Source organism: Georgenia subflava, assembly GCF_009193155.1.
Taxonomy (GTDB): Bacteria; Actinomycetota; Actinomycetes; order Actinomycetales; family Actinomycetaceae; genus Georgenia; species Georgenia subflava.
This window is the reverse complement of record NZ_VUKD01000001.1, coordinates 1,316,003-1,429,868: the sequence shown is the minus strand read 5'-3', so window position 1 is coordinate 1,429,868 and position 113,866 is coordinate 1,316,003. Positions and strand designations below refer to the sequence as shown.

The following is a 113,866-nucleotide window of genomic DNA, read 5'->3' as shown; positions in this document are numbered from 1 at the left end:
CTCCGGCTCGGGCTGCGGCCGGACCCGCTGCTCCTCGCCCAGCGGCACACCGCGGCCGACCCCGAGCAGGCCGGGCGCGGCGGACGGCCGCTGCCGGGGCGCGCCGGGATCGCGTCCGCGCTGCGGCAGGTCCGGTCCGTGCCCGCAGCCGCATTCGCACTGACCGCCCTGGTGCTCGCGCACGTCGCGATGGTCTCGGTGATGACGATGACGCCGGTGCACCTGAGCCACCACGGCCACGGCGTGAGCGTTGTCGGGCTGACGATCAGCCTGCACGTGGTGGGCATGTTCGCGCTCTCCCCGGTGGTTGGCGCCCTCGCCGACCGGCTCGGCCGGGTCCCGGTGATCCTCGCCGGGCAGGCGGTGCTGCTGGTGGCCGCGGCGGTCAACTTCCTCGGGGCGGGCAGCACGGTGGCCGTCGCCGTCGGCCTCTTCGTCCTCGGCCTGGGCTGGTCGGTGGTGACGGTGCCGGCCGCCACCCTGCTCTCGGAGTCCGTGCCGGCCCGCTCGCGCCCGCTCGTCCAGGGGACGGGTGACGCGCTGATGAACGCGGCGGCCGCCGTCGGGGCGATCGTCTCGGGGCCGATGCTGGCCCTGGTCGGCTTCCCCGGCCTTGCCGTCGTGTCCGCGCTGTGCGTGGTTCCGGTGCTCGGGCTCGCGCTCAGGAGGCCAGGTCGGCCGGGTCCACGAGGAACCCGTCGTCGTCGCTGATCTCCCCGCCGACCACCGCGTGGAGGGCGACGGCAGCCTGCTCGATGAGCTCGCCGGCCCGGGTACGTGCGCGGCGCACGGCGAGCGGGGGCCGGACGGCGAAGGCCGACTCGGGGTGCCGCGGTCGCCAGCGCACCTCGTAGGCGACCACACCGTCGGCGGCCCAGTCGGTCCCGCGCAGGACGGTGGGCGGTGTCGGCAGGCCGTTCGCGCTGATCTCCACCAGGTCCTCACCGAGCTCCGCCACGATGCCGTAGCCCTCGAGCACCTGCTCCCGCGCGATCTCCTCGGGGATGTCGTCCAGCAGCGAGCGGACGTGCGGGAGCGCCGAGGTCAGCACCTGCAGGCACGCGTCGTGGTCGAGCCAGACCGGCGAGAAGACGGTCAGGTCGATGGCGGCCTCCGGGTCGGGGACCACGACGGCGCCGGTGCCAGCGAGCCGGAGCGCACCGCCCAGGCGTCGGGCGAAGGCCCGCAGGTGGTCCAGGGCCTCCTGCTCGGCGCCGACGGGCACGCCCTCGACGAACGCGTCCAGCATCGGGTCGATGCCTCGCAGCTCGGGCGGCAGCTCGCCGCCGCGCTGGACCGGGCAGCGCAGCAGGTACGCCTGCGCGGACCACGGTGGCAGGTCGAAGGCGGCGCGCAGCGAGGCGTCGAGGTCCCACGGTCCGGTGAGGTGGACCCCGGTGGACAGCTGGATGACCGCCTGACCGACCCAGCCCGCCTCGGCGCTGCGCGAGACGGCGAGCGCCTCCAGCTCGTCGGCGGCGATCCCGTCGGGCAGCACCAGCAGGTGGTGCGGCTCGGCGAGCCCGCGGTCGAGGATCGTTCGGACCACGGTCACTCGATCGGGGTGCGGTGGAAGTTCAGGTGCGAGCGCGACGCCGTCGGGCCCCGCTGGCCCTGGTAGCGCGAGCCGGTGGCCCCGGAGCCGTAGGGCCGCTCCGCGGCGGAGGACAGCTGGAAGAAGCAGAGCTGGCCGATCTTCATTCCGGGCCAGAGCATGATCGGCATCGTCGCGGTGTTGGACAGCTCCAGGGTCACGTGACCGGTGAAGCCGGGATCGATGAATCCCGCGGTGGAGTGCGTGAGCAGGCCGAGGCGCCCGAGGGAGGACTTCCCCTCAAGGCGGGCGGCGACGTCGTCCGGCAGCGTCACCCGCTCGTAGGTCGCGCCGAGCACGAACTCCCCGGGGTGCAGCACGAGCGGGTCCTCCGTGCCGGCGTCGACCAGGCGCGTCAGCTCGGGCTGGTCCTGCGAGGGGTCGATGACCGGGTACTTGTGGTTGTCGAAGAGCCGGAAGAACCGGTCCAGCCGGACGTCGAGGCTCGCAGGCTGGATCATGGCCGGCTCGTAGGGGTCGAGCTCGACGCGGCCGGTGTCGATCTGGGCGCGGATGTCGCGGTCGGAGAGCAGCACGCGCCCATAGTGCCACCGCGTGCGACAGGCCCGGCACGGGCCTCCGGATGACGGTCGCCGTCGTTGAGCCGCCCACGCCGCCGCAACCTGGCACCGACGCCCGCCCGCCGCCCTGCCGACGCCGCACGTCCACCCGCCGTGCGATCGGTAGACCGTCTGACCGAAGCTTTTGTACCGGATATCGGTACGTAGTCTTCGGCTTGTGCGCGGGCTGGTGCGGGCAGCAGATCCTCCACCCGATTTCGTGATCGGCCGCCCCGGTTGGGTATAGTGGGCGGGCGCCGACACGGCGCGACGCGGGTGTAGTTCAATGGTAGAACTTCAGCTTCCCAAGCTGATAGCGCGGGTTCGATTCCCGTCACCCGCTCTGAACGAGACGTCCCGGCACCGCAAGGTCCGGGACGTCTCGCTGTCTGAGGCCCTGCCGTCCATCCGGCAAGGTCGCGCCCTGTCTGGTCGCCCCTGGCCCCCCGTCCCTGGCCAAAGGGTGGCGGCGGGAGGTCAACCGGGGTTCGACGAGATCAAACGGCGGCTCGGCGGGAGATCAGACGCCGAGGAGCCTGGCCAGCGGCCCGAGGCTGAGCCAGCTCGCGCCGGCGAGCACGACGGCGAAGGAGAGCGTCCAGCACCAGCGCGGCACGATCGTGAGCCGGGCGAGGACCGTCGCGTCCGAGCCCGCAGACGGCCCGGCCAGCAGTGCGCCGAGGTGCCGCCATGCACCGACCAGCAGGAAGAGCCCCAGCCCGAGCAGGACGGCGGCCTGCAGCGACGGGCTGCCCCACCACCACAGCGCAGCGGTGCCCGCGGTGAGGGCGACCATCACCGCCGCGGTGTACAGCGAGCGCACGCGCAGCAACGCACCGAGCAGCACCACGGTGAGCAGCCCGAGCACCGGCGGGGACCAGCCCGAGCCCGCCAGCCGCACCAGCACCGCGCCGACCACCGCGGGCGCGGGGTAGCCCGCCCAGGTGGACAGCACGCGCCCCGCGCCGCCGGCCTTCCCGACGGTCACCGCATGGCCCGACATGTCACCCCGCAGCACCAGTCCGGTGAACCGGCGACCGAAGAGCACGCCCACGAGACCGTGGCCGAGCTCGTGCACCACCGTGACGAGCACGCGCAACCGGCGCCACAGCGGCGGGACGGCCACGGCGGCCAGGACCGCCCCGAGCACCCACCACAGCGCAGCTCCAGGGGCTCCGGGCGGTGCCGTCGGCGTCAGCCGTTCCCACGCCTGGGCCCACCAGGTTCCGACGGCGTCCAGCGTCTCCTCCACCGACCCATCATCGCGCGGCTCGAGGTGCGGTGGCCGCGACGGCCATCGAGGCAACGCACGACGGGCGTCGTGAGGCACGCGGCGCGGGGAGGCGTGCGCGAGCACGCGGCGCCGGCGATCTACGTGAGACGACGGCGGTCGTCCGGGACTGCGGGCGCACGCTCGGGAGGCGAGATCATCGCAGTACCTCTAGACAAGTGGGCGTGACCACCTACGGATTCCACGCCTCGCACGAGCAGATCGGCCCGAGCCGCCTGCTGTCGGACGTCCAGGAGGCCGAGCGGGCCGGTTTCGACATGGCGATGTGCTCCGACCACTTCCTGCCGTGGAGCGAGCGGCAGGGCCACTCCGGCTTCACCTGGTCCTGGCTCGGCGCCGCACTGGCCACGACCGGGCTTCGCCTGGGCTGCGTCAACGCGCCCGGACAGCGCTACCACCCCGCGATCATCGCCCAGGCCATCGCGACCCTCGGCGAGATGTTCCCCGGCCGCTTCTGGACGGCCCTCGGATCGGGCCAGGCGATGAACGAGCACATCACCGGCGACCCGTGGCCGGGCAAGGCCGAGCGGATCGCGCGGCTGGAGGAGTGCGTCGACGTCATCCGCCGCCTCCACGCCGGCGAGGAGGTCACGCACGCGGGGCGGGTGCGGGTCGACCGCGCCCGGCTGTACGACCTGCCCGCCGAGCCGGTGCCGCTGATCGCTGCGGCGATCACACCACCGACCGCGGCCCGCGGCGCCGCCTGGGCGGACGGGCTGGTCACCATCAACCAGCCGCACGAGAAGCTGCGCGCCGTCGTCGACGCCTATCGCGACGCCGGCGGACGCGGCCCGCTCGCCATCCAGGTCCACCTCTCGTGGGCACCCACGGAGGACGAGGCGGTCGCCCTCGCCCACGACCAGTGGCGCTCCAACGTCTTCGCCGAGCCGCTGAGCCTCGACATGCCCACCCCCGAGTACTACGACATCGCGTCCCGGGACGTCACCGCGCACACCGTCGCAGGCGCCGTGCGCATCTCCGCCGACCCCGGCCGGCACGTGGCTTGGATCCGCGAGTACGCCGACCTCGGCTTCGACGAGATCTACCTCCACCACGTCGGCCAGGACCAGCGCGCCTGGCTCGATACCGCCGCCACCACCGTGCTGCCCGCGCTGAGGGAGAGCTGAACCGTGCGAACCACCGACACGACGGACATCGGACCGGCACGAGACGGAGGTCTGGCGCGATGAGGATCACCGACACCTCGGACCTCTGGTACAAGAACGCCGTCGTCTACTGCCTGGACGTGGAGACCTTCTTCGACGCCGACGGCGACGGGACCGGCGACTTCGCCGGTCTGGCCCAGCGGATCGACTACCTCGCCGAGCTCGGCGTCACCTGCCTGTGGCTCATGCCGTTCTACCCCAGCCCGGACAAGGACGACGGCTACGACGTCGCCGACTTCTACGGCATCGACCCGCGCCTGGGCACGCACGGCGAGGTCGTCGAGGTGATCCGCACCGCGAAGGACCGCGGCATGCGCGTGATCATCGACCTGCTGGTCAACCACACCTCCGACCAGCACCACTGGTTCAAGGAGTCACGCAAGAGCGTGGACAACCCGTACCGGGACTTCTACGTCTGGCGCTCGGACCCGCCGCCGGACACCTCCGACCAGGTGGTCTTCCCCGACGAGGAGGACTCGATCTGGGAGCTCGACGAGAGGACCGGCGAGTGGTACCTCCACCACTTCTACAAGCACCAGCCGGACCTGAACATCTCCAACCGGGCGGTCCAGGACGCCATCGCCAAGGTGATGGGGTTCTGGCTGCAGCTGGGCGTCGACGGCTTCCGGGTCGACGCCGTGCCGTTCTTCCTCAACGACCTGGGCATGACGGACCGGGAGAAGGACGACTTCTCCGAGCCGCACAACTACCTGAAGTCGCTGCGTCACTTCCTGCAGCGCCGCAACGGCGAGGCGATCCTGCTCGGCGAGGTGAACGTCCCCTTCGCCGACCAGGTCGAGTTCTTCGGCGGCACCGCCGGGGACGAGCTGACCATGATGTTCGACTTCATGGGGATGCAGAACCTGTACCTCTCGCTGGCCCGCGGGGACGCCCGGCCGCTGGCCGAGACGCTCGCCGCGCGGCCGCTGGACAAGATCTCGCCCGACTCCCAGTTCGCGAACTTCCTGCGCAACCACGACGAGCTGACCCTCGACAAGCTCTCGGCGGAGCAGCGTCAGGAGGTCTTCGACGCCTTCGGCCCCGAGCCCGAGATGCAGCTCTTCGCCCGCGGGCTGCGGCGCCGCCTGCCGCCGATGCTCGACGGTGACCCGCGGCGCATCGCCATGGCCTACTCGCTCCTCTTCGCGCTGCCCGGCACCCCCGTGCTGTTCTACGGCGAGGAGATCGGCATGGGCGAGAACCTGGACGCCCCCGGGCGGATGGCTGTGCGCACACCGATGCAGTGGACCGACGAGCAGAACGCCGGGTTCTCCTCGGCGCCGCCGCGCAGGCTCGTCGCTCCCCTGGTCGAGGGCGGGTTCGCGCCCGAGCACGTCAACGTCGCCGCCGCACGCCGCGAGCCGGACTCGCTGCTGCAGCTGATGACCCGGATGATCCAGCGCTACCGCGAGTGTCCCGAGCTCGGCTGGGGCGACTACACGACCCTGGACCAGCCGCACCACGCCGTCCTCGCCCACCGGTGCACCTGGGACGAGGCCTCGATGGTGCTGCTGCACAACTTCGGCCCCGAGCCGGTGACCGTCCCGCTCACCCTCGACGACGAGCCGGGCACGGTCCTCCTGGACCTGCTCCAGGCCGGCGAGTGCGAGCTGGACGACAGGCGCAGGGTCGAGCTCGCGCTGGACGGCTACGGGTACCGGTGGCTGCGGGTCAAGCGTCCCGGCGACCGGCGCCTGCCCTGACGACGACCCAGCCGACGACGGCGCAGCGACGCCGCCGCGGGCCGCACCTGGAACTCGCCTCTCGGGGTGCGACCCGGCCCTACCTCAGGGGGACCCCCTACGCCCCAGGTGGCAGCGGATCAGGGTTCTTTCATCCTTCCGGCTGATGGTGCGCGCACCCGGCCCGCGACAGGCTGGTGCCTGTCGCGGGTGGAGGGCCTGCGGCACCTGAGGACGGAGGACGGCCATGGCGAGCTCGACGACGATCCGCCTGCCCCTCCGTGTGCGCATCGCACTGTGCACGGGCCACCCCCTCGCCGGAGCAGTGCTCGGCGTGGGGGTCGCCCTCCTGGTGGAGTGGCTCGCCGAGACGAGCGTGACCTTCGACGGCGTCATGGGCGCCGGTGACCGCGTCGGAGAGCCCGTGGCGCTCACGGTCCTCGGCGGTCTCGGGCTGCTGGTCGGGCTCGTCCTGGCGGTGTCGGTGCTCGGGGAGTCGCTGCGGGCACAGGTGAGCGACCGCGCGATCACCCTCGAGTGGGACGACGCACGCGTGAGCGTGCCCCGTCCTCTCATCCGCAGCGTCGTACTCGACGGCGACCTGGTGCTGCTCGGACCGGGCGGCGTGGAGCTGGCACGCGTGCGGTGCGACGTCGACCGCGGCGAGCTGCGTCGCGCGCTGGCAGCCCACGGCTACCCCGAGCCGGTCAGCACCGATCCCCACGCCGACGCCTTCGTCCCGGTCTGCCCGGCCGGCGGGCTGACCGAGCAGGACCTCCGGCTCCTGTCAGCACGAGCACGTGCGGTCGCCGCCGGTGAGCACGGCGACGCGGAGCTGCTCCGCCGCCAGCTCGCGGCCCGCGGGATCATGGTCCGTGACGTGCACCGCCCGGGCCGGCGCAGCGCCGGCCAGCAGTGGCGGGCGGTCGAGAGCATGCTCGCGCCGCACGCGGCCGCCGCCTGACGCTTCGACACGTCGACGCGTCGAAGCGACCACGAGCCTGCCCCTCCCCCGGTCGGGCCGCCGACGAACCCTCGACGGCAGCCGCACCCGGCGGCCGCCTGAGGCGACGACGATCCCGACCTTCCCCCGTCGATGGCAAATCTTCGGTAAAGTGACCTCCAACTGGCAGGGGGCATCGTCACCGAGCGTGCCGGCTCGGCCCGGGGAGGACGCAGTGGTCGACCCGCTCGACCCCTACCGCGCCGACGGTCCGGGGCACGACGAGATGCAGCGCTCGTCCGGGCGCACCCGGGCGGCGTGGGCCGAGCTCACCGGCCTGGGCGTCGCGGACCGGCCGGCCGTCCACGCCGAGGCTGCCGTCGCGCTCCACGACGCGGGCGCCGGACGCCGCCTCGACCCTCTGCCGGTCCTGGTGGACGAGCACGAGTGGGAGCACCTGGAGCGCGCCGTGCGTCAGCGCGCCGAGCTCCTCGACCAGATCCTGACCGACCTCTACGGCGAGCGCCGGCTGCTCACCTCGGGCCTGCTCCCGCCGGAGGTCGTCCTGGGCCATCCCGGGTTCCTGCGCGCCGCCGACGGCATCCGTGTTCCCGGGCGACACCAGCTGTTCCACACTGCGGCCGACCTCGCCCGGAACGCCGACGGCGCCTGGACCGTGCTCGCCGACAGCACCGACGTGCCCGCCGGGCACGGCTCCGCGATGGCCGACCGCCTCGCCGTCGCCCAGGTCCTCACCGATCCTCTCCACCGCTCCGGCGCACGACCGATCGGCCCGTACTTCCACGCCCTGCGCGCCGCCCTCCACGCCGTCGGCCCCGCCACCGGCGGCGCAGAGCCGCGCGTGGCACTGATGACCCCGGGCCGGACCAGCCCGAACGCACCCGACCTCGCTCACCTCGCCACGGCCCTGGACATCCCGCTCGTCGAGGGCGGCGACCTGCTGGTCGAGGAGGGGCGCGTGTGGCGGACCACCCTCGGCCGGCGCGAACCGGTCGACGTGCTCCTGCGCGGCGTGCCCGGCACCGCCTCGGACCCGCTCGAGCTCGAACCGGGCTCCGCCGTCGGCGTCGTGGGCCTCCTGCACGCGGCGCGCGGCGGCGGTGTCGCCGTCGTCAACCCGTTCGGCTCCGCGGTGGTGCAGACGCCCGCCCTGCTCACCTACCTCCCCCGGCTGTCCCGGGCGCTGCGGGGCGAGGAGCTCGCGCTGGCGTCGGTGGCGACGTATTGGTGCGGTGAACGGTCGATGTGCTCGCACGTCATCGCCAACCTCGGCCGGCTGGTGCTGCGGCACGTCGCCGGGGACGAGCGTGCGGTGCCGGGCTGGACGCTGAACCTGGCGGAGCGCGCAGATCTCGCTGCCCGCATCGCCGCCCGGCCCGCCGCCTGGGTGGGGCAGGAACCGGTCGAGGCGTCCACCGTCCCCGTCGTCGCCGGCGGCACCCTGGTGCCCCGGGAGCTCGCGGTGCGGACCTTCGCCGTCAGCCACGGCGACTCCTACCTGGTGATGGCCGGCGGCCTCGGCCAGGCAGGACCGCCGGCGCAGGCGGCCGGCGCCGGCCCGGCGGCAACGGCCAAGGACGTGTGGGTCCTCGGCCCCGAGCGGGCGTCGGTCGCATGAGCCACCGACGCGGCGCACGCCACTACCGGCTCGAGCACCGCAGCACGTACGCCTACCCCGAGCCGGTGACGAGCTCCTACGGCCGCGCGGTGCTGCTGCCGTCGGACGTCGGCGGCCAGCGGGTGCACCGCTCGCGCCTGGCCGTCACGCCGACGCCCGCGGAGGCGGCCGAGCACCGCGACGTCAGCGGGAACCGGTCGAGCTACTTCCACGTCACCGCCGAGCACACGGTCCTGGAGGTCGTGGCGACCTCCGTCGTCACGGTGAGCCGACGGCGGCCCGACCCGGCGACGGTCCCGCAGCTCCCGTGGGAGCAGGTCGTGGCCGCGGTGAGCGGCATCCGCGCCACGGGGCGGGGCGAGCAGGGCGAGGGACCGGGCTCCGTCGTCGCCATCGTGGAGTCGGCCCTACCGTCGCAGCACGTGGCGCCGGACGAGGAGGTGCTGGAGTACGCGCTGCCCTCCTTCAGCCCCGGCACGCCGCTGGTCCGCGTGGTCGCCGACCTGTCCCGAAGGATCCACCACGACATCGCCTACCGGCCTGGCACCACCGCCGTCGGCACCCGGCTGCCGGAGCTGCTGGCGCAGCGGAGCGGCGTGTGCCAGGACCTCACGCACCTGCTGATCGCCTGCCTGCGGGTGATGGGCCTGTCGGCGCGATACGTCTCGGGCTACGTCGAGACGCCGTCGGCCCGGGAGGAGCGGGACGACGCGCCGCACGCGTGGGCGGCGGTGTGGCTGCCGGGTGGGGGCTGGATCCACGTCGACCCGACGAACGACCGGATGGTCGACGACCGGTACGTCCAGGTCGGCTGGGGCCGTGACCACGCCGACGTCTCCCCGCTCCGCGGGATCGTCCGCACCTTCGGCCCCGGTGCCGACCTCTCGGTCGAGATCGACCTCGCAGCGTTGACGACGGCGGAGCTCGATCGCGAGCTGCACGGCTGAGATGCTCGCACCGTGGGCGGGCACAAGGGACCTCGGACGCGGGCGAGGGCCCTGCCTGTGGCAGGGCCCTCGCGCCGGTCGCCGTATGTGACGATCGCCGTATGTGACGATCGCCGGCGTGGTCACGGACGGACGTCGCGGTCCCGATCGATGTCGGTGTCGACCTGCTCCTTGCGCACCTCCTCGGTGACCTGACGGTCCTCGGTCACGGTGTCCTTGTCGAGGCTGACCCGCTCGACGGGAACCGTTTCCTTCTCCGTGACCACCTCGTCCTCGTGGAGGGTGACCTCTGCCTCGTCGTCGCCGAAAGCACCGGTCGTCGTGTCCGCATCGGTGATCGGCTCCCGCTCGATCCGTACCTCCTCGCGGGTCACCGGCACCGTCTTGGTGACGTTCTCGGTCACCGTGAACTTGCGCAGCCGAGCCTTGCCCGTCTCGCGCCGACGGGTCCCCACGTCCACCTTCTCCTCCGACCGGACGACGGACGCGTCCCGATCGGTGTCCGTAGCCCCGACACCGGCGCCCACGCCTGCGGTCGTGTCAGTCCCGTAGCCGGTTCCAGCGGTACCAGCGGTGCCCGTGTCCGCGATGCCGGTCGTGTCGTACCCGCCGGTGCCGGTCTCCAGGCCGTAGTAGGAGTAGAGCTCGTCCTCCTCAGCGACGCTGAGGTGGTGGTCGGCCTCGACGCGCGGCGCGTCCTTGACCATGTCCTTGCTGTACGGGACGTGGATGTCCTCGCCCTGGACGGTTGCCCGGTCCACCGGTACGAAGCTCTCGGAGCTTCCGAAGAGACCCGTCTTGACGGTCACCCAGTTCGGCGTACCCGTCGCGTCGTCCAGGTAGACCTGGACCACGCTGCCGATCTTGTCTCCGTCCTGCGCGTAGACGGTGGCCTTGCTGTCGATGAAGTGCTGAGCCTGCTCGTTCGTGATCATGCGGAAACTGCCCCCTTGAATCGGTGTTCGCGCTCGGTTCGGCACCAGTGGTGCTGCGGCGGTGCGCTCTGTCGGCCTTCGTGATCGACGGTAAGCACGCTCCCTGGCGTGGCGCATTTCGAACCGCGTCACAAACGCTTCAGTATCGATTCAGGGCCTGGTGCGTCCGCTCTTCCGGCGAGGCGGCACGCGTCAGGCAGCACCGGTCGGTCGACCGGGCCGGTCGGCGACGACGGCGCTCACAGCCGGGATCGCCTCTGCCGAGGCCCCCGGCCTCAGGGCTGGCCACGCCGCTACGCTCGAGGCCATGACAGGCACGGGAGCGACCGCCACCGACAGGCGGCTGGTGGTCGCCGCCGCGATCTGGGACTCCCTCGAGCGTCCGAGCGCCATGCTGTGCGCGCAGCGCTCGGCGCCGCCCGAGCTCGCCGGCCGCTGGGAGCTGCCCGGCGGGAAGGTGGAGCCCGACGAGGCGCCCGAGGCGGCCCTGCACCGCGAGCTCGCCGAGGAGCTCGGGATCAAGGTCCGCCTCGGTCCGGTCGTCCCCACGGCAGAGGGCGCCGACTGGCCGATCCTGCACCACCTGCGCATGCGGGTGTGGCTGGCCGAGGTCACGTCCGGCGTCGCCGAGGCCCTCCAGGACCACGCCGAGCTGCGCTGGGTCGCCCGGGACGAGCTCGACGACCTCGACTGGCTCGACCCCGACCGGCCGATCCTTCGCGCGTTGCGGGCCGCGACCCGCTGATCACATCAGCTCGGTGCACCACTGGCCGGTGCCGGGGAACCGGTCGCCGCAGGAGGCGCCGAAGGCCTCGTACTCGGAGTCGATCGCCGAGTCCATGAAGAGGTCGTCGCAGGCCTGGGCGTCACCGGCCTCGCAGGCGTCCCACAGACCGTCCAGGTACGAGTCGTCGCCGTACTCCATCGCCTCCGCGTTCGCCGGCCCGGTGGGTGCACCGTCCGGCCCCGGGGCCGCCGGGACGGGCGCCGTCGCCGTCGGGTCGGCCACCGGGGTCGGATCGTCCTGCCCTCCGGAGAGGACGATGGCGACCACGACGGCGACCGCTGCGATCACCGCGACGGCGCCGGCGATGATCCACTTCACCGCACCGCTGCTGCCCGGCTCGTCGTTGCCGGCGGCCCACGGCGCGGAGGTGCCGTACCCGGCGTCGGCCGGCGCGCCGTAGGGCGCCTGGCCGTAAGGGGTCTGGCCGTAGGGAGCCCCGCCGTAAGGAGTCTGACCGTAAGGAGCCTGGCTGTGGGGAGCTTGACCATGGGGTGCGCCTTGCTCCGCGGTGCCGCCCGCGCCGTTGGGCACGCCGCCCGGCTGCTGGCCCCATGGCGTCGCGCCCTGCTGGCCCCATGGCGTCGCGCCGGGCTGGTCCCACGGCGTCGCGCCGGGCTGCGGACCGCGCGGCGAGCCGTCGGGCTGGCCGAAGCCGGCGTGCGCCGGCGTGCTGCCGCCCGTCGCGTAGGGGTCGACGGGAGCGGCGTACGGGTTGCCGGCGCCCGGTCCGGCCGACGGCGGGCCGCCCACGGGGCGTCCCCACGGCGCCCCGGCAGCCGGCGCGGAGCCGGCCGAGCCGGCCGGCCCCGGGGACCCGGACGGGGCCGCGAAACCACCGGAGTCCCGACGGCGCAGCGCGGAGTCGACCGCCACGTCGCCGAGCGAACCGAGCCACCTGAGCACCTCCGGCGGGGTGCCCGGGTTGCCCGCGACGAGCGCGCGGAGGTCGCCGCGGTGCTCGGCGATCCGCGCCAGGTCCTCCGGCGCGGTCGCGGGGTTGCTGGCGTCGTAGGCGGAGTACTGCTCCGGGCTGGTCATGCGGGCTCCCTGCTGGTTCGTCGTCTCCGACGAATCGTAGGCGAGCCGCGACGGCGCACGGACGGGGAGATCTCCCCAGTGAGTCCGCTCACGATCTTTACGACGATTCATCTTGCTTCGTCAGAAAGTGGCATGATCGTGCCATGCCCAAGATCCTCGGCGGCTCCCTCGCGGAGCACCGGCACCGCACCCGCACCGCGCTGTTCACCGCACTGTCCGAGCTCATGCGCGAACGTGGCTTCGACGCGATCACCCTGGCGGACATCGCCGCCCGCGCCGGGATCGGCCGCACCGCGGTCTACAACCACTTCCCGGACAAGGAGTCGCTGCTCCTCGCCTTCATCGAGAACGAGACCTCCGCCTACGTGGCGGCGCTCGAGGCCTCGCTGGACGAGGTCGACGACCCGGTCGAGCAGCTGCGGGTCTACGTGCGCGAGCAGCTCGAGCTCGAGCACACCTACCACTTCGCGCCTGGTCCGGACCTCCGCGAGGTCATCTCGCAGGACGCCGGACGTCACCTGCGCCGGCACGTCGGTCAGGTCGAGACCCTGCTCCGCCAGATCCTCACCCGGGCCGTCGCCGGCGGGGACATCCCGGACCAGCCCCTGGACGCCGTCGTGCCACTCGTGCACGCCTGCCTGAGCGGGCGGCGCGTGCCGCCGGAGGAGCCCGCCCGCAGCGCGTTCATCGACGCCACGGAGCAGTTCGTGCTGCGCGCGCTTGGCGCCCGGGTCGTCGAGCCGGTCCGCGCGGTCGAGGTCGCCTGACCCTCCGCGCTCAGGCCCGTTCGGCCCCGTGGTGCTCGGCGTGATCGGTGCGGTCATCGCCGTGGACGACGTCGAGGACCTGGTGCAGCTCCGCCAGCGGCACCTGACCGGGTGCGGAGGCCGCACCGACAAAGGCGAAGGTGCACGCGGAACCGAAGACACCACCCGCCAGGCGGGACACCACCCCGGTGGCCCCCATCGCCATGGTGACCAGCGGGCGCTCCGACTCCTGCCGGAACGTCCACGTCACGTCGAGCAGGTTCAGCAGGTCCGCGGGCGAGCGTGGCATCACCGCGATCTTGGGCAGGTCCGCGCCGAGGTCACGCATGCGGCGCAGCCGGTCGAGCAGGGTCGCGCGGTCCGGGGTGCCCTCGAAGTCGTGCGAGGAGACGACGACGGCGACGCCTCGGGCGTGCGCGGCCGAGACCAGGTCGCGCCGGCCGGGCTCGGCGGTCCGCAGCTCGACGTCCAGCAGGTGCGCCGCCCCGGCCTCGACGACGGCGCTGTTGACTGTGAGGTAGTGGTCGCCGTCGATCTCCGTCGCGCCGCCCTCGGCCGCCGTACGGATGGTGAAGAGCAACGGGGTGCCGCCGAGCACCGCACCGATCGACCTGGCGGCAGCAACCACGGCGGCGACGTCGTCGAGCCGGTCGAAGTGGTCCGCGCGCCACTCGACCAGATCCGGTCCGCGGTCGAGCCCGGCGAGGTGCTCCGCCGCAGCGACGAGATCCGCCGGGCCCCGCGCGGTCAGGGGAACGACCACCTTCGGGCGCCCTTCACCGAGGGGGACGCCTTGGACGGTGAGGGTCGCCATCGGGTGCACTCCTGGGGATCGGCGCGGCTGGTCGGGGTCCATCATGCCGACCGGGTGCAGTGCGGGGTGGACTACGCTCGCAAGGACCAGCCCGCAGCCCGGGTCGGACCACAGGAGGACTGGCGTGTCGAGCTCCCCGGCGACCGGGTCGGAACCCGCGCACGGCGCGACCGGGTCGGAACCCGCGCACGGCGCGGCCGCGGCGGACGCTGCGGTGCGTCCGCGTCGGCGCCGGGACCCCGAGGGCACGATGCGGGCGATCATCGCCGCCGCCGAGGAGGAGTTCTCGGAGCGCGGGTACCTGGGTGGTCGGGTGGACGCGATCGCCGAGCGCACCTCGACGACCAAGCGGATGATCTACTACTACTTCGGCGACAAGCTCGGGCTGTACATCGCGACCCTCGAGCACGTCTACCGGGGCATGCGCGAGCGTGAGCACGCCGTCCACCTCGACGACCTCGAGCCGGTCGAGGCCCTGCGCACCCTGGTGCGCACGACGTTCGACGCCCAGGAGCAGCGGACCAGCTTCGTGCGGATGGTGAGCTTCGAGAACACGCTGGGCGCCGTGAACATCGCCGGCATCGACTCCCTGCGCGAGCTCAACCGCGGCGTCATCACCACGATCGAGCGCCTGCTGGAGCGGGGGCGCGCCGCGGGGCTCTTCCGCACCGACGCCGACGCCCCGGACGCCTACGAGCTGCACCAGCTGATCAGCTCCCTGTCGTTCTACCGTGTCTCGAACCGGGCGACCTTCCGGGAGATCTTCGACTACGACATGCTCGCGCCGGAGCACCGCGACGCCGCCCGGCGCCGGGCCGTCGACGTGGTGCTCGGGCAGGTGCTGGAGCCGGGCGCGCAGAGCTGACGGCCAGGTGCCGGAGCCGGGCGCGCAGAGCCGCCGGCCACACCGCGCACGACCCGGGCCTCGTCGTCGACGCCTACCAGTTCTGGCCCCCGCCGAAGCCGCCACCCTCCTGCTGCTCCTGCTCCTGCCGGTCCCGCTCGGCCTCGCGGTTGCGCTCCTCGAGCTCCTGCTGCTGCGGGTCGACCGGCTCCTCGCTCGGACCGTCGGACCCGTCCTGGGGAGCCTCCCCGCCGTCGGCGCCGTCCTGTCCCTGGCCGCCCTGGTCCCGCTCGTCGCCGCCCTGCCCGCCCTGCTGCTGGCGCTCGGCCTCGTCGGCCTTGTCGCGCTGGCGCTGCTCGGTCTCGTCGGGGCTCCCGCCCTCCTGCTGCTCTCCCTGCTCTCCCTGGCCGGGCTCGCCCGACGGCTCCCCGGAAGGCTCACCGGACGGCTGCTCGGAGGGCTCGCCCGACGGCTGGTCCGTGGGCTGCTGCGAGGGGTCGCCGGACGGCTGGTCGCTCGGGTCCTGACCGGAACCGGACTGTTCATCGGACGGGTCCTGGGTGGGCTGCTCGGACGGCTCCTGGCTGGGTTCTCCCGGCGGCTCCTGGGTGGGCTGCTCCTGCGGCTCCTGCTCCTCCTCGGCCGCGGACTCGCCGTCGGAGGTGCACGGCCCGATCGTGTTCATCGCCTCGATGTAGTGGGCGATCGCCATCGCGAGGTCACCGTCCCCGAGGGCGTCGTCCCCCATGGCCTCCAGCGCCAGGGACAGGTTCGTGCGGACGCGGCACTCCGGCGTGGTGGGGTCGGGGTTGCCGTCGGCGTCGGTGGTGCCCTCGGGCACTGCCGCGTGCGCCTCGCGCAGCTCCTCGACCGCCCGGAAGTGCTCGCCGGCCAGCAGCTCGGCGGTGCCGGTGTTGAACGGCGCCTTCCACGGCTCGACGACGACCGGGGTGAAGGTCTTCTGCCGGGCGTAGCGCTCGGCGGCGGTGGCGTGGCGGCCGTCGCCGAAGGCCTGGGCCGCGTAGGCGTTGCCGAGCGTCACACCGAGCAGCAGGGCGGCGGCGAGCAGCAGGGCCAGGACCACCGGCGAGGACCAGCCGAGCATCTGCCGGCGCAGCCGCAGGTGCTCGGGCAGCGGGGCGCGTGGCTCCCGCCGGCCGTACCCGAGACCGGTGTGCTTCTTGGGCGGGTGGGCATCGCTCATGCGGCCACCTCCTGCAGCCGGCGCCACCGCGACGTCAGGCCGAGCGCCTCCCAGGCCACCAGGACTGCGAGCAGGGCGGCGGCAGGCCAGTACACGTCGCGGTAGGTGCTCAGGTCGCGCCGCCCGTCGGAGGCGATCTCCTCGATGTCGATGCCGGCTACGAGGTCGTCCACCGGGGTGGGGGCGATCCGGTGGGAGTACTGCACGCCGAGGCCCTCGGCCACCTGCCGCAGGTTGCGCTCGTCGATCCGCGAGACGGCGGGCGGCGACCCGGGCTGCGTGTCGTCCGTGATGTAGGGCGCGTCGGTGCCCGGACCGGTGGCGTCCGTGCCGTCGTAGCTGCGCATCTGCCCGCCCTGCGCGGTGCCGTAGCCGAGCACGGCTCCGCCGTCGACCAGGGGTGCGAGGTGCCCGTAGCCGACCGTCTCCCCCGTGGCCGAGGAGTCGTCGCCATCGGTGTTCTCCCCGTCGGAGAGGAAGAAGACGAGTCGGACGTTGGCGGGGTTCCGCTCCGCCGCCCCCTCCAGCGCGCCGGTGAGCGCCCGCACCGGACGGTCGATGGTGGACCCGGCCGAGTAGAAGGTGATCTCCTGGCGCAGCGTCTCGGCCCAGGTGCGCACGGCGCGGCCGTCGGTGGTCAGCGGAAGCTGCCGGGTGGCCTGGGAGTCGAAGGCGATGACGGAGTAGCGCGCCCCCGGGACGGCGTTCATGACCGCCACGAGGTCGTGGCGCACGCCGTCGAGCCGGGGCCGCGCGCCGTCGTAGTCCTCGGCGGCCATCGAGCCCGTGCGGTCGACGACGAAGAAGACCTCGGCGTTGGTCTCCACCCGCTGGGTCTCGGCCGGCACGGCCGGGGCGAGCCCGATGACCAGCGTGCACAGCACCATGGCGCCGCGGCGCAGCCAGCTCGTCGACGTGCCGTCCCGGGTGCGGCGCGCCCGCCACCACGCCGCCCCGCACAGCACGAGGAGCGGGCCGAGGACCAGCACGAGCGCCCACACGGGCCAGACGAGTCGCAGGATCATGAGCGCACCCGCCACAGCACCAGCAGCAGCACCGTCAGGCCGCCGACCAGCCATCCGTACCAGCGGTCCGGCCGGTCGGTGATGACGACCTCCGGCTCGGCGTCGAGGTCCACCGCCTGCTGCGCCTCGATGTCCTCGATGATCCCGTCGACGGCGCCCGGGTCGTCCGCCTCGAAGAACAGCCCACCACCGCCGGTCACCACCTGCTCGAGCTCGGCGCGGGCCTCCTCGGAGTCCGCGTCGCTCATGGACGCGTACAGGCCGTGGACGGCGATGTCCCGCTCGGCGGAGAGCTCGGCCGCCTCCGGCAGCGTGTAGATCGGGGTGCCCAGGACGAGGTTGTCCGTGGCCAGGATGATCGAGCGGGACCGCTGCGTGTCCTCGGCGTCGAACGCGAGCGCGCAGGTGGCGAGGCCGTCGCCGACCAGCGAGGAGGACTCGTTGTCCAGCGACACGGTCCCGGTCAGGAACTCCTCGAGGTTCTCGAGCGCCTCCTGGTCGTACACCCAGGCGTCGAGGTCGAAGTCCAGGGCGGTCGCGGCGGCGTCGAGCTCGGCCTTGACCAGGGCGTAGTCGTCGGTGAGCGGGAAGACGGTGCGCGAGGTGTTGTTCCACACGCTCAGCGCGATCCGCTCGCCCTCGAAGGAGTCGACCATCTCGGAGAACTTCTGCACGATCTCGGTGTCGAGCTCGATCATCGAGCCGGAGACGTCCAGGCACAGCACGATGTCGCGGGTGGCGAGGATCTCCGAGCGCACGTCGCGGTCGACGGGCCGGGCGGTCAGCGACGCCACCGCCAGCGACGTCAGCGCCAGCGCGGCCGCCCCCAGGACGAGCCCCCCGCGCAGGACCCGCAGGCGACGCCGGTAGCCGGACAGGCCCCGCAGGTAGGCGGAGTTCGCCACCCAGGTGACGGCCGCACCCGAAGACGGGCGCCCGCGCCAGAACCAGCCGGCGAGCGCGGCCAGGGCGATCACGACCAGCACGAGGGGGACGAGCCAGGGCGTCACCACTGCGCGACCACCTCCTTGGCGTGCGCGGCGGAGGCGGCAGCCTCGGCGTCGGAGCGGACCGCGAAGCTCGGCTCCTCCCAGTGGGAGAGCAGGTCACCGACCCGCCGGGTCGGGTCGTACCCGGCGATGTCGCCGCGGGTCCAGGCGCGCACGTCCGTGCCGATGCGCTCGGAGGCGAACTCGCGCATGGTGCGGGCAAGCTCGAGGTGCAGGGCGCGCAGGTCGTGCTCGCGCTCGTAGCGCTCGAAGTGCTGGTCGACCTCGGCGGCGTAGCGCTGCCGCATCGACGGCGTCATCGGGCCGGGGGCCTCGCGCCGGCTGCGGCGGCGGGCCACCCGGGCGGGGTCGGTCCACCGGTGCACGAAGACGTACCAGGCGGCGACCAGGAGCAGGAGCACGAGGCCGAGCACCGGCACCCACCAGGTGTAGGCCTCGGGAGGCAGGACGTCAGCGTCGGGCACGGCGCTGTCTCCGGAGCAGGTCGATGAGCCGGTCCACCACGTCGTCCTCGCTGGTGACGGTCACCTGCTCGATGCCGCGACGGCGGAGCATCGCACGCACCTCGGACCGCCGGCCCTCGACGGCGGCGAGGGCCTCCGCGTGGAGCGCGTCGTCGTCGCGCAGGAACGCCGGCAGCGGCGCCGCACTGTCGACGTCCGCCGTCGGCCCGATGCCGGCGACGGTGGGCAGGGCGTCGGCGACGGCGATCACCATCACCTCGTGGCGGGTACGCAGCCGGCGCAGGGCGTCCTCGTGCTCGGGCCCGGGCCGGGCCTCGTCGGTGATGAGGACCACGAGCGCCCGGCGGGTGAACCAGGTCAGCACCCGGTCGAGCACGCGCCCGAGGTCCGACGGCGGGGCGTCGAGCACGAGGTCGCGCTCGAGGGTGCGCAGCAGCGTCTCCAGGTGCGCGGTGCCGCCCCGGCCCGGCAGCTGGGTCATGCGCTCGGCGTCACCGGCCACCAGGGCCACCAGGTCGCCGCGGGAGCGAGCCAGGTAGGCGACGACGTCGGCGGCGAACAGGGCCACCTCGGACTTGCGCTGCCCCGACGCCGCGGTGGCCGCCATGTTCCGGCCGGTGTCCACGGCGAGCACCATCGCCAGGTTCGACTCGCGCACGAACCGGCGGATGATGGGGTGCCCCGCCCTGGCGGAGGACTTCCAGTCGATGTCGCCGACGTCGTCGCCCGGCCGGTACTCGACCTGGTCGTCGAAGTCCTGCCCGTGCCCCGAGAAGATCGACCGGTGCCGCCCCTCGAGCAGCCCGGCGGCGCGCCGGACCGTCGGCAGGTCCAGGCGGGCGCGGACCTTGGCGAGGCGGGAGGCGGTGGACATCGTGCCGGGCGCCCTCAGGGGGTGGGGACGGTGGCGAAGACGGCGTCGACGAGCGACTCCGGCGCCACGTTGTTCGCCAGCGCGTCGTAGGTCCGGACCAGGCGGTGGCGCAGGACGGGGTGGCGCAGCTTCTTGACGTCGTCGGGCACCACGTAGGTGCGGCCCTCCTGCAGGGCGACGGCCTGGGCCACGCGCATGAGCGCGATGCCGCCGCGCGGCGAGGCGCCGACGCGCACGTGCTGGTTGAAGTTGGGCAGGGGCCGGGGACCGCCGCCGCGCGTGGTGTTGATCAGCGCCACGATGTACTGCTTGATGGACAGGTCCACGTAGACCCGGTTGACGAGCTGCTGCAGGAACATCACGTCGTCGAGGCCGATGGGCTCGTCCTCGATCGGGTGGGTGAAGGCGCCCGAGGAGGTCAGCTCGAGGATCTCCACCTCCTCGTTGGGGGTGGGGTAGGTGAGCACCTCCTTCATGAGGAAGCGGTCCATCTGGGCCTCGGGGAGGACGTAGGTGCCCTCCTCCTCGATGGGGTTCTGGGTGGCGAGCACCATGAACGGCTTCGGCAGCGCGAAGACCTCACCGCCGATGGAGGTCTGCTTCTCCTGCATCGCCTCGAGCATCGCCGACTGGGTCTTGGCCGACGAGCGGTTGATCTCGTCCAGCAGCACGAAGTTGGCGTGGACCGGGCCGAGCTGGATGGTGAAGTCGTTGGTGGCGTAGTTGAAGATCTGGGTGCCCACGATGTCGTTGGGCATGAGGTCCGGCGTGCACTGGATGCGGTGGAAGGTGCCCGAGACCGCGCCCGCGAGGGTCTGCGCGGCGGTCGTCTTGGCCAGGCCGGGCACGGACTCCAGGAGGACGTGGCCGCCGGAGAGCATGGTCGAGATGAGCGCCACACGCAGGCTGTCCTGACCGACGACGCGCTGGCCGAAGATGTTGCTGATCCGCGCGATGAGCCCGGTGGCGCGGCGCGTGTCGGACTCGGAGATCGTGCCGACCTCGTCCACGCGTTGCCGGTGCTGCTGCTCCGGCTGCGCCAGCCAGACCTCGGAGCGCCCCGGGCGGCTCCTCGAACCCGTTGCCGATGCGTCCATCGTCCCCCACTCTCGGTCAGCCTGACTGCGCCGAGACTATGTCAATCGTCCCGGTCGGCGCTGGCGCCGGTGGGGGGACATCTCCCCCGGCGAGGGGGCCGTGGGCCGGCCCGGCGCTCACCCGGGCTCCGCGCGGGGTCAGCATGCGGGCTGCAGCGAACCACGGGCCGCGCAGAGTCGTCAGAGCGGGGCGAGGCGGGCCTTGAGCAGGCAGAACTCGTTGCCCTCGGGGTCGGCCAGGACGTGCCAGGGCTCCTCGCCGGTCTGCCCGATGTCGGCCGGGACCGCCCCGAGCTTCAGGAGGCGCTCGAGCTCGGCGTCCTGGTCGCGGTCGGTGGCGTTGACGTCGATGTGCAGCCGGGACTTCCCGGGCTCCGGCTCGTCCCGGACGCTGAGGATGATCGTCGGCTGCGGGCCGCCGAACCCTTCGCGCGGACCGATCTCGAGGGTGCCGTCGTCCTCACGATCGAGGACGACGAAGTCCAGGACCTCGCACCAGAACCGCGCCAGCACCTCGGGGTCACGGCAACCCAGGACGAGCTCACTGATACGACATGCCATCTGACGGACCTTCCTCTCACGTGGGGGACCTGCCGGTGCGGCCGCGCGCGGGGCTCTCGAGCTTCCCCACGGTCGGGGACCGCGCTCGGGACCGTACCTGCCGAGGCGAGCAGCTGGGAAGGGGGCGGCGCACGAGCGCCTACCCTGGACGGGTGACCCAGAACGCCCGCCGTGACACCCAGGTCTGGTGGTACGCCGCCGGCGCGCTGCCCCTGGGCGTGCTCGGGCTCGTCGCCGGCCTGCTGCTGACCGGGGCCGCGGCCCCGCCGGCGCTCTTCGACCCCGGACCGCTCGTGCGGTGGGGCCTGCCGCTCGTCACCCTCCTCACCCACGCCGCAGCGGCCACGACCGTCGGGGCGTTCGCCCTGTGCGCCCTCGTGCTGCCCGCGCCGGACCGCAGCCCGCGGCCGGACCACCGCCCGCAGCGCGGGCGCGACGGCGGGACGGACCTGCCCGCGCGCCCCTCCCGGCGGACGGCTGTCGACGGCCGGGCGTGGCCGCTGGCCGCCCGCACCGGCGCGGTCGCCGCCGTCGTGTGGGCCCTGGCCCAGCTGGCCCACCTGCTTCTCACGCACGCCTCGATCGTCGGGACCATCGGCGGGCCCGGCTACGGGGAGCAGCTGCAGCAGTTCGTCACCGACATCGAGCTCGGTCAGATCCTGCTCTGGGCGACGGCGCTGACCGCCGTGGTGTCGCTGGTGGCGGTGGCGGTCGGCGGCTACGTCTCCGCCGCCTGGGCGGGCGTCCTCGCCCTGGTGGCGCTGGTGCCGATCGCCCTCACCGGCCACGCGGCGGGCGCAGCCAGCCACGAGCTGGCGGTCTCCTCCTGGTGGATGCACGTCGGCGGCGTGACCGTCTGGGCCGGCGGGCTCGCCGTCCTCTGCGTCGTGGCGACGCGCACCGGGCGGGACCTGCCGGACGCGGCGGAGCGCTACTCGACCGTCGCGCTGTGGTGCTTCGTCATCGTCGCCCTCTCGGGCATCGCGAACGGCTGGATCCGGCTCGGCTCCCCCGTCGAGCTCGTCACCCACCCCTACGGTCAGCTGCTCGCCCTCAAGATCGTGCTGACCGTCGGCCTCGGCGTCGCGGGCTGGGCCCACCGTCGGGCCACGCTGCCGGCGGTCCGGGCCGACGCCGCCGCGGCGTCGGGGACGGGTGCACGCCGCGTCGGGTGGGCGTTCTGGCGGCTCGCCGGCGTCGAGGTGCTCGTCATGGGCGCGGTGATGGGCGTCGCCGTCGCGCTCGGCTCCTCCGCCCCGCCGGTGCCGCAGGAGCCCGTCCAGGACCCCTCGCCCACGTACTTCCTCACCGGCAACCCGGTGCCGCCCTTCCCGACGGCGCTCACCTACCTCACGCAGTGGCGTCTCGACCCGCTGACGGCGTTCCTGAGCGCCGCCGCCGTCGTCGTCTACCTCCTGTGGGTCCGGCGGCTGCGCAGCCGTGGGGACGCGTGGCCGGTGGGGCGCACGCTCGCCTGGGTCGCCGGCTTTCTGCTCTTCTTCTGGGTCACCAACGGCGGCCCCATCGTGTACGGCTCGATCCTCTTCAGCGCGCACATGCTCCAGCACATGCTGCTGGCCATGGTGGTGCCGATCTTCGTGGTCCTCGGCGCACCCGTGACGCTGGCCGTGCGGGCGCTGCCGCACCGCCGGGACGGCTCGCGCGGGCCGCGCGAGTGGCTGCTGGCTCTGGTCCATTCGCGGGTGGCGCAGTTCTTCGCGCACCCCGTCATCGCGGCGATCAACTTCGCCGGCTCGCTCATCGTCTTCTACTACACCCCGCTCTTCGAGCTGGCCCTGACGACGCACGTGGGCCACATCCTCATGATCGTGCACTTCACCCTCGCCGGGTACCTCTTCGCCAACGCCCTGATCGGCATCGACCCCGGCCCCACCCGCCCGTCGTACCCGCTGCGGCTCCTGCTCCTGCTGGCGACGATGGGCTTCCACGCGTTCTTCGGCGTCTCGATCATCTCCTCCACCACGCTGCTGGCCGCCGACTTCTTCGGACGGCTCGGGCTGCCCTGGTGGCAGGACGCGCTCGCGGACCAGGAGAAGGGCGGCGCGATCACCTGGGGCATCGGCGAGATCCCCACGCTCGCCCTGGCGATCGGCGTGGCCGTCGCCTGGGCCAAGGACGACGCCCGCACGGCCAGGCGCTCCGACCGGCAGGCGGACCGCGACGACGACGCCGAGCTGCGTGCGTACAACGCGATGCTGGCGGCCCGGTCGGCCTCCGACGACGCTGCCGCCGCCGCCGGCGAGCCGAGGACGGCCGCCGAGCCGCACCCACCCGCCGGGCCGGGGCCAGCCGCCGGGCCTAGGCCGCCCGCCGGGGCGGACCGGTCCGCGCACGAAGTCTGACCGCCGTTCGCGCCACAGCTCCGGCGCCCAGGTGGGACGGTGGGGGCGCCCCACCTGTAGGTGCGTCGGCCGCCCCAGGCCGGCCGCCACCGTGCCCGAGGAGGTCTCGATGACGCGCCTGGTCCCCAGCGCAGCGGACCTGCCCACCGGCGTCGCCACGAACGGCCGGCTGGGGACCACGACGGTGGCGCTCGTCGAGGAGTACCCGGTGGTCGCCGTCGGCGTCGCGCAGATGCTTCACCCACGGCCCGAGATCAGCTTCCGCGGTGCTTTCACCGACGTGGCCGAGCTGCTGTCGACGGACGAGCGCGTGGACGTGGTGCTCCTCGCCCTACGGCTCCCCGACGGGTCGGAGCCCGGTGCGAACGTCGGGGCGCTGCAGGAGTCGGGCTCGCGTGTCGTCGTCTTCACGGGAGGTGACAGCCCGTACCTCCTGCGCCTCGCCGCCGACGCCGGGGTCGCCGGGGTCGTGCGGAAGACCGCCGACGGCGACCTGCTCGCCCGAGCCGTGGTCGCCGTCGCCCGCGGCGAGGAGGTGCCCGCCGCCGCCCGGCCGGAGCGACCACCGGTGCTGCTGTCCAGGCGCGAGTGCGAGACGCTGGCGCTCTACGCAGCCGGCGAGAAGTCCGAGCGGGTGGCGGCGCGGCTGGGGATCTCTCGCGAGACGGTCAACGACTACATCGGCCGGGCGCGCGCAAAGTACCGCGGTGCCGGCCGGCAGGCCGACACGAAGATCGACCTCTACAAGCGCGCGGTCGAGGACGGCATCCTGCCGGGCCCAGGGCTGCCCGGGGCGTGAGCGCGAGCGCGCGAGGACAGCGCGACCGGAACCGGCACCGGCACCTCAGCGGCGGCTCACTGGTCGAGGACGACGTCCTGTCCCGAGAAGGTGAGGCGGACGCTGCCGTCCTCGGGCGCCGCGGCGACGAGGTCGAGACCGAGCGGCAGCCGAACGTCCAGGTCCAGGGACAGCAGGTCCTCGTCGACGATCCCGGTGAGCGAGTCGGCGTCGATCTCCGCGCCCCCGAGACTGATCGAGCTCACCGAGATGGTCAGGGTGCCGTTCTCCACAGCGGGCTCGGCGAGGATGGCGAGGTCGGCGCCCAGCACCTCGGTGCCCAGCTCCACCCCGTCCGCGGTGGAACCGACGGTGACGTCGGCCCGCGGCACTCGTCGGTCGACGAGGGACTGCAGGGCGGCGTCGGGGAGTGTGGCGACCACCTCGAGGTCCCCCACGGTGATCGGCTGCTCGACCGCGACCGCCCGGGCGTGAGCCCGCACGTCGACGAGCTCGACACCCTCGACCACGACGGCGCCGGCGCTCGCCCGGACGCTGTCCAGCTCCCCGGTCGCGAGCTGGGTCAGGAACGGGAAGCCCTCGATCGTCACGGTGCGCTCGCCGCTGACGTCGAGGTAGCCGTCGATCTGTTCGGCGACCCGATCCTCCGCCCGGGCGTGCAGCACCCGGTCGGCGACGACGGCGCCCACCGCGAGGAGCACCACGAGGACAACGGCCGTCGTCACGAAGCGTCGCATGTCCTTACGGTAGGTGCGCCGGTGCGCGGGCGCCGATCCGCGCGGCCACGGTCCTCTCGCCGCCGCGGGGCGGCCATGACGTGCCCGTTTGTGTACTGTCGGGGCGCGTGGGAGGTGAGGACATGGCGGACGACGCCGGAGAGCTGGCTCGGCTGGCGGCCGACCCGCGCACCCCGCTGACGACGCTCCAGCAGCTGGCCCAGGAGCACCCCGAGCTGCGCGCGGCGGTCGCGGCGAACCCCTCCACCTACCCGGCGCTCGTCGAGTGGCTCGGGCGCCTCGGCATGCCCGACGTCGATGCGGCGCTGGCCCGGCGGGCCCAGCCGGCCGCGCCCGCCGGCGAGCCGGGACCGGCCGCGCCGGAGGCGGAACCGCAGCCGGAACGGCCGGGCGACGGAGCTCCGGAACCGGGCGAGACGCAGGAGACGGAGGCGGTCGCGCCGCCGGCGCGTGCCGCCGGCGGCGCCGAGCGGGAGGTCGAGATCGACGACCGGCCGACTCTCGTCCGGCCCGCTGCGACCACGCCCGGCACACCTGCCGCGGGCGCGGAGACCACGGCCGGCGAGCACGACGACACGCAGGAACCGTCGGCCGCCGAGGAGCCCACGGCGGCCGCTGAGGGGCCCACGGAGCGGGACGTCCCGGCACGGTCGGTCGATGAGACCGCCACGACGCCGCGGGCCGAGCCGGTGCCCGACGACGGCCAGCCGTTCGACCCCTACGCCACAGCGGTCTTCACCGACCCCGACCTCCTTCGGGCGGACGGCGAGACCGCACCGCCCACCTTCACCCCGTCGGAGCCGGTCGCACGCCCCGTCGAGGCGATGCCGACCGATGCCCCGACCGAGGTCTTCTCGCCCGTGGCTCCCACTCGACCGGCGCGCGCGACCGCCGAGCCGGCGGCCGGTGCCGCAGGCGGCGAACCCGCGGCCGGTGCTGCGGGCGAGCCGGCGGCCGGTGCCGCGGGCGCCGGGCCACGGGTCTTCGGCTTCGACCCACCTGCCTCGACGCCGCCTGGGGGTCTGCGCCGGGTGATCGCCACCTCCGACCCCGGGGGTCGCCGGCCGATGTGGATGCTGCTGGCGCTGGTCGGCCTGCTGATCCTCATCGCCCTGATCGTGTTCCTCGCGACGCGCGGCGATGACGAACCCGTGACCCCGCCGGCCACCACCGGCGCGGCGACGACCGCCACCACGACGGAACCGACCACCGCCGCGACCCAGGAGGCGACGACGGACGTCGACGCCGCCCGCACGGCACTCGTCGCCCTCCCTGATGCCACGACCTGCGACGATGCCGCCGCCGACAGCGCCGTCGTCGACGAGTTCGCCGCTGCCGCCGCGCCGGGAGGCACCTGGCAGGACCCCGCCTCCGGCGAGGTCGTGCTCACGGCCCTGCGCGGCGTCCAGGACGCCTGCGACCCGGCCTACGCCGTCGCCGTCGAGCAGGCCCTGCTCGACGACCCGGAGACGTCGACGGCTGTCGTCACCACGCTCGGCGACGCGACGGAGTGGGTGCGGCTCGCGCGACCAGCCCCACCCGGCGCCCAGGAGCGCACCAGCTTCACCAGCCCGTCGGCGAACATCGCCTGCACCCTCGGCGCCGAGACCGACGCGGCCGCCTGCACGATCACCGACCGGGACTTCCCGGATCCCGAAGGCTGCTCACCAGGCCCGGTCACGCTCGCCGTGAGCCTCGGCGGGGCCGCGGCCCCGAACTGCCCGGCGGGCCCCGTCGCGGGCAACGGCGTGCTCGAGTACGGACAGTCGGCGACCGCCGGCTACTTCGCCTGCACGAGCGAGCGGGACGGCGTGACGTGCTGGAGCACGCTCACCGGACAGGGATTCTCGGTGGCCCGGGCGGCGTTCGAGACGTTCTGAGTCCCGGGCGCGGCCGACCACCGGTGCACGGACCCGTCGGCCGGACGGCCCCCGGCAGCCGGACGGACGCACGGGCAGCCGGACGGGCGCACGGGCAGCCGGGCGGGCGCACGTGTCGTCGGGCGGGCGCACGGGTCGCCGGTCGGGCCTACCCGGCCCATGCCGCCAGGCCGGCCGCGACGGCCTCGGCGTACCGCTGGCGTCCTTCCTCCGTCTGCACCAGCTCCGCCTCCTCCGGGTTGCGCATCTCGGCCAGCTCGAGGATGACGGCGGGCCGCTCGGCCCAGTTGAGCGTCCCCAGGTCGGCGCGCTCGCTCAACGCGCTCGCGTAGGAGCCGGACGGCGGGAAGCCCGCCTCACCGAGCGCGCCGAGAAGAGCTGTGGCGAGGGCGCGGGAGGGCTCGCCCTGCGGCTCGTTCAACGGGGGCGCCGAGACGATCGCGAAGTAGCCCTGGGCGGCCGGGTTCTCCGAGCCGTTGGCGTGGATCGAGACCAGAACGTCGGCGTCGACGTCGCCGGCCGTCCGCCCGCGCACGTCGACGCACGGCCCCACCGAGGTGTCGTCGCTCCTGGTGAGGGTGACCCGGGCGCCGTCGGCCTGCAGGAGGTCGCGGGCGCGCTGGGCGACGTCCCAGGTGAAGGCGTGCTCGGGGTAGCCCGTGAGCGTGGAGGTGCCCACCGTGTTGCAGGACTTCGCCCCGCCGCGCCCGTCCCCCACCTGGGCGTTGATCTGCGCGACGTTCTCGGCGTTACCGCCGTTGTGCCCGGGGTCGAGGACCACGTGGAGCCCGTCGAGCGGAGGTGGCTCGGCACTCGGCGTCGCCTCGCTCGCCTTCGCGGACGGCGTTCCTGCCCCCGCCGCCGGTGACGGCCGGTCGGGGCGGTCCGCCGGCTCGAGCGGGCGCGAGCCGAGCCAGAGCCCGACGACGATGACCGACGCCAAGGCGAGCACACCCAGGACGCGGACCGTGACGGCCCGGCGCCCGACGGACGACGCACCGGCAGGTTCGCTCATCCGGCCATCCTGGCAGCCGGACCGAGCCGGTGCGCCGTGCGAACGACTTGCGCCGCCGTGCTCGACGTACGGGTCCCTGTGCGAACGACTGGCGCCGCCGTGCTCGACGTGCAGTCCGTGTGCGAGCGACGGGCGCCACGCTCCTGACGTGCGGGTCTGTCGCGGACGGGGTGCGTCCCATGGTGGGATGGGCGGGTGACCGACGCCACAGACTCCCGGCCCGACACCCCGTTCCACGACCTCGACGCGTACCTGGCGCTGCCCCGGCTGGGGGCGCTCACGCTCTCGCCCGACGGCACCCGCCTCGTGACGGGCGTGAGCGTGCTCGACGACGACGGCACCAAGTACGTGACGGCGTTGTGGGAGGTCGACCCCTCCGGTGAGCGGCCCGCGCGCCGGCTGACGCGCGGCGCCAAGGGCGAGTCGCAGGCCCGGTTCACCCCGGCCGGCGACCTGCTCTTCATCGCCTCCAGGCCCTCCGGCGGAGACGACGACGAACCCGCCGCGCTCTGGGCGATCCCGGGCGGTGGCGGCGAGGCCCGGGTCCTCGTCACGCACCCCGGCGGGGTCGACGGCGTCCACACCCCGATCTCCGGCGGCACCGCCGTCGTGCAGGCCACGGCGCTCCCACGCGGCACGGACCTGGCCGAGGAGAAGCGCCTGCGGGACGCACGGAAGGACAAGAAGGTCTCCGCGATCCTCCACGCGGGGTACCCGGTGCGCTACTGGGACCACGACCTCGGCCCGTCGGCACCGCGGCTGTACGCCGTCGATCTCGGCGACGGCGGCGCCGTGACGTCGTCCGACGCCGCGGCGGCTCAGGAGCCGGAGCTCGAGCTGCGCGACCTCGCGCCCGACGCCGCCACACACCTGGTGGAGACCAGCCACGACGTCGCACCCGACGGTACGTTCCTCGTCACCGAGTGGCTCGTGCCCGAGGGCCGGGCGTCGCAGCGGTCGGACCTGGTGCGCATCGACGTCGCGTCCGGCGACCGCCTTACCTTGCTCGCCGCCGACGAGGAGCTCGAGTACGGGTCGCCACGGATCAGCCCCGACGGCGGACGCCTCACCTACGTCCAGGACGAGCGGTCCACGGCCGAGAAGGCGCCGGCTCTGACGCTCTGGCTGCTCGACCTGGCGAGCGGTGCCCGGCGACGCCTCGGCGAGGGATGGGACGCCTGGCCGGGCGAGCTGCGCTGGCTGCCGGACGGCACCGGCCTGGTCATGGCCGCCGACCGCGACGGCCGCGCCCCGCTCTTCCACGTCGACGCCACCAGCGGGGCCGTCACCCGCCTCACCGACGACGGTGCCTACTCGGACCTGGTGGTCGCGCCCGACGGTACGTGCGTCTACGCGCTCCGGTCCTCCTACGCCCACCCGACCGAGGTCGTGCGCGTCGAGCTGACGGGCATCACCGCGAGCTTCACCGAGGGCAGCGCGGTCGTGACGTCGCTGCGGGGCCCGGCAGCGCGTCCCGAGCTGCCCGGCACGCTCAGCGAGGTCGAGGCGACGACGGAGGACGGCACCCGCGTGCGGTCGTGGCTCGCGGTCCCGCACGGTGCGGGCAGCGACCGTCCGGCGCCCCTGCTGCTGTGGATCCACGGTGGGCCGCTCGGGTCGTGGAACGCGTGGAGCTGGCGCTGGAACCCCTGGCTCATGGTCGCGCAGGGATACGCGGTGCTGCTGCCGGACCCGGCGCTCTCCACCGGCTACGGCCAGGCCATGGTCCAGCGCGGGTGGGGCCGGTGGGGCGCCGAGCCGTTCACCGACCTGATGGCCGCCACGGATGCTGCCGAGGCCCTGCCCGAGATCGACGCCTCACGCACTGCTGCGATGGGCGGATCGTTCGGTGGGTACATGGCGAACTGGGTGGCCGGGCACACGGACCGCTTCCGGGCGATCGTCACGCACGCCAGCCTCTGGGCGCTGGAGGGCTTCGGTCCGACGACCGACGCCTCGTACTACTGGGCGCGGGAGATGAGCCCGGCGATGCAGGAGGTCAACTCCCCGCACCACCACGTGGGCAACATCCGCACGCCCATGCTCGTCATCCACGGGGACAAGGACTACCGCGTCCCGATCGGCGAGGGTCTGCGGCTCTGGTACGAGCTGCTCTCGGCGTCCGGCCTGCCGCAGGAGGCGGACGGCTCGACGGTCCACCGGTTCTTGTACTTCCCGGACGAGAACCACTGGGTCCTGACACCGCAGCACGCCAAGGTCTGGTACCAGGTGGTGCTGGGCTTCCTCGCCGAGCACGTGCTCGGCGGCGGCACCGCCGAGCTGCCCGAGCTCCTCGGCTGATGGGTCCGGCTGTCCGGCCGACGGATCCGGCTGCCCGGCCGACGGGTTCGGCTGCCCGGTCGGCGGACCCGGCTGCCCGGCCGTCAGATCCGGCTGCCCGGCCGTCCGAGGGGCACACCGAAAAAGCGGGGTGCCACCAGGCTCCCCGCTCCTCGGACCGCTGCGAACTACTTGGCCGCGATCTCCGGCCAGCACACCACGCACATGATGGAGACCGTGCCCCCACCGGGTGCGGCCTTGGCAGGTGCCGCGCTTGCAGGCAGCGCCACCGCCGTCACGGTCATACCCACCGCGAGCACCACACTCGCCACCACTTTGCGAACCATGTCGCTACCTCCTTCGTTGTCGATGCCCCCCGCTTGCTTTCAGCCCCCCGACGATCATCGCCCGTATCCGGCCCGCGAGCCGCACCGAAAAGGTGGTCACTTCCTGCCATGGCAGGTACTCCCCGCCTCCCGCGCGAGGTGACCGACTCTCCTCGCCATGTCTCGGCGATCCGGGAGGGTGACGCCCTGACGTGCGCTTTCGGCATAGCATCGTCCCTGGTCGCGCTAGGACGGGAGTGACATGTTCGAACCGCTGGGTCTTGACGAACGCGCGCTCGCGGCGTACCGCGCGCTCCTGGAGTCCCCCGCGCTCACTCCCGCCCGGCTGGGAGAGATTCTCGAGCTGACCGACGGCGAGCTCAAGCAGTCGTTGGACCTGCTGGAGGAGAAGGGCTTCCTCCGACGGTCGCATGCCGACCCGACGAACCTGCGCACCGAGTCGCCGCAGGTGGCCTTCGAGCGTCTCGTCGGACAGCGCGAGAAGGAGCTCCACCGCGAGCAGGAGCAGCTGAGCAGCATGCGGTCGGACGCCGCCGCCCTCGTGGACGAGTATCACAGGACGCTGCAGAGCGAACGGCACGGTGAGTTCGAGCGCCTCGTCGGCACCGACCAGATCTTCTCGAGGATCGTCGAGCTGGTGCAGAACGTCGAGTTCTCCATGGATTCGATCGTCACCAAGGCCCCGCTGCCTCACGTCCTCGGCCAGGCGAAGGCCGACGAGGAACCGATGCTGTCGCGCGGCGTCAAGCTCCGCACGCTGTATCCGGCGTCCGCCCGGCACGACGACGCCGTGATCGAGTATGCCCAGTGGTTCCGCGATCATGGTGGTGAAGCACGCACCGCAGTAGCCCTACCTGTACGCGTCCTGATCTACGACGAGAAGATCGCCCTAGTCACCTCCGATCCACACAACCTTTCCCAGGGCGCCGTCCTACTCAACACCCCCGGTGCCATCACGGCGTTCCAGGCTCTCTTCGACCTGCTCTGGCAGTCCGGTGCGGAGCTGCCAGAGCGACCGGCGAGCGAGAACGAGGTCCGGGCCGAGGAGAGCGAGCTCCTCCAGCTCCTCTCCCGCGGCATGAAGGACGAGGCCATCGCCCGCTCGCTCGGCATCTCTATCCGCACGGTCCGGCGCATGATCAACGTGCTGAGCACCCGGGTGGAGGCCACGAGCCGGTTCGAGCTCGGCGCCCGGGCGGTCGAACGCGGCTGGCTGTAGCCCGCTCGACCTGCTGCCGACCGACCCCGCTGTCAGGCGAGGAAGGGGTAGGCCGGCCCGCGGTCCTCGCTGCGCACCGCCTCGACGAGCACCGGCCGGTGCCGGGCACCGGCGACCGGCAGCGCCGTGGTGGAGACGACCGTCAAGCCGGCCTGACCGAGCTCAGCCTGGAGCTGGGTCACGTCGACGACGTGCCGGCGCACGGCGCACACCGGCATGATGCCCGTGCTGAGCCTCGCCGGGTAGGCCGTGAGGAACCAGCTGCTCGCGCCCGGCTCCCAGTACTCGTGCACGCGGTACACCTTCCCACCCGGGGTCCGCACAGCGCTCTCGGTCTCCGTGGGCAGCGCGAGCTCGCCATGGTCGACAGTCGAGAGCAGGAACCGTCCACCAGGCGCCAGGTGCTCGCGCACGCACCCGAACAGGCGTGCGCGCCCCTCGACGTCGAGGCCGGCGACCATGGAAGCGCCGAGCACGATCACGGCGAACCGGGTCCCGAGCGCGAAGCCGTCGAGGTCGACGTAGGCGGTAGCGCACCGGGCCCGCATCGCCGCGGGCGCGTCACGGAGGCGACGCCGCAGCCCGGCGAGGCGGTGCGGCGAGCTGTCCGCGGCCGTGACCTCACGACGCAGCGCCAGAAGCGGCATGGTCAGGTGTCCTGAGCCGGCGGCCAGGTCGAGGACGCACCCCGGCACGTCGAGGACCGCACGAAGCACCTCGCGGACCTCGGCGAGGTCACCGTCGAGGAGGTCGCCGTGGATCCGGGCGCCGGCCTCGTCGTCGAAGCCGTGGACGGTCGCCCGGGGGCCGAGCTCGCGCACCATCGCACCGGCAGCGCCGGGGATCTCGCACGCGGTGAGCTGGTTGTGGTCCGGCCCAGCCGTCGTCAGAGCTGCCATCGTTCCCCCCTTCCCCGCCGCCGCAGCGGCGAGCCGTCACCAGAAGAAAGGAAGCCTGCACTCTCCGGTGCCCATCAGGACACCGAGCGCGAGGAGAAGACCGGCCGCACCGGTGAGCCTCTCGGTGCCGGCGCTGGCCGCACCCGTCAGCCGGAGGTGGCGGTCGCCGAGCCCCAGGTCGAGGCGCCCGAGGTGGAGGCGGACCTGGGCGTGCCGCTCGGCGTCGGGTGTCCACGGGCCGGAGCTCAGGTACTGCACCGCCAGCAGGGTGCCGGCGCGGGCGTGGAAGCCGTTGGGCAGGTGCTCGAGACGGTCGCCGCAGACCTGGGCGGCCGAGCGGTACGTCTGGGCGAGCCACGGGGCCGGCACGTGCTGCGCCGCCTCGTGCAGCACCATGGTGATGCCGTCGCTGCCGTGCCAGATCGACGCCTCGTCGGGCGTCTCGCGGCGACGGCGACCGTCCGGGCCCCAGCCGAGGGTGGCGATGTCCCGCTGCAGCGCCTCCTCGATGCCGTCGAGCAGGGCGGGGTCCTCGCTGAGTGCGTACAGGTGCAGGAGGAAGAGGGCAGCACCGGTGCCCCCGTGCAGCAGCCCGGAGCGCTCGACGCCGCTGGACGTCTGCGCGAGCCGCTCGAGGACCAGGGCACCGATCTCCTCGACCCGCGTCATCAGTGCGGCGACGTCGCGGACAGGGGCTCGTTCGAGAAGCGCGAGGCCGATGCCCGCGAGCCCGTCGGCGAGGCTCGTTCCGAGCAGGTCCAGCGGGAACTCCTCGACCGTGCGCCAGAGGCGGTCGGCGTCGTCGAAGCGGCCGAGCCGGTCGAGCGTCAGCGCCACCCCCGCGAGCCCGTCCAGGAACCCCGGAGCGGTCGCGGGCAGCTTCTCGGCCGCACGGACCAGCCAGTCGGTCAGCTCCTCGGGGACCTCGACGCCGGCTCCCACGAGGCTCCAGAGCACACCGGCGGCACCGTGCCCGAAGCACGCACCGCCCTCGGGGCACGCCCCTTCGGCGGGCATGAGAGCGAGCGCCGGCGGAAAGAGACGGTCGGTACGGTCAGGTGTCGCGGCGTCGATGATCCGCCGTCCGACCTCGTCGAGGAACAGCGGGTAGTCGGCCGACTCGAGGGCGTACAGATCCACGTCCCCGCGCACGGCGAGGGCGACGAGGTCGCTCTGCGAGGTGTCCGCCCTAAGGTGGCTCGGCACCGCACGCGGTGCTGCGGTCCGACGCGGCTCGAAGGGGAGCGTCACCAAGAGCTCTGACATGGCCGGCCTCCGTTCCTTGTCGCCGCCGTCACGTGTCCCCTGGTCACGGGGTCACAGTGCGAACTTAACTTCCACGGGACCTCAGGTGTTAGCCGGTGACCGGGCAACTAGATGCCATGGCCGTAAGTTGCCAAGGGCCGCCTGCCCGGTCGGCGACCTGCCGAGATCCCGGGCGGCGACCTGCCGAGATCCCGGGCGGCGGGATCCCTCGCGCCCGCGCGAGGAGCACGAGGGAAGGTGTGGCGGGTCGCCCGCGGCCAGCTCCTCTCAGTCCCGCGCGAGGAGCATGACGACGACGGCGACGGCGATGACCAGTGCCGCGCGGAACGGCGCCCTGCCGCCGCGGGCGAGTGCCGCCGTCGCCACCAGCACCACGCCGGCCAGGACGGCCCACCCCCAGGCCGGCGCGGCCTCGTCCGGACCGAGGACGGCGACCGCCGAACCGGTGGACAGGACGACCACCGCGAGAACCCCCGTGACGCGGGCCCCGAGGCGGTGCGGCAGCCCGCGCACCTCGGTGACCTCGTCGTCGGCGAGGTCGGGCAGCACGTTGACCAGGTGGGCGCCGAGACCCAGCAGGCTCCCGACGGCGACCATCCATGCCGGCGCCGGCTCCGGCGGGTCTAGCGCGAGCCACACGACCGCCGGCAGGGCGCCGAAGGCGACGACGTACGGCAGCCACGACAGGACGGTGCGCTTCAGCACGAGGTTGTACGCCCAGCCCGAGCCCACGAGCAGGACCAGGTGCACGACGCCGGCGCGCACCCCGAGGAGCAGCGACGCCACCAGGCACACGGCGAGCGTCGCCGCGAGCGCGGCACGCACGACGGGCACGGCCAGCTCGCCCGTGGCGATCGGCTTGTCGACGCGGCCCACCTGCCGGTCGCGGTCGACGTCGACGAGGTCGTTCGACCACCCGATGGAGAGCTGGCCCGTGAGGACCGCGACGACCAGGACCGCCAGGACGCCGGGACGGTGGCCCGCGACCACGCCGACGAGCGCCGCGAGCAGGGTGACCGCCACGGTCGGCGCGGGGTGGCACGCACGCGCCAGCGCGACCACGGTGCCCATCGCCCGAGCGTAGAGGAGGCGGCACGCGAGCCGGCGCCGGCCGCGGCAATCGCGCGCGACGGACCGGCCAGCCGCCTACTCTCGGTGGATGACGCACCTCGTGGGCCTGGAGCCCGTGCTGCCGGAGCACCGGTACGGGCAGGCCGAGATCACCGAGGCGCTGGTGGACGTCATCGGCGGCGGCGACCGCACGGCCGCGCTGATGCGGCGGCTGCACGCGAGCTCCGGCGTCGAGCAGCGACACCTCGCCCTGCCGCTGGAGCGCTACGCGGAGCTGCGCGACTTCGGCGACGCCAACGACATCTTCATCGCCCACGCCGTCGAACTCGGCGCCCGCGCGGTGGCCGGGGCCCTGGAGCGGTCCGGGATCTCCCCGCAGGAGGTGGACCTGTTCATCTCCACCACGATCACGGGCATCGCGGTCCCCTCCCTCGAGGCCCGGATCGCCGCCCGGCTCGGGATGCGCGACGACATCATCCGCCTGCCCCTGCTGGGGCTCGGCTGCATGGCCGGCGCGGCCGGCACCGCCCGGCTCGACGACTTCCTGTGCTCACGGCCGGGCGGGGTCGCGGTCCTGGTCTCGGTCGAGCTCTGCTCGCTGACCGTCCAGCACGGCGACACCTCCACCGCGAACCTCGTGGCCAGCGGTCTCTTCGGCGACGGCGCCGCGGCCCTGGCCGCCGTCGGCACCCGGCACCGGGCGGTGCGTGGGCCCTCCACCAGGACGCCGGCGGTCGTGGCGAGCCGGAGCCGGACGTTTCCCGGCACCGCGGAGGCGATGGGGTGGGACGTGCGCTCCACCGGCCTGCACATCGTGCTGGGCGCGGAGGTGCCCGACCTGGTGCGCGAGCACGTCGGCCCGGACGTCGCGCGGTTCCTCGCCGAGCACGGCCTCACCACGGCGGACATCGGGTGGTGGGTGTGCCACCCGGGCGGCCCGAAGGTCATCGACGCCCTCGTCGAGACGCTCGGGGTCGACGCCGACGCGCTGGCGCTGACGACCGACTCCCTCCGGCGGGTGGGCAACCTCTCGTCGGCGTCGGTGCTGCACATCCTGCGGGACACCTACGACCGGCGTCCGCCGGCGGTGGGGACCTACGGCCTCATGATGGCGATGGGCCCCGGCTTCAGCCTCGAGCTGGTGCTGCTGCGCGCATGACGAGCCTGGTCCTGTTCACGGCCCTCGTGGTCGCCGTCGGCCTCGAGCGGCTGGCGGAGCTGGTGGTCGCCCGCCGCAACGCCGCCTGGAGCTTCGCGCGCGGGGGCGTCGAGAGCGGGCGCGGGCACTATCCGGTGATGGTCGTGCTGCACACGGCGCTGCTCGTCGGGGCGCTGGTGGAGGTGTGGGTCCGGCGCCCGGAGTTCCTGCCGCCGCTCGGCTGGCCGATGCTGGTGCTGGCGCTCGGCGCGCAGGCGCTGCGCTGGTGGTGCATCGCCACCCTCGGGCCGCGGTGGAACACCCGCATCATCGTCGTCCCCGGCCTGCCGCTGGTGGACGGCGGGCCGTACCGGTGGTTCCGGCACCCGAACTACGTGGCGGTCGTGGTGGAGGGGTTCGCGCTGCCGCTGGTCCACTCGGCGTGGCTGACCGCCGCGACGTTCACGGTGCTCAACGCGGCCCTGCTGACGGTGCGCATCCGGTTGGAGAACAGGGCGCTCCTGGACGCGCCGCGATGACCGACCTGGTGGTGGCCGGCGGCGGTCCGGCCGGGCTGGCCACCGCCCTGCACGCCGCCCGGGCGGGACTGTCGGTCGTGGTGCGCGAACCGCGCGACGCGCCGGTCGACAAGGCGTGCGGCGAGGGGCTCATGCCGGCCGCCGTCGAGCGGCTCGCCGGGCTCGGGGTCGACCCGGCCGGCCGTCCGCTGCGCGGCATCCGCTACCTCGCCGGGACGACGGCGGCCGAGGCGTTGTTCCGCGGGGCGCCGGGGCGCGGGGTCCGGCGCACGGTCCTGCACGCCGCCCTCCGGGCGGCGGTCCTCGACGCGGGGGTGCGGATGGAGCAGCGCAAGGTGGTCGTCGTGGACCAGCTCGACGGCGGCGTGCTGGTGGACGGCGAGCCGGCGCGGTACCTGGTGGTCGCCGACGGCCTGCACTCGCCGCTGCGGCGCAGCCTCGGACTGGCGCTGCCCGCCCGGGGACCGCGCCGGCACGGTCTGCGCAGGCACCACGGGGTCGAGCCGTGGACGGACCTCGTGGAGGTGCACTGGGCCGAGCGCGCCGAGGCGTACGTGACTCCCGTCGGGCCGCACGAGGTCGGTGTCGCCCTGCTCACCACCCGACGCACCACCTACGACGAGCAGCTCGCCGCCTTCCCCGCGCTCCTCGACCGCCTCGAGGGCGCGGCGCCGACCACCCCCGTCCGTGGCGCCGCACCGCTGCGCCAGCGCACCCGTGCCCGCGTGCAGGGCCGGGTGCTGCTCGTGGGCGACGCGAGCGGCTACGTCGACGCGCTCACCGGGGAGGGGATCTCGCTCGCGCTGGCCCAGGCGGAGGCCGCCGTCGCCGCGATCGTCGCCGGCCGGCCGCAGGCCTACGAGACCGACTGGCGCCGGATCGTGCGACGCTACCGGCTGCTCACCGAGGTGCTGCTGGCGGCCGCCGCCTGGCCGCCGTCGCGCCGCCTCCTCGTGCCGGCGGCACGGACGCTGCCCCGGGTGTTCGCCGCCGCGGTCGACGAGATCGGCCGCACCGGCTGAGCGCTCAGCTCCAGACGAGCACCTGGGCGGGGTCCTCGAGGACCTTCGCGACGTCGGAGAGCACCCGGGCGCCGAGCCCGCCGTCGACGAGCCGATGGTCCATGGACAGCGCGAGCTGGGTGACCCAGCGGGGCACGACCTTGCCCTTGTGGACCCAGGGCATCTGCCGCACGGCGCCGAAGGCGAGGATCACGGACTCGCCGGGGTTGAGGATCGGGGTACCGGTGTCGATGCCGAAGACGCCGACGTTGGTGATGGAGATCGTGCCGTCGGCCATGTCCTGCGGCGTCGTCTTGCCCGCGCGTGCCTTGGCGGTGAGCTCGCCCAGCGCCTCCGCGAGCTCGTGGAGCTTCATCCGGTTGGCGTTCTTGATGTTCGGCACCACCAGGCCCCGAGGTGTCGCCGCCGCGATGCCGAGGTTCATGTAGTGCTTGTAGACGATCTCGTTCGTCTCGTTGTCCCACGAGGCGTTGACCTCGGGGTGGCGGCGGACGGCGTGGATGAACGCCTTCATGACGATGAGCAGCGGCGTGACCTTGACGTCGGCGAACTCGCGGTCCAGCTTGAGGCGCTCGACGAGCTTCATGGTCTTGGTGACGTCGATGGTGTGGAACACCGTCACGTGCGGGGCGGTGAACGCCGACGCCACCATCGCCTCCGCGGTGCGCTTGCGCACCGACTTCGCCGGGACTCGGGTCTGGCGGCCGTCCTCGGAGACCGTGCCGCCCTCGAGCCAGGGCTCCTCGTCACCGGGGTACGTCGCGAGCGGCTGGGCCTCGGTGCGGGCCTGCTGCGCCAGGACGTCCTCGCGGGTGATGATGCCGCCGGGCCCGCTGCCGCCGACCGTGGAGAGGTCGACGCCGAGGTCCTTGGCGAGCTTGCGGACCGGGGGCTTGGCGAGCACCCGGGCGCCGTGCCGGGCCGGGTCGGCAGGCACCTGAGCGGCCTCGCCCGCCCGCGCAGCTCGCGCCGGTGACGCCGTCGACGGCGCGGCCGGTGCGCCCGTCGATGCGCGGGCGGCCGGGCCGGCCGTGGACGGTGACGCCGTCGAGCCCGGCGACGCCGGTCCCGGCGCCTGGGCGGCGCCCTTCGCGGCAGCCGCTGCGGGGCTCGGAGCAGCCGCTGCGGGGCTCGTGGCGGACGCCGCGGCGCTCGTCGCGGCCGGTGCCGCGGAGCCGGTGGCACGACGCGGACGTCGACCGCCTACCGTCGGCCGGGTGCCGTACCCGACCAGGACGCTGCCGGAGCTCTCGTCGGCGTCGGCGGCGTCCTCGGTCGTGGTGCCGTCGCCACCGTCCCCGGCGGGAGGCGCCCCGGCCGCTGCGCCGTCGCCCTTCTGCCCGGCCGCTGCCGGGGCGGTGCCGTCCGGGGCTGCGCCGTCGGGGTCGACGTCGATGACGACGATGGGCGTGCCGACCTCGACGGTGGCGCCCTCGGCGACGAGGAGCTCGTGGATCCTGCCCGCGTAGGGGCTCGGCAGCTCCACCACCGACTTGGCGGTCTCGATCTCGCAGATGAGCTGGTTGGCCGTCACCGTGTCGCCCGCGGCCACCGCCCACGTGACGATGTCCGCCTCGGTCAGGCCCTCGCCCACGTCCGGCAGGCGGAAGTGCTGGTAGGTCGGCACGCTGTGCTCCTTCGAGATGTGGGTGCGGGTCGCCTGGCGTGGGTCAGTGGGCGAGGCTGCGGTCGACGGCGTCGAGGACCCTGTCCAGGTTGGGCAGGTAGTCCTCCTCGTGCTTCGCCGTCGGGTACGGCATGTGGTAGCCGCCGACCCGCAGCACCGGTGCCTCGAGGGAGTAGAAGCAGCGCTCGCTGATGCGCGCGGCGATCTCCGCGCCGGGGCCGAAGAACGTCGGTGCCTCGTGGACGACCACGAGGCGCCCGGTCCGCTCGACGGAGGCCGCGATGGCGTCGAAGTCGACGGGCGAGACCGAGCGCAGGTCGATGACCTCGATGCTCGTGCCCTCCCCCGCGGCGACCTCGGCCGCGGCGAGCATCGTCTTGACGGTCGGGCCGTAACCCACGAGGGTCACGTCGTTGCCTGCCCGGGCCGTGCGCGCGGCGTGCAGGCCCGTGGTGAAGCCCGCCTCGGACAGGTCGACCGGCGTCTCGACGTCGACCTCGGCCTTGTCCCAGTACCGCGACTTGGGCTCGAGGAAGAGCACCGGGTCGGGCGAGGCGATGGCCTGCTGGATCATCGTGAACCCGTCCGCCGCGGTGGCCGGGGAGACGATGCGCAGGCCCGCGGTGTGCGCGAACAGCGCCTCCGGGGACTCGCTGTGGTGCTCGATGGCCCCGATGCCGCCGCCGTAGGGCACGCGGATGACGACCGGCATCGAGAGGTCGCCGAGGGAGCGGTAGGTCAGCTTCGCGAGCTGGGTGGTGATCTGGTCGAAGCCGGGGAAGATGAAGCCGTCGAACTGGATCTCGCACACCGGCCGGTACCCGGCGAGGGCGAGCCCGATCGCGGTGCCGACGATGCCCGACTCGGCGAGCGGGGTGTCCACCACGCGGTCGGGGCCGAAGTCCTTGTGCAGCCCGTCGGTCACGCGGAAGACGCCGCCGAGCGGGCCGATGTCCTCGCCCATGAGGACGACCTTGTCGTCGTTCTCCATGGCGGTGCGCAGGCCCGCGTTGATGGCGCGGGCGAGCGGCATGGCCGTCATCGCTGACCTCCCTCGGCGCTCGTCGAGTCCTCGAAGCCCGCCTCGTAGGCGGCGTACTCGTCCCGCTCGGACGCCACCAGCGGGTGCGGGGCGCTGTAGACGTTGTCGAAGATCTCGACGGTCGGGCCGGCCTCGAGGGAGCGGCAGTACTCGCGCACCCCGGCGGTGAGCGTCTCCGCCTCGGCGTCGACGTCGGCGAAGTAGGCGTCGTCGGCCTCGCCGGAGTCGGTCAGGTGGAGGCGGAGCCGGTCGATCGGGTCCTTCGCGCGCCAGAGGTCCTCCTCGGCGCGGTCGCGGTAGCGGGTGGGGTCGTCGGAGGTGGTGTGCGCACCCATGCGGTAGGTGACCGCCTCGATGAGGGACGGCCCGCCGCCGGCGCGGGCGCGCTCGAGCGCCGCCTTCGTGACGGCGAAGCAGGCGAGCGGGTCGTTGCCGTCCACGCGCACGGACGGGATGCCGAAGCCGGGGCCCCGGGCGGCGAGCGGCACCCGCGACTGGGTGGCGGTCGGCACCGAGATCGCCCAGTGGTTGTTCTGCACGAAGAACACCACCGGGGCGTTGGCCGAGGCGGCGAAGACGAACGCCTCGCTGATGTCGCCCTGCGAGGTTGCGCCGTCGCCGAAGTAGGTGACGACGGCGCGGTCGCGGTCCGGGTCTCCGGTGCCGACGTTGCCGTCGCGCTGGATCCCCATGGCGTAGCCGACGGCGTGCAGGGCGTGCGAGCCGATCACGATCGAGTACAGCTGGAAGTTGTGGGCGTGCGGGTCCCACCCGCCGTGCCGGGTGCCGCGGAAGACCGGCAGCAGCTCGCGCACGTCCAGCCCGCGCGTCAGTGCGACGCCGTGCTCGCGGTAGGACGGGAAGACGAAGTCCCGCTCGGCGAGCGCGTGGCCGGAGCCGATCTGGGCGCCCTCCTGGCCGAGGCAGGGTGCCCACAGCCCGAGCTCGCCCTGACGCTGCAGCGCGGTGGCCTGGGTGTCGAACGCCCGGGTGAGGACCATGTCCCGGTACATGGCGCGCAGCGCCTCGGCATCGAGGTCCGCGACCAGCGTTCCGTACTCCGGGTGGTCGTGGCGACGCCCCTCGGGGTCGAGGAGCTGGACCATGACCTCGGGATCTGATCCGGTCCCGGGCAGGGTGGTGAGCGGCTCGGTCAAGCGATCCTCCTCGGCGTCGGCGCCTCGTGGGCCGCACGGTACTCCAGGTGACCCCGCCGTGCCCGCCGCGAGGTGTGGCGGCGGGGACGGCGGGCGGGTGGGCCACCGGGGTGGTGGCGGCGCCACTAACCTACGCAAGCGTAGGCTACGGGAGCGTAACCTACTCTTTGCGGATTCCTCCAAAGATCACCCGGCGCGACTGGCGGACCTGGCGCGGATCGTTGTGGATCTCCACAGTGCTCACCTGCTGCTCGGAGCTCGGACCGCCATCCTGGCGAGACGTCCTGGCGAGAAACTCACGCACGCATCCTGGCGAGAAACCACGCATCCTGGTGAGAGAAACCCAGGCGGGCGTCCGGGCGAAAGACTCAGCCGGTCGTCCGGGGCGAGAGACTCACGCGGGCGTCCGGGCGAGCCAGTCCGCGGCGACCTCGAGGAAGAGGTCGTTCCCCTCGGGCTCGCCGATCGACACGCGCACGCCCTCACCGGCGAAGGCACGCACGAGCACACCCCGGCTGCGGGCGAGGTCGGCGAATGCGGTCGCGCGCCGACCGAGGTCGAGCCAGACGAAGTTGCCCTGGGCGTCGGGGACGGTCCAGCCCTGACCGGACAGGGCCGCGACGACGCGTTCGCGCTCGATGACGACCTGGCGCACCCGCTCCTGGACCTCGTCCTCGCAGCGCAGGACGGCGAGCGCCGCGGCGAGGGCCAGCGCGTTGACCCCGAACGGGGTCGAGGCGGCGCGGAAGCCGGCGGTGAGCCGGCGTCGTGCGACGGCGTAGCCGACCCGTAGGCCGGCGAGGCCGTAGGCCTTGGAGAAGGTGCGCAGGACGACCAGGTTCTTGTGCTCGTCCAGGAGGGCGACGCCGTCGGTCGGGTCGTCCGTGCGGACGAAGTGGAGGTAGGCCTCGTCGAGGATGACCAGCACGTGGCGCGGCAGTGCGGCGAGGAACTCCCGTACCTCCGTCTGGGTCAACGCCGGCCCGGTCGGGTTGTTCGGGCTGCACAGCAGCACCGCGCGGGTGCGGTCGGTGACAGCGTCGGCCATCGCGGAAAGGTCGTGGCGGCCCTCGGCGTCGACCGGCACCTGGACGGGCTCGGCGCCGGCCACCTGCACGCAGATCGGGTAGGCCTCGAAGGACCGCCAGGCCATGACGACCTCGTCGCCGGGCACGCACACCGACCGCAGGACGTTCTCCAGGACGGCGACCGAACCGTTGCCGACGGTCACCCGCTCCGCCGGCACGCCGAGGCGCTCGCCGAGCGCCTCGGTGAGCTCGGTGGCGTACATGTCGGGGTAGCGGTTGAGGTCGACCGCGGCGTCGGCCAGCGCGGCGCCGACGGCGGGCAGCAGCGGGAAGGGGACCTCGTTGCTGGAGAGCTTGTAGACCTGCCGGCCGCGGGTCGGACGCTCTCCCGGGACGTAGGCGGGCAGGGACTCGATCTCGGGGCGCAGGCTGACCGAAGGACGTGGGGAGGCCATGACTCAAGGATGCACCGGCGGGCGTGGCGGCACCGCATCGGTCCGGCCGAGCGGCAGGGGTTCGAAAGCTCGACGACGGCACCGAGCGCACGAAACCCTGGTGTCGCGGCTCGGAGCAGCACCTCGCGGACGCCTTCGATGGAATGATCGGCGCATGAAGTTCCTCGTGCAGCTCATCGTCAACGGCGTCGCGATCTGGCTCTGCACGCTCCTGGTCGACGGCATCTCTCTCGCCCCGACGTCGGACACGCCGATGCGCCTGCTCGAGCTCGCCGTCGTCGCCGCGGTCTTCACCCTGGTGAACCTGATCGTCCGACCGGTCGTGAAGCTGCTCTCGCTCCCGCTCTACATCCTCACGCTCGGGCTGTTCTTCCTCGTGGTGAACGCCCTGATGCTGATGCTGACCGGGTGGATCACGTCCTTCACCGACTTCGGGCTCACGGTGGACGGCTTCTGGACCGCCGTGCTGGGCGGCCTGATCATCGCCGTCGCGAGCTGGCTCCTAAACCTGGTGATCCCCGGCGACCGCTGAGCCGGTCCGAAACGACTGCGCGCCTGACGCGAGGGGCAGCGCCTCGGAAGTGGGCTACGCGCCGGAATATGGGGCTGCGGGCCGGTCGCGAGGGCCGCGCGCAGACGGGAGGGCAGCCCCGGACGGCTGGGCCGCGCCCCTGACGCGAAGGCTGCGCGCCGGTCGCGCGTCCGGCACGCTGGCGTCATGGAGACGCTGACACGGTTCGACGACGCCGACCTCTCCCGCGTGCTGGCAGTGGTCGCCCACCCCGACGACATGGAGTACGGCGGCGCCGCCGCGGTGGCGACCTGGCGGGCCCGGGGCGTGGAGGTGGGCTACGTGCTGGCGACGAGCGGCGAGGCGGGGATCGACTCGCTCCCACCTGAGCAGGCGCGGCCGCTGCGTGAGCGCGAGCAGCGCGAGGCCTGCGCGCGGGTCGGGGTCTCCGACGTCCGCTTCCTCGGGTTCCCCGACGGCACCGTCGAGCGCACGATCGAGCTGCGGCGGGCGATCGCCGCCGAGATCCGTCGGTTCCGGCCCGACACCGTCGTGACCGGCGCGTTCCGCGAGACGTGGCCCGGCGGCGTCCTCAACCAGGCCGACCACGTCGCGGTGGGGCACGCGGTGCTGGACGCCGCCCGGGACGCCGGCAACCGGTGGGTCTTCCCCGAGCTCGTCGACCAGGGCCACGCCCCGTGGGGCGGCGTCCGCACGGTCCTGGCGGTCGGCTCGCCCCTGGCCACGCACGGCATCGACGTCTCCGACGGCTTCGCGGCGGGCGTCGCCTCGCTGGAGGCACACGAGGAGTACCTCGCCGGCCTGGGCCCGGAGGCGCCGGTGCCCGCCGAGATGCTGGCGGAGTTCCTCGGCGCGACCGGCCAGCAACTCGGGGTGCGCCACGCCGTCGCCGTCGAGGTGCTCCCGCTGCAGCTGTTCTGACGGTCACCGGCGCTGGATCTCGAACACGATCGACTCGGTGCGGGCGCCCTCGACGGAGGTGCCCATCGCCTCGCGGTTCCGGACGAGCCAGTCCTGGACCGCCGGGTCGGCCACGTCGGGCAGGAGCTCGGCGGCCGCGCGGTAGCCGGGCAGCTGGTGCGGGTCGCCGACGGCGGCCGGCTCACCGCTGGCGACCGCGACCGTCACATGGTTGGGCGCCGGCGGGTTCGGTGCGCCGTCGAGCCCCACGACCGGGTCGTTGACGTCCTCGAGGCTCAGCACGGAGACACCGGGCGGGACGTCCACGGTGGCTACCGGGCTGCCGGCCGTCAGGACCGTGGTGATGCTGAACTGCCCGGCCAGCACGGGGTCGGCGGCGAGCCGGGTCGACACGAGCCCGCCCTGACTGTGCCCGACCATCGCCACCGGCTCCCCCGGGACGATGCCGGCCTGGTGCATCGCGGCGGCGACCCCGACCTCCATGTCGCTGCGGACACCGGCGGTCGCGAGCAGGTTCGTCTCGTTGTCCATCGGGTTGGGCCCGCCGGCCCACGGGTCCTGGGTGCCGGGCACGATGACGGTCCAGTGCCGGTCGCCGTCCGGCGTGGTGGTGCGCAGCACCTCGACGGCACCGGTGCCCCGGGAGCGGATCTGGTCCTCCAGCGCGTGGATGCGCCCGAGCGCCTGGGAGCTCGTGCGCGGCGGCGCGGGTACCGGCCGACCGATCGTGGTCGCGAGCACGGCGGAGGCTCCCGGGCCGACGGCGGCCGCGGGGCCGTGTCGACCCAGCGCACCGGGCGCCGTGAGTTCCGTCGGGTCATGGCGAAGCGCGACGTCGACGCCGTCGAGACGACGACCGTGCGGCACCAGGCCGACTGCCGCGAGGAGCGGCACCAGGCCGAGGGCGGAGCGTTGGACCGCCGTCAGGTCACGGACGTCGACAAGCTCCCCGTCGACCATCACGCTGCCGTCCAGGACGTCCGCGTTCATGTACTGCAGCTCCTCGGCGAGGGCGGCCGTGTGCCGCTGGGCGAGGACCGCATCGGGCACCGGGGAGTCCTCAAGACTGGTCATCGCCGCCATGAGGTGACCGCCGACCCGTCCGACGTCGATACCGCGCAGGGCGAGTCGGATCCGGATGTCCAAGAGCTTCGGTGGTGCCAGCCGGACCAGCGTGCGCCACACCGGCGGGCGGAAGAGTGTCGTGTTGCGGCGCTCGGCCTCCTCGTACCAGAGCCGCTGGACCTCGAGGTCGGCTGCGAGCCGACGGGCGCTCGCCGCGAGGGTCTGCAACCCGGGGGTGCCGGCGCGTGCGGTCCGGACGAGCTCGTCCACCGCCCAGCCGGAGCTCACCCAGTGGTTGACGTAGCGCAGGAGCGAGTCGCCCGACCCGGCATGGGCGTCCGCGGTCTCCAGCAGAACGGCCGCATACTGCAGGCGAGCGGCCAGGCCGGCGAGCTCGAGGGTGTCCACCTGCATGGGCGCGGGCCCTCCGGTGACCATGATCCGGGTCCCCCAGGGGTTCGACCGGGTTGCGACCCACCCCTGGTCCGCGGACGGATGTCGCGCGGTCATGTGCCCGACACCCGCGCGTCGACCTCGAGGTCGGCCAGGTAGGCCGCCCGGTCCGCCTCCCGCAGCGCACGGTCCACGGCCTGCGAGTCGTGCAGGATCGCGAGGACGGCGTGGGTGAAGGCACTCGCGCCGGTGCCGGTCCAGGCGCTGGGGAACGCGGCCCGCAGCTCACCCTGGGCCTGCCCGAGCGTGGCGAGGGCGGCGGCGAGGCCTGCCCGGAGCTCTGAGACGCCACCGCCGCTGTCCCCGGGGAAGCACTGCATCGCCTCGTCCATCCGTCCTCCTGCGTCGTCGACGGGCGGCACCGTGGATCGGCCCCCGGTCGGCACGCTAGGAGCGCGGCCCCCGCGGAGGGCGACCGCGAGGTGCTTCGGTGGAGGAGGTGGCACCCGGGGCACGGTTGTGGACCACCGGTCGCGCGCCGGTGCACGGTTGTGGACCACCGGTCGCGCGCCGGTGCACCGCCTCGCGAGGATGGAGCCATGGCAGGCTTCCGGAAGGGCGATCACGGGGACCCGCAGAGCGTGCGGTACGAGGCGGCGGGACTCCGGTGGCTCGGCGCCGCCGGCGGGGCCGCCGTCGTCGAGGTCGTGGACGAGGGTCCGGGGTGGCTCGAGACCCGCCGGGTTGCCCAGGCACGCCCGGACGCCCGCGCCGCCGAGGAGCTCGGGCGCGCACTGGCCCGCACCCACGCGGCGGGTGCGCCGTACCACGGCTGCCCGCCGCCCGACTGGCACGGCGACGGATTCATGGGCCGCGCAGCGCTGCCCCTGCGTGGGTCCGCACCGGCTTCGTGGGGCGAGTTCTATGCGACGGACCGGATCCTGCCGTACCTGGCTGCCGCCGTCGGGAACGGGGCGATCGACGACGACGGCGCCCGGACCGTGCGCCGCTGCGCCGAGCGCGTGGCCGCGGGTGACCACGACGCAGCCCAGCCGGCCATGGTCGGCGACGTGGCCCGGCTGCACGGCGACCTCTGGAGCGGGAACGTGCTCTGGGCCGAGGACGACGGCACAGCCGTCGGGACGCTCATCGACCCGGCGGCGCACGGCGGCCACGCCGAGTCGGACCTCGCCCAGCTGGGCGTGTTCGGGGCGCCGTACCTGGACCGCATCGTCGCCGCGTACGACGAGGTGTCGTCGCTCGCGGACGGCTGGCGCGAGCGGGTCGGGCTTCACCAGCTGCACATCCTGATCGTGCACGCCGCGCTCTTCGGCGGCACGTACGGGGACCAGACCGTGGCGACGGCCGCCCGCTACACCTGAGTCCGCACCGAGGTCGCTGATCTGGTCGCTATGCCGACCACATCAGCGACCTGAGTGGAAGCGCTCTGCCTCGTGCGCCGCTGCGGGCCGGGGCCCGCCTGCACCAGTCACGCGCGGCGGCCAGGCTCCGACGGCAACTTGACTGCCATTCCGGTCGCTATAGCGACCAGATCAGCAGCGAAAGTGCGCTGGTGCACGGCTGTCCCAGCCTCGCGCGGCCGCTCAGCCGGTCCCGGACCGGGGCCGGCGTCGACGCTCCGGGCGAGTACGGCTTACGGGGCACGGCTGACGCTCGGACGGGTGCGGCTCACGGCCGCGACCGACACCCGGGCAGGCGCCGCTCACGCCCTCGATCCACGCCCGGGCAGGTCCCGCTCACGCCCCCGGCCGACGCCCCGGCAGGCGCCGCTCACGCCCTCGATCGACGCCCGGGCAGGTCCCGCTCACGCCCGCCGACCGACACCCGGGCAGGCGCCGCTCACGCCCGCGGCTGACGCTCCGCCCACTCGGCCAGCTCGACGCGGGGCCCGGTGAAGAACGGGATCTCCTCGCGCACGTGACGCCGGGCCCCGACGGCCCGCAGCTCGCGCATGACGTCGACGATGCGGTGCAGCTCGGCGGCCTCGAAGGCCAGGATCCACTCGTAGTCGCCCAGCGCGAACGCGGAGACGGTGTTGGCGCGCACGTCCGGGTAGTCCCGGGCCGCCATGCCGTGCTCGCGCAGCATCGCCGAGCGCTCCTCGGGCGGCAGCAGGTACCACTCGTAGGAGCGGACGAACGGGTAGACGCAGAGGTAGTCGCCCGGTTCCTCCCCGGCCAGGAAGGCGGGCACGTGCCGCTTGTTGAACTCGGACGGCCGGTGCAGGGCGGTGACGGACCACACCGGCTCGAGGAAGGCACCGAGGTCGGCGGCACGGAGCCGGTGGTAGGCGTCCTGCACCTCCTCGACGGTCGCCGCGTGCCACCAGACCATGAGGTCTGCGTCGGCACGGAGCCCGGCGACGTCGTACCAGCCGCGCACGACCACGCCGGAGCCGGCGACCGCCTCCTGAGCGGCCGCGACGAGCTCCGCCCGGGCCTCGGCGTCACCGGGCAGCGGTGCCGCCGTCGCGAGCACCGACCACATCGTGTAGCGGATCTCGGTGTTGATGCGCTCGGTGTCGGCACCCTCGCCGATGCGGGCAGGGCTGGTCTGGCTCATGGTTCCTCCGGGCTGGTGGCGGTGGTGGTCAGGGCACGGCGGGCGTGAGCTCGCAGGCGGCCGGCACCGTCGACTCCTCGCCGTCACGCAGCAGGCAGCACCCGGGCGGGCAGACGTCGTGCCACGGGCCGACGGCGCCGACGGCCGGGCGCACCGGGTCCTCACCCCGCTCGGTGCCGGCCCGCTCGACGAACAGGTCGACGAGCGCGGAGACGAAGGCCGGCGCGGTGCCGACCGTCGCGGCCCGCTCCATGGCCATGCCCAGGTCCTCGGCGGTGGCCCGCGCCTCGGTGTCGAGGTCGTAGATGACCTCCATGTGGTCCGAGACGAAGCCGATCGGGGCGAGCACCACCGCGGCGGTGCCGCCGCGGTGCAGCTCGGCGAGGGCGTCGTTGACGTCGGGCTCGAGCCACGGCGTGGCGGGGTTGCCGGAGCGGGAGCAGTACGTCAGCTGCCAGGTCAGCTCGTGCCCGAGCCGCCGGCCGGCCTCCGCCGCGATCAGGGCGCCGACGTCGAGGTGCTGCGCGCTGTAGGTCGCACCGCCCGGCGCCTGGGCGCCCGAGGCCGTCTCCATGGCGGTGGGGATCGAGTGCGTGACGAGGACCAGCGGCGCGTCGCCGGGCCGGGCGGTCGCCAGCCGACGGTAGGCGGCGACGACGGCGTCGACGTTGGCGGCCACGAACCCGGGGTGGTTGTAGTACGGGCGGACCTTGTCCACCTCGAGGTCGCGTCCCTCGGCCGCGAGCGTCGCGAGCGCCTCGGCGATGTTCTCGCGGTACTGCCGGCACCCGGAGTACGAGGCGTAGGCGCTGGTGACGACCGTCAGCACGCGGCGGGCGCCGTCGTCGTGCAGGTCACGTAGGACGTCGGTGAGGTACGGGTCCCAGTTGCGGTTGCCCCACACCACCGGCACGTCGATCCCCCGGGAGTCCATATCGGTGCGCAGGGCGGCGAGCAGGGCGCGGTTCTGGTCGTTGATCGGGCTCTTGCCGCCGAAGGCGTAGTAGTGCTCACCGACCTCCTCCAGGCGGGCGTCCGGGATGCCTCGGCCGGCGGTGACGTTGCGCAGGAACGGCACGACGTCCTCGGGCGCCTCGGGGCCACCGAAGGAGAGGAGGAGGACAGCGTCGTACGGGGTGAGACTGGTCATCTTGCTCGTTCTGGTTCGGCCGGCCGCGAGGCCGGGAGCGGGGCCGCCGGGGCGGCGCTGTGGGGCAGTGCTGGGCCGGCGCTGTGGGGCAGTGCTGGGCCGGCGGCCACGCTGACGGCCGGCGCGCCGGGGGGCACGACGTCGGCCGCCACGGCGCCGGCGGATGCGTCGTCCTGACGCACGGCACCGGCGGGCGCGTCGTCCTGACGCGCGGCGCCGGCGGGCGCGTCGTCGGCCGGCGCGGCGCCGGGGTCGAGATCGGAGTCCGGCGACGGAATGTGCAGCCCGAGAGCCACCTCGAGGGCCTGCAGATGCTCCGCGGTGCGGCCCTCCCGCCCGGCGGAGCGGGCCCGGACCGTCGGCTCGTGCAGCAGCCGGGCGGCGAGGCGGCGCAGCGCCTGGGCGGCCCGGTCGGCGGGCACTGCCCCCTCGGCCGGCAGCCGATCGAGCTCGGCGGTCAGCGCGTCGGACACCTTGGCCCGCAGCGCGACGACGGCGGCGTCCATCTGCCGCTCGGCGGTGGCCCCGGAGAGCGCGCGGACGCCGTCGGCGACGATCGCCCGGGCCCGCTCGACCTCGTCTGCCGTGGTCTGCGGGGCGTGGGCACGGACGGTGGGCAGGTCCACCAGCAGCACGCCCGGCAGCTCGGCCACGGCCGGCTCGACGTCGTGGTGCAGCGCGAGGTCGACGATCACGAGGGGCTCGGCGCGGTCCGCCACGGCCGCGGCGACTGTGGCGACGTCGAGCACCGGCGTGCCGGTCCCCCGGCAGGTCACCACCAGGTCGGCGCGCCCGAGCGCGACGGCGAGGTCGGCGTCGGCGGTCTCGATGCCGTGGCCGGCGGCGAAGCCCTCGGCACGTCCGGAGGCCGACCAGACGACGACGTCGGTCGCGCCGCGCCGGCGCAGAGCGGCCAGCGACGCGCCGGCGTAGGAGCCGGTCCCCAGCAGCAGGGTCCGACGACCCGCCCAGCTCGACGGCGGGACGGAGTCGGCGGCGGACTCGTGGGCGCGGGTGGCGTCGTCGCGCTCGCAGCCCAGCGCGGCGAGGCGGGCGCCGGCCAGGTCCAGCGCGACCGAGACCACCGACCGCCCGGCCCTCGCCAGGTCCGTCTCGACCGCGACCTGGCGTGAGGTCCGGGCAGCATGCTGGAGGGTCTGCTCCAGCAGGGGCGACGTCAGTCCCTCCGCACGCGCCGTGGCCAGGGCCCGACGCACCTGCCCGGTGATCTCCCGCTCGCCCACCACCATCGCGTCGAGCCCTGCGGTCACCTCGAACAGGTGCGCGACGGCCTGCTCGCCGGCCGTGGTGCGCATGAGTCTGGCGACCTCGGCGGGGTCGGTGCCGCTCGCCCGGGCGACGACGCGGTGCGCGGCGGCCACAGCGGGGGCGGTCTCGAGGACCGAACCGTCGTCCCCGGCGTCGAGATAGAGCTCGAAGCGGTTGCACGTCGCGAGGACGACGGCGCCGCGCAGGGCAGGGTGCTCCGCCACGACCTGGCTGCCGACGTCACGGGCGCCGGTGCTCAGCCGTTCGATGTCGGCGAGGTCCAGGTCGTGGTGATTCGCAGAGAGCATCAGGAGCACCACGGCAACCATCATGAACCATTCTTCGGCGCACCATGCACAATGGCCTCGTGACAAATACCTCCACCACCCCGGCCGCACCCACGGAAATGTCAGTCCCTGCGCTGATCCAGGCATTCTCCGGGCGACGCCCCGAACGCCTCCCGGTGTGGTTCATGCGACAGGCCGGGCGGTCCCTGCCGGAGTACCGGGCGCTGCGCGAGGGCGTCGGGATGCTCGACTCCTGCCTGCGCCCCGACCTGGCGGCCGAGATCACCCTGCAGCCGGTGCGGCGCCACGGCGTCGACGCGGCGATCCTCTTCTCCGACATCGTCGTGCCGCTGCGCCTGGCCGGGGTCGACGTCGAGATCGTGCCCGGCGTCGGTCCGGTCGTCGCCGAGCCGGTGCGCACGGCCGGCGACGTGGACCGGCTGATCGCCCACCGCCCGGGCGACCCCTCCGCCGTCGTCGAGGCCGTCCGGCTGGTGGTGGCCGAGCTCGGCGAGCGCACGCCGCTCATCGGCTTCGCCGGCGCGCCCTTCACGATCGCGGCCTACCTGGTGGAGGGCCGCCCGTCCCGGGACCACCTGGCCGCCCGCACCCTCATGCACGCCGACCCGGCCACGTGGCGGCGGCTGATGCGCTGGACCGCCGACCTGAGCGGGGAGTTCCTGCGTGCGCAGGTGGGGGCAGGCGCCCGGGCCGTCCAGCTCTTCGACTCCTGGGCCGGCTCGCTCGGCCTGGCGGACTACTCCTCGCACGCCGCCCCGTTCAGCGCCCGCGCCCTCGCACACCTGGACGGGACAGAGGTTCCGCGGGTGCACTTCGGCACGGGCACGTCCGAGCTGCTCGTGGCCATGCGCGACGTCGGCGCCGACGTGGTCGGGGTGGACCACCGGCTCGGGCTGGACGAGGCGAACAGGCGCCTCGGCGGCACCACGCCGCTGCAGGGCAACATCGACCCGGCGCTGCTGGCGGCGCCGTGGCCCGTGCTGGAGGCGCACGTGCGCGACGTCGTCGACCGTGGCCGGGCGGCCCCGGCGCACGTGGTGAACCTCGGGCACGGCGTGCCGCCGTCGGCCGAGCCGGAGGTCCTCACGCGCGTCGTCGAGCTCGTCCACTCGCTGTGACGGCGTCCGCCACGCCGGCGGAGCTCGCGGACGCCGTCGTCGTCGGTGGCGGGATCGCAGGGCTCGTCGCCGCCCGGGCACTGACCGAGGCCGGGCTGCGGCCCGTGCTGCTCGAGGCCTCCGGCGCCGTCGGCGGCCTCGTCACCGGCGGCGCCGTGGGTGGTTACGAGATCGACCTCGGCGCCGAGGGGTTCGCGGTGCGCCGACGTGAGGTGCGCGAGCTGGCCGAGGCGCTCGGCCTGCGCGTCGAGGTACCGGCGGCGGGGTCGTGGGTCTGGGCCGCCGGGCGCACGTTCCCCGTGCCCGCCGAGAGCGTCCTGGGCATCCCCGCCGACCCCCTCGCCCCGCAGCTGCGGGAGGTGCTCGGCGACGCCGGCGTCGCCCGCGCCGCCCAGGACGCCGAGCTCGACGCCACGGTCGGCGCCGACGCGGCCGACCTGGCGTCCCTGGTGCGTGCCCGCATGGGCGAGGCGGTCCTGGACCGGCTCGTCCGTCCGGTCGCCGGCGGGATCCACGCGGCGGACCCGGCGGACCTGGCGGTGGACGCCGTCGCCCCGGGACTGCGCGCCGCCCTGGCCGCGCAGGGCTCGCTCGCCGGCGCCGTGCGAGCGATACGGGCGCTCGCCCCGCCCGGGCCGGCCGTGGCGACCACCACCGGCGGGCTGCTGCAGCTGCCGCGTGCCCTCGCGACGGCGATCGAGGCGGCCGGGGCCGAGATCCGCACCGGTCGGCGGGTCACCCGCCTGCGACGGCTGGCCGACGGCTGGGAGGCCGAGGTCGACGAGGGGACGTCCGTGCGGGCGCCCCGGCTGGTCCTGGCGACGCCGGCCCGCGCGGCGCTCGACCTGCTCGGCGGGATCCTCACCGGCACCGACCTCAGCCTGCCGGCCGGCAGCACCATCACCCATGTCACGCTCGTGGTCCGGGCCCCCGCGCTCGACGGCGCGCCCCGGGGCGCGGGCCTGCTCGTGGCGCCCGGGGACCCCGTCGTACGGGCCAAGGCGCTGACGCATGCCTCGGCCAAGTGGCCGTGGCTGGCGGCGACGGTACGGCCCGGTGAGCACGTGCTGCGGCTGTCGTACGGCCGGCCCGGCGCGCCGGCCGAGGAGATCGGGGTCGACGACGCGCTGGCCGATGCGCGCCTGCTGCTCGGCGCCGAGATCGAGGAGGTGCTCGACGCGCGGGTCGTCCGGCGCGAGGGTGCCCTCGCGCCGGCGACGCCGGAGCACCGCGCTTCCGTCGCCGAGCTCGTCGGGCGCACCGCCACCCTCCCGGGTCTCACGGTCACCGGCACGTGGGTCGCCGGGACCGGCCTGGCCTCCGTGGTCCCCCACGCGCACGCCGTCGCCGGCCGGCTGACGAGATGAGGACCACACCCCCACGAGCGGCGCCGTCACCCGCCCGTACGGTGCCGTCACGAGGGTGACCGGCACGCACGCCCACGGCGCACGACGACGAGGCGGACCCACCGGTCGTCCCGGTCAGAAGAATCGGCGAAGAATCGCGGCGTCGACGACGCGAACCGCATTGTTCGGCCCGGCAGGAATTATTCTGACGAACCGTCAGGACGTTATCTGACAGATCGTCACGACAATGATGCTGACGCATTGTCGTCAAAGCCGTCTCGACAATTCCTCCGGCGGTGCGCAGACTGTCTCGGTGAGCTCGTCGACACCTCCCCTGCGCCTCGGGACCCGCGGCAGCGATCTCGCCCTCACCCAGTCGACGACGGTCGCGAGATCGCTCACCGCAGCGACCGGCCGCGAGGTCGAGCTGGTGCGCATCCGGACCGAGGGTGACAGATCCACCGCCTCCCTCGCGAGCCTCGGCGGCACCGGCGTCTTCGCCGCGGCGCTGCGTGAGGCCCTCCTGGCCGGCGAGTGCGATATCGCCGTGCACTCGCTCAAGGACCTGCCCACCGCACCGACCCCGGGGCTGAGCATCGGCGCGCTGCCCGGACGGGCCGACCACCGGGACGTGCTGTGCGCCCGTGACGGCCTGACCCTCGCCGAGCTGCCCGACGGCGCCCGGGTCGGCACGGGCTCTCCCCGGCGCGCCGCCCAGCTCCGCCTCGCCCGCCCGGACCTGACCGTGGTCGACATCCGAGGGAACGTCGGCACCCGCCTGGCCCGGGTCGGGACCGACCTCGACGCCGTCGTCCTCGCCCGGGCGGGGCTGGACCGGCTGGGGCTGCTCGAGCGGGTGACGGACGCGCTCGACACGGACGTCATGCTGCCTGCCCCGGGCCAGGGCGCCCTCGCGGTGGAGTGCCGGACCGAGGACCTGCGCGAGGATGCGCTCGGCGACCCCCTGCGCCAGATCGACCACGTCCCCACCCGCCTCGCCGTGCTGGCGGAGCGAGCCGTGCTGCGCACGCTGGAGGCCGGCTGCGCCGCGCCCGTCGGCGCCCACGCCCGCCTCGGCACCGGCGACGACGGCACGTCCGTGCTCGAGCTGAGCGTCGGGGTCTTCGCCCCTGACGGGTCGCGCGAGCTGCGGCGCAGCCGGGGCGTCGAGCTGCCGGGACACCCGGAGCGGGCCACGGTGATCGCCCGCGGCACGGCGAAGGCGCAGGACGTCGCGCTCACGCTGGCCGTCGACCTCGGGGTCGGGCTGGCCGAGCAGCTGCTCGCCGACGGTGCGGCCGAGATCGCGGGACTGCCCGCGGCGGAGCCGTCCCGGGCCGAGGAGGGCGGCACCGTCGGCCCGGCCCCGCGGCCCTACCGCTCGGCATGAGCCCGGCGCTGACCGGCCGCCGGGTCCTCGTGCCGCGCATGCGACCCGACGACCCCATCGTGGCAGCCGTGCGTGCCACGGGCGCGGACGTGCTGCCCACCGCGCTGGTGACGCACCCCGTCGTGGAGCCCGCGACAGGCCTGGACGAGGCCCTGACGGCGCTCGGCGAGGGTGCCCACTCCTGGCTGGCGGTCACCTCCGCCACCACCGTGCAGGTGCTGGTCGGCCGCGCACGGCACCTCGGGTCCACCCTGGCGGCGCTGGTCGGGAACACGCCGGTGGCCGCCGTCGGGCCCGCCACGGCGACGGCGGTCGAGCAGGCGGGGGTCCCGGTCGCCCTGATGCCGCCCGGGCCCGAGTCGTCGGCCGCGGCACTCGCGGCGGTCTGGCCACCGGCGCCGCACGGCGGCATCGTGCTGCTGCCGCGGTCGGTGCTCGCCGCGCCGACCCTGGCCACCGGCCTGCGCGAGCGGGGCTGGCTCGTGGACGACGTCGTCGCCTATCGCACCCTTCCGGCGAGCGAGCCGGACCCGGCGGTCGCACGGGCGCTCGCGGCGGACCAGATCGACGCCGTCGTCCTCACCTCCGGGAGCACCGTGGCCGCGTTCGTCGACCTCTACGGTCCCCCGACGCCGAAGGTGCGCCTGTGCGCGATCGGCGGCTCGACGGCCGCCGCGGCCGCGGCGGCCGGCCTGACCGTGCACGCCGTCGCCACCGAACAGACCCCCACCGGGCTCGCGGCCGCCGTCGTCGACGCCCTGGCCCGCGACGAGACGGAGCAGCAGCGATGAGCACCACCCCAGCACCAGGCGCACGCCCGACGACGACGCCGACACCGGGCGCACACCCGGCGACGACGCCGGCGCCCGGTACGCGCCCGACGACAACGCCGGCGCCCAGTACGCGCCCGGCGACAGCGCCGGCAGCCGGTCCCCGGCCTGCGACAGCGCCGGCACCTGCCGCACGTCCGCGGCGCCTGCGCTCTACCGCCGCGACCCGACGCCTGGTCGCCGAGCACCGCACGCACCCGGCCGACCTGGTGCTGCCGATGTTCGTCAAGGGGGGCGCGAGCGAGCCGGTGGCGCTGGGCTCGATGCCCGGCGTCGTACAGCACACCCTGGACACGCTGCGCCACGCCGCCGTCGAGGCGGCCGAGGCGGGCGTCGGCGGGCTGATGCTCTTCGGCGTCCCCGCCGAGCGTGACGCCGTGGGCAGCGGCGCCACCGACCCCGACGGCATCCTCAACGTCGGCCTGCGCGCACTCGTCGAGGAGGTCGGGGACGCCGTCGTCGTCATGTCTGACCTGTGCCTCGACGAGTTCACCGACCACGGCCACTGCGGGGTGCTCGACGCCGCCGGCCGGGTGGACAACGACACCACGCTGGTCCGCTACCAGGAGATGGCCCTCGCGCAGGCGGCCACCGGCGCCCCGATGCTCGGGCTGAGCGGGATGATGGACGGCCAGGTCGCCGCCGTGCGCGAGGCGCTCGACGCCGACGGCTGGACGGACACCGCGGTGCTGGCCTACTCCGCCAAGTACGCCTCCGCCTTCTACGGCCCGTTCCGCGACGCCGTGGAGTCGACGCTCACCGGGGACCGCAAGACCTACCAGATGGATCCGGCCAACCGGCGCGAGGGGCTGCGCGAGGCCACGCTCGACCTCGCCGAGGGTGCCGACGTCGTCATGGTCAAGCCCGCGATGAGCTACCTCGACGTGCTGGCCGACGTGGCGGCCGCGTCGCCGGTGCCGGTGGCCGCGTACCAGGTCTCCGGGGAGTACGCGATGATCGAGGCCGCCGCCGCGAACGGCTGGATCGACCGGCGCCGCGCGGTCGAGGAGTCGGTGCTCGGGATCCAGCGCGCCGGCGCCGACTTCGTGCTGACCTACTGGGCCACCGAGCTCGCCGGCTGGCTGCGGTGAGCAAGGTTCACCGCCCGCCGCGCCGGGCCGCCCCTCCAGGCGATGGCCGGGCAACCCCGCCAAGCGATCGGTGAGGATCCGATGCGACTGGCGCATCGTTTCCTCACCGATCCGCGCCGGAACCGGCAGCACGGACGTCTACCTACCCTCACCCGAGCCTGAGCCCCGACAGAGACGAGTCACGACATGACCACCGCCGATCCCATGCACGAGGTCTTCGAGCGGGCCCGCGCCGTCATCCCCGGCGGGGTGAGCTCCCCGGTCCGCGCCTACGGCTCCGTGGGGGGCGACCCGCGGTTCATCGCCTCCGCGAGCGGCCCGTACATCACCGACGTCGCAGGGCGTGAGTACGTGGATCTGGTCATGAGCTGGGGTCCGGGGCTGCTGGGCCACGCGCACCCCGAGGTCGTCGACGCGGTGCAGCGCGCCGCGGCGCGCGGTCTGTCCTTCGGGGCGCCGACGGAGGCCGAGGTCGAGCTCGCCGAGGTCATCCGCGCCCGCGTGCCCGCCGCGCAGAAGGTTCGGCTCGTCTCCACCGGCACCGAGGCGACCATGACAGCGGTGCGCCTGGCGCGCGGTGCCACCGGCCGCGACCTCATCGTGAAGTTCGCGGGCTGCTACCACGGGCACGTCGACGCCCTGCTCGCTGAGGCCGGCTCGGGCGTGGCCACCTTCGCGCTGCCCGGCTCGGCCGGGGTGACGACGGCGAGCGCCGCAGAGACGCTGGTGGTGCCGTACAACGACGTCGCCGCGCTGGAGGCCGTGTTCGCCGAACGTGGCGACGAGATCGCCGCCGTCATCACCGAGGCATCGCCGGCGAACATGGGCGTGGTGCCGCCCGAGCCCGGCTTCAACGCGGCGCTGCGCCGACTGACCGCCGCGAACGGCTCGCTGCTCGTCCTCGACGAGGTCCTCACCGGCTTCCGCGTCGGCCCGGCCGGCTGGTGGGGCCTCGACGGCGCGGCGGCGGGGGGCGACGTCACTGCGACGGGCTCCGAGCCCTGGACGCCCGACCTCATCACGTTCGGCAAGGTCGTCGGCGGCGGCATGCCGCTGGCCGCGCTCGGCGGGCGCGCGGAGCTGATGGACATGCTGGCCCCGACCGGGCCGGTGTACCAGGCGGGGACCCTGTCCGGTAACCCCCTGGCCACCGCCGCCGGCCTCGCCACGCTGCGCCTGGCAGACGCCGGCGTCTACGCCCACGTAGACTCCGTCGCCACGACGGTCGGCGACGCGGCGTCGGAGGCGCTCGAGGCCGCCGGGGTGGCGCACAGCCTCCAGCGCGCCGGCAACCTGTTCTCGGTCTTCTTCGGCGAGGCCGCCGCCCGCGACGGTGTGCGCTCCTACGCGGACGCCCAGGCGCAGGACACCTTCCGGCACCCGCCGTTCTTCCACGCCATGCTCGACGCCGGGGTGGCGCTGCCACCGAGCGTCTTCGAGGCGTGGTTCGTCTCCGCCGCGCACGACGACGCGGCGGTCGAGGCGATCCTCGCGGCCCTCCCGCGGGCGGCACGCGCGGCGGCGGTAGCACAGTCGGCCTAAGCCGCCTGTCGCCGGCCGTTTCCGCACTGTTGGCATCGACCGGAGAGGACGACGCACTGGCGGCCGGTCCCAGCAACGTCCTCACTGACAGCTTCGGGCCGTCACGCTGGCTTGATCGACGGTACCCAACCGGCCAGCACGTCCGCCGCCAGCAGGTTCGCGACGGCCTCCTCCTCGATCACGAGCCCACCCTCAGCCATGGCTACCGTCAGTTCGGGGTCCCACGGTGATTCCGCCGAAGTTCCCGTCAGGTTCCGAGAGGGCATCCCCTGCCGTACGGCCGCACGGTAGTCGGCGGCCGTGTATCGCCACGGCACCCAGAGGACGTGAGAGCTCAGAGACTGCGCGATCCGTAGGCCCGCCCAGTCGAAGTCGCCGTGGTAGCGCACTTCTGCCCCTTCTCCGGCGAGCGCGCTGAGCAGGTCGATGACTGCCGTGCTCGGTTGGCCCGACGTACACACCAGCACTGGGCCGCCGGCACCGGTGGTGACGGAAGAGCTCGCCGTTCCGAACGTGCCGGACGCGCCAGACGTACCGGACGTGCCGGGCGCGCCGGACCCGCCGGACACGCCAGATGCGCGGGGGCCGAGCACGCCTGTGGTTCGCGCCCAGCGCTGGGCCACCACCTCGACGACCGTCGGGTTCTCGCAGACGTGGATGACACCGCCACGCGGGATCGCTCGCACTCCGCCGGAGCGCACCTGGTCCAGTGTCAGCACCATGGGCATGCGCGCTGCCCGCATGGCCTCCAGCGAGCCCGCCGTCGCCGTCTGCGGCGAGTGGTCAGCGACGGCGGCGCCGGCACTCACACCCGGAACGCCCAGACACAGCGCGGTGGAGGCCACATTCGACAGGACGACACCCGCCGCCGCCCAGCTGTCGCGGGTCGACAGCTCTCCGTCTGCCGCACCCGGCACGAAAGCCGCCCTGACCACCGCGGCGGCAAGCCGACCGAGCGGCCGGGACGAGTCCAGGCCGTGGGCATCTCCGACCGCCTCCCGGGCCAAGACGGCCAGCGGCTGCCCGGCGGACGGCAGCATCTCGAGCACCGCGGCCAACCTGCTCACCAGGTCGGCAGCGACCGCCGGCGACGTAGCAGCGGAGATCCGCGCCGCCTCCGCCCTCGCGGCCCGCTTGAGGGCACCGGTCGCGCACCAGGCGTTCCACCAGTCGTCAAGTCCCGGGAACCGGGCTGTCGCTGGTGCCAGGCCTTCGCACACCGCTTCCCATGCGGCTGCTTCCCGCGCCCGTTCGGCCCTGCCGTCGACCACCGGACCGCTCAGGGTCTCGACCGCGTCGGCGAGGCCGGCGGGCCACGGCCCGCGGCGCAGGATCTCCTCCACAACGGCAAGGTCCATCCGCAACGAGGACCCTGCCCGCCGCGGTCGTCCGACGAGCCGTACGGCGGCGGACCGCTGCCCGGCGGTCGGCTCGTTCAACTGGAGGACACCGCTGAGTGGCGTGTCTCCGGCGGCGAGGATCCGCCCCCGGACCCGGGCTACGAACCACACCATCTCGGGCACGTCCAGCAGCCGGTCCAGTGCGGCCCGGTCTCCGGCCGGTGGCACCGGGCGCTGTTCCTGACCCTCGGTCATCCGAACAAGGTCGCGTCATGCGACGAGGCCGGCGAATCGCTGCCGGCTCGTGCCGCGGCGTCCACCTCGGCGCTCCGGTGCCGCCGCCGGCCGTCCCACCGCCATCGGGTGACGCCCACGGCGTCGACGCCCTCCACGCGGGACAACTGTGCGATCGAGATACCGGGCACCTCCGGATAGCAGGCCCACTCGCGCTCGCTGGTCATCACCACGTCGAGGTCGAAGGTCGCCAGCAGCCCGAGCGACTTGGCCCGGGAGTCGTCGTCCACCCCCGCGAAGGCCTCGTCGAGCAAGATCAGACGCGGCGCGTGGGGGCCGGCCGAGTTGTAGTGCGCGGAGGCGGCGGCGAAGAGCGGCACCGAGACAGCCAGTGCCCGCTCGCCGCCCGAGGCGGGGCCGGACGCCGAGCGCCACTGCCCGTTCTGCCACCGCTCGACGACGAAGGTGTGCCACTGCCGGTAGTCGAGCGCCTGCTCCAGGTGCTCCTGCCAGCCGCCGGCCGGGTCGTTCTGGCGGACCTCGGCGATCTGCGCCTGCAGGAAGTCTCCGATCGCGGTGCGGTCCCCGGGCGTCCAGGTGGCGTCGGACCGGATCATCAGGTCCCTGGCCGCCACCAGCCCGGCCGGGCCGTCGCCGCGCTCGCGCCACCGGACCCGCAGCTGCATCCCGGTCGCGGTCTTGCGATCGGCGAGCTCGCGGTTCATCCGGTCGATCTGGCCCTCGGCGGTGAGCAGCAGCTCGTGCAGGTGCCCGGCCACCTCGTTGACGAGGTGGTTCTCGAGGATCTCGCGCTCTCGGGCGCTGAGCAGGCGCTCACGGTCTGCGACGTCCTCGGCCAGCCGATCTGCCAGTCGGTCGACGTCAACCTCGTCGTGGAGGTAGAGCACCCGCACCACCAGCACATCGCCGCGCTGCTCCACGAAGGCGGTGTGCCCGTGCCTGCTCATCTGTGCGCTCAGCTCCGTCGACGCGCTGGACACCCGCTGCTGGGCGCGGCCCCACGCGTCGTCGGACTCGTCGACCTCGCTCAGCTGCTGCTCGGCGGTGCGAGAAAGGCTGAGCGCCGCGGTGACGTTCCACCCCTCGGCGTCGTCCACCGCCGGGACGAGGAGGTCCGGCACAGCGACCCGCAGCAGCCCGGTCCCCGCGAACGCCCGGAGGGCGTCGATCTTCTCCTCGCGCAGCGCCGCTGTCTCTTCGCGTCGTCGCCCGAGGTCACTGACCTTCTCCTCGAGGCTCCCGTGCCTCGCCGCGGCCGCGAGCTCGTCCTTGGCGATCCTCTTGAGCTCATCAGCCACCTGGCCCAACGCTGCGGTGGTCTCGCCCAGTCGGGCCTGGAGCTCGGCCACCGAAGCGCCGACAGTGGCGCGCAGCGCCTCGTACCTCGACCGCAGGCCGGCTGCCTGCGTTCGTACGACCTTGTGCTCGGCCGCCTGCCGCTCACGGAGCTCGACCGCCTCGGCGGCGCGCGCGGCCGCCTGGTCGCGGGCGGCCGCCGCGTCCGCGAGTGCACGTGCTGCGCTTCGCAGCTCCACCAGTGCCTCGGCGTAGGTGGCGACGGCGGCCAGTGCAACGTCGATCTCGCGGACCGTGGTGGGAACCCCGAGCTGTACGGCCTGCTCGGCAAGCTCCTCAGCGGCCTTCTCGGCAACCTCGGCGGCACGTTCCCATGTCTCGTGCGCCTCGTTCGCCTCCTGCTGTGCCCGCTCCAGCTCCAGGTTCGCCGCCGCGACGCGATCATGCGCCGAGCCGAGCCCGCGCTCGAGCCGGCCCGGGTAGCCGGCACGCTCGGTGCGCACGTTCCCGGCCTGCCGCTCCGCTTCTGCAACCCGCTCGTGCGCGGTCGCATGCCCGGTCTCCAACTCCTCGGCCCGGGTGCGCAACGTGGCGAGCAGCTCGTGCCGGTGCGCCTCCCTGGCGCCTGCGCCGACGAACTCGGCCCGCTCCTTGCCCCAGGCGCCGCGCGCGGGGCCTGCTCCCCAGCTCCCGTCCCAGTCCACCCACAGGTCAGCCCCTGACGCCTCGCCCCACCCGATACGGTCGAGGACCGCGAGGACCGCGTCGGCACCGACTGCGTCGTCGGGCCCGGCAGCGGGGATGAGCACCGCCGCCAGCGAGGTCGCCACCTCCGGACCGTTCGGACCGAGCACGACTTCGCCACCGGCGCGCACTGTGCCGTCCGGGAAGATCCAGGCGTCCAGCAGCCCGGCGGACTGCAGCGCCGCCTCCACGCCCGCCCGATCGGTATCGGTCACGGAGCCGGCAAAGTCGGTCAGCCGCCACAGCGGGGCGCCGTCCCGGTCCTCACGTGCGCGACGGTCACGAGCAGGCACGGGCGGCGGCTCCGGATCGTGGCCCGCCTCGAGGTCGGCGATCTCGGTGCGGAGCTGTGCCAGCTCGTCGGCCAGGCGTTCCTCAGTGTGCGCGGCCTCGGCCCGTTCCCGCTCGATGCGGGTCAGCGCCTGTGTGGCGGCCGCCTCCACCGCGGATCGCGCGGGTGGCTCCCCGAACATGCTCAGCGCCCATCCCTCGGCCTGCTCGACCAGCTCGTCGACCCCGGTGTCCAGGACGATGGCGGTGAGGCCGGCCAGGTGGTCCCGAACGCCGTCGCGGTAGGCCGCCACGGCGGCCTCTAACGCCTCGTGCGCCGCCTGCCGACCCTCCACCCGACCGGCCACGGCGGCCTCGGCGGCATCGAGCAGCTGTCGCTGTTGAGCGGCACTCGACTCGGCCTGCTGCACCGCCTCCACCACCCGGCGAACGTGCGCCAGCTGCTCCCGCCGTCGCGTCAGCGCCCGGCGGGCAGCGTCCGCATCGGCCGAGATCGCCGCGTGATCGGCGCGCAGCCCGGCTGCTCCGGCCAGTCGGGCCGCCGTCGCCTCGTGCTGTTCGCTCTCGCGTACCGACGCCTCGTGTCGACCAGCTGCGGCGGCCTCGCCGTCGATCTCCTGCTGGGCCCTGGTGGCCGCCTGCTCCGCCTCAATGCCGGCAGCCACTGCCCGGCGCTCGGTCTCCGTGGCCTCGCGCGAGGCCCGGTCCAGACGGTCGGCATCGCGCATCTCCGGGCTCTCCCGCAGCGCGTGCTCCTGCCCCTGCAGAACGCTCTGCCGCTCCGTCGCCGCCTCGTGGAGGCCGGCGAGCCGCTCGACCTCGTTCCCCGCGGTCCTCAACCGCTCCTCGGCGTCGCGCAGATCCCGGCCAGCGTGCTCGTAGGCCGAGTTGGCCAGCCGCACCGCGGTCGTGTGCCGCCGGGACGCGACCCGGGCGTAGACGCGGTAGTGACGGAGGAAGCCCTCGGCCGCAGCGAGCGTCTCCTTGGCCTCGGCGATGCCGGCGCGCTCGTCCTCCAGCGACCTGAAGGACTCGGCGACGTCGGCGACCACAGCCTGGTCCAGCGGTGCGAGGGCCTCGGTCAGCGCCGCGGAGAGCACCTTCTCGTCGGGCTTCTTGGACAGCTGCGGCTGGCGCAGCTGGATCAGCAGGTCGATGAGTGCGGCGTACCGCTCCTCCCCCAGCCGGAACATCGCCTCGTCCACGGCCCGCCGGTAGGTCTCCTGGGTGGCGTAGACCTGCCCCGACCCGGTGGACGTCAGCTCGTCACGGAGACGTTCCTGGCTCAGCACCGTCCGGTTGCCGTCAAGCAGACGCAGGTCGCCAATCCGGCGGGCGGACGTGAAGTACCACGTCTTGACAATGCCGCGCCCGGCGGCGGCCTTGACGCCGATACCGAGCGTGGTGAAGTGCTCAGTACCATCGGCGTCCACGCGTCCGAACTCCGCCCAGGAGTAGCCGGTGCGCTCCGAGCTCTGGTGGGCACCGCCCAGCAGGAGGTTCCACTCCATCCGCTTCTTGGGGTCGGCGTCCGGCTCCACGCGCCGCGGGGCGATCGAGCCGTCGAGCAGGAACGGCAGCGTGAGGGCTAGCACCTTGGACTTCCCGGTCCCGTTGTTGCCCCGCAGCAGCAGGCGCCCGTCATGAAACCAGAACTGCTCGTCGTCGTAGTAGAAGAGGTCCACCAGGCCGAGCCGCAGAGGCTGCCAGCGCTCGCTGGTGGGGCGTGGCAGGTCGCCGTCGGGCTCCGCACGGTAACCGTGGGTTCGCTCACGGACGTCGTCGAGGCTGCTCATCGGGCTCCCCTGCTCGTGATGGTCGGGGCGGCCACGGCGAACCGTCGAAGTGCCGGCAGCGGGTGGACGACGGCGTCCGGCCCCTCGCCGGTCACCCGCACCAGGCCGAGACCGACGAGACGGTCGAGCGCGCCCGCGACGATCGCGTTCTCCGCCCCCGGCTCCTGGCTCGTCCTGCGCCAGTAGGCCGCATTGTCCTTGGCGAGCCGCGTCACCTGCCGCCGCAAGGACGCGACGTCCGCCGGGCCGGAGTCCGCCAGCTGTTCAGCGAGCAGCAGTGTGGCATGACCGTCGGTGCCCTGCTCCGGCATCCGCGTGTCGGTGAGCTGGTCGTCGGGGTCGACGAGAGCGATGCCCTCGGCCCGCAGCTCTGCCACCATCCCGGTGGCCTCGGCCAGGCGCCGGGTCAGCTGGACTCGCTGCCCGACGAGGTAGTTGCGCTCGTCGTCGGGCAGCTCGTCGTAGTAGACGACCGGATCGCACAGCAGCCGGCGAGACACGGCATGGCGCAGGCGCCTCGTGGACTCTTCGTCGGTGTACGTCGGTGGCGGCTCGTGCAGGGTCGCCTCGATCCGGTCGATCGTCGGAGCAGGGCCGAGCGCGGCACCGACGAGACCGGGCCCGTGGCTGGTCGACAGTATCGCGGCCAGCACCCGCCGGTCGACGTCGTACAGCGCGTCGCCGTCGGCGGAGACGTACGACTCCTCATCGCCCGCCACCCGGACCAGCACGCCGTAGCCGAGCAGCAGCCGGATCGCCGCGACGAGGTCGGAACGCTCCTCGCGCCCGCTCAGGGTGAATGCCACACCGTCCAGGCCGGGCTGGCGGGCGGCGAGAACGACGTCCTCGGCCAGCCGGCCGAGGGAGATCTGCGGGTCGGAGCGCTCCAGCACGGCCAGCGCCAGGCAGAGCAGGACGTAGCGTCGCCGGGTGAACGGCGGGTCGCCCTTGCGACCGCGGGCCGGGTGCCGCTCGGCGACGGCGGTCGCCGTAGTGCCGTGGGGGACGTAGGAGGTCAGCAGACGGACGGTCTGCGACTCGACGACGAGCCGCCAGCCCGTCTCCCGGTCGAACCACCCACGCAGTGCCTCGGCGTGGCGCCGGGCCAGCCGGAACAGCTCGCCGTCCGTCTGCGCCCGCAGGAGGGGTCGCACGAGCAGCGCCCGCAGCACCCGGGTGCGGCCCTCCGCCTCCCGGGCCTCCAGCGCCCCCGAGATGCTCGGAGCGAGGTCGACCGGGCTCACGCGTACGCCTCCACGGGCTGCTCCTGCACGGGGCTCGGCTCCGGGATGTCGACCGCGGAGGCGATGTCGACAAGATGGTCGGGCCCGGTCAGTGCTCCCTCGGGCGTGGTGATGACCATGGTCCCTGCGCCCGGGATCCGGGTGAGGGTGACGGTGAGCTCACCGTCGGACGTGTGGACCTGCGCGGTGGTTGCCTGCGGCCCCATGGCCGCGAGCGCATCACCCAGGAGTCCGAGGAACAGTCGGAAGGCCGCCGGCTCCAGCTCGCCGAAGGCGGAGAGCGGTCTGGGTCCGTCGGTGAGGATGCGGCGACGTGCCGCCGCGGTCTGTTCCGCCTCGTGCCGGGCGCGCTCGACCAGCAACCGTTTCCCCTCGGTGCGGTCCGCGACCCGCACCGCCTTGCCTCGGCGCTCGTACGACCCGCTCCGGCGCAGCTGCGGGCTGATCTCCAGCGGTGGCGCCTCGGCCCACGGCGTCGTGTTCCCCAGCTCCGCGGAGGCCCACGCATCTTCGGTGGCAGCGGTGATGCTGAGGTGGCGCACCGGTTCCAGCGCGAACGCCGAGCGCCACAACCGGTGCCGATCAGCATCGTCAGGAAGTGCGGCGAACCACTTCGCCAGGGTGAGGAAGTCCTGGGTCCGGTCGGTGCGGCCACCGGCCTTCTCGTGCAGCGCCCGCACCACGGCGAGCAGTGCCGGGATGGCCGCCCGCGCCCGGGCCCGCAGCAGCTTGGACTCGCTCTCCCGCGCGGGCGTGCTGACGAACCAGTCGGTCAGGCCCGACCACTGCGTCAACCAGGTCTCCCACACCTTCGTCCGGGCGGTGTCGGCCTCGCCGGGGGCTGCGTCGACGGCCTCCCGCTCGGCGGCGGTGGCCGCGAGGAACCGCACGCCGTCCGCCGGGATGCTCCCGAGCAGTTCCGCGATCGAGGCCCCGCGCGTGAGCAGGTCGTGGATGAACTGCTCCAGGTACTCGATGAGCTGCTCCTTGTACGCCAGGAACGCCTCGACGTCAGCATCGTGGAGGTCGATGGTGCGCTGCATCGACCCCATGAACGCCACGGCGTTCTCGGCCAGCTCGACGAAGCGCTCGCGAAGGCTGCGCAGGGTCTGGTGGACCAGGGCTGCGTCCACCGCCGCACCTCCAGCGTGTACTGCGGCGGTGTCTCGAAGGTTGGTGAGCAGGACCACGATGTCTTCCAGCGCCACGGACTGCAGCGCGCCGCGGGTGCCGAGTGCGGCGTCGTACTGCGCCAGCGCCCGCTCGGCGGCCTCGCCCGGGCGGGACATCTGGTAGAGCATCCGTCGTCGGTAGAAGTCCTCCAGTGCCGTGACCCTGCTCGAGTCCGGGAAGGCGAGCAGATTCCCCCAGCTGGGCTGCGACAGTCGCTCCAGCGCCTCGGCGACCACGCCCTCCTCGACCGGTTCTCCGCCGTCGGCGTCGAGGGCGGCGGAGACCTGCTCCGGACGTACATGCACCGTGAACCGTTCCTTCTGCGCCATGAGCGCACGCATGACGCGACGGTACAGTTGCGCGTTGGGCGTGCTGAGGTAGGCGAAGGGTCCGTAGCCGCCAGGTGTGGTCTCGCCTGCCGGCGGTGCCGCGACCGAGGGGTCCGTCATGGCGCCAATCCTTACACGGGGCACGGACACTCCCGAGCACGACGCCGTCGGGGAGCGAGGCTGCCGGCCTGCCCTCTGGCGGCTCGGCCACGGCCGCAGAAACCGTCGTCGCCGAGCACTGGTCGAGGTAGCCGAAGGCCCTCTGCCACTGACTACGGACTGATCGACAGCCGGTCGGCGCGAGCGCCCGCGGACACCACTCGTCTCGCCTGCTGCGCCCCGGTCCGCCAGAGCCGTGCGACAGCCCAAATTGTGCTGGCTACGACCGCAACGAAGACGCCGAGGACTAGCACCCCCCGCAGCGCGCCGACGGGAACGAGCACGGTCGTGACGATCAGCAGCCCGCAGACCAGCACCAGCGCCGGCAAGAGCAGTGCGCCGAGCCACTTCTGGCGGATGGACCACAGCGACGAACCGGTCAGGAGCACCACGGTGAGCAACCACGGCAGCGCGACCAACGGGATCGGCGCGAGGGCCGACCAGACCATGTCGTAGCTTGCCGGCAATAGGGCGGTCCCGGCTTCCTGCGTCCGAGACCCATCGAACCCGTCACCGGCGTCGGCCTGCACGACGGGCGCGGTCTCCGCGGCCAGGAAGCCGGCCATCGCGCCTATGACCACCAGATAGAGCCCCGCGGTGATCAGCAGGAGAAGCCCGACGGTAGAGGGCACCCACGCCCGGTCAAGGCCCGATGGTCGCTGCGGCGCCGGCCGGTCGTGGGCGAGCGCCTCGGCGGCAACCTGCTCGGGTGGACCGAGCTCGACCAGGACGCGGTCGACCTCGCGGTCCGTCGGTGGCTGCGGGCCGTCGGCCAGTGCGGCGTCGATGTGCTCGCGGACCCCGCCCAGGACGTCACTGCGCAGAACAGGTTCCGCCGGCTCGAGCATGCGCCCGAGGTCGTCGAGGTAGGCGGCGATGCGCTCACGCATGGCATTCATGACAGGTCTGCTCTCTGCTCGAGGGCCGCGTCGACCGCGTCCCGGAAGGGGTGCCAGGCTCGGGTGAAGGCGGCGAGCGCGCGCTCGCCGTCCTCGGTGAGGGAGTAGTAGCGACGGGGCGGGCCGGCGGCGGACTCCTCCCAGCTGGTCTCGACCAGCCCGGCCTTCCGCAGTCGCGCGAGCAGGGGATAGAGCGTGCCCTCGCCACTCATGAGGACCCCGTCCCGGGTAAGCACCCGGGCGATGTCGAGGCCGTACCACCGCCCCGAACGCAGCAGGGCGAGCACGCAGTACTCGAGCGCTCCGCGCCGGAGGTTCGAGCGCATGCTCTCCTCACCAGGTACCATGCGTGACAAGGTAGTAGTTGGAGCCGTCGTTGACAAGGGACATACACCGTCACCTGTGCCGGCGCGAAGTGCGCCGATCTCGGCGTACCGGTCCTCCCCGTTGCCTTCCCGGCGGATCGGTGAGGATTCGATGCGCCAACCGCATCGAATCCTCACCGACGGCCGCACCTAGGCCGTGGGCGGACGCTCCGGCGTCCCCGGCTCGACGCGACCAACGCGGAATAGCTCAGCCCGGGTCGGAGGTTCTCGGCCCTCCGAGCCGGCCGGCGAACCTGATGAGCAACGGCATCGTCCAGAGCACGACGAGCAGGCGGACGAGGTGCATGCCCGCCACGACCGCGGCGTCCATGTCCAAGGAGATCGCGGCGGCGACCATCTCTCCGACGCCGCCCGGCACCATCCCGAGCACCGCCTCGCCCACCGGCAGCAGGCCGGTGGCGGCGAGGCCGAAGCCCAGCGCCACCCCGGCCCCGACGACGAGCACGACGGCGAGCGTGCCCGGGGTGAGGAACTTCGCGAAGTCGCGGAAGATGGCTGGGCCGATCGTCGCTCCGATCGCCGCCCCCACCATCACCTGGGCGGCCGGCGAGACGAACGCCGGCATGACGGTCGTGCCGCCGATGACCAGGTGCACCGCCGCGCCACCGACGAGCCCTCCCGTGATCGGCCACATCGGTATCCGGACCCGCCGGAAGAGCAGCGCGCACACTGTGCCGCCGCCGAGGACGGCGAGGACCTCCAGCCAGTTCACGACGACGCGGACAGGTAGGCGAGCAGGAGCGGCAGCGCGATCAGCACGATGACGAGGACCCGCACCGAGTGGACGGCCAGGACGAGGGAGATGCGCGCCCCGCGGTCCATGGCGACCCCGACGATCTCGCTCACCCCGCCGGGCGCCGTGGCGAGCACCGCCGTCATGGGGTCGACGTCGTAGCGGCGGACGAGGACGAGGGCGAGCACGATGTTGAGGCAGAGCAGGACGGCGACGGCGCCGAGCAGCGGGCCGATGACGTGCCCGAGGGTCGCGAGCGCCGCCGGCTCGAGCTGGACGCCGGTCACGCAGCCGAGGAGGACGAAGCCGACGACCCGCACCCCCCGGGGCATCTGCACGACGGAGAGGCCGGGCACCGCCCGGTTGGCCAGGGCCGCCCCGAGGACGGACCCGAGGAGCACGCCCGCCGGGACGCCGAGGACCGACAGGAGCGCGGCACCGGCGGACGCACCCACGAGCACCCGGACGACCCCGGCGACGCGTCGCGCCCGCCCGCCCCGGCCGGGGCCCTCCGCGCCCGACGTCACAGCGGCGCGGCCTCCGGCAGCAGCTCGGAGGGGTCGAGCGACCCGGCGAGGTAGGCGGCGAGCTGGTCCGCCGCGATGGCGGCGAACTCGTCGAGCACCTCCTCGACCGTCCAGCCGATGTGCGGGGTGAGCAGCGCGTTGGGCAGGCCACGCAGCGGCGAGTCGGCGGCCAGCGGCTCGCCGTCGAACACGTCCAGGCCGGCCGCCGCGAGGGGGCCGTCCCGCAGCGCGTCGACCAGGGCCGCCTCGTCGAGGATCGCTCCGCGCGAGGTGTTGACGAGCACGGCACCGGGCTTGACCTGGGCGAGCGCCCGCGCGTCAAGCAGGCCGCGGACCTCCTCGGACAGCCGCAGGTGGATGCTCACCACGTCGCTCGTGCCGAGAAGCTCCGCCAGCGGCAGTCGCGGGATCGTCGGGTCCGCACCCGAGGAGCCGGGCCGCGCCCAGGCGACGACCTCCATGCCGAACGCCTCGGCGAGCTTGGCCACCCGTGCGCCGTGCCGCCCCGTGCCGAGGATGCCGAGGCGGCGCCCGGCGAGGGTGCGGCCGGTCATGGCCGGCCACCCGCCCGCGTCCATCGTGCGCACCGCCGTCGGGAAGCCGCGCAGCGCCCCGATCATGAGGGCGAAGGTCAGCTCCGGCACGGCGGCGCGCGGACCGGCGCCGCGCCGGCCGAGGGTGACGACGATCCCCCGGGTCCGGGCGGCCCCCGCGTCGAGGTGGTAGGCGTGCCCGCCGGACTGCAGGACGAGCTTGAGGGCGGGCAGCCGGTCGAACGTCGCCGGGTCGAAGCGGGTGCGCTCGCGCACGGCCATGACGACGTCGACGCCTGCGAGCTCGCCGTCGGGGACCTCGGCCAGCGGGCGGTCCAGCACCCGCACGTCGGCCAGCTCCCGCATGCGGGCGATGCCCTCGGACCGCGCGAGGCGGCCCTCCCAGTCGTCGAGGACGATGAGGTTCGGCCTCACGCCGGCACTCCCGCACGTGCGGCCGCGGCCACCTCCGCCGCACGCGCGCCGGTGGTCCGGCCCCAGATCGCACCGCGCATGAGGCCCGAGCCCGCCGGGTAGTTGTGGTAGAAGAACCCGCCCGTGATCTCCCCGGTGGCGAACAACCGCGGCATGGGCCGCCCGGCGACGTCGACGACCTGGCCGCCGGCGTCGATGCGCAGGCCGCCGTAGGTGAACGTGATGCCGCACGTGACCGGGTAGGCGACGAACGGTGGGGCGTCGATCGGCTGCGCCCAGTTCGACTTGGCGGGCTGACCGGCCGGGTTCGCCGCGACGCCGTCCTTGCGGAAGGCGTCGAACCCGCCGTCGGGGCAGGCCGCGTTGAAGTCCTCGACCGTCTGGCGCAGCGCGCGAGGCTCGACCCCCACGAGCTCGGCCAGCTCCTCGAGGGTGTCGGCGACCACGGGCGTGCCCGTCGAGTACCGGGACTCGAGGAGGTGGAGGGTCTTCTGGTCGAAGAGCTGGAACGCCCAGGCCCGGGTCTGCGCACGGATCGTCTGCCCGGTCTTGGCGTACGTCATCCACACGTGGTCGGACCCCTCGTCCACGAACCGCTCGCCCTCGGCGTTGACGAGGATCGCGTAGGGGTAGGAGTAGCGGCTCATCTTGTCGGTGAGCCGCAGGTCCCCCACCGGGGGCGCGTCGGCGTCGAGCGGCACCGCGTGGCACCCGCCCCAGTGGCCGGTGGGCTGCGCCCCGCGCGCCAGGGTGGCGGCGAGGACGGCGCCCATGTTGAACCGGCTGCCCCGGACCTTCACCAGGTCCCACCCCGGGCCGAGCCAGCGCTGGCGCATCTCGGGGTTCGACTCGAACCCGCCGGCCGCGAGCACGACGACGCCGCGCACGACGACGTCGCCCTCCGGCCGGCGCACGACGACGCCCCGGCAGGTCGTGCCCTCCATGACGAGGTCGAGGACCGGGGACTCGTACCAGACCTCGATGCCGGCCCGCTCGACCGCGCCGAAGAGGTCCTCCATGAGGCCGACGCCCTCGTCGTACGACCGCAGCGCCCCGCCCGGGGGCAGGACGTACCGCTCCCCGGCCGGGATCTTGTCCGGGTCGATGAGCTTGCCGACGGTGAGCTCCCAGCGCACGCCCTTGCCGGCCATCCACCGGACGGTCTCGAGGGAGCGGCCCACGAGCCCGTCCTGCAGGTCGGGGTCGATGCGGCCCTGGGTCGCCGACTGCAGGTCCTTTGTGTAGTCCTCGGCGGTGTACGGCTCGACCGTCACCGACTCCGACCACCTGGCGGACTCCTCGACGACGAGCGGCAGGAGGTCCTCCAGCCCGCCGTGCGCACACCGGAAGATGCCGCCGGTGAACCGGCTGTTGCCCCCGCGCTCCGCATACGGGGCAGCCTCGAGCACGAGGACCCGTGCCCCGGCCTCGTGGGCGGACAGGGCCGCCGTCAGGGCGGCGTTGCCGGCACCGACGACGACGACGTCGACCTCGACCTCGTCCTGGGCGTGAACGTCGTTGGTCATGCTCATGCGGTGACTCCTCTTGCTAGGTCGGCCCGCCGTCGGGCCGATACGTCAGCGGGCGGTGGTCTTGACGACCGTGACCGGGCACTCGGCGTCGAGGATCAGCCGCTGGGCGCTGGAGCCGAGCAGGAACTTCCCGACGGCGCTGCGGCGGCGGATCCCGATGACGATGACGTCGGCCGTCGGGTCGTCCACGGCGGCCTCGACGACCTCGTCCATGGGGACCCCGGCCATGGCCGGGGAGAGCACCTCGTACGGGACGCCGGTCGGCTCGACGAGCTCACCCACCCGGTCGAACGGCACCTGGCCCTCCTCGTGCTCGAGGCGGTGACGGCCGCCGGACCCGTCCGCGATGCGCAGCGAGTCGCCGCGCTCCCGGGCGGTCCGCAGGGCGAAGTCCAGGGCAGCGCGGCCCTCGGGCGTGGGGATGTAACTCACGATGACTGCCATGTCGACGAATCTTTGCATGCAACGTGTGTGGAGAACAAGCCTTGTTGCATACTTACCGTATGGCAGAGACGCAGACCGCCCCCCTTCGCATCGCGGTCATCCGTGGTGACGGCATCGGACCGGAGCTCGTGGACAGCTCCCTGGAGGTGCTCGGCGCCGTCGCCGAGGCCACCGGCGCACAGATCGACGTCCACGACGAGCCCGGCGGTGCCGCCGTCTACCGGGAGACCGGGCGACCCCTCCACGAGGGCGCCCTCGACCGCCTGCGCGAGGCCGACGGCGTGCTCAAGGGCCCGGTCGGCCTCCCGGACGTGCGCCGCCCGGACGGCACGGAGGGCGGCCTGCTCGGCGGCGAGCTGCGGATCGGCCTGGACACCTACGCCAACGTGCGCCCGGTCCGGCTGCGGCAGGGGGTCACCGGCCCGACACGGCACGCGCCGGGGCAGATCGACTACGTCATCGTCCGGGAGAACACCGAGGGCCTCTATCTCTCCCGCGGCAACGGCGTCGCGACGCCGCACGCGGCGAGCGACCAGATGCTCATCACCCGGGTCGGCACCGAACGGGTCGTCCGCTACGCCTTCGAGCTCGCCCGGCACCGGGACGGCGCCCCGCGCGACGGCGCCCGCCGGGTGACCTGTGTGGACAAGAGCAACGTCCTGCGCAGCTTCGCGCTCTTCCGCCGCGTCTTCGACGAGGTCGCGGCGGAGTACCCGGACGTCGAGGCCGACCACCTGTACGCCGACGCCGCGGCGCACGCGCTCGTCGTCGAGCCCGACCGGTTCGACGTCGTCGTCATGGAGAACTTCCTCGGCGACATCCTCAGCGACCTGGGCGCCGGCACCGTGGGCGGGCTCGGCATGTGCGGCTCCGGCAACATTGGCACGGACGCGGCCTACTTCGAGCCGATCCACGGCAGCGCCCCGACCATCGCCGGGAAGGGCCTCGCCAACCCGCTCTCCCAGCTGCTGAGCCTGGCCATGCTGCTGGACCACAGCGGCCGTCGGGAGGGCGCCGAGCTCGTCGAGCGCGCCATCGGCTCGGCCCTCGAGGACGGCGCGATCACGATCCTGCCGACCGGCTCGCCGGAAGGCGGCACGGCCGCGGTGACCGCCGCAGTCGTCGAGCGGGTGCGGGCATGAGCCCGCAGGCCTCCGGCCGCTCGACGGCCGGTATCCCGTACGGTGCGGCCATGGAAACCGCCGAGCAGGAGATCTCCGCGCTGCGTACGTACCTCGAGCCGGGGACGCTGCGCGGGCGCACGACCGAGGCCGTGACCGACGCGATGCGCGAGGCGATCCTCGACGGCGTCCTGGCACCGTCGATGTGGCTGCGCGAGGACGAGATCGCCCAGACGCTCAAGGTGAGCCGCACCCCGGTCCGCGAGGCGCTGCGCCGTCTCTCCGACGAGGGGCTCGCCGTCAAGACCGCGCACCAGGGCACGGTCGTCGCCCCGCTGTCCCTGGAGGACATCCTCGCGCTCTACGTGGTCCGGGAGAACCTCGAGGGGCTCGCCGCGCGCCTGGCCGCCGGCCGCGGCTCGGAGGCGCTCGTGAAGGCGCTGACGGACATCAACGAGAGGATGCGGCAGCACACCGAGCGCGGCGACATGGCTGCCCTCGCCCGCGAGAACCTCTCCTTCCACCGGGTGCTGCGCGAGGCGTCCTCGAACTCCTACCTGGGGCGTTTCCTCCTCCAGGTCGAGCACGCGGTCCGCCGGCTCAACGCCACGACCCTGCAGACCCCGGGCCGGGCGGCCGAGGTGCTCACGGAGCACGAGGACATCATCGCCGCCGTCGCCGCCCACGACGCCGACGCCGCCGAGGCCGCGGCCAAGGCGCACATGCGCCGGGCCCGCGAGCTGCGCCTGAAGGAGCTGCTCGGCAGCTGACCCGCCACGACGACGGCTGCCCTCCTGGAGGGCAGCCGTCGTGCGGGTGAGCACGGGGCAGCACACGTGGCGCCGCGGGCCTGCCGGGGCGCTCCTCACGGCCCGACCAGCGCAGCGCCCGTGTGGCGTGCCCGCGAGGTCCGCCTCAGCCGCGCGGGTCCGTCACAGCAGCCCGACGGGGGTGAGGTAGCCGATCGGGAGCCGCACGTCCGCGAACTCCTGGAGGACGAGGAGGACGGCGACGACCGCGACGGTGTAGATCGCGATGCGCCACCACCTCATCTCTGCCACCCGCCACAGGAAGACCGGGACGAAGACGACCGCGGCGAGCAGCCCGCCGAGCACGTAGACCAGGACGACGAACCCGGTGAGCCAGGCGAAGGAGACCAGGACGTCCCGGCGATGGGTACGCCAGTCCGACCCGTCGGCGGCGGCATCGGCCGCCCGGCGCCGACGCAGCTCGAGGATGAGCACGACTGCGGCCAGCACCGCACCCAGCGCGGTGACGAGCGCCGGCACGAGCCGGGCACGGTCGGAGAAGCCCTGGGCGACGAAGAACGCACCGACGAACAGGACGAGGAACCCCACCGCGATGACGATGCGCCAGATCGACGGCGCCTCGGCGCCCTCGGCGGCCTCCTCATCGTCGTCCTCCGGGAGCAGCTGCGGGACGTCGGGGTCGCGGCGCGCGCGCAGGCGGCGGTAGACGGCCGTCGCGACCGGGAAGAGCAGGATCGCGAGCATGACCAGCACGGCCGGGCGCACGACCCACTCCGAGAGCGTGTACAGGTTCGCCGTGAGGTAGTAGTACCGCTCCAGCGGGATCGCGAGGACGAACCCGATGAGGAACGGCGCGCGCGGGATGTGCGCGATCTTCATCAGCCAGCCCACGGCGCCCAGGACGAGCATGATGACGAGGAGCTGGATCTCCTTGCTCTCCTGGAAGCCCGCCGTGAAAAGGATGACCACCAGGCCCGCGGCGAGGACGGGGAAGCGCACGAAGCTGAGCTTCGCCAGCGGCACGGACAGGACGAAGCACAGCGCCGCACCGACGACGCTGGCGATCGCGAACGACCACACGATCGTGTACACCGTGTCGAGGTGGTCGGTGATGATCCGCGGACCGGGCTCGATGCCGAAGACGAGCAGCGCACCGAGCAGCAGGGCGGCGGGGGCGCCGCCGGGGATGCCGAAGAGCAGCGTGGGGATGAGGTCGCCGGCCTCGACGGAGTTGTTCGCACTCTCGGGCGCGATGATCCCGCGCGGGTCGCCCTTGCCGAAGCGCTTCTTGTCCTTGCCCTTGGCCGTCGCCCGCGCCTGCCCGTAGGCCATCCACGTGCCCGCCGTGGCACCCAGGCCGGGCAGGACGCCCGCCCAGATGCCGACGAGCGCACCGCGCAGGACGTGGCTGAAGTTGGAGAAGACGTCCCGCACACCGCTCCCCCACCCGACGCCGATGCCGGAGCCGGTGGCGACGGAGCTCTTCTTGGCGACGAGGGAGACGACCTCCGCGACGCCGAAGATACCCAGGGCGACGGCGACGAGCCCGAGCCCCTCGGTGAGGAAGAGCGAGCCGAACGTGAACCGGTAGTCGGGCGCGGCGGGCGCGCCACCGACCTGCCCGAGGAGGAGCCCGAAGGCGCCCGCCATGAGGCCCTTCATCATGTTGCCCTTGGACAGCAGCGCGGTCAGCGAGATGCCGAGCACCGTGAGCATGAAGAGCTCTGGCGAGCCGAAGGAGAGGACGAGTGGCCGCGCGAGCGGGATCGACAGGGTCAGGCCCAGCGCGCCGAGGAGACCGCCGAACATCGAAGACATGAAGGCGATCGCCAGCGCCCGGGCGGCCTGGCCCTTCTTGGCCATCTCGTGCCCGTCGAGCATGAGCACGGCGGCCGACGCCGAGCCTGGGACGCCGATGAGGACCGAGGCGATCGTGTCCGAGGTGTGCACCACCGCCACGGCGCCGATGATCAGCGCCAGCGCCTGGTTCGGCTCCAGCACGAAGATGAACGGCAGGAGGATCGCGACGGCGCCGGTGCCCCCCAGGCCCGGGATGATGCCGATGACGAGCCCGGCCAGGATGCCGGCGAAGAGGAAGATCAGGGAGGCGGGATCGACGAGTGCGGCGAGCGCGGTGGTCGCTGCTTCAAGCATCGGTGGACCTTTCGGAGGGCTTCGGGCGGAACGGGTGTCGCCGGGCCCCGTCCACGGGGCCCGGCGACGTTCCGGCCGTCAGGAGGACTCGACGGTCGTGTCGTACTCGTTCTGGAGCATGTCGAGCGTGTACTGACGAACCTCGGGCGAGATGTCGAACGCCTCGAGCAGATCGTCCTGCGCGACCTCGCCGGAGTACAGCGGGTACCCACCGAGCACGTCCTCGGCGCTGGACTGGAACTCCTCGTCGTCCTCGAGCGCCTCGGCGGCGGCCCAGTAGGCCTCCACGATGGAGTCCGGGGTGCCCTCGGTCGCCCACAGGCCCTTCTGGTAGACGAACCCGGGGATGAGGAAGGCACGGTAGGCCTCGAAGGCCTCGCCCGAGGGCTCCTCGCCGTTCATCTGCTCGTAGACCTCGGCCACGGTGGGCAGCTCGGGCAGGTTCGGGTCGCGGACGATCTCCCCGTCCTCGGCGAAACCGAAGGTCATGAGGGGCACCGCGGTGCCGGCCTCGACCATCGGCTCGACCTGGGTGAGGTAGGCCGACGTCGTCTGGTAGTCGAGGGTGATCTCGCCGCGCTCGAGCGCGAGCCGGGCCGGGCCGCGGCCCTCGAACCCGAACGTGGCGTCGATGTCGATGTCGAGGACGTCGAACGCCTGGAGCAGCGACAGGTCCAGGCCCGTGGCGCTGATACCGCCGTAGACGAGCGGCTCCTCGAGGTCCTGCAGGTCCTCGGCGCTCTCGATCCCCGTCGACGAGGACACGTAGATGACGCCGCCGGTGCCGTTGAACATGAGCGGGCGCAGCTTCGTGAAGTCGAACTCGACCTCCGGGCGCCCGAGCAGCGCCTGGAAGTAGGTCGTCCCGGAGGTGACGAGGACCTCGGAGCCGTCGGTGACGCCGTTCTGGACGAACTGGTTGGAGCCGGTGATCGACTCACCGCCCGGGACGTTCTCGGCGACGAAGGACGGGTTGCCCTCGACGTTCTCCTCGAGGTACGGGGCGAGGAAGCGCGCCCACGTGTCCGTGCCGCCACCCTCGGAGTATGGGATGAGCATGTTGACGCGGTCCGGCATCGCGACGTCCTCGCCGGTCTCCCCCTCGGAGCCGCCGACGCCCTGCGGGTTCGAGCAGGCGGCGAGCGCGAGGGCGGAGGCCGCTGCGAACGCGGAAAGGGCGGTGCGGCGCGTGTAGGTCTTCTTCATCTGTCTCTCCTTCTTCGCCACGGGCCGTCGGCGACCCGTGGTGACTTTGGTGGCCGGGAGGGCCGGCCGTCGAGGGGTGGAGGTGGGGGACGGTCAGCGGACCAGCTCGTCGGGTACGAGCACGGTCCCTTCCATGAGCCGGCGGGCGGTGCGGTAGCCGGCGACGCTCGGCACGGAGAACGTGCCGTCGGGCTGCCGGGCGACGTCGGCCGAGAGCTCGAGCACACCGGCCGGGTGGCCGATGAGACAGGGCACCGAACGTTCTCCGGCGACCTCGTTGACGAGCGTACCGGGCAGGCCCGCCGCGACGGCGGTGCAGATGCCGCCGGTCAGGGCGTACGACCGGTGGACCCGGCCCATGGACATCATCGCGGCACGCAGGGAGGTGCCCTCGCCGCTCTGGGGGGAGCCGTTGCTCAGGAGGTAGTCCTGGGGCGGCCCGACGAACGCCAGCTTGGGGACCGAGGGGACCTCGTGGGTCGCCTCCTCGGGGGTCTCGGTGATGCCGCTGAGGACGGCGGCGTGCGCGCGCACCGACTCGATGCGGCCGAGGAGAGCGGGGTCGGCGTCGATCTCCTCGGGGTTCTCCTGACCGGTGAGACCGAGAGCCTCCCAGCGGACGAAGACGAGCGGGTTGGCCGCGTCCACCAGCGAGACCTCGACGGTGCCGAGCCCCGGGACCTCGAGCTCGTCGCGGACGTTGCCCGTGGGCAGGAGCTTGCCCGTGACGGAGCCGCCCGGCTCGACGTAGTCCAGCTGGATCCGTGCGCCCGTACCGGGTACGCCCGGCAGCTCGAAGTCGCCGACCGGGTGGAACCTGCCGTCGCGGGTGGGCACGTGCGCGACGATCACCTTGTTGGTGTTCGTGTTGAGGAACCGCACGATCGTCACCGGGTCGGTGGCCTCGACGAGCCCCTCGTCGACGGCGAACGGCCCGACCGCGGAGGAGATGTTCCCGCAGTTGCCGCGCCGGTCGACGAGCGCGCTGTCGATGGAGACCTGGCCGAAGTCGTACAGGACGTCGACGCCGCGGTCGCGGCCGTCGGAGATGACGGCCACCTTGCTCGTCGTCGACGTCGCGCCGCCGAGGCCGTCGATCTGCCGGCGGTACGGGTCGGGCGAGCCGTACGCGGCGAGGATGAACCTGTCGCGCTCTGCCGGGTCCGCCGGCAGGTCGCGCTCGTGGAAGAAGACGGCCTTGCTCGTCCCACCACGCATGATGACACCCGGTACTCGCACAGCCACTCCTCCTCGTCGAGTTGCATGCATCCTGCACACCGATTGCGGACACACTCTGCACGACTGACCGGTTCCACACAATCTGCACATTGTCGACCTTCACTTAAGGAAGCCTTAAGGTTCGTGTGTGGCACTGGACCTGCACCGCATCCGCGTCCTCACCGAGATCGCACGTCAGGGGAGCATGACCGGCGCGGCGGACTCGCTGGGCTACTCCCTGTCCGCCGTCTCGCAGCAGGTTCGCAAGCTCGAGGCGGAGGTCGGTATGCCGGTGCTGGACCGGCGTCCGCGCGGTGTCACGCTCACCGACGCGGGCCTGGCGATCGTCGAGCACGGCGAGGTCATCGCCCGTCAGCTCGCGGCCCTGGACGTGCGCCTCGCCGACATCGCCGGCCTGCACGAGGGCTCGCTGCGGCTGGGGACCTTCCCCACGGCCGGGGCGTCGATCCTGCCCGTCGCGGTCACCCGGTTCACCGCCGCCCACCCGGGCGTGAACCTGAACCTGCGCAGCGCCCGGATCTCCGGGCTGCTCGCCATGCTCCAGGCGCACGACGTCGAGCAGGCCCTCCTCTGGGACTACGAGTGGTCGCCCGTCGACGATCCGAGCCTCACGGTCGAGCAGCTCATGACCGACCCGACCGTCCTGCTGGTCTCGGCCGACCACCGCCTGGCCGGCGCGCGTGGCGCGACCATGGCGGACCTCGTCGGCGAGCGGTGGATCACCCGGGCGGAGCACCACCCGGTCGTCGAGGTCCTGAGGCGCAGCGCCCACGCCGCCGGCTTCGAGCCGAACATCGCCTTCGAGGCGCACGACTACCAGGAGGCGCAGGGGATGGTCGCCGTCGGCCTCGGCGTCGCCCTCGTCCCGCGGCTGGCGCTGGCGAACCTCCGGGCGGACGTGCGCGTCGTCCCGCTCGGGGGCTCGACGCCGTCCCGGCGGATCTTCCTCGCCCGCGCGGCGTCCCGGGTGCCCACGCCGCCGGAGATCGCGATGCGGGACGTCCTGCGCGCCGTCAGCGCCGAGGTCGCGCAGGGGTCGCGGCTCTACGGGCCCTGAGGGCCGGCGGTCACAGGGGCCGCTTGAACCCCTCGTGAGTGGCCTCGTAGCCGAGCCGCGCGTAGAACCGGTGGGCGGCGATCCTGCCCTTGTCGGAGGTGAGCTGGACGATCGAGGCGCCGCGGCGGCGGCCGAACTCGTGCGCCCACTCGAACATCGCGCCGCCGAGGCCCCGGCCGCGGGCACCGCTGCCGACGCGCACCGTCTCGACGTTCAGGCGCACCGCCCCGCCCCTGGACAGGCTGGGCATGAGCGTGAGCTGCATCGTCGCGACGACGTCTCCGGCGCCGTCGCGCACGCAGGCGAGGAACTGGTTCGGGTCGGCGTCGATCGCCGCGAAGGCCGCCTCGTACGCTTCGGGCGGCGCGCTCTCGCGTGCCGCACCCAGCTCGTCGTCGCGCAGGAGCTCGACGAGCGCGGGAAGGTCGTCGGCGCTCGCCCGGTCCACGGCGTAGCGCTGGTCACCGACATAGATCGCGTCCACGGTGCGCACCTTGCCACACCCCCCGACGGCGGCCCGCCGACCGCCGCGCCGGCAGTCGGCCCGCCGACCGCTGCGCCGGCAGAGCACGGCGGGTCACCTGCCGTGGCAGCGACAGCGGGCCACCTGCCGTGGCCACGACGACGGATCACCTGTCGTGGCCGCGGCGAGCGGCACCTGCCCTGGGCGCCGGGCGGGTCACCTGGATTGGCTGCGACAGGCGGTCAGCTGCCGTGACCGCAGCCGGCGGGTCAACCGCCCTGGCTGCGCCGGGCGGGCACGACGACCGCGCCCAGGATCGCCAGGCCCGCGGCGGACAGGCCGAAGAACAGGCCGACGCGGTCCGCCCCGAGCAGCGCCGAGCCGGCCGCCGTGCCGATGGCGCTGCCGAGGAACAGCGCCGTCGCGAAGAGGCTGATCATCGCCGCCCGCGCCTGCGGGACGACCTCGGTCGCCCAGGTCTGCATGGTCGAGTGCAAGAAGGACCAGGTCCCGGCCAGGAGCACGCTGGCGAGCAGCACCGACCACGGCTCGGTCGTGAGGACGAGGAGCAGGTTCCCGGCCACCCCGAGGACGGCGCCGACGGCCATGAGGACGTGCGCGGGCACTCGCCCGACGAGCGACTTCACCGCCGGCGTCCACAACGCCATCGCCGCCCCGTAGCCGGCGACGACGAGCCCGGAGGCGACGACCGACGTGCCGCCCTCCTGCAGGACGGCCGGCAGGAGCGGCAGCGCCCCGAGGATGACGATGCCCTCGACGAAGACGAACGCGCACACGAGGGGCCCCCACCGGCTGCGCACCACCTCGCGGACCCGTCCGGCCCCGCTCCGGACCGGCGTGGGCCTGCCCGGCGAGGAAGGCGGGGCAGGCCCGGCGTGGGGGTCCGCGGCCGCCGACGCGCCGCGGACCGGCGCCGGCCCGGGGAGGGGCTCGGGGAGGACGGCGGCCGCTGCGGCGGCGAGCGCGAGGACGCCGGGCACGGCGAAGGTGGCGCGCCAGTCCACGACCTCGGCGATCGCAGCGGCCGCGACCGTGGCGAGGGCCATGCCGACGGCCATGGCGCGCATGATGTCGGTGAGCGGCCGCTGACGGTGCCGTACGTCGAGGGTGTCGCCCAGGTAGATGAGCGAGCCCGGAACGACGGCCGCGAAGCCGGCACCGGTGAGGGCACGCAGGAGGACGAGCGCGCCGAGCGTCGGGGCGAGCGCCGACGCGCACGCGGCCAGTCCCGCGATGACGAGCGACAGCCGCATCGTCGCGACGCGGCCGATCCGGTCGGAGACGATGCCCCACCCGAACTGCATGACCCCGTAGCCGACGAAGTACGACGTCGCCGCGGCGGCCGCGACGGCGACCGGGACGCCGAGGTCGGCGGCGACGAGCGGCAGGAGAGGCGCGATGAGCATCCGGTCGAAGGAGCTGAGGAAGGTCACCGCCTGGAGGTAGCGGGTCACACCCCGCGCCACCTCGCCGTCTGCGCGCGTCACAACGGCACCGTCATGCCTTGCCAGCCTGCACCCACGTTGCATACATTACGCACCGGCGGAGGCCGACCGACGACGGAGGTGCCCGATGACCGCGCATCGCTCCCCCGGCTCGGCCGACGGCAGTCACCCGCGCTCGCCGGCGCCCCCGGCTCGACCGACCGTCGAAGGACGGCGTCGCGGCCGTCGCTGGAGGTCGTCGCGAGCGGGAGTCGCGAGAGCACGCGCGACGGGGTTGCCCGGTCGCCGGCACGCGCTCGGACATCAGCCTCCGCAGGGACAGTCGGTGCCACACAGGCAACATACGGCGCACCCACCGGACCGGCGGGCCGCACGACTTCGGCACCACGCGGCGATGGCGCACCGGAGTGCCACCAGCCGCCCCTCCCCGGCGGCCCCGGACCGGCCGGATCAGGCGCCGGGGCTTGCGCAGGCACCTGACACCATGCTTGTATCCATGTTGCATCCAATCTCTTCCCGCCCTGGAGGCCAGTGGTGAACTCCCCCGTACGCACCGATGTCGTCGTCGTCGGGGCCGGCAACGCGGCCTTCAGCGCCGCGCTGGCTGCACGCGACCGTGGCCGCGAGGTCGTCATGCTCGAGGCCGCGCCGCGTGAGCAGGCCGGCGGCAACAGCTACTACACCGCCGGGGCCACCCGGATCGCCCACGACGGGCTCGAGGACCTCACCGACCTCGTCGAGGCCGACGAGCGTCACGCGCGCAGCACCGTGCCGCCGTACACCCGGCAGAACTACATCGACGACCTGGCCAAGGTCACCGAGGGCCGGGGCGACGTCGAGATGGCCGGGGTGCTCGCCGACGAGGCGGCCGACGCCCTGCGCTGGCTCCACTCCGCGCACGGCATGCGGTACCGCCTGATGTACGAGCGCCAGGCGTACGAGCGCCCCGACGGGACGTTCCTCTTCTGGGGCGGCCTGCACGTGGGCAACGTCGGCGGCGGCGAGGGCATGATCGCGGACTACGTCGTCGCGGCCGAGCGCGCCGGCCTGGACGTGCGCTACGGGCACAAGGTCACCGACCTGCTCGTCGAGGACGGCCGCGTCGTCGGCGTCCGCGCGAGCACCGCGGACGGCGTCGCGGAGTTCCGGGCCGACTCGGTCGTGCTCGCCAGCGGAGGGTTCGAGTCCGACCCGGGCATGCGCGAGCAGCACCTGGGCAAGGGCTGGGCCAACGCCAAGCTGCGCGGCACCCCGTTCAACACCGGGATCCTCCTCCAGCGAGCCATCGACCTCGGCGCCGCCCGCGGCGGCGACTGGTCGTCGTGCCACGCCACGGCGTGGGACGCCTGGGCCGAGAACAACGAGTCCAACCGGGAGCTCACGAACCGGCTCACCCGGCAGAGCTACCCCCTCGGCGTCGTCGTCAACCGGGAGGGCCGCCGGTTCGTCGACGAGGGCGCGGACTACCGCAACTACACGTACGCCAAGTACGGCGCGGAGATCCTCAAGGAGCCGGGGTCGATCGCCTTCCAGCTCTTCGACGCCACCCTGCGACCGATGCTGCGCAGCGAGGAGTACGACATGCCGGGCGTCGGCGTCGTCGAGGCCGGCACGCTCACCGAGCTCGCCGAGCGGGCCGGGATCGACGCCGACCAGCTCGTCGCCACGATCGAGGAGTTCAACGCCTCGATCGACCGCTCGGTCAAGCCCGACCCCAACGTCAAGGACGGACGCAAGGCCGACGTCCAGCCGCCCAAGAGCAACTGGGCCTACCCCATCGAGACCGCGCCGTTCTACGCCTACCCCGTCACCTGCGGCATCACGTTCACCTTCGGTGGGCTCAAGGGCGACCTGGAGGGTCGGGTCCTGCGCGAGGACGGCTCGCCGGTCGAGGGCCTCTTCGCCTGCGGCGAGGCGCTGGGCGGGCTGTTCTCCGGCAACTACCCGGGCGGCTCCGGTCTCGCGGCCGGCGCCGTGTTCGGCCGCCGCGCGGGCAACCTCGCCTGACGCGCGCCCCGGCGCGGGCGACGACGCCGGTCCTGATCGGTGAGGATTCGGTGCGACAACCGCATCGGATCCTCACCGATCAGGCAAGGCGCAGCCCGCGCTGCAGTACGGAGAGCGGTCGGCCGAAGGCTCAGTCCGGCGTTCCGCCCGACCGGAGCCCGGTGCCGAGCGCCGGGCTCGGGCACAGGTCAGCGGGCGGCGTCGGGCTCGGGCGGTTCCTCGGCGCCCTCGGCCTCGTCCCGCTCCGCCCACTCCAGCAGCGGGGCGACGTCGAAGACGGCCTTGTCGATGCCGGCGTGGAGGTCGCCCACCTCCGCGAACCGGCCCGGCATGGTCGCGACGGTGAAGTCCTGCGGGTCGCAGTCCGGCACCTCGTCCCAGGTCAGCGGGGCGGACACGGTGGCTGCCGACGTGCCGCGGACGGAGTAGGCGCAGGCGATCGTGTGGTCGCGGGCGTTCTGGTTGAAGTCGACGAACACCTTGGCCGGGTCGCGGTCCTTGCGCCACCAGGTCGTGGTCGCGTCGTCGGGCGTGCGCCGCTCGACCTCCCGCGCGAACGCCAGCGCCGCCCGGCGCACGTCGGTGAAGCCGTGCTCGGGCCGGATGCGGACGTACACGTGCAGGCCGTCGCCGCCAGTGGTCTTCGGGAAGCCGGTGGCGCCGAGCTCGTCGAGCACTTCGCGCGCGACTCCGGCCACGCGGCGGACGGTGGCGAAGTCGCACGAGTCCCCGGGGTCGAGGTCGATGCGCCACTCGTCGGGCTTCTCGACGTCGGCCCGTCGGCTGTTCCAGGGGTGGAACTCGACGGTGGACATCTGCACGCACCAGATCACCTGGGCCAGCTCCGTGACGCACAGCTCGTCCGCGTCACGGTCGTAGCGCGGGAAGTGCACGCGGACGGTCTCCATCCAGTCGGGTGCCCCGTGCGGCAGCCGCTTCTGGTGGACCTTCTCGCCCTCGATGCCCTCCGGGAACCGGTGCAGCATGCACGGCCGCTCCCGCAGGGCGTTGACGATGCCGTCCCCGACGGCGATGTAGTACCTCGCGAGGTCGAGCTTGGTGTGCCCGGGGCCGGGGAAGTAGACGCGGTCCGGGTTGCTGATCCGCACGGTGCGTCCGCCGACCTCCAGCTCGGTCGCCGGCGTGCTCGCCTTGGCCATGCCTCCTCCAGTCGGTACGTCGGCGCGTCGTCGCGTCGGTGGGTCGGCGGTTCGGTGGGTCGACCGGTCAGTGCGTCGGCGGGACGTTCCAGTACTTGACGACCGGCGACTCGCGCTTGTGGGTCAGCACGCTGCGGTGCGCGGCGTCGATGAGGAATCCCTCGCCGTGCCTCACGTCCAGGCCGAGCCAGCGGGCGACGAGAGCCCGCAGCAGGTGGCTGTGCGCGACGACGAGCACGTCACCCTTCTCCAGCGACCGCCTCACCCGCCCGAGCACCCGGTCCACCCGCTCCGCGACCGCGGAGGGGGACTCACCGCCCGGGGCGCCGTCGGTCCACAGGTTCCAGGGGCCGCGCCCGTCGGCCTCGCGCCGGGCGAGGTAGTCCGCCGTCGTCAGCCCGTCCACCTCGCCGTAGTCCCACTCGGCGAGGTCCGGCACGGTCTCGAACTCCTCGATGCCGGCGAGCTCTGCCGTGCGGCTCGCCCGCTGCAGCGGGCTGACGAGCACCTCGACGAACTCGCGGTCACCGAGGTCGTCCAGGAGGTGGCGCGCCTGCTCCTCGCCGCGCTCCGTCAGCGGGATGTCGGAGGTGCCGGTGTGCTGCCCGGACACGCTCCACTCGGTCTCGCCGTGGCGCAGGACGATCAGCTCGGACATGGGCCCGAGCATGCCGCCTGCGGCAGCGGTCCGCATCTGTGGGACACGGGAGCACCGTGGACGGTGGGACCGGGTGCGTGGGACGTGGACCTGGCGCGCGCCGCGGGAGGTGGACCTGGACGGCCCCCAGTCCAACCTGGCACGGCGCGCCGGGCGGTCAGCCGTTCACGAGGGAGTCGTACAGACCGCGCAGGGCGGCCGGGTCCCACGGTTCGTCGTGGATGACGGTGCGGATCACTGCCGTGTACACCATCCGGGCCGGGTCGGCCGGCCGGCCCAGAGCCGACCCCGCGAGCACGGTGCGGTTCTGCATGACGTCCTTGAAGCGCTTCGCGACGCGGTAGAGCTCCCACCGGGCGTCCGGGACCGCCGACAGCACGAGCACCGCGAGATAGCAGCCCACGGCATCGACGAGCCACAGCGCACCGTCACCGAGATGCGGGTTCGGTCGTGCCGGGTCGTACCAGGGCGGGCGACCCGGCAGGTCCACCCGCGGGCCGCCCTGCTCCTCGAGCCGGCCCCTCAACCACGCCCACAGCGGGCCGAGACTCTCCGGCGAGCCGTCGACGGCGGCCTCGGGCCCGCCGGTGCGCCGGACCTCCCGCGCGAGCCATGCCACGCGGTCCGGCACGGCCGCGACATACGCCTCGTGGTACGCCTGCGCCTCGGCGCGGTCCAGCGTCCCGAAATCGATCATGGCAGGTGCACGATATAGGGGATCCCGTTCGATCGCAGCAGCCCGAGCAGGTCTTCGCTGGGACCGAAGATCGCGCCGGAGTCAGGGAAGAAGTGCCACTCCACCCTGGCGATGTCGCCGGCCGGGTCGGCACGCAGCGCGACGTCGCGTGCGATCTGACGCTCCACGTAGGGCACCGCGTCCCAGTAGCCCTTCTTGACCTCCGTGGCCGTCTGCGTCACGGGGTTGTAGACGTCGGGGTAGCGGTATCCCCTCGTCCCGGACCCCGGGGTCCAGCCCGGCGGACGGAACCCGACCTGGCGGGGCAGGTTGTCCGGGTCCAGCGACCTGAGGTAGTTCTCCGCGTCCTTCTCCCGGGCGTACAGGTTCGGCGAACGACGCACGCTGCTCGCGCCGTCGAGGACGTCGTCCAGGTGACGCAGGTCGATCCGCTTCATCGCCTGGGCGGCCAGGTGCGACTCCGACAGGCCGTGACCCAGGATCCGGTCGACGGCGCCGGAGTCGATGGTGCGCAGCACGGTCGTCTGACCGCCGGTGGGGAGCCCGGTGAGCAGGAGCTTGAGGGCGTCGCCACCGTGCTCGGCGGAGCGCTGGACGAACCGCGCCCCCTTGGTGCCGACCGAGAGTGCGTCGCCGGCCACCGGGAAGAACGCGGCGCCGCTCAGCCCGGCGCCGACGAGGTCGAGGGTGGTGAGCCCGCCGATGATGTCGAGCACGTCCTTGTACGCCAGGAACCCGCCGCCGAGGTTGCCGGCGAGCCAGGCCATGCTGTCCCGCTCGCAGAAGGTCCACCCGAGCGGGCAGATCCCGCCGAGGACGAAGTCACCGGCGTAGTCCCACGTGCTCATCTCCCGGTCGGGGATCTGCGGGTCGAAGCCCGCCGCGGCGTTGCGCAGCTCCCAGCCGTCGTCCCGCCGGTCGCCGTCCGTGTTGGCCGCCGTCGGGTCCGTCCCGTGGTCCTGGACCTCCTCCAGGTCGCCCACGCCGTCGCCGTCGGTCTCCATGCTGCGAGCCCGGGTGCCCAGGTCGAGCTCCTCGGGGTCGGTCAGCCCGTCAACGTCGCTGTCACTCAGACGCGGGTCCGAGAAGAGCGTCCAGATCGTGACCGGCTCGACGTCCGCGGTGAGGGTGGTGGACCACACCTCCTCCCCGTCCGGCAGGCCGTCGTCGTCGGTGTCGGGATCGCGCGGGTCGGACGTGAACGTCAGGCCCGAGCCGTCGGAGACGCCCTGCTCCTCGTCGCAGTCGCTGATGCCGTCGCCGTCGGTGTCCCGGCCGTCGTCGCCGGCGTCCTCCTCGATCTCGCGGAAGACGTCGGGCAGGTCCTCGGCGGTGGCGACGGCGTAGTAGAGCCCGCCGGTCCCCTCCGCGATGGCGGTGAGCAGGCCGGCGTCCACGCCGTTGCCGAGGCCGACGGTGTAGATCGTGATGCCGGCTCGGGCGGCGGCGAGCGTGTACGACGCGCTGTACCCGCCCTGCCCGTCCGTCAGCAGGATCATCATCTGCACGCGCGTGTCGTCGGTGTTCGCGGCGAGGGCGGTCAGCCCCGCGTTCACGCCCGCTCCGATGTTGGTGCCGCCGGACGAGTCGATCCGGTCGACCGCCGCCCGCAGCGCCGCCTTGTCGTTCGTCAACGACTGGAGGATCCGCGCGCCGGAGTCGAAGTCGACGACGGCGCCGCGGTCCTCGTCGAGGAGCGCGTCGACGAACTGCTTCGCCGACTCCCGACGCAGGCCGTTGCGGTCGTTGCTCAGCATCGAACCCGAGGAGTCGAGCACGAAGGCGACGTCGACGTAGACGGGCTCGCCGGTGCCGCCACCCGGCGCCGGGGCGCACGTCCCGCCGAGACCGGTCAGGGTGGCGTGCCAGTTGCGCACGTCGAAGACCGCGAAGATCGAGAAGTGCTCGACCGTCGTGCTCACGGTCCCCGCGACCGGGTCGACAGTCGGGTCCGTGCCGGCCGGGACCCAGTGCTCGAGCGCCGGGTCGAACGTGAACACCCTGAGGTCGTCGGCGCCGTCCGCGATGGCCCCGCGGTCGACCGGCAGGGTCAGCCGAGCCGTCTGCAGACCGTCGGCGACGTCGTCCGCGAGATCCACCTCCACCGGCTCGGTGACACGGCCCGGGGCGCTGCGCAGCCGCTCGTCGGTCACGGGGCGCACGCTCACCCCGCCGGCGAGGTCACCGGTGCCGGTCAGCCGCACGACCAGGCCTCCGTCGGCCGTCACCGTTCCGGTCGCGACGTCCGCACCGTCGACGATGCCGTCGGCGTCGGTGTCCGGGACCAGCGGATCGGTTCCCGCACGCAGCTCGGCGCCGTCGTCGGCTCCGTCGCTGTCGGTGTCCGCGACAACGGGGTCCGTGCCGTGCTCGTGCACCTCCGCGGCGTCGGTCAGGCCGTCGCCGTCGGTGTCCGCCCGGAGCGGGCTCGTGCCGGCACGCTGCTCGGCGAGCGCGTCGAGGGAGTCGCCGTCGACGTCCTCGCCCGCGTCGTCGACCCCGTTGCCGTCGGTGTCGGCGAGGTCCGGCTCGTGCGCACCGGTCGCCTGGCCGATCTCGAAGGCGTCGGTCAGCCCGTCGCCGTCGGTGTCGGCCACCAGCGGGCTCGCGCCGAAGACCAGCTCGAGGAGGTCGGGGACACCGTCGCCGTCGGCGTCGGCGTCCTCGTCGTAGCTCAGCCCGTGGTGCTGCAGCCCCGTGTAGACCCGGGCCGCAGCCTGCGAGTAGTGGGCCACCGCGGAGACCGGCTGCCCCTTGCCCCAGGCGGCGTCCCCGTTGTCCAGGTGCCTCTCGGCCTGGTCGAGGAGCCGCTCGGTCCCGCCCGCGTGCTCGGTGAGGACCTCGAGGTCCGCCACGAGGGTGGCCGTCGTCGCCCGCTCGGCGGTGAGCAGATCGCTCACCCCGTCCCGCAGCGGTGCCGTGCCGCCGCGGTTGAGCCGCACCTGGAGGGCGGTGGCGAGGGTCTTGTCGTGGGCGAAGGCCCGGCTCGACGACTCGGCGTCGCGTGGTCGCCGGTCGTCCACGAAGAGTGCGGCGGAGTCCGCGGCAACTGCTCCGAGGGCCTCGGCGGTCAGCTGGTCGCCCACCTCCGGCAGGAGATCTGCCACGAGGCCGTCCCGGAGGGCCACCGGTGTCTGTCGGACGCCGGCCGCGGAGCTGAGCTGCACGGCGAGCTGGTCGCGCCAGGACGGCCCGGCCGCGGCGGGGAGCGCGGACAGCAGCGCCAACCAGAGGGCGACGACGACGGAGAGGACGAGGGGGCGGGGTGCGAGCTGTCGCTTCATGGGGACTCCGTCGGTCGCTGAGGTCGGCAGGTACGCGGACTCAACCACGAGAAGTGGAAGTTCCGGGGCGGAACGGACACGAATTCTTGGAGCTGCCCCTCGGCCGGAGCATGGGACGGTCGGCGGCGAGCTCGGCGGCTGCTGGGATGATGGGGCCATGACTGAGCGCGTCGACCTGGCAGACCTGACCTCGCCCGTGGCTCTGGGCCCCCTGGACGGGCGGTACCGCCGCACCGTGTCCCCGCTGGTCGACCACCTCTCGGAGGCTGCGCTGAACCGGGCGCGCCTGCGCGTCGAGGTCGAGTGGCTCATCCACCTCACCGACACCGGCGTGCTGCCCGGGGCACCCCGGCTGACCGACGCGGACAAGGCGTACCTACGCGGCGTCGTCGACTCCTTCGGGGCCGACGAGATCGCCGAGCTCGCGACGATCGAGCGCGAGACCCTGCACGACGTCAAGGCCGTGGAGTACTTCCTCAAGCGCCGCCTGGACGCCGCTCCCTCGGCTCTGGGCGAGGGAACCGTTCTGCCCCGCGTGCACGAGATCGTCCACATCTTCTGCACGAGCGAGGACGTCAACAACCTCTCGTACGCGCTCACCGTGCGCGACGCCGTCACCGAGGTGTGGCTGCCGGCCGCCACCGCCATGGCCGACGACGTCGCCGCCCTGGCCCGCGAGCACGCCGGCGCCGCGATGCTCTCGCGCACGCACGGCCAGCCGGCCACCCCGACGACGCTGGGCAAGGAGCTCGCCGTGCTCGCCCACCGGCTCCGCCGTCAGCTGCGCCGGATCGACGCGGCCGAGTACCTCGGCAAGATCAACGGCGCCACCGGCACCTACGGCGCGCACGTGATCTCGGTGCCCGGCGCGGACTGGGAGGGCGTCGCGCGCGGGTTCGTCGAGCACCTGGGGCTCACGTGGAACCCGTTGACCACCCAGATCGAGTCGCACGACTGGCAGGCCGAGCTCTACGCCGACGTCGCCCGGTTCAACCGGGTGCTGCACAACCTCGCGACGGACGTGTGGACGTACATCTCGCTGGGCTACTTCGCGCAGCGGCTCTCGGCCCAGGGCTCGACCGGCTCGTCGACGATGCCGCACAAGGTCAACCCGATCCGGTTCGAGAACGCCGAGGCGAACCTCGAGATCTCCTGCGCGCTGCTGGACACCCTGGCGGCCACGCTCGTCACCTCCCGGCTGCAGCGCGACCTCACGGACTCGAGCACCCAGCGCAACATCGGCACCGCGTTCGGCCACTCGCTGCTGGCGATCGACAACGTCCGCCGCGGCCTGGCGGGCCTCGACGTCGACCTCGCTGCCCTCGCACGGGACCTCGACGGGAACTGGGAGGTGCTCGGCGAGGCGGTGCAGCAGGCCATGCGCGCCGCGTCCATCGCGGGTGCGACCGGCATGGAGGACCCCTACGAGCGGCTCAAGGAGCTCACGCGGGGCCGTCGCGTGGACGGGGCGGGCATGCGCGAGTTCATCTCCGGTCTCGGCCTCCCGGACGACGTCGAGCAGCGTCTCCTCGCCCTCGAGCCCGGCACGTACACCGGCATCGCCGCGTCGCTCGTCCGCCACCTCGACCCCTGACGCCGGCGGCCCGAAGGGTTCGTACCGATAATCGGTACAAACCGTTCGGCCTGTCGGCCGGCGGGTGTCAGCGGTCGGGGCCGGTCAGCACCCGGGCCAGCGTCTCCCGGCCGAGTGCGCCGAGGACCGGGGCGTCGTCGGAGTGGGCGAGCAGGGCCGTCGCGAGGGACAGCGCCCAGCCGCGGGCCCTCGCCCAGGTCGCGTCGTCGTGGCGGGCGCCGTCGTGGACACGCTCGACGAAGCGACGCCGGGCGTCGTCGTCGAACGTGAGCCATGCGGTCGCCAGGTCGGTGGCTGGGTCACCGGCGGTGAGGTCGCCGAAGTCGATGACCGCGGCGAGCGCCCCGTCGGCGTCGAGGACCAGGTTGGCTGGGTGGAGGTCGCCGTGCAGCCACAGGCTGGTGCCGGTCCAGGGTGGCGCCGCGCTCAGGTCGTCCCACAGCGCCGCGACCCGAGCGGCGTCGGGGACGGCGCCGCCGGCGAGCCGCTCGCGCACCGCCCGGTCCCTCGTGCCGAGCGGGACGCCGCGCACGGGATTGTGCGGGGCGTCGGCCGGGGCCGGACGGTGCAGGGCGAGCAGGAACTCCGCGAGCGGCTCGGCGACACTGTCGCGCGCCGCGGCCGGAACCACCGCGGCCGAGACGCCCGCGGTCCAGGTGCCGACGGTCCAGGACCAGGGGTAGTAGGCGGTCGGGCGACCCAGCCGGACCGGGACGGGGATCCGCACGGGTAGGTGCGCGGCGAGCCGGGGCAGCCAGCGCTGCTCGTTCTCGATCAGGCCGGCAGCCGCTGCCCGGCGTGGGGCCCGGACGACCAGGTCGTCGCCGAGGCGCCAGATGACGTTGTCCCAGCCGTTGGCGAGCAGGCGCAGGGGCAGCGCGGCGAGGTCCGGGTGCTGGTCGGCCAGAAGACGGCGCACCAGCGGCTCGTCGACGTCCACCTCGGCGGCGGGCATCCGCGCCATCGCTCCTCTTTCCTCCCGTGTGTCTCGCCGCTGCGGCATGCCAGCAGCACCGCCCCCTCGCCCTCGCCCAGCGGCAGGTCAGCAAGCACCTCGGCGTCCCCCGGGCCGACGCGGCTCGCGCATGGCGTCGGCACGACGACGGCGACCACCGTATCTGCCACCCTGACGCCTGCCAGGTGTGATGACCGGTCGGTGAGGTCGCCACGCGTGGATGGGCCCCGAGTGGTCAGGATGACATGGCGGGACGCCGTCGTCCGCCCCGGGGATGACCAGCGTCACGACCGTGGCCTGAGGACAATCCCGGCGGGCCCCCGTAGCGTTGGCGGACGTGACCCCCTTGCTGCTGGCCGCCCAGTCCGGATCCGATGCGCCCCTGGACGGGATCGCCGGCTGGGCCGTGAGCGTGATGGAGACACTGGGCGGCTTCGGCGCGGCGCTCCTCATCGGACTCGAGAACCTGTTCCCGCCCCTGCCGAGCGAGGTCATCCTGCCGCTGGCGGGATTCACGGCCTCGCAGGGCGACCTCGGGCTCGTCGAGATGATCGTGTGGTGCACCGGCGGCTCGGTGGTGGGTGCCTGGGTCCTCTACGGCATCGGCGCTCTGCTGGGGCGCGACCGCACCCGGGCCATCATGAACTGGCTGCCGCTGGTCAAGATGGAGGACGTCGACAAGACCGAGGCCTGGTTCCACCGGCACGGCAAGGGCACCGTCTTCCTCGGCCGGATGATCCCCATCTTCCGCAGTCTCATCTCCATCCCCGCGGGCGTCACCCGCATGCCAGTGGTGCTGTTCACCGCCCTGACGCTCGCGGGCTCGCTGATCTGGAACACCGTGCTCATCGTGGCGGGCTACTGGCTCGGCGAGCAGTGGCACGTGGTCGAGGAGTACGTCGGCATCTTCTCCAGGGTCGTCATCGTCGCGGTGATCCTGCTCCTGGCGTGGTTCGTCGTCGCACGCGTGCGCGCGCTTCGGATCGAGCACCGTGAACACGCCTCCGGCACCGACGTCGCCGGGAACGACGACGCCTGACCACATCGCCCGGCGCCGCATCCCGGCGAGTCAGGCGCTGAGCTGGTCCAGCCGCCGCAGGAGTACCCCCTCGCGGAGCGCCCAGGGGCAGATCTCCAGCGCCTCGACGCCGAGCGCCTTCATGGTCCGCTGCGCGACGACGGCGCCGGCGACGATCTGGTAGGTGCGCTCCGGGGTGATGCCGGGCAGCTCCATGCGCTGCTCCGCGGGGATCTTGGCCAGCCGCGGGGTCCAGTCCCGGAGGTCGGCCAGACTCATCCGGCGCCGTTCCTCAGGACCGACGACGGCCACCTGCTGGCCGGCGAGCCGGGCCAGCGAGCGGAAGGTCTTCGACGTCGCCACCACGTGGTCGGGGGCTGCCAGCCGGCCGAGCTTCTTGGCCACCGGTGCGAGCTCGTCGTCGACGTGCCGGCGCAGGCGGTGCAGCTCCTTCTCCGTGGGTGGGTCGGAGCGCAGGAAGTCGTGCGTGAGGCGTCCGGCACCGAGCGGCACCGACGCGGCGAAGTCGGGTCGCTCGTCCATGCCGAGGGCGACCTCGAGCGAGCCGCCGCCGATGTCGAGCACCAGGAGCCGGCCGGCGGCCCAGCCGTGCCAGCGGCGAGCCGCCAGGAAGGTCAGCTCGGCCTCCTCGGCACCGGTGAGCACCTGCAGGCGGACGCCGGCGACCTCCTCGAGCCGCGCGAGCACCTCCGCCCCGTTGCCGGCCTCGCGGACCGCCGAGGTGGCGATCCCGATCATCTCCTCCGCCCCGAGGCGCTCGGCCGCCCGCCGTGCGCCGGCGACGGCCTCCTCCAGCGCGGCGACGCCCTCGGCGGTGATCGTCCCGTCGTCGTCGAGGTAGCGCATCAGCCGAAGCGTGGTGCGCTCCCCGGCCACCGGGTCCGGCCGGGCGTCCGCGACCGCGTCGACGACGAGCAGGTGCACGGTGTTGGAACCGATGTCCAGGACGCCCAGGCGCATCCGCACACGGTAGCCGTTCCCCTGGCGGCAGCGAGCTCGCGAGCCCAGAGCCCCTCAGGCCTCAAGCGGCGAGAACGTCCTTGCCGGGCAGTCAACCGGGCGAGAACGTCCTTGCCGGGCAGTCAACCGGGGGAGAACGTCCCAACCGGACAGTCAACCGGCTGGATGCTCGGTCAGGACGTACCGGCGGGGACGTCGTCGTGCGCGCACGAGCCAGGTCCGCACGCGTGGCCAGGAACACATAGAGTCGAGATCGGACGCCACCCCCGACCGGAGACCCAACCACCTCATGAGCACCATGCTGCAGAAGGCCGTCACGCCGCAGATGTCGGCCGCGTACCTCGAGCGCGGGCTGGACCGGGTGTCCGGCTACGTGGTCCCGGCCGCGGACGCCGCCGCCGTGACCACCACCGAGTCGCTCTACGAGCTGCACGGGCTCGGGTTCCCCGGCTCGCCGTTCGCGCCCGACCGCCCGATCGACATCCTCCACCTGCCGTCGTCGCCGACCGGAGTCCTGGTGCCCGCCACCGGCGGGAACGACGAGTCCGGTCGGCAGGCCACCGGCGGAACCTTCCTGGACCGTCCGCCCTTCACCGGCACGGGTTTTGCCGCCACCGGCGACGTCGTCGCCCCGCTGTCGTGGCTCGAGCACACGCGCCTGAGCCCTGGCTCGCGCCTGTGGCGCTTCTCCCCCGGCGCCGACGAGCCCGAGCTCATCGGCACCTACCACGGCGTGGTCTTCGGCTGGCAGAACCACCTCGAGGACGACACCTTCCACGTGATCGTCCCGTCGAAGTACGTCGGTCACGTGGCCAAGATCGCCCTCGGCACGTTCGCGGCCGACGTGCGGACCGACGACGCCGGCGCCCCGACCGTCGTCACGCTGGCCGTCGCCGGCGGTGGGCCGAAGGCCGAGGAGCACGGCTTCACGAAGACCAAGGCCGGCACCTGGGCGAAGCAGCTCGCCGCCGCCGAGGTGCCCGAGCTGTTCGAGATCCACGCCAGCGCCCGCTGGCACGGGATCCCCGTGCGGATCGTCGACCAGGGGCCGAACAAGGAGGGCGAGCAGTTCTGCCGCATCACCTCCCTCGCGCACGACGCCGACGTCGCGGAACGGCTGCACATGGACAAGGTGGACGCCGGGGTCTACGAGGCCACGGTGGCGCTGTCCGCCCTCACCGACGTCGTCTACGCCCAGCGCATCCCGAAGGCCTGGGCCAAGCCCGGACAGGTGGCCCAGGGCGCGGTTCCGGAGGATCCCGCGACGAGCGCCCCGGCGCGCACCGCCGGTGGCGCGCGCCCCGCGGTGGGCACACCGGTGGTCACCGTGGGAACGCCTGCGGGCGAGGGCGGCGAGAACCCGATGACCAAGCACGCCGACCACCTCCGACGGATCGCGCAGGGGCTGGTAACCGTGGCGCCGACCGGGTGGACGCGGGCACGCGTGCTGTGCCGGATGGTCGGCACGCGCGGTGAGCTTCTCGCCGGAGCGACAGGTGCGGACGGCAAGGAGGTCGCGCTGCCGGGACTGCCGGGCGACGTCAGCAAGGCGATGGCCGAGATGCGGCACAACAGCTTCGAACCGGGCAAGGGCACGTGGTTCGCCGCACTCGTGACCCTCGAGCCGGCCGGCAAGCTCACGCTGAACCTCGACTACACCCACGAGCAGAAGTGGTCCAAGCCGCTCGAGCCCGGGCAGTACACGGTGGACCTGCACCGCTACCCGCGCGCCGAGGAGAACGTCCCGGACTGGCTGCGCGAGCACCTGGCCGCCGAGGCCGAGGCCGGGGCGGCCACCCCGACGGACGACGACGGCCCCCGGAGCTGAGCGGGCGAACCCCGGAGCTGCCAGAGGTCGTCGAGACGATCCGCGGACTCGACGCCTACGCGCGCACTCGACGGCGAGGCGATCCCGCTCGGTCCCGGCGGGCCGCTCGTGACCCGGGACGTTGGTCCCGTTGCGTCATACCCCCTAGGGGTATAACGTCTCCGGTGTGGAGGCCCGGCACGGGCACCCACGGCAACGGGAGGAGCGACATGGCCGGGTACAGCGGCACCAAGGACGACTACGCCAAGCGGCTGCGCCGGATCGAGGGCCAGGTCCGCGGCATCGCGCGCATGGTCGACGAGGACACCTACTGCATCGACGTCCTCACTCAGATCTCCGCCGTCACCAAGGCCCTTCAGGCGGTCGGCATCGGCCTGGTCGAGGACCACCTCGGCCACTGCGTGGTCGACGCCGCCCGCTCCTCGGACGAGGAGGGCCAGGCGAAGGTCACCGAGGCGGCCGAGGCCATCGCCCGCCTGGTCCGTTCCTAGCCGACCAGCTCGGCGCCGTTCCTGCCGAACACCTCGGCGTCGTTCCTAACCGACCGTCCCGGCGTCGTTCCTAACCGACCGTCCCGGCATCGTTCGTTCCGACCGTCCCGGCATCACCCGACCCATCCACGCGTGCCAGTCGACCCGTGCACGCACCGCACACCCCTGAGGAGAACCATGAGCACGACCGAGATCGACCGCACCACCGTCGTCGACGTGCAGGGCATGACCTGCGGCAACTGCGTCGCCCACGTCACGGACGAGATCAAGGGCCTGGCGAACGTCAAGCAGGTCTCCGTCCAGCTGCAGGCGGGCGGCGTCTCCCCGGTCACCGTCGTCTCCGACGTCGTGCTGGACGACGACGCGCTGCGCTCCGCCGTCGACGAGGCCGGTTACACCGTGACCGGCATCCGCCGCGACGCCTGATCCCCGACCGACCGCGCTCCTCCCCGCTCTCCCGGAAGAAGGCCCCATGTCCACCCGTACCGAACCGCACGCGCCGCTGGTCCCCCTCGCCGAGGTCGACCTCGCCGTCGAAGGGATGACCTGCGCCTCGTGCGTGAGCCGGGTGGAGAAGAAGCTCAACCAGGTGCCGGGCGTGCAGGCCACCGTCAACCTCGCGACCGAGTCCGCGCACGTCGAGCTCGCGGAGGACGTGGACAACGAGGCGCTGCTCGGCGCTGTCGAGCGCGCCGGCTACACCGCCACGGTGACGCGGCGGCGCGGCGCGGCCGCGTCACCCGGCGGGGGCACCGGCACGGGCGGGCACACCGGGCCGGCCGGGCACGCGGGCGACGACGGCCATGACGGCCGCCATGGTCACGACGCCCCGGGAGCAGCCCGGGAGATGGCGCTGTCCGGGCACGCGACGCCCGCCGGCGCCGACCACGCCGACCACGCCGACACCTCCTCCCCCGCCGAGCGCCGGGCGGCCGACCTGCGTCGGCGGCTGACCGTCTCCGCGGTTCTGACGCTCCCGGTGCTGGCGCTGTCGATGATCCCGCCGCTGCAGTTCCCGGGCTGGCAGTGGGTAGCGCTCGTCCTGACGCTGCCGGTGGTCACCTGGGGCGCGTGGCCGTTCCACACCTCGGCCGCCCGGGCCGCCCGGCACGGCGCCTCCACGATGGACACCCTCGTCTCGATCGGTGTCACCGCGGCGACCCTGTGGTCGCTGTGGGCCATCACCCTCGGCGGCGCCGGCGAGATCGGCATGCGGATGGACGTCCAGCTCATCCCTGTTCTCGGCGGGCACGTCGGGACGCCGGAGCTGTACTTCGAGGTCGCCGCCGTCGTGACGACGTTCCTGCTCGCGGGCCGCTACGCCGAGTCCCGCTCCCGCCGCCGCGCCGGCGACGCGCTGCGGTCGCTGCTCGAGCTCGGCGCCAAGGACGTCGCCCGCGTGACTCTGGACGACGCCGGGAACCGCACGGAGACCCGCGTCCCGGTCGAGGCCCTCGCCGTCGGTGAGCTGTTCGCGGTGCGCCCGGGCGAGAAGGTCGCCACCGACGGCGTGGTCGTCGAGGGCACCTCCGCCCTGGACACCTCCCTGCTGACGGGTGAGCCGGTACCGGTCGACGTCGGCCCCGGCACGGACGTGGTCGGGGCGACGGTGAACACCTCCGGCAACCTCCTGGTGCGCGCCACCCGGGTCGGTGAGGAGACCACGCTGGCCCAGATCGGCCGACTCGTCACCCAGGCCCAGACCGGCAAGGCACCGGTGCAGCGCCTGGCCGACCGGATCTCCGCCGTCTTCGTACCCGTGGTCCTCGTGCTGGCGCTGGCCACCCTCGTGGTGTGGCTGCTGCTGGGCAACCCGGTGCAGTCCGCCTTCACGGCCGCCGTCGCCGTCCTGATCATCGCCTGCCCGTGCGCCCTCGGTCTGGCCACCCCCACCGCGCTGCTGGTGGGGACCGGGCGCGCCGCTCAGCTCGGCATCGTCATCAAGGGCCCGGAGATCCTCGAGTCGACGCGGCAGGTCGACACCATGGTGCTGGACAAGACCGGCACGGTCACCGAGGGACGCATGGAGCTCGCCGATGTCCTCGCGCCGTCCTCGGCCCCCACCCGGCACGTCGTCGGGGCGGCCGCGGACACCGGCGTCGACGCCCTGCGCGCCCAGGTGCTGAACCTCGCCGGGGCCGCCGAGTCGGGCAGCGAGCACCCCATCGCCCGCGCGATCACCGAGGCCGCCTCGGCCGGCGGGCGGCCGCTCCCCCGCGCCACGGACTTCTCCAACCACGCCGGTCGGGGCGTCTCCGCCACCATCGACGACGGCGGCACCGCCCGCCAGGTCCTGGTCGGCCGGCCGACGTGGCTCGCCGAGCAGGGCGTGCGCGGCGTCGGCCCGGAGGACCAGGTCACCAGGGCCCACCGTCACGCCGAGTCCGACGGCGCCACCGCCGTGGCCGTCGCCTGGGACGCCGAGGCACGAGGGGTCCTCACGCTGCGCGACCAGATCAAGACGACCTCCGCCGAGGCGATCGTCCAGCTCAAGGAGCTCGGCATCACCCCGTACCTGCTCACCGGGGACAACCGGGCGGCCGCCGAGCACGTGGCCGCCGAGGTCGGGATCGACAAGGCGAACGTGATCGCCGAGGTCCTGCCCGAGGAGAAGCTCGACGTCGTTCGCCGGCTGCAGGACGAGGGCAAGGTCGTCGGCATGGTCGGTGACGGCGTCAACGACGCCGCGGCGCTCGCCCAGGCCGGGCAGCGCGGGCTGGGCCTCGCCATGGGCACCGGCACCGACGTGGCCATCGAGGCCTCCGACATCACCCTGGTCCGCGGCGACCTCCGCTCGGCGCCGACGGCGATCCAGATCTCCCGCCGGACCCTGCGCATCATCAAGCAGAACCTGTTCTGGGCGTTCGCCTACAACGTCGCGGCCATCCCGCTGGCTGCGCTGGGACTGCTCAACCCGATGATCGCCGGCGCGGCGATGGCCGCGAGCTCGGTCATCGTGGTGGGCAACTCGCTGCGGCTGCGCCGGGCGGCCTGAGGCGGAGCCAGGCACCCCGTACCTCGCCTAGCCCAGGGCGCCTGGCGCCGGGCGCCTGGCACCGGGCACCGGGCACGGATCACGGGTCACGGGTCACCGGCCACCGGCCACCGGAACCCTCAGGCAAGAGCCCACACACTCAGGTCGCTGAACTGGTCGCTATTACGACCACATCGGCGACCTGAGCGGCCTCGCTGCATCATTGCGACCGCGCGTGCAAGGTGCGGGTGCGGGTGCGGCCGGTCCAACCGGCGCGGGGTCGGACCGGTCAGCCGCCGAAGAGGTCTCCGAGACCAACGCGCAGATGCGGACTCCGCGGGCGCGTCAGTCCGGCGCCGCCGCCGGTTCGAGCCCCGGCTCGGGCTCGTAGGCCCGATCATCGGAGCGACCGTTCCGGCCGGCCGCGAGGGGCAGCAGGGCCGCGATGACGACGAGTGCGGCACCGATCCCCGCGAGCGCGGAGAGGGACTCGCCGTAGACGGCCACGCCGAGCAGGAGCGCCACCACCACCTCCAGGTAGGACAGCCCGGAGAGCTCGGCGGGCCGCAGGTACTGGCCCGCGACCACCAGGAGGCCCAGTGCCAGCAGGCCGCAGATCAGGAAGAACGCGATCGCCCAGGCCCAGTTCTGCCCGGTCATCCCCGAGAGGTCGGGGCGGCTGACGGCGACCATCGCACCGACCGCGAGGGCACCGAAGGCGAAGTTCCAGAAGCTGCGGATGTCCGCCGGCATGTCGGAGCGGTAGCGATAGGTCAGCAGCGCTGCCCCGTAGAAGACGCCGGACGCGACGCCCAGGACAGTCCCCCACGTCTGCTGGTCCGACGTGGGCGCCGGGGACCCGCCGACCAGCCCTGCGGCCAGGGCCATCCCGACGACGCTGACCAGCAGGCCGACGGCGTCCAGGCCGGTGATGCGCTCCTTGCGCACGACCCGGGCCAGCACGGTCGCCAGGACCGGTCCGATGTAGTGCAGCACGACGGCGAGCGCCAGGTCGATGAGCACGGTCGCGGACAGGTAGGTCGCCAGGGAGAGACCGAGGAACACGCCGCCGAGCACCACCGATGCGGACGGCCGCGAGCGGCGGAGCAGGCCTAGCCGACGGCCGGCGGCGAGCAGTGCGAGCATGCCCAGGGCACCCACGAGCATGCGCCCGAGCGTCAGCGCGTCGCCGAGGTCTGCACCCGGCGGCGTCGCCATCCGGCCGAACAGGCCGGCGGTGCCCATCGCGGTGGCCGAGACGACGATCGCGAGGACGCCGAGGCGGTGCTTCGACCAACGGGTCGGGCCGGCCGGCCGGCGGGAGGGGGACTGGGGCGCGCGCTGGGGCGCACCGAGAGACAGAGCCACGGAACTCCTCGAGACAGGGCGCGCGACGGCACGCCGAAGGGGCGGTGTCTCCCCGCTCTGTCATGGGACCTGAGAGCTTTCGCGGGCAGCGCCCGCTTGCACCATCGGCGGACCCGGAGGTCGCTTTCCAGAGGAGCCTCGCCGCGGCGGTCATGGGGGCCTGAGAGATTCCCGGGGAGGTTGCTCCTTCGGCGCCCGCACCAGGCGGGACTCTCCCGCCGCGGTTCGGTGGCTGTTCAGTTGTTGATATGACAAGTATGCCTTATCCGACGGCACAGGGCCGGATCCCCGCCCATCACTGTGCGGGTTGTCACAGTGCGCCGTCGTCCCCTGCGGAGCTGCACCTTGCGGTTGCCCCTGCGGTTGCCACCGCGCACCGGCCGAGAGCGGTGCCCGACAGACCGGAACCCTGGTCCGACGACGACCTCACCTGCGCGCCCGGCCGAGGATGAGTGGCACCCGCGTACCGAGCGGCCCGGGCATCGCAGCCCGTTCGAGCCGGACGTCGTCGAAGCCCGCCCGCAGGATCTCCAGGCCGGTCTCGCGGTCCGACTGGCACCCGTCCGGCGCGAGCCTCGACCACACCGCCTGACCGCGACGCGTCCATGTGCCCCGCGGCGCGGCGACGTGCTCGACGAAGACGTAGGTGCCGCCGGGACGGAGCACCCGCCTGACCTCGGCGAGCGAGCGGGTCACGTCGTCGACGGAGCACAGCACCAGCGTCCCGACGGCGGCGTCCGCACCGCCGTCGGGGAGGTCGAGCTCCTCGGCCCGGCCGGCCCGGACGTCGACCTGACGCCCGAGTCGGGCAGCCTCGTCGCGGATGGCCGGGTGCAGGCCGCCGTCGGGCTCGAACCCGACCCAGCGCACGTCACGATGGAAGTGGTGCAGGTTCACGCCGGCGCCGGGACCGATCTCCACCACCGTGCCGCGCAACGGCCGGATCAGCTCCGACCGTGCGGCTGCGGTGCTGGGCAGCACGGGCACCTCGGCACGCGCCGGCGGCGGTCCTGGCGCGTAGCCGGGCGGCTGCGTCCCGAGGCCGTTCATCGGCGAGCCGTCCGGGCGAGCATGGGGATGAGCACCGCGCCGACGGCGAGGTGCAGCGTCACCAGGCCGACGCCGGCCGCGAGCGTGGCGCCCTGCACCAGCGGAGCCGGCAGGGAGAGCACGAGCACGGTGACGGCGATGACCGTCCACCAGCGCCCGGCCGGCTTGCCGGCACGCTCGAGCGCTGCCAGCAGACCCCAGCCGGAGAACCCGGCGAGGAGCCCGGCCGCGATGACCGACGGCCAGGACACGGCGCCGACGCCGGTGGCCTCGAGCTCGACGCCGAGGGCGGCGGTGACGATCAGCCAGACCGCCAGGCCGGCCGCGGTGGCGGCGAGCACCCCGGCCGTACGCCGGCGTCGGACTGGCACGTCGAGGGTGGTGGCCGCGGGGGTGGTTGTCGCGGTGGTCATGGGTCTCCTTCCGGTCGGGCACCGCTGTGGTGCACGACCACCACGTTGCTCGCCGGACCGCCGGCAGACATCGGCCGACCGGGGCGAGGTCGGCCACCGTCCGGTGGCACGGGCATCGACTTTCGTCGGTACTCGTCAGCTCGCCCCGCGCTCCCACGGCTCCACCGGGCCGGGCACCACCACGAACAGCGGATGGGCAGCCGGTGACTCGACCCGCGCCTGCGCGGCCGCGCGCTCCGGGCTGCGGCCGGCCAGCTTCAGCGACAGGTGCCGCCACTCGTGCGCGAGCTGGCCGTCGGTCACCGGCAGCTGCGCCACGACCCGCGATCCTCCGGACACCACACGCTCAGCCACCACATCCCCGATCACGCCGGGCTCGGTCACCACGCGCTCAGGCACCACGCGGCCAGGCACCACGCCCCCAGGCACCACGCGCTCAGGCACCACGCGCTCAGGCACCACGCGCTCACCGAGCAGCGTCCCATCGCCCGCGACGGCGGCAGGCCTGTCGATACGACCGGTGTCGAACCGGTACCCACGCGTCGTCGCCTCCGCGGCGATCCCGACGAGGTAGGCGCCGACGGCGGCCACCGGGTCAGCCTGAGCCCGGAACCGGTGCAGCTGGCTGTGGTTGAGGTAGCCGCGCGTCCGTCCGGCCAGCACGGCCTGGGCGAGCAGCGCCTCACGCCAGCAGGCCGTCAGGCCCTGCCTGTCCAGGTACTGCGGGTCCAGGGACCACAGTCGCATCGCTCACCGCCCCTACGTCGCCAGCCGCAGCGCCCAGCGCTCCCACGGAGGCACCTCTGCCCAGTTCACTCCGAGCGTGCGGAACGCCCGACGGAACCGCCGTCGCACCTGGGCGGCTCCCTGCAACGAGCGCGCCGACACCCCGACGCTGATCGTGCGGTCGAGCCGGATCGTGCGCCCGGGGCCGAGCGCGAACGCCAGGTCGAGATCGTCGTGCAGGTCCGGCTCCGCGCGGTGGACGCGCTCGCGCACGGCCAGCCAGGCGCTCCGGCGCACCGCCATGTTCGAGCCCCACAGGGCGTGGTGCCCGAGTGCCAGGTGGCACAGCAGGTAGTACGTGCCGAGATACGCGCCGGCACTGACGCCGCCCGCACGCCCGTGCTCGTAGAAGCGGCCGACGCCGGTCACCGCGTCCACGCGGGCGTCGGACATGGCGGACGCGATGGCGCCCACCCAGTCCTCGTCCGGCACGGAGTCGGCGTCGAGGCGCGCGACGATCTCGTTGCGGGCGGCGTCGTAGCCGGTGGCGGCTGCCGCCGGGATTCCCACCCGCGGCTCGGCCACCACACGGGCTCCGTGGGCCGCTCCCACGGCCGCCGTGCCGTCGCTCGAACCGTTGTCCACGACCACGACCTCGGCCGGCGTGACCGCCTGGCGGGCGAGCGCCTGCAGACAGCGCTCGAGTGCGACGGCGTCGTCGCGGGCGGGGATCACCACGCTGACGGCGGGCAGGACGGCGCTCATCGTGGCGCCGGATCGTCGTGCGTCCGGCGGAGCAGCCGGGCGAGAGCGCCGCCGGCGACGATCGCCCCCACCCCACCCGCGGCGAGGTCGGCGAGGGTGTCGTCGTAGCCGACGTTGATCGTCTCCTCGACATACCTCGAGCCGAACCACTCCCCCAGCTCCCACAGCACCGACAGCGGGAGCCCGACGGAGGCCGTGACGAGGACGAGTCCGCAGCGGCCTCGTCGACCCTGCGGGACGAGCAGCATGCCTGCGCGCAGCAGCACCGCGACGGCGACGGCGGCGAGCGCTCCGGTGGCGAGCACGTGCGCGACGACGTCGAGCCACGGCACCTGTTCGTACCCGCGGAACACGCTTGCCCAGGCCGCGCCGAGCAGGACGCCACCGGCTGCCGCCTGCAGCTGTACCGCTACGCCGGCGACGCGCGGCACGGTGAGACCGAGCAGGACGAGCGCCATGACGGCGACCGCGACGACGTCGACCCTGGTGGCGACGGCGAGGCTCGCGACGCCCAGGCCGGCGACGACGTCGGTGGCGACCCGCGCCCAGGGCGGGCCGGGCACGGCGAGGATCTCTCGCCACCCGTCCCGAGGCCTGGCGTCGTGTGCACCCTGGGTGCGGCTCGGCTGATGCAGCAGCGACACGGTCATCCCCTCAGCGAGATCCAGACGAGGAGCTGGGTGAGCAGGAACCCGGAGACGAGGTTCAGCCACAGGAACCGGCGCCAGCCCGCGTTGGCCCGCTCGCTGTCAGCATCCGCCAGCGACCGGAAGGGCGCGATGCTGAGCAGGTAGGGCACGGCGAGGAGACCCGCGAGGGCCTCCGGCCACCCCGCCGCCACCATGGCCACCCCGGCCAGCACGTACAGGACCATCGCGAGTCGCACGGTCCACGCCGCTCCCAGCCACGTCGCGACCGAGGCGATCCCGGCGGCGCGGTCGGACTCCACGTCCTGAACCGCCCCGAAGGCCTGCGAGGCCATGCCCCACAGGAAGAACGCCACGAACGAGACCAGCGCGGCCCTGGTGACCTGGCCGCCCGCGAGCACGAGACCGAAGACGGCAGGGCTGACGAAGTGGGTGCTCGAGGCCATCGAGTCCAGGACCGGGCGCTCCTTGAGCCGCAGCCCCGGCGCCGAGTAGGCCACGACGGCGAAGACGCTCACGGCGAGCACGGCCCACGCGGCCGGCGACCCGAGCAGCACGAGGGCCGTGAGGAACGGCAGGTTGACGAGCACCGCCGCCCAGATCGTCACGTGGTGCCAGCGCCGGTCGAGCACCACCCCTTCGATGCCGCCCTTGCGCGGGTTGCGCAGGTCCGACTCGTAGTCGAAGACGTCGTTGACCCCGTACATGAGCAGGTTGTAGGGCACGAGGAAGTACAGGGTGCCGACGACGAGGGCCAGGTCGACGCCGCCCCCGGCGAGGAGGTAGGCGGCGGCGAACGGGTAGGCCGTGTTGATCCAGCTGACCGGCCGTGACGCCCCGAGCAGCTGACGCACGGCGGACCCGCCGGTGGTGGCCGTCGCCGCCGTCATCGCTCCTCCTCGACGCCGTCCGCGGCGCTGACGGGCTCCCTGGCCCGCCGGCCGAGCAGCTCCCAGAGGGCCGGCAGCGCCAGCGCGGCGGCCACCGGCCACGCCAGGTCCTCGAGCGGTGCCAGCCACAGCCGGAGGCCGCTGAGCGCGCCCTCGCCGTACCGGAACAGGTCGGCGGCGACCATCAGGCTGTCGAATACGACGGTGAGGAGCACCAGGACGGCGACGACGACGCCTGTCGTCGCCCACCAGCGCGCACCGAGCCCGCGCAGCACCGCCGCGGCGACGGCGAGCACCGCCGCCGGCACGAGGAAGAGGGCAGCCAGCCCGAGGTAGGTCATCGCCGCTCCTTCGCCGTCCGGCCGACCAGGCCGTGCAGGACGAGGGTGAGGTAGCAGAGGAACGTCACGAACACGAGCTCCTCGAGCGGCAGCTCGGGGGCCAGCATGATGCCGGTCATCGCCTCGCTGCCCCCGCGGTGGTAGAAGCCGGCCCCGATGGCCAGGACGTCCCACAGGAGGAAGAACGCGATCCCGACGGCGAGCACGACCACGCCGCGGCGGGCGTCCGCCCAGAGCACGAGGCGGTAGCGGCGGTCGAGCAGCGCCATGCACGCGAGAGCGCCGAGCAGGGCGGCGAGGTAGGCGACGGCGATCATGGCACCGCCGTCCGCCCGGCGACCGGCACACACTCCCGGCGGACCCGGTCGCGCAGGATCTCGGCACTGATGAGACACATGGGCAGGCCGATGCCGGGAATCGTGCCCGACCCGGCGTAGTAGAGCCCGGCCACCTTTCTCGACCGGTTCCCGGCGCGGAACATCGCGCTCTGACGCAGCGTGTGGGCAGGTCCGAGCATGCCGCCGCGCCACGCGTTCAGGTCCTCGGCGAAGTCCGCGGGTCCCACGGTGCGCCGCACGGCGATCCGCTCGCGCAGTTCCGGGATCCCGGCCCAGGCGGCGAGCCGGCCGATGGCAGCGTCGGCCACCTCCTCGACGGCGCTGTCCCCACCACCGTCCAGCCCGCCGTGACCGATGCCGGGGTCGGCGGGGACCGGGACGAGCAGGAAGAGGTTCTCGTCCCCGGCGGGCGCGACGGACGGGTCCGTCCGGGAAGGTACGCAGGCGTAGGCGGACGCCGGGCTGGGGATGCGGCCCTGCGCGATGTCGTCGAAGTTGCGGCGCCAGTCCCTGGTGAACAGCAGCGTGTGGTGAGCCAGCTCGGGCAGCCGGCCACGGACGCCGAGGTGGACGAGCACGGCGCCGGGTCCGGGGTCACGCCTGCGCCAGCGCCGCTCGGGGTGGGTGCGCAGTGACGGCGGCAGGAGGCCCGTCTCCACATGGTGGAGGTCGGCAGCACCGACCACGAGGTCGGCGCGGAGGTGCTGCGTCGTGCCGTCGGGGCCTGTCGCTCGCACGCCGGTGACTCTTGCGCGCCGGTCCGGACGGGTCCGGGCTCCGACCTGTGCCGTGGTGATCGCCGTGACGTCGCACCCGGTATGGATACGCACACCCTCGGCGCGGGCGAGCGCGGCGACCGCCTCGACCAGCCGGGTGAACCCGCCCTGGGGGTACAGCACGCCGCCGTCGAGGTCGAGGGCGCTCATGAGGTGGTACATGCTGGGCGTCCGCCGCGGTGCGGAGCCAAGGAAGACCGCCGGGTATCCGAGGATCTGCCGCAGCCGTGGATCGCTGAACCGGCCGGCCACGAAGGACTCGAGCGAGCGGGCGAGCAGCGGCACGAGCCGGTGGACCTGGGTCGCGATCTCCGGTGCGGCCAGCTCCCGCAGCGACGTGAAGCTGGTGTAGAGGAAGTGCCGCAGCGCGACGGCGTACGTGCGCCTGGCCGAGTCGACGTAGCGCTCCAGGGCACGGCCGCCGCCCGGCTCGGCACGCTCGAACGTCGCGAGGTTCGCCTCGAGGTCCGCGGCGATGTCGAGCGGCTCGTCGTCCTCGAAGAAGACGCGGTACGCCGGGTCGAGCGGGACGAGGTCCAGCTGCTCGTCCGCCGAGGTGCCGAGCAGGCCGAAGAAGCGCTCGAACACCTCGGGCATGAGGTACCAGGACGGTCCGGTGTCGAACCGGAATCCACCGGCGTCCCAGCTCCCGGCCCGGCCGCCGACCGCGGGTCCACGCTCCAGGAGGTCGACGTCCCACCCGTCCCGGGCGAGCAGTGCGGCGCCTGCGAGACCCGCGATGCCACCGCCGATGACGACTGCGGGACGGCCGGCCGTCATGCTCGGCCTCCCGTGAGGACTGCGTGCAGCACGATGCGGGCCTTGACCGGGTCGGGCACCCGGATGCGTGTGCGGCGGATCTCGGCCGCCGGGGTGGCGCGGAGGCGACGGGACAGCTCGGCGAAGAGGCCACGGGCCGCAGCCACGGCCCGTCGGCTGGAGACCGGCAGCTCGAGCACGGCGCGGGCGGCGGCAGCGAGGTCGGCGTCGATCTCGTCGAGCAGCGCGTCGCGGCGGGCGTCGTCGAACGACTCGGGGGCGAGACCGGGGAAGTACGTGCGGCCGAGGGCATCGTGGTCGTCGGCGAGGTCGCGCAGGAAGTTGACCTTCTGGAACGCCGCACCGAGCCGCGCAGCACCTGGCGCCAGCCGGGCGTAGGCCGCCCGGTCACCGCCGGTGAAGACGCGCAGGCACATGAGGCCGACGACCTCGGCCGAGCCGTGGATGTAGTCCGCCAGGCTCACGTCGTCGTGGGTCGCCACGGACAGGTCGGCGCGCATCGAGGCGAAGAACGGCTCGACGAGATCGCGACCGATGCCATACCGCCGGGCTGTGCAGGCGAAGGCGTGGACGACGAGGTTGGCGCTACGACCGGTCCGGAGGGCGTCGTAGGTCTCCTGCTCGAGGCGGTCCAGCACGACCGCCCGCTCGGCTGCGGGCCACGTCGGGTCGGGCTCGTCGACGACCTCGTCGGCGACGCGTACCAGCGCGTACACGTTCCGCACGTGGCTCCGCACCGGCTCTGCCAGGAGGCGGCACGCCCACCCGAAGGAGGTGGAGTACTCGCCGATGACGACCGCGGCGCTCGCGGTGGCGGCCCGGTCGAAGATCCGGTCGCCGGTCGGGACGACGTGCAGCCCGGGGGCCGCCGCACCCGTGGGTGGCTCGCGGTGGGCCGGAGCGGGGTCGGGAAGGCTCATGCGGCGCTCCTGACCTCGTCGGTGACCGCGGTGACCCACTCCTGCAGCAGCGGCGCGACCGTGAGGTGCGCGACGACCTCCGATGCCGCCTGGGCATAGCCTCTGGCGAGGTCCTCGACGAAGCGACGGGCGCCGCAGGCGAGGAGCAGGTCGCGCACGCGCGCCGCCGTGCCCTCGTCCACGGTCTCCGCACCGAGGTGCGGGGCGATCTCCGGCCACGCGTCGGTGTCGCGGGCGTAGGTCATGAGCGGGGTGCACTTGCCCTCGCGCAGGTCCGAGAGGGCCGACTTCCCGGTCCGTGCCCGGTCACCGAACATGCCGTCGAGGTCGTCGCGCAGCTGGAAGGCGACGCCGAGGAGGAGCCCGAAGCGGCCGAGCGCCTCGGTGCAGGCGTCGTCGGAGCCGGCGAGGACGGCGGCGAGCTGGAGCGGCAGCTCGAAGGAGTACACGGCCGTCTTGTGCTCCTCCATCGTGAGCGTCTCGGTCAGGTCACGACCGCCGAGCATGCCGAGCCGCACGTCGGTGAGCTCACCGGCCGCTGTCACGTGGAGCGCCCGGTCGACGAGGTCGAGCATCCGGCGCACCGTCTCATGGCCGGCCCCGCAGAGCGCCAGCGTCCGCACGGCGCCGGCCAGCGCGAGGTCACCGGCGAGGATGCCGGCGGCGTCGCCGTACCGGGCTGCGCGTTCCGCGGCGAGTCCGAAGCTGCGGGCCTGCCCCGCGAACGTGCCGGAGACGTTCGGACGCCCGCGCCGGACGGTGTCGCCGTCGATGACGTCGTCGTGGACGACGAAGGCGGTGTGCAGGAGCTCGAGCGCGGCTGCGACCTCACCGGCGACCCTCTCGTCGGTACCGCCGAGCGCCTCGTAGACGGTGGTCAGCAGCATCGGCCGGATGCGCTTGCCGCCCTCGGCAGCCTCACGCAGCGCGGACCACAGGGCGTCGTGGTCGGCGGAGCCGACCCGCCCGGCGCCGTCGACGAAGAACCGGGCGATGGCGTCCTCGACCGCGCCGGCGCTCATCCGGCCGCGCTCGTCGTGTCGACCGTTTCGCGAAGGACCACGGGTGGGTCGCCTGCGCATGCCATGTCGGTCCCTTCCGGCGGTGTCGGATGTGAGCTGGCTCCGAAGATTACTAGATTGGCTAACTACATTCCAGGCTAGGGGACTTGGGTAGTGTTGTCGCATGCTTCCGGGAGAGGACGCTCACCACACGGCGGGGTACTGGTACGACGGCGACGACGCCGTGATCGCCCTGCTCGAGGCGCTCCGCTCGTTCCGCCGTGCGGACGAGGAGATGCGCCGCCGGATCAGCCGCGACATGGACATGAACATCACCGACATGCAGACCCTCCAGCTCGTCATTGCCGCCGAGCGCGCGGGCGAGCCGATCACGCCACGCACCATCGCCGGCCGGCTGGGAATCTCCACGGCATCGACCACGAAGCTGCTCGACCGACTGACCTTGTCCGGCCACCTCGTCCGGCAGCCGCACCCGCGCGACCGCCGCTCGGTCGTGGTCGTGGCGACCCCGCACGCGCACGAAGAGGTGCGCGAGCGTCTGGGGCACATGCACGAGCGGATGGCGGCAGTGGCGCGGTCCGTGGCACCGGAGTGCCGGGCAGCGGCCGCGGCGTTCCTCCAGCGGATGGCGGACGAGCTCGGAAGGTTCGGCGCGGTGGCGCCCCTGACGCCCAAGGCACCGGAGGCGGGGCGCGACGACTCGTCCGCGGGTGCGCCTACCTAGCTCACGACGGGCCGACCGGTCGTCCGTGCGGTGCGCCGAGCGCTCGCCGTCCACGGACGGCGACCGTGCCGACCACCACGAGCACGCAGGCGAGGCCGGCCATGACCGCCGTGGTCTGGGAGAGCAGGTCGCCGGTCGTCCGTGCGACGGCGATCCATGCCAGTCCCCAGCCCAGCGAGGCCGCCGGCGCCAGCCGGCCGCGTCCGAAGACGGCGAGCGCGAGCCCGACGAGCGTGGCGACGACCAGCACACCCACCGCCCACCACTCGGGTGCCCCGGCGCCGGTGAACCCCGCACCCGCGAGTGCGGCGGCCACGTTGGCGCACGTGGCAATGGCCACCCAGCCGAGGTAGAGCCCGAAGGTGCCGTCGACGACGGCGGCCTCGACCACCGTGCCGGGCCGGGTCCGCACGAGCCGGACGAAGATCGCCGCGAGCACGGCCAGGAGCGCGACGATGACGAGAACGCTGAGCCAGACCCACCCGGCCTGGACCACCAGGATCCACGCCGCGTTGAGGAGCAGCGAGGCGACGATCAGCGGGGCGAGCCGGCGGGCGTCGTCGCGGTCCCACCACTGCCACACGGTGTACAGCCCCAGACCGACGTAGATCACGGTCCAGATCGAGAAGGCGCCCGAGCCGGGCGCGAGGTGGGTCGAGTCGGCGGCGAGCAGCCCGCCCGCCGCCTCCGCGATCGGGGTGCCACCGAAGGCGCCCACACCGACCACCGAACCCACCAGACAGACCAGGTAGGCCAGCGTCACCACCACCTGGCGCACCCGCGGTCGCGCGGCCCGCTCCTCGGTCGACCTCATGCGCCCAGCCCGTCTGTCGTCGGTTCCTCGGCTCGTCGCACCGCACGATCCGCCCGCGTGTCGCGCACCGGCCGGCCGGCCGCGCGTGCGGCCTCCTCGGCCGCCGTGGCGATGTTCCGCTGCATCCCGCCGAAGACGACGCCGTGGAAGGGCCAGACCGCCCACCAGTACGCCTGCCCGGCCAGTCCGTGCGGGTGGTAGATGGCACGCTGGCGGAAGACCGTCCTGCCTGCCTCGTCGGTGTCGGCGATCAGCTCGAGCCAGGCCAGGCCGGGCAGCCGCATCTCCGCCCGCAGGCGCAGCAGGTGCCCCTCCTCGACCTTCTCCACCCGCCACCAGTCGAGCGCGTCACCGACCGACAGCTCGTCCGGGTGGCGCCGCCCACGGCGCAGGCCGGGCCCGCCGAAGACCCGGTCCATCACCCCGCGCGCGGCCCAGCCGAGCCGCCAGGAGTACCAGCCGTGCGCGCCACCGACCCCCTCGATCACCGACCACAACGTCTGACGGTCCGCGGCCACCACGGTCTCGCGCTCGTCCACCTCGAGGCTGCCGCCGGCCCAGTCGGGATCGTCGGGCAGCGGGTCGGACGGCGCCCCCGGCGTCCCTGCGGACGCCCAGCTCGTGCGGACGTCGAACTCGTGCACCCGCGCCAGCGCGAGCTCGACGGCACGGTCGAAGCCCAGGAGGCCCTCGGGCGGGTCGGGCACGTACTGCTTGATGTCGTCCTCGTCCGCGACGACCTCGTGCACGAGCGAGCCGACGAGGGGCCGCGCGATGCCCGCCGGGACGGGCGTCACGAGCCCGACCCACTGGCTCGCGAGCGCCGGGGTCAGCACCGGGACGGACCGCACGACCCGTGGCGGCAGGCCGGCGACCGCCGCGTAGCGCTGCATCATCTCCCGGTAGGTCAGGACCTCGGGGCCGCCGATGTCGAACGTGCGGCTCACCTCCTCGGGTATCGAGGCGGCGCCGACGAGGTAGCGCAGCACGTCCCGCACGGCGATGGGCTGGATCCGGTTGTCGATCCATCGCGGCGCCACCATGACCGGCAGCCGCTCGGTGAGGTAGCGCATCATCTCGAAGGAGGCGCTGCCCGAGCCGATGATGACCGCCGCCTGGAGCGCGGCCACCGGGACGCCGCCGGCGAGGAGGATCTCACCGACCTCCCGGCGTGAGTCCAGGTGCGGCGAGAGTTCCTCGCCACGCGGATGGAGCCCGCCGAGGTAGACGACGCGGCGCACCCCGGCAGATCGAGCGGCGACGGCGAACGTGCGGGCCGTCTGCCGGTCGCGCTTCTCGAAGGTGCGCCCGGTCCCGAGCGAGTGGATGAGGTAGTACGCGACGTCGACGTCCTGCATCGCCCGCGCGAGGTCGTCGGCGCTGGAGGCGTCGGCCCGTACGACCTCGGCCTCCAGGCGCCACTCACGATCGTCCAGGCGGTCGGGGTGGCGGGCCATCGCCCGCACGCGGAAACCGCCCGCGAGCAGCTCCGGCACGAGGCGACCACCGATGTAGCCGGTGGCGCCCGTCACCAGGGCGAGCGGCGCGTCTGTGCCTTCCATGCGGTCAGTGTCGGTGCCGGGAGGCCGGCGTGCCATCGCTGCCGGGAGGATCGACTTTCGTCGGTACCGGAGCGGGCGCCTGCTCTCTACCCTCAGGAAGGTGAGGACACAGCACGACGAGCTGCTGCCGGGGTGCGAGCTGCGCAGACCGGGCCCGGCGACCATGGCCGCCGGTGTCATCGGTGTCGCCGTCCTCGTCGGCCTCACGATCGTCGGCGAGGCCCAGTCCGACCAGCTGCGCCCGGTGCTCGACATCGCCGCCGGGCTGGCCGCCGTCGCCCTGCTGCCGCTGGTCTTCCGCGGACCGGCGACCGCCGCCGTCGCCCTCGCGGTGCTCGCCGCGCTCTCGCCCGCCGCGACCCCGCCGTCGACCCTCGCCACACTGCACGCGGGTCGCGCGCTGCCGACGCGCAGGGCGGTGGCCGTCACAGCCGCGGCCACCGCCGCCCACGTCGTGCGCGGGCTCTGGCGGCCGATGGGCGAGCTGCCGTTCGGCTGGTGGGTGATCATCGTCGTCGCGGTGCACGCGGCCCTCCTGGGCTGGGGCGCCCTGGGACGCTCACGGGCGCAGGTGATCGCCGCGCTGGTGGAGCGGGCCGAGCGCGCGGAGGCCGTGCGCGAGACTGCCGAGCGGGAGGCCCGGGTCCAGGAGCGCACCCGCATCGCGCGGGAGATGCACGACGTCCTCGCGCACCGGCTCTCGCTCGTCGCCACGTACTCGGGAGCCCTGGAGGTGCGCCCGGACGCCGCCCCGGAACAGCTGTCCCGGGCCGCCGGCGTCATCCGGGAGGGCACGCACCGGGCCCTGGAAGAGCTCCGTGAGGTCG

Annotated in this window: 101 protein-coding genes, 1 tRNA gene, 1 pseudogene and 1 riboswitch (2 of these 104 cut by a window edge); of the genes and pseudogenes, 39 read left to right on the top strand and 64 right to left on the bottom strand. The window is 73.6% G+C overall.

Annotated features, from left to right (window positions below; translation table 11 throughout):
- Window positions 1-711, top strand: partial view of an MFS transporter gene (locus tag GD748_RS06470; protein WP_226920834.1) — the 3' portion only. The gene continues 591 nt to the left of window position 1, outside the view; 711 of the gene's 1,302 nt are visible here — the last part of the coding sequence; its start codon lies beyond the left edge, outside the window; its stop codon occupies window positions 709-711.
- Here GD748_RS06470 and GD748_RS06465 read toward each other — a convergent pair.
- Entirely contained in the window at window positions 662-1,549 is an 888-nt protein-coding gene (locus GD748_RS06465) for a hypothetical protein (RefSeq protein WP_152194284.1), read from the bottom strand. The two genes, GD748_RS06470 and GD748_RS06465, sit on opposite strands and share 50 nt — an antisense overlap.
- A gap of 2 nt (window positions 1,550-1,551) precedes the next feature.
- Window positions 1,552-2,130, bottom strand: a complete 579-nt coding sequence (gene dcd / locus GD748_RS06460; RefSeq protein WP_152194283.1) for a dCTP deaminase — start codon at window positions 2,128-2,130, stop codon at window positions 1,552-1,554.
- Between the two features lie 296 nt (window positions 2,131-2,426).
- Here dcd and GD748_RS06455 point away from each other — a divergent pair.
- Window positions 2,427-2,497, top strand: a tRNA-Gly gene (locus GD748_RS06455).
- A 177-nt stretch (window positions 2,498-2,674) separates the two neighbouring features.
- Here the strand turns inward: GD748_RS06455 and GD748_RS06450 are convergent.
- Complete coding sequence (locus GD748_RS06450; RefSeq protein ID WP_226920832.1) at window positions 2,675-3,406, bottom strand: M50 family metallopeptidase; 732 nt, start codon at window positions 3,404-3,406, stop codon at window positions 2,675-2,677.
- Window positions 3,407-3,609: 203 nt separating this feature from the next.
- Between GD748_RS06450 and GD748_RS06445 the strand changes: the two genes are divergently transcribed.
- The 5 genes from GD748_RS06445 (at window position 3,610) to GD748_RS06425 (ending at window position 9,822) form a co-directional block, all read left to right on the top strand.
- Complete coding sequence (locus GD748_RS06445) at window positions 3,610-4,572, top strand: TIGR03885 family FMN-dependent LLM class oxidoreductase (RefSeq protein ID WP_152194282.1); 963 nt, start codon at window positions 3,610-3,612, stop codon at window positions 4,570-4,572.
- 59 nt (window positions 4,573-4,631) lie between these two features.
- On the top strand, window positions 4,632-6,314 hold the full coding sequence (locus tag GD748_RS06440; RefSeq protein ID WP_152194281.1) for an alpha-amylase family protein: 1,683 nt from the start codon (window positions 4,632-4,634) through the stop codon (window positions 6,312-6,314).
- A 226-nt stretch (window positions 6,315-6,540) separates the two neighbouring features.
- Window positions 6,541-7,257: a YqeB family protein gene (locus tag GD748_RS06435; protein WP_152194280.1), complete on the top strand. Its 717-nt coding sequence runs from the start codon at window positions 6,541-6,543 to the stop codon at window positions 7,255-7,257.
- Between the two features lie 187 nt (window positions 7,258-7,444).
- Window positions 7,445-8,875: a circularly permuted type 2 ATP-grasp protein gene (locus tag GD748_RS06430; protein WP_152194279.1), complete on the top strand. Its 1,431-nt coding sequence runs from the start codon at window positions 7,445-7,447 to the stop codon at window positions 8,873-8,875.
- Window positions 8,872-9,822, top strand: a complete 951-nt coding sequence (locus GD748_RS06425) for a transglutaminase family protein (protein ID WP_152194278.1) — start codon at window positions 8,872-8,874, stop codon at window positions 9,820-9,822. The genes GD748_RS06430 and GD748_RS06425 overlap by 4 nt, the downstream gene beginning before the upstream one ends.
- A 122-nt stretch (window positions 9,823-9,944) precedes the next feature.
- Here the strand turns inward: GD748_RS06425 and GD748_RS06420 are convergent, their stop codons facing one another.
- A complete protein-coding gene (locus GD748_RS06420) occupies window positions 9,945-10,757 on the bottom strand; it encodes a DUF2382 domain-containing protein (RefSeq protein WP_152194277.1) in 813 nt (270 codons plus the stop codon).
- A 307-nt stretch (window positions 10,758-11,064) separates the two neighbouring features.
- Here GD748_RS06420 and GD748_RS06415 point away from each other — a divergent pair, with 307 nt between their 5' ends.
- Window positions 11,065-11,502 carry a (deoxy)nucleoside triphosphate pyrophosphohydrolase gene (locus GD748_RS06415; protein ID WP_152194276.1) on the top strand — a complete coding sequence of 146 codons (438 nt, stop codon included), beginning with the start codon at window positions 11,065-11,067 and terminating at the stop codon, window positions 11,500-11,502.
- On the opposite strand, the gene GD748_RS06410 is transcribed toward GD748_RS06415, so the two are convergent.
- A complete protein-coding gene (locus GD748_RS06410; RefSeq protein WP_152194275.1) occupies window positions 11,503-12,582 on the bottom strand; it encodes a variant leucine-rich repeat-containing protein in 1,080 nt (359 codons plus the stop codon). It abuts the gene before it with no gap.
- Window positions 12,583-12,725: 143 nt separating this feature from the next.
- Between GD748_RS06410 and GD748_RS06405 the strand changes: the two genes are divergently transcribed.
- On the top strand, window positions 12,726-13,349 hold the full coding sequence (locus GD748_RS06405; RefSeq protein ID WP_152194274.1) for a TetR/AcrR family transcriptional regulator: 624 nt from the start codon (window positions 12,726-12,728) through the stop codon (window positions 13,347-13,349).
- Between the two features lie 10 nt (window positions 13,350-13,359).
- On the opposite strand, the gene aroD is transcribed toward GD748_RS06405, so the two are convergent.
- Window positions 13,360-14,163 (bottom strand): type I 3-dehydroquinate dehydratase, encoded by an 804-nt coding sequence (gene aroD, locus GD748_RS06400; RefSeq protein ID WP_152194273.1) that lies wholly within the window; start codon window positions 14,161-14,163, stop codon window positions 13,360-13,362.
- A 124-nt stretch (window positions 14,164-14,287) separates the two neighbouring features.
- Here aroD and GD748_RS06395 point away from each other — a divergent pair, with 124 nt between their 5' ends.
- Window positions 14,288-15,028 (top strand): TetR/AcrR family transcriptional regulator, encoded by a 741-nt coding sequence (locus GD748_RS06395; RefSeq protein WP_226920830.1) that lies wholly within the window; start codon window positions 14,288-14,290, stop codon window positions 15,026-15,028.
- Between the two features lie 73 nt (window positions 15,029-15,101).
- Here GD748_RS06395 and GD748_RS06390 read toward each other — a convergent pair whose 3' ends face one another.
- The 7 genes from GD748_RS06390 to GD748_RS06360 all read right to left on the bottom strand — a co-directional run bounded on the left by GD748_RS06390 (window position 15,102) and on the right by GD748_RS06360 (window position 21,242).
- Entirely contained in the window at window positions 15,102-16,211 is a 1,110-nt protein-coding gene (locus GD748_RS06390) for a PT domain-containing protein (RefSeq protein ID WP_152194272.1), read from the bottom strand.
- Window positions 16,208-17,236 carry a vWA domain-containing protein gene (locus GD748_RS06385; RefSeq protein WP_193312841.1) on the bottom strand — a complete coding sequence of 343 codons (1,029 nt, stop codon included), beginning with the start codon at window positions 17,234-17,236 and terminating at the stop codon, window positions 16,208-16,210. The genes GD748_RS06390 and GD748_RS06385 overlap by 4 nt, the downstream gene beginning before the upstream one ends.
- On the bottom strand, window positions 17,233-18,246 hold the full coding sequence (locus GD748_RS06380) for a vWA domain-containing protein (RefSeq protein WP_152194270.1): 1,014 nt from the start codon (window positions 18,244-18,246) through the stop codon (window positions 17,233-17,235). Before GD748_RS06380 ends, GD748_RS06385 begins: the two co-directional genes overlap by 4 nt.
- Complete coding sequence (locus GD748_RS06375) at window positions 18,243-18,710, bottom strand: hypothetical protein (RefSeq protein WP_152194269.1); 468 nt, start codon at window positions 18,708-18,710, stop codon at window positions 18,243-18,245. The genes GD748_RS06380 and GD748_RS06375 overlap by 4 nt, the downstream gene beginning before the upstream one ends.
- Entirely contained in the window at window positions 18,697-19,584 is an 888-nt protein-coding gene (locus tag GD748_RS06370) for a DUF58 domain-containing protein (protein ID WP_152194268.1), read from the bottom strand. Before GD748_RS06370 ends, GD748_RS06375 begins: the two co-directional genes overlap by 14 nt.
- A gap of 14 nt (window positions 19,585-19,598) precedes the next feature.
- On the bottom strand, window positions 19,599-20,681 hold the full coding sequence (locus GD748_RS06365) for an AAA family ATPase (RefSeq protein WP_152194267.1): 1,083 nt from the start codon (window positions 20,679-20,681) through the stop codon (window positions 19,599-19,601).
- A 180-nt stretch (window positions 20,682-20,861) separates the two neighbouring features.
- Window positions 20,862-21,242: a VOC family protein gene (locus GD748_RS06360; RefSeq protein ID WP_152194266.1), complete on the bottom strand. Its 381-nt coding sequence runs from the start codon at window positions 21,240-21,242 to the stop codon at window positions 20,862-20,864.
- Between the two features lie 152 nt (window positions 21,243-21,394).
- Between GD748_RS06360 and GD748_RS06355 the strand changes: the two genes are divergently transcribed.
- On the top strand, window positions 21,395-23,605 hold the full coding sequence (locus tag GD748_RS06355; RefSeq protein WP_226920828.1) for a cytochrome c oxidase assembly protein: 2,211 nt from the start codon (window positions 21,395-21,397) through the stop codon (window positions 23,603-23,605).
- 109 nt (window positions 23,606-23,714) lie between these two features.
- The gene (locus tag GD748_RS06350) at window positions 23,715-24,404 is read left to right on the top strand and encodes a response regulator transcription factor (RefSeq protein WP_152194264.1); all 690 of its coding nucleotides are present in this window, start codon (window positions 23,715-23,717) and stop codon (window positions 24,402-24,404) included.
- A 56-nt stretch (window positions 24,405-24,460) separates the two neighbouring features.
- Here the strand turns inward: GD748_RS06350 and GD748_RS06345 are convergent, their stop codons facing one another.
- Window positions 24,461-25,141 carry an LmeA family phospholipid-binding protein gene (locus GD748_RS06345; protein ID WP_152194263.1) on the bottom strand — a complete coding sequence of 227 codons (681 nt, stop codon included), beginning with the start codon at window positions 25,139-25,141 and terminating at the stop codon, window positions 24,461-24,463.
- Window positions 25,142-25,263: 122 nt separating this feature from the next.
- Between GD748_RS06345 and GD748_RS06340 the strand changes: the two genes are divergently transcribed.
- Window positions 25,264-27,021: a variant leucine-rich repeat-containing protein gene (locus GD748_RS06340; RefSeq protein WP_152194262.1), complete on the top strand. Its 1,758-nt coding sequence runs from the start codon at window positions 25,264-25,266 to the stop codon at window positions 27,019-27,021.
- Window positions 27,022-27,169: 148 nt separating this feature from the next.
- Here GD748_RS06340 and GD748_RS06335 read toward each other — a convergent pair whose 3' ends face one another.
- Window positions 27,170-28,036: an N-acetylmuramoyl-L-alanine amidase gene (locus GD748_RS06335; protein ID WP_152194261.1), complete on the bottom strand. Its 867-nt coding sequence runs from the start codon at window positions 28,034-28,036 to the stop codon at window positions 27,170-27,172.
- A gap of 195 nt (window positions 28,037-28,231) precedes the next feature.
- Between GD748_RS06335 and GD748_RS06330 the strand changes: the two genes are divergently transcribed.
- Window positions 28,232-30,337: a S9 family peptidase gene (locus GD748_RS06330; RefSeq protein WP_152194260.1), complete on the top strand. Its 2,106-nt coding sequence runs from the start codon at window positions 28,232-28,234 to the stop codon at window positions 30,335-30,337.
- Between the two features lie 167 nt (window positions 30,338-30,504).
- Here GD748_RS06330 and GD748_RS19450 read toward each other — a convergent pair whose 3' ends face one another.
- Complete coding sequence (locus GD748_RS19450) at window positions 30,505-30,663, bottom strand: hypothetical protein (RefSeq protein ID WP_193312840.1); 159 nt, start codon at window positions 30,661-30,663, stop codon at window positions 30,505-30,507.
- A gap of 241 nt (window positions 30,664-30,904) precedes the next feature.
- Between GD748_RS19450 and GD748_RS06325 the strand changes: the two genes are divergently transcribed.
- Complete coding sequence (locus GD748_RS06325; RefSeq protein WP_152194259.1) at window positions 30,905-31,882, top strand: helix-turn-helix transcriptional regulator; 978 nt, start codon at window positions 30,905-30,907, stop codon at window positions 31,880-31,882.
- Window positions 31,883-31,914: 32 nt separating this feature from the next.
- Here the strand turns inward: GD748_RS06325 and mpaM are convergent, their stop codons facing one another.
- From mpaM to GD748_RS06310, 3 genes are all read right to left on the bottom strand, one after another.
- The gene (gene mpaM, locus GD748_RS06320; protein ID WP_152194258.1) at window positions 31,915-32,781 is read right to left on the bottom strand and encodes a daptide-type RiPP biosynthesis methyltransferase; all 867 of its coding nucleotides are present in this window, start codon (window positions 32,779-32,781) and stop codon (window positions 31,915-31,917) included.
- Window positions 32,782-32,817: 36 nt separating this feature from the next.
- Complete coding sequence (locus tag GD748_RS06315; RefSeq protein ID WP_152194257.1) at window positions 32,818-34,047, bottom strand: lanthionine synthetase C family protein; 1,230 nt, start codon at window positions 34,045-34,047, stop codon at window positions 32,818-32,820.
- Window positions 34,048-34,314: 267 nt separating this feature from the next.
- On the bottom strand, window positions 34,315-35,118 hold the full coding sequence (locus GD748_RS06310; RefSeq protein WP_152194256.1) for a UbiA family prenyltransferase: 804 nt from the start codon (window positions 35,116-35,118) through the stop codon (window positions 34,315-34,317).
- 88 nt (window positions 35,119-35,206) lie between these two features.
- Here GD748_RS06310 and GD748_RS06305 point away from each other — a divergent pair, with 88 nt between their 5' ends.
- The 3 genes from GD748_RS06305 to GD748_RS06295 are packed head-to-tail and all read left to right on the top strand — an operon-like array spanning window position 35,207 to window position 37,817.
- Window positions 35,207-36,277, top strand: coding sequence for a type III polyketide synthase (locus GD748_RS06305; protein ID WP_152194255.1), 1,071 nt, complete (start codon window positions 35,207-35,209; stop codon window positions 36,275-36,277).
- The gene (locus GD748_RS06300; RefSeq protein ID WP_193312839.1) at window positions 36,274-36,795 is read left to right on the top strand and encodes an isoprenylcysteine carboxyl methyltransferase family protein; all 522 of its coding nucleotides are present in this window, start codon (window positions 36,274-36,276) and stop codon (window positions 36,793-36,795) included. Before GD748_RS06305 ends, GD748_RS06300 begins: the two co-directional genes overlap by 4 nt.
- Complete coding sequence (locus GD748_RS06295) at window positions 36,792-37,817, top strand: NAD(P)/FAD-dependent oxidoreductase (protein ID WP_152194254.1); 1,026 nt, start codon at window positions 36,792-36,794, stop codon at window positions 37,815-37,817. Before GD748_RS06300 ends, GD748_RS06295 begins: the two co-directional genes overlap by 4 nt.
- A gap of 4 nt (window positions 37,818-37,821) precedes the next feature.
- On the opposite strand, the gene GD748_RS06290 is transcribed toward GD748_RS06295, so the two are convergent.
- The 4 genes from GD748_RS06290 to hisC all read right to left on the bottom strand — a co-directional run bounded on the left by GD748_RS06290 (window position 37,822) and on the right by hisC (window position 43,126).
- The gene (locus tag GD748_RS06290) at window positions 37,822-39,444 is read right to left on the bottom strand and encodes a dihydrolipoamide acetyltransferase family protein (RefSeq protein WP_152194253.1); all 1,623 of its coding nucleotides are present in this window, start codon (window positions 39,442-39,444) and stop codon (window positions 37,822-37,824) included.
- A gap of 43 nt (window positions 39,445-39,487) precedes the next feature.
- Window positions 39,488-40,477, bottom strand: coding sequence for an alpha-ketoacid dehydrogenase subunit beta (locus GD748_RS06285; RefSeq protein ID WP_152194422.1), 990 nt, complete (start codon window positions 40,475-40,477; stop codon window positions 39,488-39,490).
- Between the two features lie 5 nt (window positions 40,478-40,482).
- Complete coding sequence (gene pdhA, locus GD748_RS06280) at window positions 40,483-41,643, bottom strand: pyruvate dehydrogenase (acetyl-transferring) E1 component subunit alpha (RefSeq protein WP_405002663.1); 1,161 nt, start codon at window positions 41,641-41,643, stop codon at window positions 40,483-40,485.
- Between the two features lie 394 nt (window positions 41,644-42,037).
- Window positions 42,038-43,126 carry a histidinol-phosphate transaminase gene (gene hisC / locus GD748_RS06275; RefSeq protein WP_152194252.1) on the bottom strand — a complete coding sequence of 363 codons (1,089 nt, stop codon included), beginning with the start codon at window positions 43,124-43,126 and terminating at the stop codon, window positions 42,038-42,040.
- A gap of 154 nt (window positions 43,127-43,280) precedes the next feature.
- Here hisC and GD748_RS06270 point away from each other — a divergent pair, with 154 nt between their 5' ends.
- Complete coding sequence (locus tag GD748_RS06270) at window positions 43,281-43,658, top strand: phage holin family protein (RefSeq protein ID WP_152194251.1); 378 nt, start codon at window positions 43,281-43,283, stop codon at window positions 43,656-43,658.
- 186 nt (window positions 43,659-43,844) lie between these two features.
- The gene (locus GD748_RS06265; RefSeq protein WP_152194250.1) at window positions 43,845-44,579 is read left to right on the top strand and encodes a PIG-L deacetylase family protein; all 735 of its coding nucleotides are present in this window, start codon (window positions 43,845-43,847) and stop codon (window positions 44,577-44,579) included.
- 3 nt (window positions 44,580-44,582) lie between these two features.
- Here GD748_RS06265 and GD748_RS06260 read toward each other — a convergent pair whose 3' ends face one another.
- Together GD748_RS06260 and GD748_RS06255 are read right to left on the bottom strand one after the other, a co-directional pair.
- A complete protein-coding gene (locus tag GD748_RS06260; protein WP_152194249.1) occupies window positions 44,583-46,082 on the bottom strand; it encodes an alpha/beta hydrolase family protein in 1,500 nt (499 codons plus the stop codon).
- A 68-nt stretch (window positions 46,083-46,150) separates the two neighbouring features.
- A complete protein-coding gene (locus GD748_RS06255; protein WP_152194248.1) occupies window positions 46,151-46,429 on the bottom strand; it encodes a hypothetical protein in 279 nt (92 codons plus the stop codon).
- A 207-nt stretch (window positions 46,430-46,636) separates the two neighbouring features.
- Between GD748_RS06255 and GD748_RS06250 the strand changes: the two genes are divergently transcribed.
- Window positions 46,637-47,419, top strand: coding sequence for a fructosamine kinase family protein (locus tag GD748_RS06250; RefSeq protein ID WP_152194247.1), 783 nt, complete (start codon window positions 46,637-46,639; stop codon window positions 47,417-47,419).
- Between the two features lie 478 nt (window positions 47,420-47,897).
- Here GD748_RS06250 and hemQ read toward each other — a convergent pair whose 3' ends face one another.
- Genes hemQ through GD748_RS06235 form a run of 3 tightly spaced genes read right to left on the bottom strand, consistent with a single transcriptional unit; the run spans window position 47,898 to window position 51,347 of the window.
- Window positions 47,898-48,620: a hydrogen peroxide-dependent heme synthase gene (hemQ, locus tag GD748_RS06245; RefSeq protein ID WP_152194246.1), complete on the bottom strand. Its 723-nt coding sequence runs from the start codon at window positions 48,618-48,620 to the stop codon at window positions 47,898-47,900.
- 28 nt (window positions 48,621-48,648) lie between these two features.
- Window positions 48,649-49,770, bottom strand: a complete 1,122-nt coding sequence (locus GD748_RS06240) for a ferrochelatase (RefSeq protein WP_152194245.1) — start codon at window positions 49,768-49,770, stop codon at window positions 48,649-48,651.
- Window positions 49,767-51,347 (bottom strand): glutamyl-tRNA reductase, encoded by a 1,581-nt coding sequence (locus GD748_RS06235; protein WP_226920824.1) that lies wholly within the window; start codon window positions 51,345-51,347, stop codon window positions 49,767-49,769. Before GD748_RS06235 ends, GD748_RS06240 begins: the two co-directional genes overlap by 4 nt.
- A gap of 98 nt (window positions 51,348-51,445) precedes the next feature.
- Here GD748_RS06235 and hemE point away from each other — a divergent pair, with 98 nt between their 5' ends.
- The 6 genes and pseudogenes from hemE (at window position 51,446) to hemL (ending at window position 58,664) form a co-directional block, all read left to right on the top strand.
- Complete coding sequence (hemE, locus tag GD748_RS06230) at window positions 51,446-52,465, top strand: uroporphyrinogen decarboxylase (RefSeq protein ID WP_226920882.1); 1,020 nt, start codon at window positions 51,446-51,448, stop codon at window positions 52,463-52,465.
- Window positions 52,462-53,832 (top strand): protoporphyrinogen/coproporphyrinogen oxidase, encoded by a 1,371-nt coding sequence (locus tag GD748_RS06225; protein ID WP_152194242.1) that lies wholly within the window; start codon window positions 52,462-52,464, stop codon window positions 53,830-53,832. The genes hemE and GD748_RS06225 overlap by 4 nt, the downstream gene beginning before the upstream one ends.
- Before the next feature lie 292 nt (window positions 53,833-54,124).
- A complete protein-coding gene (gene hemC, locus GD748_RS06220; protein WP_226920822.1) occupies window positions 54,125-55,201 on the top strand; it encodes a hydroxymethylbilane synthase in 1,077 nt (358 codons plus the stop codon).
- A complete protein-coding gene (locus GD748_RS06215; protein WP_152194241.1) occupies window positions 55,198-55,992 on the top strand; it encodes a uroporphyrinogen-III synthase in 795 nt (264 codons plus the stop codon). Before hemC ends, GD748_RS06215 begins: the two co-directional genes overlap by 4 nt.
- A gap of 164 nt (window positions 55,993-56,156) precedes the next feature.
- Window positions 56,157-57,122, top strand: a pseudogene (hemB, locus tag GD748_RS06210) (porphobilinogen synthase); the annotation flags it as partial.
- 186 nt (window positions 57,123-57,308) lie between these two features.
- Window positions 57,309-58,664: a glutamate-1-semialdehyde 2,1-aminomutase gene (gene hemL / locus GD748_RS06205; protein ID WP_152194239.1), complete on the top strand. Its 1,356-nt coding sequence runs from the start codon at window positions 57,309-57,311 to the stop codon at window positions 58,662-58,664.
- A gap of 101 nt (window positions 58,665-58,765) precedes the next feature.
- On the opposite strand, the gene GD748_RS06200 is transcribed toward hemL, so the two are convergent.
- The 11 genes from GD748_RS06200 to GD748_RS06150 all read right to left on the bottom strand — a co-directional run bounded on the left by GD748_RS06200 (window position 58,766) and on the right by GD748_RS06150 (window position 72,780).
- Complete coding sequence (locus GD748_RS06200) at window positions 58,766-60,178, bottom strand: DUF2399 domain-containing protein (protein ID WP_226920881.1); 1,413 nt, start codon at window positions 60,176-60,178, stop codon at window positions 58,766-58,768.
- 77 nt (window positions 60,179-60,255) lie between these two features.
- Entirely contained in the window at window positions 60,256-64,386 is a 4,131-nt protein-coding gene (locus tag GD748_RS06195) for a TIGR02680 family protein (protein WP_152194237.1), read from the bottom strand.
- Window positions 64,383-65,630: a TIGR02678 family protein gene (locus GD748_RS06190; protein ID WP_226920820.1), complete on the bottom strand. Its 1,248-nt coding sequence runs from the start codon at window positions 65,628-65,630 to the stop codon at window positions 64,383-64,385. The genes GD748_RS06195 and GD748_RS06190 overlap by 4 nt, the downstream gene beginning before the upstream one ends.
- Window positions 65,627-67,252 (bottom strand): TIGR02677 family protein, encoded by a 1,626-nt coding sequence (locus GD748_RS06185; protein WP_152194236.1) that lies wholly within the window; start codon window positions 67,250-67,252, stop codon window positions 65,627-65,629. The genes GD748_RS06190 and GD748_RS06185 overlap by 4 nt, the downstream gene beginning before the upstream one ends.
- A 152-nt stretch (window positions 67,253-67,404) precedes the next feature.
- Window positions 67,405-68,181 (bottom strand): HAAS signaling domain-containing protein, encoded by a 777-nt coding sequence (locus tag GD748_RS06180; RefSeq protein ID WP_152194235.1) that lies wholly within the window; start codon window positions 68,179-68,181, stop codon window positions 67,405-67,407.
- Between the two features lie 5 nt (window positions 68,182-68,186).
- Window positions 68,187-68,537: a PadR family transcriptional regulator gene (locus tag GD748_RS06175; RefSeq protein WP_152194234.1), complete on the bottom strand. Its 351-nt coding sequence runs from the start codon at window positions 68,535-68,537 to the stop codon at window positions 68,187-68,189.
- A gap of 226 nt (window positions 68,538-68,763) precedes the next feature.
- Complete coding sequence (locus GD748_RS06170) at window positions 68,764-69,288, bottom strand: AbrB family transcriptional regulator (RefSeq protein ID WP_152194233.1); 525 nt, start codon at window positions 69,286-69,288, stop codon at window positions 68,764-68,766.
- Window positions 69,285-69,836 (bottom strand): AbrB family transcriptional regulator, encoded by a 552-nt coding sequence (locus tag GD748_RS06165; protein WP_193312838.1) that lies wholly within the window; start codon window positions 69,834-69,836, stop codon window positions 69,285-69,287. The genes GD748_RS06170 and GD748_RS06165 overlap by 4 nt, the downstream gene beginning before the upstream one ends.
- On the bottom strand, window positions 69,833-70,804 hold the full coding sequence (locus tag GD748_RS06160) for an NAD(P)-dependent oxidoreductase (RefSeq protein ID WP_152194231.1): 972 nt from the start codon (window positions 70,802-70,804) through the stop codon (window positions 69,833-69,835). The genes GD748_RS06165 and GD748_RS06160 overlap by 4 nt, the downstream gene beginning before the upstream one ends.
- Window positions 70,801-72,336 (bottom strand): FAD-dependent tricarballylate dehydrogenase TcuA, encoded by a 1,536-nt coding sequence (tcuA, locus tag GD748_RS06155; protein ID WP_152194230.1) that lies wholly within the window; start codon window positions 72,334-72,336, stop codon window positions 70,801-70,803. The genes GD748_RS06160 and tcuA (GD748_RS06155) overlap by 4 nt, the downstream gene beginning before the upstream one ends.
- 45 nt (window positions 72,337-72,381) lie before the next feature.
- Complete coding sequence (locus GD748_RS06150) at window positions 72,382-72,780, bottom strand: universal stress protein (protein WP_193312837.1); 399 nt, start codon at window positions 72,778-72,780, stop codon at window positions 72,382-72,384.
- Between the two features lie 59 nt (window positions 72,781-72,839).
- Between GD748_RS06150 and GD748_RS06145 the strand changes: the two genes are divergently transcribed.
- Entirely contained in the window at window positions 72,840-73,922 is a 1,083-nt protein-coding gene (locus tag GD748_RS06145) for an isocitrate/isopropylmalate dehydrogenase family protein (protein WP_152194228.1), read from the top strand.
- Between the two features lie 50 nt (window positions 73,923-73,972).
- On the top strand, window positions 73,973-74,671 hold the full coding sequence (locus GD748_RS06140) for a GntR family transcriptional regulator (RefSeq protein ID WP_152194227.1): 699 nt from the start codon (window positions 73,973-73,975) through the stop codon (window positions 74,669-74,671).
- A 162-nt stretch (window positions 74,672-74,833) separates the two neighbouring features.
- Here GD748_RS06140 and GD748_RS06135 read toward each other — a convergent pair whose 3' ends face one another.
- The 3 genes from GD748_RS06135 to GD748_RS06125 form a co-directional block, all read right to left on the bottom strand.
- Window positions 74,834-76,825: a tripartite tricarboxylate transporter permease gene (locus GD748_RS06135; protein ID WP_152194226.1), complete on the bottom strand. Its 1,992-nt coding sequence runs from the start codon at window positions 76,823-76,825 to the stop codon at window positions 74,834-74,836.
- Window positions 76,826-76,903: 78 nt separating this feature from the next.
- The gene (locus tag GD748_RS06130; protein ID WP_152194225.1) at window positions 76,904-78,031 is read right to left on the bottom strand and encodes a type 2 periplasmic-binding domain-containing protein; all 1,128 of its coding nucleotides are present in this window, start codon (window positions 78,029-78,031) and stop codon (window positions 76,904-76,906) included.
- Between the two features lie 93 nt (window positions 78,032-78,124).
- On the bottom strand, window positions 78,125-79,270 hold the full coding sequence (locus GD748_RS06125; RefSeq protein WP_226920815.1) for a 2-methylaconitate cis-trans isomerase PrpF family protein: 1,146 nt from the start codon (window positions 79,268-79,270) through the stop codon (window positions 78,125-78,127).
- A gap of 127 nt (window positions 79,271-79,397) precedes the next feature.
- Between GD748_RS06125 and GD748_RS06120 the strand changes: the two genes are divergently transcribed.
- On the top strand, window positions 79,398-80,327 hold the full coding sequence (locus GD748_RS06120) for a LysR family transcriptional regulator (protein ID WP_226920813.1): 930 nt from the start codon (window positions 79,398-79,400) through the stop codon (window positions 80,325-80,327).
- Window positions 80,328-80,337: 10 nt separating this feature from the next.
- Here the strand turns inward: GD748_RS06120 and GD748_RS06115 are convergent, their stop codons facing one another.
- The gene (locus tag GD748_RS06115) at window positions 80,338-80,811 is read right to left on the bottom strand and encodes a GNAT family N-acetyltransferase (protein ID WP_152194223.1); all 474 of its coding nucleotides are present in this window, start codon (window positions 80,809-80,811) and stop codon (window positions 80,338-80,340) included.
- A gap of 248 nt (window positions 80,812-81,059) precedes the next feature.
- Window positions 81,060-82,298: an MFS transporter gene (locus tag GD748_RS06110; protein ID WP_193312836.1), complete on the bottom strand. Its 1,239-nt coding sequence runs from the start codon at window positions 82,296-82,298 to the stop codon at window positions 81,060-81,062.
- Between the two features lie 492 nt (window positions 82,299-82,790).
- Here GD748_RS06110 and tcuA (GD748_RS06105) point away from each other — a divergent pair, with 492 nt between their 5' ends.
- A complete protein-coding gene (gene tcuA, locus GD748_RS06105) occupies window positions 82,791-84,263 on the top strand; it encodes an FAD-dependent tricarballylate dehydrogenase TcuA (RefSeq protein ID WP_152194221.1) in 1,473 nt (490 codons plus the stop codon).
- A gap of 188 nt (window positions 84,264-84,451) precedes the next feature.
- Here the strand turns inward: tcuA (GD748_RS06105) and ligD are convergent, their stop codons facing one another.
- From ligD to GD748_RS06085, 4 genes are all read right to left on the bottom strand, one after another.
- Complete coding sequence (ligD, locus tag GD748_RS06100) at window positions 84,452-85,423, bottom strand: non-homologous end-joining DNA ligase (RefSeq protein ID WP_152194220.1); 972 nt, start codon at window positions 85,421-85,423, stop codon at window positions 84,452-84,454.
- A 67-nt stretch (window positions 85,424-85,490) separates the two neighbouring features.
- A complete protein-coding gene (locus GD748_RS06095) occupies window positions 85,491-86,081 on the bottom strand; it encodes a histidine phosphatase family protein (RefSeq protein WP_152194219.1) in 591 nt (196 codons plus the stop codon).
- Between the two features lie 157 nt (window positions 86,082-86,238).
- Window positions 86,239-86,778 (bottom strand): hypothetical protein, encoded by a 540-nt coding sequence (locus GD748_RS06090; RefSeq protein WP_152194218.1) that lies wholly within the window; start codon window positions 86,776-86,778, stop codon window positions 86,239-86,241.
- On the bottom strand, window positions 86,775-90,062 hold the full coding sequence (locus GD748_RS06085) for a VWA domain-containing protein (RefSeq protein ID WP_152194217.1): 3,288 nt from the start codon (window positions 90,060-90,062) through the stop codon (window positions 86,775-86,777). Before GD748_RS06085 ends, GD748_RS06090 begins: the two co-directional genes overlap by 4 nt.
- Before the next feature lie 157 nt (window positions 90,063-90,219).
- Here GD748_RS06085 and purB point away from each other — a divergent pair, with 157 nt between their 5' ends.
- Window positions 90,220-91,656, top strand: a complete 1,437-nt coding sequence (purB, locus tag GD748_RS06080; protein WP_152194216.1) for an adenylosuccinate lyase — start codon at window positions 90,220-90,222, stop codon at window positions 91,654-91,656.
- Window positions 91,657-91,723: 67 nt separating this feature from the next.
- Here purB and GD748_RS06075 read toward each other — a convergent pair whose 3' ends face one another.
- On the bottom strand, window positions 91,724-92,620 hold the full coding sequence (locus GD748_RS06075; protein ID WP_152194215.1) for an aminoglycoside phosphotransferase family protein: 897 nt from the start codon (window positions 92,618-92,620) through the stop codon (window positions 91,724-91,726).
- 406 nt (window positions 92,621-93,026) lie between these two features.
- On the opposite strand from GD748_RS06075, the gene GD748_RS06070 reads away from it, so the two are divergent.
- Window positions 93,027-93,650 carry a DedA family protein gene (locus tag GD748_RS06070; protein ID WP_152194417.1) on the top strand — a complete coding sequence of 208 codons (624 nt, stop codon included), beginning with the start codon at window positions 93,027-93,029 and terminating at the stop codon, window positions 93,648-93,650.
- Window positions 93,651-93,680: 30 nt separating this feature from the next.
- Here the strand turns inward: GD748_RS06070 and GD748_RS06065 are convergent, their stop codons facing one another.
- A complete protein-coding gene (locus tag GD748_RS06065; RefSeq protein ID WP_152194214.1) occupies window positions 93,681-94,610 on the bottom strand; it encodes a Ppx/GppA phosphatase family protein in 930 nt (309 codons plus the stop codon).
- 289 nt (window positions 94,611-94,899) lie between these two features.
- Between GD748_RS06065 and GD748_RS06060 the strand changes: the two genes are divergently transcribed.
- From GD748_RS06060 to GD748_RS06045, 4 genes are all read left to right on the top strand, one after another.
- Complete coding sequence (locus GD748_RS06060; protein ID WP_152194213.1) at window positions 94,900-96,438, top strand: hypothetical protein; 1,539 nt, start codon at window positions 94,900-94,902, stop codon at window positions 96,436-96,438.
- Between the two features lie 209 nt (window positions 96,439-96,647).
- Window positions 96,648-96,929 (top strand): metal-sensitive transcriptional regulator, encoded by a 282-nt coding sequence (locus GD748_RS06055; RefSeq protein WP_152194212.1) that lies wholly within the window; start codon window positions 96,648-96,650, stop codon window positions 96,927-96,929.
- Between the two features lie 177 nt (window positions 96,930-97,106).
- Complete coding sequence (locus tag GD748_RS06050) at window positions 97,107-97,355, top strand: heavy-metal-associated domain-containing protein (protein ID WP_152194211.1); 249 nt, start codon at window positions 97,107-97,109, stop codon at window positions 97,353-97,355.
- Between the two features lie 46 nt (window positions 97,356-97,401).
- Window positions 97,402-99,924, top strand: coding sequence for a heavy metal translocating P-type ATPase (locus GD748_RS06045; protein ID WP_152194210.1), 2,523 nt, complete (start codon window positions 97,402-97,404; stop codon window positions 99,922-99,924).
- 324 nt (window positions 99,925-100,248) lie between these two features.
- Here the strand turns inward: GD748_RS06045 and GD748_RS06040 are convergent, their stop codons facing one another.
- The 12 genes from GD748_RS06040 to GD748_RS05990 all read right to left on the bottom strand — a co-directional run bounded on the left by GD748_RS06040 (window position 100,249) and on the right by GD748_RS05990 (window position 109,939).
- A complete protein-coding gene (locus GD748_RS06040; RefSeq protein WP_226920811.1) occupies window positions 100,249-101,271 on the bottom strand; it encodes a DMT family transporter in 1,023 nt (340 codons plus the stop codon).
- 137 nt (window positions 101,272-101,408) lie between these two features.
- Window positions 101,409-101,499: riboswitch (glycine riboswitch) on the bottom strand.
- A gap of 198 nt (window positions 101,500-101,697) precedes the next feature.
- Complete coding sequence (locus tag GD748_RS06035; RefSeq protein WP_152194209.1) at window positions 101,698-102,321, bottom strand: class I SAM-dependent methyltransferase; 624 nt, start codon at window positions 102,319-102,321, stop codon at window positions 101,698-101,700.
- Window positions 102,318-102,734: a DUF6069 family protein gene (locus GD748_RS06030; protein ID WP_152194208.1), complete on the bottom strand. Its 417-nt coding sequence runs from the start codon at window positions 102,732-102,734 to the stop codon at window positions 102,318-102,320. The genes GD748_RS06035 and GD748_RS06030 overlap by 4 nt, the downstream gene beginning before the upstream one ends.
- 135 nt (window positions 102,735-102,869) lie before the next feature.
- Window positions 102,870-103,481, bottom strand: coding sequence for a pyrimidine dimer DNA glycosylase/endonuclease V (locus tag GD748_RS20235; protein WP_152194207.1), 612 nt, complete (start codon window positions 103,479-103,481; stop codon window positions 102,870-102,872).
- Window positions 103,482-103,493: 12 nt separating this feature from the next.
- A complete protein-coding gene (locus GD748_RS06020) occupies window positions 103,494-104,225 on the bottom strand; it encodes a glycosyltransferase (protein WP_152194206.1) in 732 nt (243 codons plus the stop codon).
- On the bottom strand, window positions 104,222-104,869 hold the full coding sequence (locus GD748_RS06015) for a hypothetical protein (protein ID WP_152815960.1): 648 nt from the start codon (window positions 104,867-104,869) through the stop codon (window positions 104,222-104,224). Before GD748_RS06015 ends, GD748_RS06020 begins: the two co-directional genes overlap by 4 nt.
- Before the next feature lie 2 nt (window positions 104,870-104,871).
- On the bottom strand, window positions 104,872-105,762 hold the full coding sequence (locus GD748_RS06010) for a prenyltransferase (RefSeq protein WP_152194204.1): 891 nt from the start codon (window positions 105,760-105,762) through the stop codon (window positions 104,872-104,874).
- A complete protein-coding gene (locus GD748_RS06005) occupies window positions 105,759-106,103 on the bottom strand; it encodes a lycopene cyclase domain-containing protein (RefSeq protein ID WP_152194203.1) in 345 nt (114 codons plus the stop codon). Before GD748_RS06005 ends, GD748_RS06010 begins: the two co-directional genes overlap by 4 nt.
- Entirely contained in the window at window positions 106,100-106,420 is a 321-nt protein-coding gene (locus GD748_RS06000; RefSeq protein ID WP_152815957.1) for a lycopene cyclase domain-containing protein, read from the bottom strand. The genes GD748_RS06005 and GD748_RS06000 overlap by 4 nt, the downstream gene beginning before the upstream one ends.
- Window positions 106,417-107,997 (bottom strand): phytoene desaturase family protein, encoded by a 1,581-nt coding sequence (gene crtI / locus GD748_RS19445; protein ID WP_193312835.1) that lies wholly within the window; start codon window positions 107,995-107,997, stop codon window positions 106,417-106,419. Before crtI ends, GD748_RS06000 begins: the two co-directional genes overlap by 4 nt.
- Window positions 107,994-108,917, bottom strand: coding sequence for a phytoene/squalene synthase family protein (locus GD748_RS19440; protein WP_193312834.1), 924 nt, complete (start codon window positions 108,915-108,917; stop codon window positions 107,994-107,996). Before GD748_RS19440 ends, crtI begins: the two co-directional genes overlap by 4 nt.
- A complete protein-coding gene (locus GD748_RS05990) occupies window positions 108,914-109,939 on the bottom strand; it encodes a polyprenyl synthetase family protein (protein ID WP_193312833.1) in 1,026 nt (341 codons plus the stop codon). The genes GD748_RS19440 and GD748_RS05990 overlap by 4 nt, the downstream gene beginning before the upstream one ends.
- Before the next feature lie 163 nt (window positions 109,940-110,102).
- On the opposite strand from GD748_RS05990, the gene GD748_RS05985 reads away from it, so the two are divergent.
- The gene (locus tag GD748_RS05985) at window positions 110,103-110,663 is read left to right on the top strand and encodes a MarR family winged helix-turn-helix transcriptional regulator (RefSeq protein ID WP_152815954.1); all 561 of its coding nucleotides are present in this window, start codon (window positions 110,103-110,105) and stop codon (window positions 110,661-110,663) included.
- A gap of 1 nt (window position 110,664) precedes the next feature.
- On the opposite strand, the gene GD748_RS05980 is transcribed toward GD748_RS05985, so the two are convergent.
- Window positions 110,665-111,477 (bottom strand): TspO/MBR family protein, encoded by an 813-nt coding sequence (locus tag GD748_RS05980; RefSeq protein WP_152194201.1) that lies wholly within the window; start codon window positions 111,475-111,477, stop codon window positions 110,665-110,667.
- Complete coding sequence (locus GD748_RS05975) at window positions 111,474-113,039, bottom strand: SDR family oxidoreductase (protein WP_226920809.1); 1,566 nt, start codon at window positions 113,037-113,039, stop codon at window positions 111,474-111,476. The genes GD748_RS05980 and GD748_RS05975 overlap by 4 nt, the downstream gene beginning before the upstream one ends.
- A 100-nt stretch (window positions 113,040-113,139) precedes the next feature.
- Here GD748_RS05975 and GD748_RS05970 point away from each other — a divergent pair, with 100 nt between their 5' ends.
- Window positions 113,140-113,866, top strand: the 5' portion of a protein-coding gene (locus tag GD748_RS05970; RefSeq protein WP_226920807.1) for a sensor histidine kinase. Its footprint extends 440 nt past the window's final position; only the first 727 of its 1,167 coding nucleotides appear in the window; its start codon is at window positions 113,140-113,142; its stop codon lies beyond the right edge, outside the window.

Coding starts and splice junctions, on each gene's coding strand:
- GD748_RS06440 (WP_152194281.1), top strand. CDS start 4,632: ATGAGGATCACCGACACCTCGGACCTCTGGTACAAGAACGCCGTCGTC.
- GD748_RS06435 (WP_152194280.1), top strand. CDS start 6,541: ATGGCGAGCTCGACGACGATCCGCCTGCCCCTCCGTGTGCGCATCGCA.
- GD748_RS06425 (WP_152194278.1), top strand. CDS start 8,872: ATGAGCCACCGACGCGGCGCACGCCACTACCGGCTCGAGCACCGCAGC.
- GD748_RS06420 (WP_152194277.1), bottom strand. CDS start 10,757: ATGATCACGAACGAGCAGGCTCAGCACTTCATCGACAGCAAGGCCACC.
- GD748_RS06415 (WP_152194276.1), top strand. CDS start 11,065: ATGACAGGCACGGGAGCGACCGCCACCGACAGGCGGCTGGTGGTCGCC.
- GD748_RS06410 (WP_152194275.1), bottom strand. CDS start 12,582: ATGACCAGCCCGGAGCAGTACTCCGCCTACGACGCCAGCAACCCCGCG.
- GD748_RS06405 (WP_152194274.1), top strand. CDS start 12,726: ATGCCCAAGATCCTCGGCGGCTCCCTCGCGGAGCACCGGCACCGCACC.
- aroD (WP_152194273.1), bottom strand. CDS start 14,163: ATGGCGACCCTCACCGTCCAAGGCGTCCCCCTCGGTGAAGGGCGCCCG.
- GD748_RS06390 (WP_152194272.1), bottom strand. CDS start 16,211: ATGAGCGATGCCCACCCGCCCAAGAAGCACACCGGTCTCGGGTACGGC.
- GD748_RS06385 (WP_193312841.1), bottom strand. CDS start 17,236: ATGATCCTGCGACTCGTCTGGCCCGTGTGGGCGCTCGTGCTGGTCCTC.
- GD748_RS06370 (WP_152194268.1), bottom strand. CDS start 19,584: ATGTCCACCGCCTCCCGCCTCGCCAAGGTCCGCGCCCGCCTGGACCTG.
- GD748_RS06365 (WP_152194267.1), bottom strand. CDS start 20,681: ATGGACGCATCGGCAACGGGTTCGAGGAGCCGCCCGGGGCGCTCCGAG.
- GD748_RS06360 (WP_152194266.1), bottom strand. CDS start 21,242: ATGGCATGTCGTATCAGTGAGCTCGTCCTGGGTTGCCGTGACCCCGAG.
- GD748_RS06350 (WP_152194264.1), top strand. CDS start 23,715: ATGACGCGCCTGGTCCCCAGCGCAGCGGACCTGCCCACCGGCGTCGCC.
- GD748_RS06345 (WP_152194263.1), bottom strand. CDS start 25,141: ATGCGACGCTTCGTGACGACGGCCGTTGTCCTCGTGGTGCTCCTCGCG.
- GD748_RS06340 (WP_152194262.1), top strand. CDS start 25,264: ATGGCGGACGACGCCGGAGAGCTGGCTCGGCTGGCGGCCGACCCGCGC.
- GD748_RS06335 (WP_152194261.1), bottom strand. CDS start 28,036: ATGAGCGAACCTGCCGGTGCGTCGTCCGTCGGGCGCCGGGCCGTCACG.
- GD748_RS19450 (WP_193312840.1), bottom strand. CDS start 30,663: ATGGTTCGCAAAGTGGTGGCGAGTGTGGTGCTCGCGGTGGGTATGACC.
- GD748_RS06325 (WP_152194259.1), top strand. CDS start 30,905: ATGTTCGAACCGCTGGGTCTTGACGAACGCGCGCTCGCGGCGTACCGC.
- mpaM (WP_152194258.1), bottom strand. CDS start 32,781: ATGGCAGCTCTGACGACGGCTGGGCCGGACCACAACCAGCTCACCGCG.
- GD748_RS06315 (WP_152194257.1), bottom strand. CDS start 34,047: ATGTCAGAGCTCTTGGTGACGCTCCCCTTCGAGCCGCGTCGGACCGCA.
- GD748_RS06310 (WP_152194256.1), bottom strand. CDS start 35,118: ATGGGCACCGTGGTCGCGCTGGCGCGTGCGTGCCACCCCGCGCCGACC.
- GD748_RS06305 (WP_152194255.1), top strand. CDS start 35,207: ATGACGCACCTCGTGGGCCTGGAGCCCGTGCTGCCGGAGCACCGGTAC.
- GD748_RS06300 (WP_193312839.1), top strand. CDS start 36,274: ATGACGAGCCTGGTCCTGTTCACGGCCCTCGTGGTCGCCGTCGGCCTC.
- GD748_RS06295 (WP_152194254.1), top strand. CDS start 36,792: ATGACCGACCTGGTGGTGGCCGGCGGCGGTCCGGCCGGGCTGGCCACC.
- GD748_RS06285 (WP_152194422.1), bottom strand. CDS start 40,477: ATGCCGCTCGCCCGCGCCATCAACGCGGGCCTGCGCACCGCCATGGAG.
- hisC (WP_152194252.1), bottom strand. CDS start 43,126: ATGGCCTCCCCACGTCCTTCGGTCAGCCTGCGCCCCGAGATCGAGTCC.
- GD748_RS06270 (WP_152194251.1), top strand. CDS start 43,281: ATGAAGTTCCTCGTGCAGCTCATCGTCAACGGCGTCGCGATCTGGCTC.
- GD748_RS06265 (WP_152194250.1), top strand. CDS start 43,845: ATGGAGACGCTGACACGGTTCGACGACGCCGACCTCTCCCGCGTGCTG.
- GD748_RS06260 (WP_152194249.1), bottom strand. CDS start 46,082: ATGGTCACCGGAGGGCCCGCGCCCATGCAGGTGGACACCCTCGAGCTC.
- GD748_RS06255 (WP_152194248.1), bottom strand. CDS start 46,429: ATGGACGAGGCGATGCAGTGCTTCCCCGGGGACAGCGGCGGTGGCGTC.
- GD748_RS06250 (WP_152194247.1), top strand. CDS start 46,637: ATGGCAGGCTTCCGGAAGGGCGATCACGGGGACCCGCAGAGCGTGCGG.
- hemQ (WP_152194246.1), bottom strand. CDS start 48,620: ATGAGCCAGACCAGCCCTGCCCGCATCGGCGAGGGTGCCGACACCGAG.
- GD748_RS06240 (WP_152194245.1), bottom strand. CDS start 49,770: ATGACCAGTCTCACCCCGTACGACGCTGTCCTCCTCCTCTCCTTCGGT.
- GD748_RS06235 (WP_226920824.1), bottom strand. CDS start 51,347: ATGCTCTCTGCGAATCACCACGACCTGGACCTCGCCGACATCGAACGG.
- hemE (WP_226920882.1), top strand. CDS start 51,446: ATGTCAGTCCCTGCGCTGATCCAGGCATTCTCCGGGCGACGCCCCGAA.
- GD748_RS06215 (WP_152194241.1), top strand. CDS start 55,198: ATGAGCCCGGCGCTGACCGGCCGCCGGGTCCTCGTGCCGCGCATGCGA.
- hemL (WP_152194239.1), top strand. CDS start 57,309: ATGACCACCGCCGATCCCATGCACGAGGTCTTCGAGCGGGCCCGCGCC.
- GD748_RS06200 (WP_226920881.1), bottom strand. CDS start 60,178: ATGGTGTGGTTCGTAGCCCGGGTCCGGGGGCGGATCCTCGCCGCCGGA.
- GD748_RS06195 (WP_152194237.1), bottom strand. CDS start 64,386: ATGAGCAGCCTCGACGACGTCCGTGAGCGAACCCACGGTTACCGTGCG.
- GD748_RS06185 (WP_152194236.1), bottom strand. CDS start 67,252: ATGACGGACCCCTCGGTCGCGGCACCGCCGGCAGGCGAGACCACACCT.
- GD748_RS06180 (WP_152194235.1), bottom strand. CDS start 68,181: ATGCGTGAGCGCATCGCCGCCTACCTCGACGACCTCGGGCGCATGCTC.
- GD748_RS06175 (WP_152194234.1), bottom strand. CDS start 68,537: ATGGTACCTGGTGAGGAGAGCATGCGCTCGAACCTCCGGCGCGGAGCG.
- tcuA (WP_152194230.1), bottom strand. CDS start 72,336: ATGAGCATGACCAACGACGTTCACGCCCAGGACGAGGTCGAGGTCGAC.
- GD748_RS06150 (WP_193312837.1), bottom strand. CDS start 72,780: ATGGCAGTCATCGTGAGTTACATCCCCACGCCCGAGGGCCGCGCTGCC.
- GD748_RS06145 (WP_152194228.1), top strand. CDS start 72,840: ATGGCAGAGACGCAGACCGCCCCCCTTCGCATCGCGGTCATCCGTGGT.
- GD748_RS06140 (WP_152194227.1), top strand. CDS start 73,973: ATGGAAACCGCCGAGCAGGAGATCTCCGCGCTGCGTACGTACCTCGAG.
- GD748_RS06135 (WP_152194226.1), bottom strand. CDS start 76,825: ATGCTTGAAGCAGCGACCACCGCGCTCGCCGCACTCGTCGATCCCGCC.
- GD748_RS06130 (WP_152194225.1), bottom strand. CDS start 78,031: ATGAAGAAGACCTACACGCGCCGCACCGCCCTTTCCGCGTTCGCAGCG.
- ligD (WP_152194220.1), bottom strand. CDS start 85,423: ATGGCCAAGGCGAGCACGCCGGCGACCGAGCTGGAGGTCGGCGGACGC.
- GD748_RS06095 (WP_152194219.1), bottom strand. CDS start 86,081: ATGTCCGAGCTGATCGTCCTGCGCCACGGCGAGACCGAGTGGAGCGTG.
- GD748_RS06090 (WP_152194218.1), bottom strand. CDS start 86,778: ATGATCGATTTCGGGACGCTGGACCGCGCCGAGGCGCAGGCGTACCAC.
- GD748_RS06085 (WP_152194217.1), bottom strand. CDS start 90,062: ATGAAGCGACAGCTCGCACCCCGCCCCCTCGTCCTCTCCGTCGTCGTC.
- purB (WP_152194216.1), top strand. CDS start 90,220: ATGACTGAGCGCGTCGACCTGGCAGACCTGACCTCGCCCGTGGCTCTG.
- GD748_RS06075 (WP_152194215.1), bottom strand. CDS start 92,620: ATGGCGCGGATGCCCGCCGCCGAGGTGGACGTCGACGAGCCGCTGGTG.
- GD748_RS06070 (WP_152194417.1), top strand. CDS start 93,027: ATGGAGACACTGGGCGGCTTCGGCGCGGCGCTCCTCATCGGACTCGAG.
- GD748_RS06065 (WP_152194214.1), bottom strand. CDS start 94,610: ATGCGCCTGGGCGTCCTGGACATCGGTTCCAACACCGTGCACCTGCTC.
- GD748_RS06060 (WP_152194213.1), top strand. CDS start 94,900: ATGAGCACCATGCTGCAGAAGGCCGTCACGCCGCAGATGTCGGCCGCG.
- GD748_RS06055 (WP_152194212.1), top strand. CDS start 96,648: ATGGCCGGGTACAGCGGCACCAAGGACGACTACGCCAAGCGGCTGCGC.
- GD748_RS06050 (WP_152194211.1), top strand. CDS start 97,107: ATGAGCACGACCGAGATCGACCGCACCACCGTCGTCGACGTGCAGGGC.
- GD748_RS06045 (WP_152194210.1), top strand. CDS start 97,402: ATGTCCACCCGTACCGAACCGCACGCGCCGCTGGTCCCCCTCGCCGAG.
- GD748_RS06035 (WP_152194209.1), bottom strand. CDS start 102,321: ATGAACGGCCTCGGGACGCAGCCGCCCGGCTACGCGCCAGGACCGCCG.
- GD748_RS06030 (WP_152194208.1), bottom strand. CDS start 102,734: ATGACCACCGCGACAACCACCCCCGCGGCCACCACCCTCGACGTGCCA.
- GD748_RS20235 (WP_152194207.1), bottom strand. CDS start 103,481: ATGCGACTGTGGTCCCTGGACCCGCAGTACCTGGACAGGCAGGGCCTG.
- GD748_RS06020 (WP_152194206.1), bottom strand. CDS start 104,225: ATGAGCGCCGTCCTGCCCGCCGTCAGCGTGGTGATCCCCGCCCGCGAC.
- GD748_RS06010 (WP_152194204.1), bottom strand. CDS start 105,762: ATGACGGCGGCGACGGCCACCACCGGCGGGTCCGCCGTGCGTCAGCTG.
- GD748_RS06005 (WP_152194203.1), bottom strand. CDS start 106,103: ATGACCTACCTCGGGCTGGCTGCCCTCTTCCTCGTGCCGGCGGCGGTG.
- GD748_RS06000 (WP_152815957.1), bottom strand. CDS start 106,420: ATGATCGCCGTCGCCTACCTCGCCGCCCTGCTCGGCGCTCTCGCGTGC.
- crtI (WP_193312835.1), bottom strand. CDS start 107,997: ATGACGGCCGGCCGTCCCGCAGTCGTCATCGGCGGTGGCATCGCGGGT.
- GD748_RS19440 (WP_193312834.1), bottom strand. CDS start 108,917: ATGAGCCTTCCCGACCCCGCTCCGGCCCACCGCGAGCCACCCACGGGT.
- GD748_RS05990 (WP_193312833.1), bottom strand. CDS start 109,939: ATGAGCGCCGGCGCGGTCGAGGACGCCATCGCCCGGTTCTTCGTCGAC.
- GD748_RS05985 (WP_152815954.1), top strand. CDS start 110,103: ATGCTTCCGGGAGAGGACGCTCACCACACGGCGGGGTACTGGTACGAC.
- GD748_RS05980 (WP_152194201.1), bottom strand. CDS start 111,477: ATGAGGTCGACCGAGGAGCGGGCCGCGCGACCGCGGGTGCGCCAGGTG.
- GD748_RS05975 (WP_226920809.1), bottom strand. CDS start 113,039: ATGGAAGGCACAGACGCGCCGCTCGCCCTGGTGACGGGCGCCACCGGC.